We start from the raw sequence: 101,039 nt of genomic DNA on the forward strand, positions 1-101,039 counted from the left end.
GCGGTCGCAGGATCAGCCACACCCCTGAAGCGGCCAATACCCCGATGGCAATGGCGATGACTTCTTCCATCAGGCAGCTCCTTGCGTGGTGATGGGTTTGGGCAGCGAGGTCGGACGATGACTACGCACCGATTGGTGGCCCAACGCCGTGAGAATCAGCAAGGTCGAACCCACCACCACGGCATAGACGCCGATGTCGAAAAACAGCGCGCTGGCGATATGCACGTCCCCAAGTAACGGCAGGTTCAGATGTGCGGTATGCGTGGTGAGGAATGGATAACCCAAGGTCATGGCTCCCAGGCCTGTGAGTGTCGCGCAAAGTAGGCCGGTACCCATCCAGCGCAACGGCCGCAGGCTCATTTGCGCTTCGACCCACTGGGTGCCTGCAACCATGTACTGCAGGATGAACGCCACCGACATCACCAATCCGGCAACAAAGCCGCCACCGGGCTGATTGTGCCCGCGCATGAACAAGTACATCGACACGATGAACGCAATGGGCAGGAGCAAACGCACCAATACCGCGGGCACCATCATGAACCCCAGCGCGGTGTCGCTGGCGCTGCGCGGGTTGACCAGATCGGTCACCACGTCGCGGCCCAACAGACGCTGTTGCGCCGGTAACGGAATGCTTTCCTTGGGAGGACGGAAGCGTCTGAGCAAGGCAAATATGGTCAGTGCCACGGCCGCCAATACGGTGATTTCACCCAGGGTGTCGAAGCCGCGAAAGTCCACCAGCATGACGTTCACTACGTTGCTGCCGCCACCCTGGGGCAACGCGTGACGGAGGTAGAACGACGAAATCGTATTGGGTGTCGGCCGGGTCAGCATGGCGTAGGAGAGCAGCGCCATACCGCCACCGACCAGCCCCGCTAACAGCAAGTCACGAATCCGTCGAGCGCGGGCACGGTTGAGGCTGTCCGGCGACGGCGCGACATTTTCGTTACGCCTCGGCAGCCAACGCAGCCCAAGCAGAATCAATACTGTTGTGACGACTTCCACGACCAGTTGGGTCAGGGCCAGGTCCGGTGCCGAAAACCAGACAAAGGTCATACAGGTCATCAACCCGCAGACGCTGACCATGGTGAGTGCTGCCAGACGGTGATATTTAGCCTGCCATGCAGCGCCAATGGCACAGGCGATTGCGATGAGCCACAAAGTCACGAACACCCCGGAGCCGGGAATTTTTGGTCGATCACCCCAGCTCAAACCGCTATGAAACATCGGGATCGCGCCGGCGATCAGTGCCACTAACACCAAAAGAAACAACTGCGCCTGCAAGCGGCGGGTACTGAACAAACGCTCAAAACGTCGCGCCCAGCGCATTTTTAGCACCAGGACTCGTTCGAACAAACGTTTGCCGTTCAAGCGGGAAACCAGCGGTGGGCCGGTAAAGCGCTCCTGTTTGAACGAGGTCCGCAACAGCAAAAACAGGACGATGCCGCCGCCCATGGCCACCAGACTCATGATCATTGGCGCATTCCAGCCGTGCCAAATTGCCAGGCTGTACGCTGGCAATGCGCCGCCAACCACCGGCTGGGCGGCCGCAGCCAGCAAAGGCCCCACGGATTGCGCCGGGAAAATACCGACAACCAGGCAAGCGAACACCAGCAGTTCCACAGGAACACGCATCCAGCGTGGCGGTTCGTGAGGGGTATGGGGCAGGTCGGTAGCCTTTGGACCGAAAAACACATCCACAGTGAAGCGTAACGAATAGGCAACGCTGAACGCCCCGGCAATGGTCGCCACCACAGGCAGGGCGACCTCAACCCACGCGGTGGAAGAGATGAACACGGTCTCGGCGAAGAACATTTCCTTGGACAGAAAACCGTTGAGCAGCGGCACGCCGGCCATGGCTGCACTGGCAACCATTGCCAATGTGGCGGTATAGGGCATTAGTTTGATTAAGCCGCTGAGGCGTCGAATATCACGGGTGCCGCTCTCGTGGTCGATGATCCCGGCGGCCATGAAGAGCGACGCTTTGAACGTGGCGTGATTGAGGATGTGAAACACCGCCGCGACCGCCGCTAATGGGCTGTTCAAGCCGAGCAGCAAGGTAATCAGCCCCAGATGGCTGATGGTTGAATACGCCAGCAAGCCTTTGAGGTCGGTCTGGAAAATCGCCGAGTACGCACCCAGCAGCAGGGTGCAGGCACCGGCACCGCTGACGATCCAGAACCATTGTTCAGTGCCCGACAACACCGGCCAGAACCTGGCCAGCAAAAACACCCCGGCCTTGACCATCGTCGCCGAATGTAAATAAGCCGACACCGGCGTCGGCGCGGCCATGGCGTGGGGCAGCCAAAAGTGGAACGGAAACTGCGCGCTTTTGCTCAAGGCGCCGATCAGGATCAATGGCAAGAGTACCGGGTACAGCGCGTGGGCGCGGATCTGGTCGCCAGCGGCGAGCACTGTATCCAGGTCGTAACTGCCGACCACATGGCCGAGCAGCATGACGCCCACCAATAACGCCAACCCCCCGGCGCCGGTTACGACCAATGCCATATAGGCACCCCGTCGCGCATCGGCGCGGTGGTGCCAATAACCAATGAGCAAGAAAGAGAAGAGGCTGGTCAGCTCCCAGAAAAACACGATCTGGATCAGGTTGCCGGAAATGACCAAACCCAACATCGCGCCCATGAACGCGAGAAAAAACGCGAAAAAGCGCGGCACTGGGTCGTCTGGCGACATGTAGTAGCGGGCATAGAGCGACACTAGCGCGCCAATGCCCAATACCAGCATCGAAAACAGCCAAGCGAAACCGTCCATTCGCAACGAAAAGTTCAGGCCCAGACTGGGCAGCCAAACGAACTCCTGATGAATAACGCCGCCGTTGGCAATTTGCGGATACCACAACGCGACCTGTATCGCCCCGGCCAGGCTCAGTGCGCCTGCCAAAATCGACTCGGCATTACGCGCGTTGTGCGGCAGCAATGCCGCCAGGCAGCTGCCGATAAAGGGCAGAAGCAGCAGAACTATCAGGGACATAGGCTTCTAATCTGCGGGGAAAGGCAAGAATGATACGTGGCGGGTTGCTGATCACCAATCGCCAACCTATGGCAAGATCCTACAGAGCATGCTTTACAAGGGTAGTCTGGAGTTCGACGCCGCGCTGTCGCGCAGCAAACTGGGAAGCACTGTGTGTGCTTCGAGATTGCAGCGTGTCAGGACGCAAGCCTTCCCGAATAAATTCGGTCCCACAGATTTTGGGGCTGTACAGATTTCTGAAGGAGGTGCCGAAGGCTGCGATCAGGTCCGAAGGACCCTCGCCAACAAGTTGGCTCTACAAATAGTCGCCCGCCTATAGATTGCCGGTGAATTGAATATCGAATTACGGAAAGAGGCCCCATGAAACCATGCGGCCGAACGCAGGCGTTGCGCAGGGGGTAACGAGGCAAGGATGCCGAGTAAGCCGTGCGCGGCCAGGGACGGCCGCTCACGGCGACCCCCGGAGCAACGCCGGAGTGAGGGAAGACCGAGCCTAAGCGAGGTCCTGCATGGTGGGGCAAGCGTTTTGGGTTACCTTTTTGCGGTTCGGCGTCCCGACGGTTGAAAAAGGTGACTCGCTGTAAAAGCGAAACTATAAGCTCAGCAACCACAAAGGCCAGATATACACGCCAAACCCAGCGCCAACCCATTGTTTTCAAAAGACTAAAAAGTAGTTTGATAAGAGCCATGTTGTGGTGGCGAGCGCGCGGATGCGGTCTGCCAGGTAAACCGCCTCGCCAACACGTTGGCTCAGATGGCCGAGCGCCCGAGATCGCCTGTGAGTTAAATGCCGAATTGCTGTAAAAGCGAGACCATACATTCAGCAACCATCAAGATGAGACGACGCGTTACATCGAAAGTGGGCAATATCCTGCGTAGATCCAATGGAGCGAGTAATAGCGTGCACAAAGACAGTTCCCATCGAGCGCCAGTGCTGCAACACGTCAGCCAGAACGTGCGACGCCTGCGCAACGCAGCAGCGTTGAGCCAGAGCGCCTTGGCGGAAAAGTCGGGGGTCAGCCGGCGCATGTTGGTGGCCATCGAGGCGGGCGAGAAAAACGTTAGCCTGGCCACCCTTGATCGGGTGGCCGATGCGCTGGAGGTGGCGTTCAGTGACCTTATCCAGGCGCCTGACGGGCGTGATCCCAGCCGAATCAATGAAGTGGCTTGGGCCGGCTTAATCCCCGGAAGCAAGGCCGTGCTGTTGGCCAAGGCAATGGCGAAACGTGAAGTGGAACTGTGGGAATTTTGCCTGCAGCCCGGCGAAGTCTATTCTTCCGAAGCCGATCCTGAGGGTTGGAGCGAGCAAGTGTACGTATTTGAGGGGTGCCTTGGGGTTTGGCTGGGGGGTGATATTCGTTACGTTGAAAGCGGCGAGTTCTTTATGTTTGCCAGCCATCAAGTCCATGCCTATCGCAATGACGGCCACGTGCTGGTGCGTTTCGTCCGTAACGTCGTGTTATGAGTTCTCAATCGAAGGAACCGCATTAGATGAAGCCGTCAGGAAAAATGCCCGCATCGCAACTTGAACAGGCCAATCGTACTGTTCGTACCGCTGATATCCTGATTGTCGGCGCAGGCTTAAGTGGCAGCATGCTGGCCGTGCAATTGCTGAGACTGCCGGGTAAGCGGCACATTCTGATTGTCGAGACACGCAGTGAGTTGGGGCGAGGAGAAGCTTACAGTGCCACCGAGTTGGGCCACACGTTGAACGGTAACGCTGCCCGAATGAGCGTCGAGCCCGATGATCCTGACGACTTGACCCGCTGGCTCGGCCATTACATCGCGGGGGGCGGTTGGCCTGAGTCTGCCGAGCAAGGAGTGCCGGTGGCCGAACTCTTCCCTCCCAGGGGGATTTTTGGCCTGTACGTTCAGCAACGACTGGCCGAAGCCCAAGCTTTGGGCGCCACCAATGGATCGACGCTGGAGCATGTGCGGGACGAAGCAGTCGATCTACAAAGCAGTGATTTTGGCGTACGCATAACGCTTAAGAGCGGTAAGCAGTTGCAAGGCAAGTTCGCCGTTCTGGCCACCGGAATGTTCCCCGCCGCGCGCACGCAGCAACGTGAGTCCAGTGGGCTCAATGCAGCAGCTGTTGATCCGTGGGATGTCTGCACCATGAGCCAACTCGATCCGCAGGCCAAAGTCTTGATTGTCGGTGCTGGGCTGACCATGGTCGACGCCTTGGTGTCCTTGCAGCAGGCCGGGCATCGGGGACCGATCGAAGTTTTTTCCCGTCATGGCTTGTTGCCGCATGTTCGTCGACAACCGCCCGTATGGGTAGATTTTCTGGCCGCAGATCCCAGCATTCGCAGCACACGCCAGTTACTGCGCAAGGTGCGCGAGCAATGCCAGCAAGCCATTGCAGCAGGGATCGATTGGCAAGCGCCGTTGGATACAGTGCGCGCCCACATCGGCCGATTGTGGAGTCAGGCCAGTGATGTGCAACGCCGGCAGTTCGTTCGCCATGTTCGGCCGTGGTGGGAGAGCCACCACCATCGCTCGCCACCCATGGGCGCGGCGTTGCTTGCAAAGCTGGTCAAGGAGGGCCGTTTAACGATTCATGCCGCGTCGTTTCAGGGGTTGGAAATGTTATCCACAGGTCAGTTGCAGATTCGCGTCCGTCGACGAGGCGACGCTGAACCGTCGTACATCATCGGGGATGCGCTGATCAATTCAACGGGCATCGAATACGACTGGCGTCGAGTGGACCGGCCGCTGCCCCGTCAGCTGTTGGCCAGGCGCCTGATCCAGCCGGGACATTTGGCGCTGGGCATTGCTGCAAAGGCTAACGGTGCGTTGCTCGATGCGCAGGGAATCGTGTCGAAGCGACTGTTCTCACTGGGCCCGCCGTTGCGCGGCATGTGGTGGGAAAGTACGGCGGTCACCGACGTTGCCAGTCAGGCAAAAGCGTTGGCTGAGCGATTGGCTTCACTGCGTTAGTGAATGATCCGGTTGCGCTGAGTCATCAAAAACGCCGCTCGACCCTAAGGTCCAAGCGGCGTTTCTTCCACGGTGAGGCTCAGTCCGTGGACGTCAGCACTTAGCGGATGCTGTCGATGCTGCCTTTGTTACCGGTAACTTTGACGTTCACCTTCTTGAAGATGAAATAGTCTTCGACATTCACTTCATAACGCGGCGCAACGATCAGGTCGGAACCGGAGCTTTTCACTGCTTTGTAGGCAGCCGCTGCTTTCACGGCGGAGATTGGATCAGGCAGGCTCAGTGCGGAACCGCCAGCGCCAGCGCCACCGTAGGTAACGCCATCGGCGAACTGAGTGTCGCCACCCACGCTCAACCAGCCAAACAGGATGTTGGTGGAAGATTCGCCGGTGATTTTTTCGCCGACTTTTACGTTCGCTTTCAAGTCAGCGGTGACCGAACCTGAAATCGGAGCGGTTGGCTGGCTCATGTTATAGCTCACGCAACCGCTAGTCGTGGCGATCAACGTGGCAACGGCGGCAGAGAGGTATAATTTTTTCATTCGGGAGAACTCCTGAGGGTAAGTGCTTGGCAAATTAAGCCGGCGCAACCTTAACCAGAGTGCTTTCAAGAAGATGTCAGGCGCTTCCTATTTGGTTGAGGGTTTCTTAACCACCTGTTGTAAGTAAATTCCGTAGGAGCTTGGCAGCCAGTCTTTTTTCCTCCTGAGCAGGGTAAAAAAGCTGCTCAACGCCCAAGCGCTAGATCGACAGTTGCAGGAATCGCTCCTCCTCGGCGTCGTCATTCTTTCTGCGTTTATTAACCGCCAGTTCGCCGATTTTGATCAGGCGGGTGCGGATGATGTTGCGACTCAAACCCAGCAAATTCGCGGTGTGTACTTGGTTGTAGTGGCTAAATCGGTAGGCCGCGCGCAGCAAGCTGTCTTCGACTTTTTCATGCAGGGCGCCGGTGTGTTCTTCGAATAGCGCTTGAAAAGCCCTGGCTAGCAGCCCGTTGGCGGACGGGTCTACCGGCGTATTTTCTTCCTGGCGTTCGATGCGCAGATTCGACAGGCGTAAATCGTCGCGCTGGATGACGCCATCATGGCAAATGAGCAGGGTGTGGTGGATTACGTTTTCCAGCTCGCGAATATTGCCCGGCCAGCCGTAGGTTTTGAGTGTGTGTTCGGCCTCCGGACTCAGCGTAATCTGGCCATAACCCAAGCGTCGGCTATAGACCTCGATGAAGTGTCGAGTCAGCGGTAGGATATCGCCGGGCCGCACACGCAGTGGACTCAGTTCCAGGCTGACCACGTCCAGCCGGTAATACAAATCCTCGCGAAAGTGCCCGGCGTTGATGGCTTTTCCCAACTGCACGTTGGTCGCCGCGAGCACCCGAACGTCGATGGGCGTACTTTTACGTGAGCCCAGGCGCACGACTTCCCGCTCCTGCAACACCCGCAGCAGTTTCACCTGAATTGACATGGGCAGATCGCCGATCTCATCCAGAAACAGCGTGCCGCCATTGGCCTCCTCAAACCAGCCGGCTTTGGCGCCCAAGGCCCCGGTAAACGCGCCCTTTTCGTGACCGAACAACTCGGCTTCAACCAGCGATTCGGAAAACGCGCCGCAGTTGACCGCTACGAACGGACCCTGGCGACGCCCGCTCAGGTTATGGATATGCCGTGCGACCAGCTCTTTGCCGGTGCCGGTTTCGCCAATGATCAGTACGCTGGCATCACTGGGCGCGACCTGGTGCACATGCGCCAGCAGGGCACGTGATTTTGGGTCTTCGAACACTTGAGCTGTGGCCCGGATCGATGTCGCCAGTGCGGGCGATGGCGGTAAGGTCAGAAGCTGCATAAGCATCCCTTTCTGGTTGTAATCGTGCTGCGAACACAAATTCTGTATGAGCCAACTGGTTGGCAAAGCGCTTAATTCGGTGCGCCAGATACATCGCCTCGCCAGTTGGCTACAGGGGGGGTTAGGCGTTGGCCTGGGTCGGCAGTACGTCGTTGGCGATCATTTCGCCGAACGGCCCGGTCAGGTTGGTGATGCCGCGTCCCGCCAGGCTGGCGTAGGGTTCTGGCAGCAGCGGGAACACCAATTCGGCAAAGCGATAGGCTTCTTCCAGGTGCGGATAACCGGAGAAGATAAAGCTTTCGATGCCCAGGTCCGCGTATTCCTTGATTCGCGCCGCGACTTCCTGCGGGTTGCCCACCAACGCGGTGCCTGCGCCGCCTCGTACCAGGCCAACACCGGCCCACAGGTTTGGCGCAATTTCCAGGTTGTCGCGACGGCCATCGTGCAACGCTGCCATGCGCCGCTGGCCTTCGGAATCAAAGCGCGAGAAGGATTTTTGCGCCGATGCGATGGTTTCATCGCTGATGTGTTCGATCAGTGTGTCGGCAGCTTGCCAGGCCTCTTCGCTGGTTTCACGCACGATCACGTGCAGCCGAATACCGAAGCGCACCGTGCGGCCCTTGAGTGCGGCTCGTTTGCGAACATCAGCGATCTTTTCCGCTACGGCGGCCGGTGGCTCGCCCCACGTCAGGTAGACGTCCACTTGATCTGCGGCTAACGCGTGGGCGGCTTCTGACGAACCGCCGAAATACAACGGCGGGTAAGGTTTTTGGATCGGCGGGTAGAGCGCTTTGGCGTTCTGCACGCGCAAATGCTTGCCTTCGAAATCAACGGATTCACCTTGCAAGACCCTGCGCCAAATCTGTAGAAACTCGTCGGAGACTTCGTAGCGTTCGCTGTGATCCAAGAAGCTGCCGTCGCCGCGATTTTCATCTGGATCGCCACCGGTGACCACGTTGATCAGCAGTCTGCCGCCGGACAATCGATCCAGCGTTGCGGCCATCCGGGCCGACACGGTGGGCGAAATAATCCCCGGACGAATCGCCACGAGAAAACGCAGGCGTTCGGTCAGTGGGACCAGGGCCGAGGCGATGACCCAAGAGTCTTCGCACGAACGGCCGGTGGGTATCAGCACACCGTGATAACCGAGGTCGTCTGCGGCCTGGGCCACTTGTTTCAGGTAGTTCAGGGTGACGGGGCGGGCGCCCTTAGTGGTGCCCAAGTAATGGCCGTCGCCGTGAGTGGGGAGGAACCAGAAAACGTCCATGAAAAATCCTTCAAGCAAGGTCGGCTAATTTTTTTCAGCGGCAAACAGGCGGCCACTGTTGAATAGCTGTTGCTGGTGAACAAACAGTGGGCTAGTTATAAAGCCTCAGGGTTATTCCGCAAAAGAACCTAAATCTATATTTTTAGATCGTTTATACATAAGCGGCGTCGGGCGTCGCGACCAGCCGGCGTGCGGTCCGGTGCTATCCTTGCCACCCGCGCCTCGACCTCTCATAAAAGAAGCTGCATGAACGCTAAAAAAGAAGCCGCACCGTTGCCGGAAGACTTACGGGTGTTCCTGACCGTCATTCGCAAAGCCGGTTTCGCCGCCGCCGCCGATGAGCTGGGCTTGTCACCGGCGTATGTCAGCAAGCGCATTCAGATTCTTGAAAGCACCCTGGCGACACGCCTGTTGCACCGCACCAGCCGTCGCGTTTCGTTGACCGAAGACGGCGAGCGTGTGCAGCGGTGGGCCGTGCGGATTCTTGAAGACTTCCAGTTACTGCATGACGAGTTGTCCGAAGCCCATGCCGAGCCACGCGGTCGTTTGCACTTGTGCAGCAGCTTTGGTTTTGGCCGTAACCACGTGGCGCCGGCCATTTCGCAGCTGGCCGAACTTTATCCACAACTGGAAATTCGTCTGGACCTGTTCGACCGCGTGGTGGACATCGTAAGCGAAGGTTTCGACCTGGAGATTCGGGTCGGCGATGACATCCCTGGCCAACACATTGGTCGCCGTTTGATCACCAATCGCCGGGTGCTCTGCGCTGCGCCCGACTACTTGAAACGACGCGGCATCCCGCAGACGCTGTCCGATCTCGAGGGCCACGATTGCTTGGTGCTGAAAGAGCGCGACAACGCGTTCGGCCATTGGCAACTGGAGCGCGAAAGCGGTCACGAAAGCGTGCACGTCAGTGGGCCGTTGTCGTCCAACAGCGGGGAGATTGTTTTGCAGTGGGCACTGGATGGGCGTGGGGTTTTGCTGCGTTCATTGTGGGACGTGCGACCGCTGCTGGAGCAGGGTCGTTTGGTGCAGGTGCTAAATGACTACACCCAGAGCGCCAATGTCTGGGCGGTTTACCCGAATCGGCTGGCGAACTCGGGCAAGCTGCGCGCTTGCGTCGAGTTCCTCCAGCATCACTTCCATCAGTTGTCGCTTTAAGCCTTAGTTCAGCCAAGGATTGGCGTGCAGATGCCGCTGTTCGAATTCACGAATCTGCGCGCTGCGTTGCAGGGTGCTGCCGATGGCGTCCAGCCCCAGTAGCAACGCTTCCTTGCGCAAGGTATCGATCTGGAAGGGCATGACGCTGCCACCGTGCAGGCGAATTTCCTGAGCGTCCAGATCGACTTCGATGTGAGCGCCCTGGGCCTGACTGACCGTGCGACCCAACGCCTGAACTTGCGCTTCTTCCAACGAGATAATCAGCACCCCGTTGCGCTGGCAGTTGTCGTAAAAAATCCCGGCGAAGCTGCTGCCGATCAGCGCCCGAATGCCCCTCTGCTTCAGGCCCCATACCGCGTGTTCACGGCTGGAACCGCAACCGAAATTCGGCCCGGTGACCATGAATTTAGCACCCTGCCAAGGCGCTTGATTAAGGATAAATTCCGGGTTGGGTTCGCCTGAGACTAGAAAGCGCAGGTCGAAAAACAAACCGCGATCCAATCCATTCCGGTCGATGCCCTTGAGGAACTGCTTGGGCATGATCACGTCGGTGTCGATGTTGGCCGCGAGCATCGGCGCTGCGATGCCGCTGACAGTGGTAAACGGTTGCATGTTCATCTCCTCAAACGCGGCCGTTGAAGCGGCGCACGTCAGTCAATCTTCCGGTGATGGCCGCTGCGGCCACCATGGCTGGGCTCATCAAGTGCGTTCGTGCGCCCGCGCCTTGCCGGCCTTCGAAGTTGCGGTTGGTGCTGGACGCGCAACGGTCGCCTGAGGCAAGCACGTCATCGTTCATCGCCAGGCACATGGAGCAACCCGACTGACGCCACTCGAAACCGGCCTCGATGAAAATGGCGGCCAACCCTTCGGCTTCAGCTTGATCGCGCACCGCCGTCGACCCCGGAACGATCATCGCCCGAACGTGATCGGCGACGCGCTTGCCGCGTACCACACTGGCGGCATCGCGCAGGTCTTCGATCCGTGCGTTGGTGCAGGAGCCGATAAACGCATGGCTGATGACGATGTCGCTTAGCGGCATGCCCGCTTCCAGGCCCATGTACTTCAGGGCGCGGACCATGTCCTGACGCAAAATAAGGTCGCTGATGGCTAGCGGGTCCGGCACCGTGGAACCGATGGCGGCAGCCTGATCCGGGCTGGTGCCCCACGTCACCATGGGTTCGAGGTCATTGGAGTTCAGATGGATTTCGCTGTCGAAATGAGCGCCGAGGTCGGTGTGCAATTGGCGCCACGTGGCGACCGCACGGCCCCATAACTCGCCTTTCGGCGCCCGGGGTTTGCTCTTGAGGTAATCAAACACTTTGTCGTCGGGCGCCATGAACGCACCGCGCGCGCCGGCTTCGACCGCCATGTTGCAAATGGTCATCCGCGCTTCGACGCTCAGGGCATCAATGGTCGAACCGGCGAATTCGATGGCGTAACCGGTGGCACCTGACGCACCGATTTTACCGATGAGCGCCATGATCACGTCTTTGGAGGTGATGCCGGAGGCGAGGGTGCCATCGACGGTCACACGCATACTTTTCAGGCGTTTGTAGACCAGGGTCTGTGAGGCCAACAGATGCTCGATTTCGGACGTACCGATGCCGAACCCAAAAGCCCCCAATGCGCCATAGGTGGTGGTATGGCTGTCGCCCGCCGCGATGACCATGCCCGGCAAGATAAAACCCTGTTCGGGGGCGATCACGTGTTCGATGCCTTGGCGCTTATCGAGGACGTCGAATAACTCAATGCCGAATTTTTCGCAGTTCTGCTCCAGGTAGGACACCTGCAACGCCCCTCCTTCGTCAGCCATGGCGGCTACACGTATCGGTGCGGTAGGGTTTACATGATCGACCACGGCCAACGCGGTCGACGGACGCCACACGTCACGGCCGGCCTCACGCAAACCGCTGAAGGCTTGCGGGCTGGTGTACTCGTTGATGACCTGGCGGTCGATATAGAGCAAAACATGCCCTTGATCATCGAGATTGCACACGGTATGCGAGTCGATGTGCTTGTCGTATAGCGTTCTTGCTTGGGTCATGGTCGCGCTCGCAGAGAAAGGTTATCGCGAGGCTGTCGACACGGCTCGACAGACTTCTGGATGCATCATAAGCGCGGCGGCAAGGCTATCAATGGCAGGACGGTGATGGCATGGGCCATGGTTCGTGTTTGATCGAATAAAAAATACTGAAAACGGAGCGCCGTATTGCCCGACTGATCGACCCCATCACCGGCAAACGCAGATCCCGGTGGGACCGGATAACGTCGCTCCTGCCGAATACCGTCAAACCAAAGATAGCAATTTCGAATACTCAGAACCAAAGCTTCCGCTATTAGCTTGCGGCTACAGTTCGCCGGTCAGAAACTGCGCACGCCCGTGGCCGAAACTCCAATCCGAATCACTGTTGATGACGATGGAAATCATCACGTCGCTGGGGTCGATACCGCAGTGGGTGTGCAGTTCTCGGCACAGCAGGTCATAGAATTTGACCTTGGACGCTTCACTGCGCGGTCGGCTGGTGACGCTGAACAACACGACGTTACGCGTTCGTGGGATATCCAGGCCGGTGTCTTCGACGATCATGCGGCTGGCAGGGTGTTCGTTGACGATCTGGTAACGGTCGCGCTCAGGCACTTCGAACGCTTCGACCATCGCCCGGTGCGCGGCGTCTAGCAGGGTTTTGACTTGCGCGTCGCTGCGGCCTTCTACGATGTCGATTCTGATCAATGGCATGTCGTTTATCTCGTTCAAGGGCTAATGAACGCTACGTTAAGCCTTTACTTTGTGCGGCGCGAGGCGCAAATATCGAATTCATTGTTTTGAAATGAGAACAATCAACGGTGCAAAAAGCTGAGATTGAAGGTCTGTGGACCCACGTGTACTGGTTGTCGGTTTTAGCCGAGCAGGGCACCTATACCGCTGCGGCGATCCGCTTGGGTGTCAGCAAATCAGCGGTCAGCCAACGTATCGTCGAGCTGGAAAAAGTCATGGGCATGAGCCTCGTCCAACGCACCACCCGCAGCGTGCGGTTGACCGACGCGGGGCTGGCGTTGGTGCGGGACGTCGGTGGCGCCTACGAGCAGATTGCTCGCAGCTTTTCTGAGGTGCGCGACTCAGCGGGTGTCGCCCGTGGTTTGTTGCGGTTGACTGCCCCCGTAGCGTTCGCCCGTCAGCAACTGGTGCCGCATCTGGCAGAGTTTCTCGCCGAGCTTCCCGAAGTTCGGGTGCAACTGGACGTTTCCGACCACATTAGCTCCATTGCGTCAGAAGGCTACGACCTGGCGATTCGGCACAGCCATCAAATCCCCGACACCCACGTTGCCTGGAAGCTGTGCGCGACCCATTCGGTATTGGTCGCGACCCAGGCTTACCTCGAACGGTTCGGCAATCCTCAGCACCCCGAAGACCTTCTTCGTCATAACTGCCTGTACTATCCTCGCGGCGCTGATGTACCGGCCTGGACCTTTGAAGCGCCGGTGCGCAAACAGGCAGAACGCAATCGCTTGACCGTGCCGATCACCGGCTCGTTTGCCACCAACAACAGCGAGGCCTTGCGCGATGCGGCGCTGACCCATCTGGGTATCGCGTTGCTACCAGATTTCAGCGCTCAAGCCGGGCTAATCGACGGTCGATTGATCCAGGTGCTGCCGAAGTGGAAGTTGACCGGGGCCTTCCCCGAGGAGATCAACCTGGTGCGGCCTTATTCCGCTCAAGTCCCCAAGGCGGTGAGTGCGTTTGTCGGCTACCTCAAGGCACGTTTTTCGGCAGGATTTGGCTGGGCGAAATAACGGTTTTCGGGGTGCGCCTGAATTCTCGGACATAGACCACCAGGCTGTACAGCAAGGGTACGAAGAACAGCGTCAGCACCGTGGCGGATAGCATGCCGCCAAACACACTGGTGCCGATGGCGCGTTGGCTGGCCGAGCCGGGGCCGGAGGCCAACATCAGTGGCAATACCCCGAACATGAACGCCAGCGAGGTCATCACGATAGGGCGCAAGCGCATGCGGGCGGCGTCGAGCACCGCCTGACGAATCGAAGCCCCTTGTTGGTGTAGGGTTTGCGCCACTTCAATGATCAAAATCGCATTCTTGGCTGACAGTCCAATGATGGTGATCATGCCGACCTTGAAGTACAGGTCGTCGGGTAAGCCGCGTAACGTCGTCGCCAGCAGCGCGCCGATGACCCCAAGCGGGATGGCGAGAATCACCGCCAAAGGCATCGACCAGCTTTCGTACAGCGCCGCCAGGCACAAGAAAATCACCAGAATCGACAGCCCGAACAGCAACGGCATCTGATTGCCGGAGACCCGTTCCTGATACGACTGGCCGGCCCACTCATAGCCAAAGCCCACCGGTAATTGAGTCACCAGACCTGCCAACGCGTCCATCGCCTGTGTCGTGCTGTAGCCCGGCGCGGGGGTGCCACTGATCGACAAGGCCGGGAAGCCGTTGAAGTTGTCGATTTCCAGCGCGCCCACGCTCCAGCGCATGCTGACGAACGTACCCAGCGGCACCATGTCGCCATGAGTGTTGCGCACTCGGGCCTGGAGCAAGCTGTCCGACAACTGACGGTCCTTGCTTTCTGCCTGCACCAAGATTTGCTTCACTTGGTTTTTGTAGATGAAATCCCCCAGGTATTGAGAGCCATACAGCGTCGCCAAGGTCTGGTTAATCTCGTCTAACGGCACGCCCATGCTCTGGGCCTTAAGGCGGTCAATGGAGACCCGCAGTTGCGGCGAATCGCTTTGACCGGAAAAGGAAACGTCTGCCAGCACCGGATTTTTCGCGGCCAAGGCCAACAGTCGATCCTTGGCGTCCATCAACGCATCGTGACCGAGGCCGGCGCGGTCTTGCAGACGCAAATCAATCCCTTCGCTACGGCCCATGGACGGCAGTGGCGGAGTATTGAGGGCTTTGACCAAGGCTTTCGGATGAGCCTCGGTGCCATGGGCAAAGCGTTGGTTGAGGCGCGCCAGAATCGCATTGATCTGTTGCTCGGGCTGTTTGCGCAGCGACCAGTCGGTCAAGGATGGCCAGATCATGGCGGTGTTCTGCCCTTCGCCGAAGTAGCTGAAACCCTGCATCGCAAACAGGCTGTCGATGCTCGAATCGGTGCGCAGGTAGTCTTGCACTTCATCCACCACCTCACGGGTGTCGGCCTGGGTAGAACCGGTGGGCAGCATGATTACGGTGGCAAAATTGCCCTTGTCTTCGCTGGGTAAAAACGCGCCGGGCAACTGCCAAAACAGCAAGGCCACCAGCCCGAGCAGTCCGACGTACAGCAGCATGAAACGTTTCGGGCGGCTGAGAAAACTGTCCAGCCCGCGCAAATAAGCGCCGGCTAACGCCATGCTGCGACGGGTCAGGCGATCCGGGATTGGCGTGTGTTTGACCGGCTTGAGCAGCGAGGCACACAGCGCCGGGGTAAACGTCAGCGCGAGGAACGCCGACAAGGCCATCGGCACCGCCAGTGCCACTGAGAATTGGCGGTAGATTTCTCCCACGGCGCCTTGAAAAAGGGCCATGGGAATAAACACGGCGGTCAACACCAGGGTGATGGCGACGATGGCGCCGCTGATCTGCTGCATGGCCTTGAGCGTCGCTTCCCGAGGGGGCAGGCCTTCCTCGTGCATGATCCGCTCGACGTTCTCCACCACCACGATGGCGTCATCCACCAAAATGCCGATGGCCAGCACCATGCCGAACAGCGTCAGCACGTTGATCGAAAACCCCAAGGCGTACATCACGCCGCAGGTTCCGGCCAAGGCGATGGGCACCACCAGGCTTGGTATCAGCGTGGCGCGCCAACTGCGCAGGAACAGCCACATCACCAGAAACACCAACACCATGGCTTCGATCAGGGTGTAGCCGACCTTGGCGATGGACAGTTTGACGAAGGTCGAGGTGTCGAACGCGGTCTGGTAACGCACGCCTGGGGGAAACTGCGCGGACATCTCATCAAGCTTGCTTTTGATTGCCTCGGCGGTGCTCAGGGCGTTGGCGCCGGTGGCCAATCTGACCGAGATGGCGCCGCAGTACTTGCCGTTGACGAACGCTGGGTAGTTGTAATTGTTGCCGCCGAGTTCGACCCGGGCGACGTCGGCCACGCGCAGGGCTGAGCCGTCGCTGTTGACCCGCAGCGAAATGTCGCCAAAAGCTTGCGGGGTGTCGAGGTCTTCTTCCACCGCCAACGGCGCAGTGATCGGCGTGCCTGGCGTAGCGGGCAGGGTACCGATTGAACCCAAGGTGATGCGCTGGTTTTGCAAGGTGATTGCACTGATCAGGTCTTGGGTGGTGACGCCCATGGCCGTGAGTTTATGGACGTCGGCCCAGATGCGCATGGCGTATTCAGGGCTGTAGACCCCCACTTCACCGACACCGGGTACTCGCAACAAGGCCGGACGAATGATGCTGGTGGCGAAATCGCCGAGCTGGATATCGTCGACGCTGGGGTTGTCGGCAGTCAGGGTGACGAACAACAGCTGGTTCTCGCCGCTCTGTTCCACCTTCAAACCTTGGCGGCGAACGCTTTCTGGTAACCGTTCTTCAACCCGTTTGATCCGGTTCTGCACATCGATGGCGGCCAACTTGGTGTCAGTCCCGGTTTCGAATGACAGATTGATCTCGGCACGGCCTTCGGCGCTGGTGGACGTGAAGTAAAGCAGCCCGGCGATGCCATTGAGTTCGCGTTCAATGACGGCGGTCACGGTGCGTTCGGCGACTTGCGGCGACGCGCCCGGATACGACGCTTCGATGCTGACGCGGGGCGGCGCAACGTTGGGGTATTGCTCCACCGACAACCGGGTCGCGGCAAAACCGCCGCCGAGCAGAATCAAAATCGCGATCACCCACGCCATCACGGGGCGGGCAATAAAATAGGCGGACATGGGTTCCCTTATTGGCTCTCGGCGACGGCGCTGGTGCTCGTCGAGGGTTTAACCGCCACCGCCTGACCATCGGCCAAGGCGCTGCCGTCAAGAATCACCCGCTCACCCCCGGAAAGGCCGGACGTCACCCGCCATTGTTTGCCTTCCAGGCTGTCTGCATGGACGCTGACTTGCCGTGCATGACCGTTGTCTTCAACCATGACGTACGCCCCTGCGCGGGTGCGGGTCAGGGCTTGTTGCGCAATCAGCACCGTCGGGCCGGCGTCGGGCGCGTGGAATTCCACTTGCACGTACATGCCTGGCAGCAGTAAATGATCCGGGTTGTTGAACACCGCGCGCATGGCCACGGTGTCGGTTTGTGGGTCGACCGCCGTGTCGGAAAACAGCAATGTGCCTGAATGGGCATAGCGGTGACCGTTGCCCAGCTTCAAATTGATCGGCATCGTGGCGGACGCTTTTAAGCCGCTCGTGTTGCTGTTCTGCAGGGCCAGAAAGTCGTTGGTGGGCTGGGAAAAATTCACGTAAATCGGGTCGATCTGTTCGATGGTGGTCAACGCCGTGCCTTCGTCCTGACCTACCATCGCTCCTTCGCTGACCAAGGCCCTGCGCGCGCGTCCGGAAATGGGCGCGGTGACACTGGCGTAGGTTTTCTGCAACTGGGCGCTGCGAACCTTGGCCGCCAACGATTGCTCGGCAGCCCGGGCCACTTTTTCGGCAAACAGGTCTTTGCGGTACTGCTGAACGCTGATGGAGTCGATGGCCACCAATTGTTTTGAGCGTTTGGCGATGTCCGAGACGGCCTCGGTGGCGACCTTCGCCTGAGCCAATTCCGCCTCTACCTCCTGTAGATTCGCAATCAACTGCGCAGGGTCGATACGGAACAGCAGCGCGCCGGCTTTGACGTCTTCGCCTTCGGTGTAGGTGCGCTTCTCGATGATCCCCGCAACCCGCGCCCGCACTTGCGCCGTCCGATACGCTTCTAGACGCCCGGTCAACACCGTGACGCTGGCCTTGTCGGAAAGCGTGGCGAGGGCAACGTCCACGGCAACGGCATCATGGGCTGAGACGCTTGGGGCGGGGGCAGATTTGTTGCAGCCCGCCAGCATCCCGCCGACGGTGATCAACAAGGCCAAGGTCACTGGCGCAAGGTAAGGGCTGGACATCGTTTCACTCGGTGGCGGGCGGATTTTTTCTCGTCATGAGAAGCGTGTGTGCCAAAGTCTGACGGCTCGGATGGGCCTGGCGGCGCGTTTCGATCGGTGATTGTACGGTCAGGCGCCGTGATGAAAAAGCACTGGTTATGCCATCTGATCCGTCGAAAATACCGTGCATCGGCGTACGGGTGCATCGGCTTTACAGAATAAGACGTGCGGTGCTGTCGATCATGTAGTACATCCCGGATAAATTTCCCTCACACGGATAAAGGAGCCACGCCTCATGAACATTCATCCATTCAACATCGCCATCAGTGATGAGGCGCTAACCGACCTGAACGCCCGACTTTCCCGGACGCGGTGGATGGCCGGCATCGATGACGCGGGATGGAGTGAAGGCACCGACAGCGAGTTTTTGAGGCGTCTGGTTGATCACTGGCGCACCGAATTCGATTGGCGAGCGCAGGAGTCGAGGCTCAACACGCTGCCGCAATTCATCGCGCAGGTGGGCAGCCAGCCGATCCACTTCGTTCACCAACTTGGCACTGGACCGGCACCGTTGCCGTTAATCTTGACCCACGGCTGGCCGGGTTCGTTTGTCGAAATGGAGGCCATCATTCCATTGTTGGCGGACCCTGCGCGTTATGGCGGTGATCCGCAGGATGCATTTCACGTGGTCGTACCGTCGTTGCCCGGCTACGGCTTTTCCCCGGCACCCTCGACCAAAGGCACCGGCCCGTTTGAAATCGCCGGGTTGTGGGCCGAGTTGATGCGCGGCTTGGGTTACGAGCAATTCGGCGCGCAGGGCGGTGATTGGGGCTCCAGTGTTTCGACCTGGCTGGCGTACCGTTATCCCGAGCGAGTCAAAGGGCTGCACTTGAATTACTTGCCGGGTTCCTACCGTCCGCCCTTGGGGCCTGATCAACCGCCGCTGTCGGACGAGGAGCAAGGTTTTCTCGACAAGGCCGCTGCGTGGGCGGAGCAAGAGGGCGCCTACGCCAAGATTCAGGGCACCAAACCCCAGACGCTGGCGTTTGGCTTGAATGACTCTCCGGCGGGATTGGCCGCTTGGATTGTCGAAAAATTCCAGGCCTGGAGCGACTGCGGCGGTGAGCTTGAACAGGCGATTTCTCTGGACGCGCTGCTGACCAATGTCTCGATTTACTGGTTTACCGGGACCATGGGTTCATCGTTCCGCCTGTACCTGGAAAGCCGCAAACGGCCGGTGCACTTCAGCGCCGGTCAGCGGGTACTGCCGCCGCTGGGGGTCGCACACTTTCCCGGCGAACTGCCCATGCCACCGCGCTCTTGGGTTGAACGCAGCTTCAACCTGCAACGCTGGACCGAAATGGAACACGGCGGGCACTTCGCGGCCATGGAACAACCGCAAGCGCTGGCGCAAGAGATCAGGGCGCTTTTTCGGCCGTTGCGCTGAGTAGGCTGAGTAGTCAGAACGGCATCAGTTTTTCGGCGATACTTGCGGCCCAATACAAAGTAATCGCCATCGCAGCCTGTTCCCTCGGCGCCCGGCCTTCACCGGGTGTTCGTTTTTGTTTGAGCAATAAGGTCTGCAGCAGATGCCGCCGCGTCTTCGACGCCGCGCTGTCGCGCAGCAAACACGAACCATTATAGGAGCGTTCGGCCGCATGGTTTCATGGGGCCTCTTTCCGCAATTTGATATTCAATTCACGGGTGATCTACAGGCAGGCGACCATCTGTAGCCAGCGTGTTGGCGAAGGTCCTTCGGACTAACCGCAGCCTTCGGCAGCTCCTACAGAAATCTGTGCAGCGCCAAAATGTGGGACCGAATTCATTCGGGAAGGCTTCAGTCCTGACACCTGCAACCTCAAACCACACAAAGTGCCACCCAGTTTGCTGCGCGACAGCGCGGCGTCGAAGACGTGGCGGACCCTCCTACAGAGGTTTGACGACAGCGCGGTGGAGCCTTTTCGCGTCATTCAGGCCCAGCCTCGTCCATAAACTCAGCGAGAAACCGCTTCAACCGTTCATGCCTCAGTGCAGCTATACGCGCGCCGGTCGCGGTCTGAAAACCATCGGCCAGGTGCAGCAGCTTGGAAGTGATCGACAGCGAAGCGCTTGTCATCGACTGCGCGGTGCTGGGCGTTGGGGTCGGGAGAGAGGGGCGCTTTGGGCATGCAAACAACTCATTGAATGGGCCGGCCAGGCGCTGTACGTCTCGAAGGAAGGCGGTCGCAATCGAGTGTCGGCGTATGAGGGTAAAGAGTAAGGAAGTGGCTGTAAGTCTCAGATTACTTAATCACGGGAAGCTTCCTACGTCCTATGTTGGCTCCGCCCGATAGTCGTTAAAGGCCCAGTCCTGCAGAGTTGCCGCATCTTTTGATGCGGAGAATCTGCCAATGCCTCAGGCCGCCGTCCCAACCTTCACGCTGAGTGTGAAAGGTCTTGAAAATCCTTCTTTGCAAGTGCTCGCGTTTGATGGCGCGGAAGCCGTCAGCACGCCTTACGCCATCACCGTCGAACTGGTCAGTCGGTCGTCTGGTATTGAGCTGTCGGACCTGCTGCACAAGGCGGCTTTCCTTGGTTTTGGCCCGGACGGCGAAGGCATTCACGGGCATATTCACTCCATCCACAAAAGCGATTCCAACGCCCGGCTGACCCACTACGTCGCGGTGCTCAAACCCTCTCTCGCGTACTTGGAACACAGCAGCCACCGCCGCTCGTTCCAGCAGATGAGCGTGCCGGCGATCATTCTTGAAGTGCTGAAAGAGCACGGCCTGTTTGACGGCCTGGACGTGCAATTCGACAGTGGCGTGACCCGCGCTCCGGTCCGTGACTATTGCGTGCAGTACGACGAAAGCGACCTGCACTTCGTCAATCGGCTGTGCGAAGAAGACGGCTGGTTTTACCGTTTTGAGCATTCGGCTGACGGCCATCGGTTGATTTTCGCCGATGACGAAATAATGTTTCCCCACGCGGCGCGGTTGGCGCTGCCGTTCAAACCGTTGAACGGCATGGTGCCCGACGAGTATTCGATAAATACCTTCGGCGTGCGTTTGGCCGCGCGCACCAGCCATGTGGTGCATCGCGATTACGATTTTCAGAAAGCCGGTTATTTATTGGAAAGCGCTAGAAGTCCGCAGGCGACCCCAGCCCAAGTCCAAAGGGGTGAGGCCCTGCATGTCGATCCCAAGCTTGAGCATTACGTGTATCCCGGCCGCTTTCTGGAGGACGATCATGGCAGACGATTATCCAACCGAGACCTGGAACGGCACCGCACGGATTTCCAACTGGCCGACGGCGGCAGCGATCACCCGGTGTTGCGCAGCGGGACGGTGATCCAGCTGGAAGACCATCCGCAGCTGAAATGGAATAACCCGTGGGTGCTGATTTCGATCAAGCACGAAGGGCGGCAGCCGCAGGTGTTGGAAGAATTGGGCGCTGACGCTCTGGTCGCCGCCGGAAAAATCGCTCAGGGTTATCGGAACTCCTTCACCGCCATCCCGGAAACGATCCAGTTTCGCCCCGCCTTGAGGCACCCCAAACCGCTGATTCACAGCACCCAAACCGCCAAGGTCACTGGCCCGGAAGGCGAAGAAATTCACTGCGATAAATTCGGTCGGGTGAAGGTCAAGTTTCACTGGGATCGCCGCGAACTCAACGACGACACCAGCAGTTGCTGGGTGCGGGTGGCGTCGAGTTGGGCGGGCAACAGTCATGGCGCCGTGACCTTGCCTCGGGTGGGCATGGAAGTGTTGATTTCCTACCTGGAAGGCGACGCGGACCGGCCGATGGTCATGGGCTGTTTGCCGAACAGTCTGAATCCGGTGCCGTATGAGTTACCGGCGAACAAGACCAAAAGCGTGTTCCGCAGTCGCAGCTCCAAGGCCAGCCAGGGCTTCAACGAAGTCTCTTTTGAAGATCGCGATGGCGCTGAACGGGTCTACCTGCGTGCCCAGCGCGACATGGAACAACTGATCCAGAACGACAGCCGTCTTGAAGTGCGCGGTCAGCGGCTGGAGACGATCAAAGGCAACAGCACCACCGTTATCAAGGCCGAGCAACACCTCACAGTCACTGGCGCGCGCAAGGTGCAGTTGTCAGCGGGGGATCATTTGCAGGTGGCGGGGTCCAGCCATACCCGGGTCGGCGGCGCGCTGGTCATAGACGCGGCGCAAGAAGTACACCTTTCTGGCGCAAACATCGTTATCGATGGCGGCGTCACGCTGACCCTCTCCATCAATGGTCAGCATCTGGTGCTCAACCCGGCGGGCATTTTCTGCAGTGTGCCGATTGTGTTGGGAGGAGCGCCGCTGCCGGGAACACCTGCGGCGCCTTTAGCGCCGGGAGAAGTACCGGTTCTAATCAGTCCGCTGATACCGGCGCAGCAAAGAATAGCAATGCTCTCGCAACATCAGTCCCGCTGCCTGTTGTGCGAAGAGGCCTCGCAAGCATGAGCGCGTTGATCGATTTTCCTCAAGACGTGCCGTGGGAAAAACACCATGCTTTTCTGCTGATCGACGGTGTGACCGTCCCTGATCTGAAAAGCAAACTGTCAGCCTGGCATCCTGCGGCGCCCCGGATTGCTTTGTATGCGGGCACTCGATTTGACGCCATCAGTGAGGTATCGCCTTGGTTGGTGGTTCTTGAGGGTCCTGAGGATCCGGTTTTTCAAGCGTTCGTGGCCAATGCCTCACGCGAATGGGGCGCCCTTATATTCAGCGACAAACCCTTGCTCGCCGTCGTCGGACACCTGCGTGGACTGCTCACGGTGCAGGTACCGGACGGACCGGAAGTCATGTTGCGCTTGGCAGATCCTGCCGTTGCGCACGCTTTGTTCAATATGCCAAACCGCGATGAGCGTTTGTTCGGGCCAATCGATACCTTGGTGCTAGCCGATTGTGTGGAAGGGCGCTGGCATCGACATCAACGCTGCGCTTCAGACGCGTCGGTATTACCCAAAAAATACGTCTTGAGCGCCGAGCAAAATAACGCTTTGGATGGCGCTGATCTACGTCGGGCCACGTTGAAACTTGATGCTCATCTGCTCGAGTATTTTCCTGATCTACGCACATCAGGCAGTTTGCCCCAGCGCTGGCCGGCGTTGCATCAGCAGGTCAGCGATGCCTACGCGCTGGGCTTTAGCAGCCAATCTGACCTGACTTACTACGTCAATATAATTGCCTGGCTTGGCGATTCGCCAATTGCGCAGCACCCTGAAATTGCTCGATTATTTGACCGCGCTTGCGTGGGGGCATCCAGCACTCGCGTGGCGGCTGCCGCTGAGCTGGCGCGCACCTGGGCCAACAACCAACCGGCAATGCAGGAGCTGTCATGAACACTAACCGTCGTATAGACCCTAACCTGGCCGCCGCTGCCGAATCCAAGAGTGACATTCTCAGCTACGGCACCTGTCCCCTACGCCAGCCCAAGGTGCAATTGCTACCGCTGCGTTATGGCCTGGTCGAACACACCGTTCCCACGGCTGAGGTGGCGTTGCCCTACGCGTTGCAAACGCGGCCATTGGGCGTACGCCTGTTGCGTAACGGCTGGCTGTATATCATCGACAACGGTACGGGCGTTTTGCACGAGTACCGGATTACAAATGGCCTTGTCAGCGCCTTAGTGTGGGAAGGCAAGCAGGTCAGCACTGATCAACGCAGCGCCGTGAGCGCGGAATGTGCACTGATATTTTCCAGAGCCAGCACGCTGAATGTCACCTACGCCGAGGTGCAGTGGACGGCAGCCAAGTGCAATCGGATGCTCAATAGCGAGGAGGAGCGTGCACGGTTCATGCAGTCGGTCTCACTGGTCAATGTGAGTTGTGAGCGAGGCGCCAAGAACCTGCTAACCCTGGAACAGACCCAGCGATGGCTCGCCGAACTGGCGCAAGACGAACAGCTTTGTCCTGTTCCAGACGATGTGCCCGCCGATGAACGAGCGCCCTATCTCTGGGAACAGCCAGCGTATTTTCGTGAACTGCACCTCGGTGAGTTACTTAAACCGGTTCTGCCGCTCTATCAAAACGACACGCTCTGCCTGGTGGTCGAGGACGACCTCGGCGTATTGCGGGATTTGGCCAATTATCAAGACAAAGTGGTGGGCTGGATCGAAGCCTGGGCCAACGGCGGGTCACAACCGGGGGCCAATGAACGAGACTATCTGCTGGCCTGCTACATCGAAGCGCTGAGCCTGCTCGACGAAACCAAACTGACCGGTATTGCCGCCGCCAGCGATGATCCTGCTTTAAAAGCGATGCTGGAAGAACTGGACCAGTTGCCCTCGCCGCAGCGCGGTCACGCTGGCCGAGCATTGTTGGATCATTTAAACAATTGCGGAAGGGCGGTTTCCACGTACAAGGACGATCCACCGCAAGCATTGTTGGCGTTACGCCAGGAGGCGTCTGACCAATTTCGCAAGGAGGAAGGTTTTTTTGCAAGCCTTGCGTTGGGGTCGATAAAAACGGTGATCATTCAGGATGTCGATTGGCGTTATCACACCCGCCAGTTCATGGCGCCGGCGCCTGATGATTTCGTCGAACGCCATCTTAAAGCGTTAGTGCAACTGGGCAAGGACCAGACCCAGCGAATCAAGGATGTGCTCAGCGGCGCCAAATTGGGCCAAAGGGGCGTCAACGAACTGATTGATCGCGCCGCCATGGACCAGACCCTGGCCGAGCATCGTGCACGATTGATGCGCTGGAATGCGTTGCTCGACCAAATCACCACCGACCGCATAACGTTGGTCACCGCTGACCGCTTCCACCGCGCCGCCTGGTATTTCGATGCCCAACATCAGGAGCAAATGATACTGGCGTTCAGTGCCGAATACGCCTGCCTGAAAGACATCTGTAGAAGCGACGCTGCCAGTCAAGCCATCCTCGACTGGCTGGAAACGAAACCGCAGTTCAGTTTGCCGCTACTGCACACCCTGCCCTTTAGCGAACAAACCAGTTGTCGACTCAATACGCTGCGTTGTTCAACGCCGGTTATGGGTTGATCAACAACATCCCGCATTGGACGGAGGTCTCCCAGCACATCGGCCACGGAAAAATCCCGGCCATTGATGCGCTTCCGGCGTCCATCCGAGTGCTTGCCGAGGGTGCCCGCGATGCAATAACCCCGGCACTGCGTCTCGGCATGGAGCGTATGCAGGATGAATTCGTCCGCGCGATCAACAGCGAAAAAATACCGGACTTGGATCAACTGTTTCGCAACCTGCCCAAAGCCTTGGCGCCGCAGATTATCGAAGCCGCACGTCGGGAAGGCGTGACCTTTACCGTAGCCACGCCCGAAGAGCTGGCCTCGTTGCAAAGGGACATCAAGGAGGTCTTCAACCAGCGCTACAAACTAAAGGTGTTGGATAACGAGCGAAAACAAATCGTGGGCAGGAGAGGCCACAAAGAGCCGGGGGCGCAGGAGCTTCAGCATCAGATTCATGGTGTTCGTGGCTCAATCAACGTGCTGGAAACGCGATTGGCGTTAGCCATCAGCCCTATCGCCGAATTGCCCGATGAGTCCATGCGACTGTGGGGCGTCGCACCGGGTAGAGCCGGAGTCACCGTGCTGTTTCCTCCGGCGCAACAGCAAGAAATCGGGAGATTACTGGCGAACGTGCGCAAAGGGATGAGTGCTGCGCCGAAGTTGAATGTATTGGGGGATGGGGCGGGGTTGTTGGTGTTTTTGGCGCAGTTTGTGAATTTGGTGGTGGCAGCAGGGGAGGCTAGAAAAAATGGCTGGGATGATCAAAGCTTGCATGCTGTATTTTCGGCCTTCTTGGCCACAGCTACTGCAGGGTTTACAGCCGTCAGGGCAATTGCTGACACGGCGTTGACTGCTCGTGCTGCTTCGCTGGCAGGCATATTTCAACAACACGCTGTGGCGGACGTCTATGTACAGCTTGGAAAGCTACACATTGGTTTGGGAGTATTAAGTTCGACCACTGGTATCTTAGCTTCAAAAGCTAGCCTCGGGACTCACTATGACAACTGGCAACAGGCGGTGCGTAGCGGCAAAACCAGACTTGAAAACAGTGCGGCGGTTGCGATGCTTGGCGCAGGAGGCCAACTAACTAGTTACTCATATGATCTCGGCAATGTTCTATATTCCGCTTATACGGTCATAGCAGCACGAGATACGGCCGCACGCACCGCAGCTTGGGCCGCTGCTGGAGTTCGACTGTCCACAGTATTTTTCAGAATGAATATTGCCGGAGCGCTGTTTACCGTGGTTGAGCTGGGAGGAACTTGGCTCTATAACCGCTACAACCTCTCGCCCCATGATCAATGGCTAGAAAGCACGCCTTGGGGGCTGGATGACGACAAGCGGGAAGCGCTAAGCGTTGGCGATTACAAACGTAAATTGACCGGTTTGTTACAGGCTCCCCAAGCTCAGGTGGGCCCCAAGCATTACGCTGATCGTTGGCAAGACATGCTAATGCAGGCAAGGCCGGGCAGCATCCATCTAGTGATGCCCGGGCTAAGCCTGGCTAACTTACAAGCACCGCTCAGTGGTAAGGCCTCTCATGTGTTGAGTATCGGCGCGTACCGAGTGATTACGGCTGAATGGGAACGCGGTCGTGATCAAGACCGTTGGGCAATCGTCAGCGAAGAGGTCATTGCTAGCCTGCAAGTGGTGCAGTCCGCGCCACTGATTCTCGAACTGTTTTATCCGGATGAGCGCGTAAGGCCTTCAACCGTTACCAGGGCACGCCTGATTTTGGCCGTGTCCATAGAAACCTACGATGCCGACGGCAGCGCACATAACCAGCTCTATTACCTTTCGCTGGATCCCAAAGGCGAGGGCGTATTTCCTGTGGCACCGTTTGAGCCGCCATACCGTCAGGCAGAGAGGCTGGCGATTGATCCACTGATGCTGGAGATGCTTCATGGATAAGAATCAAAAAGCGGCAATACCAGAACCGAACTTGCAGCACCCCAAGAAAGCCGGTGACGTTGAACCATTCCCAAGCGGTCGCGTTACTTACTTAGCGCCGCTCCCGCTGCCTACTCAAGCGCCCACTCACTGCCCTTATGTCGGTGAGCTAAATGATGTCTATCTGGACTTTGGCCTAGGCTCCCCGAAGGTTTTTGCATGGCAGGTCACGTTGGGAGCCCCGTTCAATGGTTTCGTTATGTGTAGTTTTATCTTACCGTTGCTTTCGGGGTTGATAGGCTTATTCATCGGATACGATTTATCTGAGGCGTGGATACTTATCGCAGGCACTCACCGGGTAGGTTTACCATTAACTACAGGAGTCGCTCTATTTGTTTCAGCGATGTCGTTCCTCATCTGGTTCTACGTCCACAACAAATACGAAGAAATCATCCCCACCCGCTTCAACCGCCAACGCCGTGAAGTTTGCTTCATGCCCGAAGACTACGAAAAGCCGGTCTTCGTCCCGTGGGAATCCTTATCCGCCTGGGTCGTCGAAGCCCAAGGCGCGACCCCGCACGGGGTTCAACGGCAATACGGCATGGGCTTCGGGTTTTTCTATGACGACCGTGTGGTCAGTATGGAATTCGGCTGCCCTGTGCTGCCCATCGCTATCAGCAACTGGGAGGCGATTCGCGCTTACATGGAATACGAAGTTCATACCCTAAAAGAAATCACCGACCCACTGGACCTGCAAGGCCCCGACGATCCGCCCCACGAAGGCATGCACACCTTCCGCAATGCCCGCGCCCGGTTGCATCAGCAAATCCGCGACAAGCAGCGGGGCTGGGTGTATGGGTTTTTCTGGTATCTGTATCACGTCATGACCTTCTGGACCCTGCCGTTTTGGCTGTGCGAATGGGAAAACGGCCGCGTTAAACGCATGGCCCGTAACGCGTTGCCTGACGCCATGCGCGAATGGTCAGAACCTTTGCCAAAAAACCAATGGGCCAAGCCCAGCCCAGAACTGTTGCGGCTGAGCGCTCAAGTCAACGCTCTGCACAAACGCAACCCGCGACGTTCGATTACCGGGATATTTGCTGAGGTCTACAGCAGCGAAAATGCTGGGAGGCAACGCGCGTGATGGTCAGGGGCTCGGGAACGCGGCCGGTGGGCGTGTTTCCTACAGCACCGTTTGAGCCGCCATACCGTAAGGCAGAGAGGCTGGCGATTGATCCCCTGATGCTGGAGATGCTTCATGGATAAGAATCAAAAAGAGGCAACACCAGAACCGAACTTGCAACATCCCAAAAAGGCTGGTGACGTTGAACCATTCCCAAGCGGTTGCGTTACCTATTTGGCACCACTTCCACTGCCCACTCAATTACCCTCCCACTGCCCTTATGTCGGTGAACTAAACGATGTTTATCTGGACTTTGGGTTGGGCTCTCCGCAGGTTTTTGCTTGGCAGATTACGCTTGGAGGGGCTTTTAATTGCTTTGTGATGATTAGTTTTGGCTTGCCATTAATTTCGGGATTGATAGGTTTATTAATTGGGTACGATCTGTCCGAAGCATGGCAACTTATCTCAGGTACCCACAAAGTAGGTTTGGATCTTAGTATTGGAGTAGGACTATTTTTGTTTGCTGTAAGTCTCCTCATCTGGTTCTACGTCCACAACAAATACGAAGAAATCATCCCCACCCGCTTTAACCGCCAACGGCGTGAAGTTTGCTTTATGCCCGAAGACTACGAAAAACCCGTCTTCGTCCCGTGGGAATCCTTATCCGCGTGGGTTATCGAAGCTCAAGGCGCTACCCCGCATGGCGTTCAACGGCAATACGGCATGGGTTTCGGGTTTTTCTATGACGACCGTGTAGTCAGTATGGAATTCGGCTGCCCTGCGCTGCCCATCGCCATCAGTAACTGGGAGGCGATCCGCGCTTACATGGAGTACGAAGTTCATACGTTAAAAGAAATTGCCGATCCGCTGGACCTGCAAGGCCCGGACGATCCACCCCACGAAGGCCTGCACACTTTCCGCAATGCGCGCGCCCGGTTGCATCAGCAAATCCGCGACAAGCAGCGGGGTTGGGTGTACGGCTCTTTCTGGTACCTGTACCACGTCATGACCTTCTGGACGCTGCCGTTTTGGCTATGCGAATGGGAAAACGGCCGCGTTAAACGCATGGCCCGAAAAGCGTTGCCCGAGGCCATGCGTGAATGGTCAGAACCGTTGCCGAAAAACCAATGGGCCAAGTCCAGCTCAGAACTGTTGCGGCTGAGCGCCCAAGTCAACGCCCTGCACAAGCGCAACCCGCGACGTTCGATTACCGGGATATTTGCTGAGGTCTACAGCAGCGAAAATGCTGGGAGGCAACGCGCGTGATGGTCAGGGGCTCGGGAACGCGGCCGGTGGGCGTGTTTTCTACAGCACCGTTTGAGCCACCATACCGTCAGGCAGAGAGGCTGGCGATTGATCCACTGATGCTGGAGATGCTTCATGGATAAGAATCAAAAAGCGGCATTACCAGAACCGAACTTGCAGCACCCCAAGAAAGCCGGTGACGTTGAACCTTTCCCAAGCGGTCGCGTTACTTACTTAGCGCCGCTCCCGCTGCCCACTCAATTACCCTCCCACTGTCCTTATGTCGGTGAACTAAGCGATGTTTATTTGGACTTTGGGCTTGGATCTCCAAAGGTATTTCCATGGCAATATACTTTTGGGCTCCCATTTAACGCTTTTATTTTTTTTACAATTCTCCTCCCGTTAGGATGTGGATTAATTGGTTTAACAGTTGGTTACAGCGCCAGCGAGGCATGGGCGTTTATTTTAGGGGTTCGAAACGAAATTTTCGGAATTTCATCTAGTGTCTGCCTATTCGCTTTGATCTTAGGCCTTTTAATCTGGTTCTACGTCCACAACAAATACGAAGAAATCATCCCCACCCGTTTCAACCGCCAACGGCGTGAAGTCTGCTTCATGCCCGAAGACTATGAAAAGCCGGTCTTCGTCCCGTGGGAATCCTTGTCCGCCTGGGTCATCGAGGCCCAAGGCGCGACCCCGCACGGGGTTCAACGGCAATACGGCATGGGCTTCGGGTTTTTCTATGACGACCGTCTGGTCAGTATGGAATTCGGCTGCCCTGTGCTGCCCATCGCCATCAGCAACTGGGAGGCGATTCGCGCTTACATGGAATACGAAGTTCATACCCTAAAAGAAATCGCCGACCCACTGGACCTGCAAGGCCCCGACGATCCGCCCCACGAAGGCATGCACACCTTCCGCAATGCCCGCGCCCGGTTGCATCAGCAAATCCGCGACCAGCAGCGGGGTTGGGTGTATGGCTTTTTCTGGTACCTGTATCACGTCATGACCTTCTGGACGTTGCCGTTTTGGCTGTGCGAGTGGGAAAACGGCCGCGTTAAACGCATGGCCCGTAACGCATTGCCCGACGCCATGCGCGAATGGTCAGAACCCTTGCCAAAAAACCAATGGGCCAAGCCCAGCTCAGAACTGTTGCGGCTGAGCGCCCAAGTCAACGCCCTGCACAAACGCAACCCGCGACGTTCGATTACCGGGATATTTGCTGAGGTCTACGCCAACGGAACTACCGGGAGGCAACGCGCGTGATGGTCAGGGGCTCGGGAACGCGGCCGGTGGGCGTGTTTCCTACAGCACCGTTTGAGCCGCCATACCGTAAGGCAGAGAGGCTGGCGATTGATCCATTGATGCTGGAGATGCTTCATGGATAAGAATCAAAAAGCGGCAATACCAGAACCGAACTTGCAGCACCCCAAAAAGGCAGGTGATGTTGAACCGTTCCCAAGCGGTCGCGTTACTTATTTAGCGCCGCTCCCGCTGCCTACTCAAGCGCCCACTCACTGCCCTTATGTCGGTGAGCTAAATGATGTCTATCTGGACTTTGGCCTAGGCTCCCCGAAGGTTTTTGCATGGCAGGTCACGTTGGGAGCCCCGTTCAATGGTTTCGTACTAACTAGTTTCGTACTACCTTTTCTTTTCGGTTTGATATGCCTCTCAGTGGGCTATACCTTGCCGAGAGCATGGGAGATGGTGGCAGGTGTTCACCGGGCAATTTTTTCACTATCGGTCGGAGTCGCTCTATTTGTTTCAGCGATGTCGTTCCTCATCTGGTTCTACGTCCACAACAAATACGAAGAAATCATCCCCACCCGTTTCAATCGCCAACGCCGTGAAGTCTGCTTCATGCCCGAAGACTACGAAAAACCCGTCTTCGTCCCGTGGGAATCCTTGTCCGCCTGGGTCATCGAGGCCCAAGGCGCGACTCCGCACGGCGTTCAACGGCAATACGGCATGGGCTTCGGGTTTTTCTATGACGACCGTGTGGTCAGTATGGAATTTGGCTGTCCTGCGCTGCCCATCGCTATCAGCAACTGGGAAGCGATTCGCGCTTACATGGAATACGAAGTTCATACCCTAAAAGAAATCGCCGACCCACTGGACCTGCAAGGCCCCGACGATCCGCCCCACGAAGGCATGCACACCTTTCGCAATGCCCGCGCCCGGTTGCATCAGCAAATCCGCGACAAGCAGCGGGGCTGGGTGTATGGCTTTTTCTGGTACCTGTATCACGTCATGACCTTCTGGACGTTGCCGTTTTGGCTGTGCGAATGGGAAAACGGCCGCGTTAAGCGCATGGCCCGTAACGCGCTGCCCGACGCCATGCGTGAATGGTCAGAACCTTTACCGAAAAACCAATGGGCCAAGCCCAGCCCAGAACTGTTGCGGCTGAGCGCCCAAGTCAACGCCCTGCACAAACGCAACCCGCGACGTTCGATTACCGGGATATTCGCTGAGGTCTACAGCAGCGAAAATACTGGAAGGCAACGCGCGTGATGGTTTGTTTGATGTGGTAGGCCAGTCCGGTTTCAACTGAAAGAACAGCGTCGCTGATTTTACGACTGCTGCGCAGCCGATCGCGGGCAAGCTCACGAGGCTCGCGCCGTCAGCAGACCGTCTGTGGATTGAAATTGAATTGCGCAAAGAGCCCCAGAAAGCCGTGCACGGTTTCGCGACCTGGCGCTATCCTGCCGCATCGCGAACTCCCGAGTAACGCCGCCCATGCTGCACAAAAACCTCACCCGCCGTCTGGACCTGATCACCCTGCAATTATTTGTGGCGGTGCATGAAGAGGGCACGTTGACCCGTGCGGCGGCGCGGGAGGCGATTGCGGTGTCGGCGGCCAGCAAGCGTTTGATGGAGCTTGAAGACGCGCTGGGCATCGGTTTGTTCGTGCGCAACGCCAAAGGCATGGCCCTGACCGCAGCCGGAGAAACCCTGTTGCACCATGCGCGGCGAATGCTGTTCGACGTGGAAAAAATGGGCGTCGAACTGGACGAGCATATTCAAGGCGTGCGGGGTTACGTGCGGATGCTGGCGAACCTCTCGGCGATCATTCAGTTTTTACCGGAAGACCTGCACGACTTCGTTACCGACCACGCGCAAGTAAAAATCGACCTGGAAGAACGGCCCAGCAACGGGGTGGTGCAAGGCATCGTCGATGGCGTGGCCGACATCGGCATTTGCTCCGAAGACACCGACACCCAGGGCCTGTTCAGCGTGCCTTACCGCCATGACACGCTAGTGGTGGTGATCCGCAGCGATCATCCACTGGCCGGGCGCGACCACGTGGCGTTCGCCGACACCCTGGATTTCGACCACATCGGGTTGCATGCCGCCAGTTCGATCAACATGCGCACCCACGCCGCCGCCCGTGCTTGCGGACGCATACTGCGGCTGAGGATTCATGTGCCGGGTTTTGATGCCGTGTGCCGAATGGTTCAAGCCAACATGGGCATTGGTATCTTGCCGCGCAAGGCCTACGAATTGTTTGGTCACTCCCTCGGGCTGACAGCGGTGACGCTCAGTGATGACTGGTCCGAACGCACTTTATTGCTGGTTGCCCGTGAGTTGAACGCGCTGTCTCCCGTCAGCCGGTCGCTGTTTGATCACCTTAGTCGCCTGGAAACCTTGCGTTAGACGCTTCGCTTCAATCGTTCGCGTTTGGCGAACGCTGCTTGCCAACTGACGGTTTGATTATTCGGCGTCCAGTCCTCTAGCCTTGGCTCAAATTCCAAGAACAATGAGGTACTGACCATGACTGCTCCCCTGAGCGGAATCCGCGTAATCGAGATCGGTACGCTGATTGCAGCCCCTTTTGCGGCGCGCCTGATGGCGGAGTTCGGTGCCGAAGTCATTAAGATCGAATCGATGGGTCAAGGTGATCCTCTTCGTAAATGGCGAAAGCTCCACGAGGGCACATCCCTCTGGTGGTACCTGCAGTCGCGCAACAAAAAATCCCTCGCACTGAACCTCAAATCCCCCGAAGGCATTGCCATCGTCAAGCAACTCGCTGAAAGCACCGACGTGCTGATCGAGAACTTGCGACCCGGCGCGCTGGAAAAGCTCGGCCTGGGTTGGGATGTACTGCACGCCATCAACCCGAAACTGACGCTGGTGCGCATTTCCGGCTACGGCCAGACGGGCCCTTACCGTGATCGACCTGGTTTCGGCGCCATCGGCGAGGCCATGGGCGGGATCCGCTACACCACCGGCACCCCCGGCTCGCCACCGGCCCGGGTCGGCGTCAGCCTCGGTGATTCATTGGCGTCAATGCACGCAGTGATGGGCGCGTTGATGGCGTTGCTGCGGGTCAAGACCGGGCAGGGCGATGGACAGATTGTCGATGTATCGTTGGCCGAAAGCGTGTTCAACGTCATGGAAAGCCTGGTGCCGGAATACGACATGATGGGCCACGTCCGCGAACGCAGCGGCGGTGCTCTGCCCGGTATCGCGCCGTCCAATACCTACCCGACCGCCGACGGCGCGTATGTGGTGATAGCCGGTAACAGTGACCCGATTTTCAAGCGGCTGATGCAGGTTATCGGCCGCGCGGACTTGGCGGAAAACCCGAAGTTTGCCCACAACGATGGCCGGGCGTTGCAAAGCAATCTACTTGACGATGCCATTAGCCAGTGGACGATGAGCCAACCCATCGACGCCGTGCTGCAAGCGCTGGAAGCCGCTGAAGTGCCGGCCGGCCGTATCTACTCGGTGGCCGACATCGTTGCCGATCCACACTATCAGGCGCGGGGGATGATTCTCGACGCGCAATTGCCCGACGGCGCGGCGGTGAAAATGCCCGGTATTGTGCCGAAACTGTCGGAAACCCCCGGTGCAGTGAACTGGCAGGGACCGACGCTGGGCCAACACACTGACAGCGTGCTCGACAGCCTGGGCCTTACCGCCGCGGACATCGCCCGCCTTAAGACTGAGGGGGTGGTGCAATGATTACCGACTATTCCGAACGCTTGATTGTCCAGGAAGTTGCCCCCCGCGACGGCCTGCAAATCGAACCGAAGTGGGTCGAAACCGCCGACAAGATCGCATTGATCGACCAGCTGTCACGGGCCGGATTTTCCCGGATCGAAGCCGGTTCATTCGTCTCCCCCAAAGCCATTCCTGCCCTGCGCGACGGCGACGAAGTGTTTCGCGGCATCCAGCGTATACCCGGCGTGATCTACGTTGCTCTGATTCCTAATTTAAAAGGTGCCCAGCGAGCGATAGGCGCGGGCGCCGATGAGCTGAACCTGGTGATGTCCGCCAGCCAGACCCACAATTTGGCGAACATGCGCATGCGTCGCGAGCAGTCGCTAAGCGGGTTTGGCGACATTGTGGCCTTGGCCCGTGGCACCTCGCTGAGCCTCAACGGTACGGTGGCTACCACCTTTGGTTGCCCGTTCGAAGGTGTGATTAACGAAGAGCTCGTGCTGCAAATCGTCGACGCCTACCTTGAGCTGGGCGTGCAAGGCATCACCCTCGCCGACACCACCGGCATGGCCAATCCACGGCAGGTTTACAGGTTGGTGCGGCGGGTGCTGGCCACGGTCCCGCCTGGGAAATTGACGCTGCACTTTCATAACACCCGCGGCTTGGGCTTGAGCAACGTATTGGCCGCGTATGAAGCCGGTGCACGACGTTTCGATGCTTCTCTGGGCGGCTTGGGCGGTTGCCCGTTCGCGCCAGGGGCTTCGGGCAACATCTGCACCGAAGACCTGGTGAACCTGTGCGAAGAAATGGGCATTCAGACCGGCATCGACCTGCCGCATTTGCTTGAGATGTCGCGCCGCTTGCCCGCGCTGCTGGGTCATGAAATGCCCGGTCAGGTCGCCAAAGCCGGACGCAACAGCGACGTGCACCCCGCACCCGACAATTTGCCCACGTGACACCGCTTCACGCTTGACCGTGGGGGCCACGACGCCCCCATGCCAGACAACAAAAACAATCGGACACCCACGGGAAGTCCGCCTGGAGACACCGCAATGACTATTTCTGTTTTGAATGCAGACAGCACTCCTGCGCACGTAATCAGCGCTGAAAAAGCCTTGATTAGCAAAGTCGCCTGGCGCTTGATGCCGCTGATTATGGTCTGTTACCTGTTCGCCTTCTTCGATCGCATTAACATCAGCTTCGCCAAATTCCAGTTACAGACCGACCTTAGCCTGAGCGACACCGCCTATGGCCTCGGCGCTGGGCTGTTCGTGGTCGGTTATGTGCTGTTTGAAGTGCCGAGCAACATGATGCTGTACAAAGTCGGCGCCCGGCGTTGGATCGCCCGGATCATGATGTCGTGGGGGGTGGCCACGGCGTTGATGGTGTTTGTGAACACCGAATGGCAGTTCTATGCCCTGCGCTTCGTTATCGGTGCGATGGAAGCCGGTTTCGCCCCCGGTGTGCTGTTTTACCTGACCCTGTGGTTCCCGCAGCACTATCGCGGGCGGATCACGTCGATGCTGTTTCTGGCCTCGGCGTTCGCTGGCCTGTTTGGTGCGCCGATTTCCGGTCTGGTGCTGGGGCATCTGGATGGCGTGATGAACATGCGCGGCTGGCATTGGTTATTCCTGCTAGGCGGCTTGCCGTGCATTGCGCTGGGGTTGTTAGTGCTGGTGGTGCTCAAGGACAAAATCGCCGACGCCCATTGGTTGACCGCGCCAGAAAAAAACTACCTGTCGAGCCGAATCGCCCACCACGAACCGCACAAAAGCGGCTCGCTGCTGGCGGCGCTGAAGTTGCCAGGTTTCCTGATGCTTGGGCTGATTTACTTCCTGATTCAAGTGGCGTCCTACGGCCTGAATTTCTGGGCCCCGCAGTTGATTCGCAGCGCAGGCACTGAAAGCCCGGTGATGATCGGCTTGCTTACGGCCATCCCTTACATCTGCGGCGCGATCAGCATGGTGGTGGTTGGGCGTTTATCCGATGCCAGCGGCGAACGTCGCAAGTACGTGGCCGGCTTGGTGGTACTGGGCGCGATTGGTTTCTTCAGCGCCGGTGTATTCGCCGATCACACCGTGTTCCTGATTGTCGCGCTGAGCTTGCTCGGCGCAGGCATCGTCGCCTCCATCCCGGCGTTCTGGGCCCTGCCGCCAAAGTTGTTGGCTGGAGCCGGCGCGGGTGCTGCGGGAGGTATCGCGGTGATCAACACCCTCGGCCAGTTCGGCGGCATCGTCAGCCCGGTTATGGTCGGCCGCATCAAAGACCTCACCGGCAGCACCACCCCAGCTCTGTACGTCATCGGCATCGCCTGCTTGCTCGCCGCCGTGCTGTTGATGTGGGCATTGCCCGCGAAATTGCGTGAGTTGGATAAGACTGTAGGCGCTGCCGAAGGCTGCGAATAAGGTCGAAACGACCTTCAGCGGTTTTAAGACACAATTTACCTGACCCCACCCCGTCGCCTCCCCGAAACTTTGCCCTTGTGCCCCTGTCACTTCAAAAACAGGACAACACAGGGGATCAGGCGATGCCACGAGCTATCTGGAAAGGCGCGATCAGTTTCGGCTTGGTGCACATACCGGTCGCGCTGGTCTCGGCGACGTCTTCGCAAGGGGTCGATTTCGATTGGCTCGACAAACGCAGCATGGACCCGGTGGGCTATAAGCGAATCAACAAGGTCACTGGCAAGGACATGACCAAGGAAAACATCGTCAAGGGCGTGCAGTACGAAAAGGGTCGATACGTCGTGCTCAGCGAAGACGAGATCCGCTCGGCGCACCCCAAATCGACGCAAACCATTGAGATTTTCGGTTTTGTCGACAGCGATCAAATCCCGCTGCAAAACATCGACACCCCCTATTTTCTGACCCCCGACAAGCGCGGCGAAAAGGTCTACGCCTTGCTCCGTGAAACCTTGGTCGATACCCATAAAGTCGCCTTGGCCAATGTGGTGTTGCATACCCGCCAACATTTGGCGGCGGTGATGCCCTTGGATTCGGCCATGGTCCTGGTCATCCTGCGCTGGCCTGCCGAGGTGCGCGGCCTCGATACGCTGGAGCTGACGGACGCGGTAACCGAGGCAACGTTGAGCAAAAGTGAGCGCGAGATGGCCAAGCGATTGGTCAAAGACATGAGCGCCGATTGGGAGCCTGATGAATACCGCGACACCTTCCAGGAAAAGATTATGCAGTTGGTCGAGACCAAAGCCCGGGAAGGAAAAATCGAAGACGTCGAAACCGATACCGGCGAAACCGAACGCAAAAGCGCCGATGTCATCGACCTTACCGAATTGCTCAAGCGCAGCCTGGGCGGCAAAACCGCGGCCAAGCCGGCGAGTAAGGCGCCGGCCAAGCCCGCCGAAAAAGACCCCGCCGACGCACCGGCAAAACGACGAGCACCCCCTCGGAAGAAGACCACTAAAGTGTCTTGAGCCGAGTTGTCGACTGTTAAGTGCCCCCGTTCCCGTCCAGCGCAAGGTGATGAATGATGCCCAAGCCCTTGAGTGAGTACGCCCGCAAACGCAACTTTGAGGTGACGTCCGAGCCGTCCGATGACTCTCCGACCCGCAGTCGCAGCAAGGCCTTGAAGTTTGTTATCCACAAGCACGACGCGCGTAATTTGCACTATGACTTTCGCCTTGAACTGGAGGGCACGCTAAAAAGCTGGGCGGTGCCGAAGGGCCCCAGTCTGGATCCGAAAAACAAGCGCTTGGCGGTCCAGGTTGAAGATCACCCGCTGGGGTACGCGCGCTTTGAAGGCAGCATCCCCGAAGGCCAATATGGCGCAGGTGACGTGATCGTTTGGGATCAAGGCATCTGGCAGCCCCACGGCGATCCGCGCGCGACCTACAAGGACGGCAAGCTCAAGTTCACCTTGGTCGGTGAGAAGTTGACCGGTGAGTGGGCGCTGGTTCGTACACGTCTTAACGGCAGCGGCGACAAGGAGCAGTGGTTGTTGATCAAGGAAAAAGACGACATCGCCCGGCCTGGCGACGAATACGACATCGTCGAGGCGCTGCCGAACAGCGTGATCAGCGGCAAAAGTGTTGGGGCCAAGCGTCAGCCGCCACGCCCGTCGAAAAGCCTGAGCGCGAAGCCAAAACCCACGGCGCCATCGTCAGCAATCGCCGCTAAAATCAACGGGAAGGTCATTGTGGCTGGGGTCGGTATCAGCCATCCCGACCGTATTGTCGACAACGAAAGCGGCACGCAGAAAATCCAGGTGGCGCAGTTTTATGAAGCCATCGCCGACTGGATTTTGCCGCACTTGAAGCAGCGTCCCGTGGCCTTGCTGCGCTGCCCGGAAGGGATTAGCGGTGAACAGTTTTTCCAGAAACATGCCGATCAACTGGCGATCCCGAATATCAAACAACTGGTCCCCGGACTTGATCCCGGCCATGCGCCGTTGATGGAAATCGACAGAGTACGGGCGCTGGTCGGCGCCGCGCAGATGGGCACCCTTGAGTTCCATACCTGGGGCGCCACCAGCGACAAGATTGAAACCCCGGACCGGATTGTTCTGGACTTGGACCCTGACCCTGCTTTGCCCTGGCGAAGCATGCTTGAAGCGACGCAAATGACCTTGAGCGTACTCGACGAATTAGGGTTGCAAGCATTCCTGAAAACCAGCGGCGGCAAGGGCATGCACATCATTGTGCCGCTCGCCCGGCACGCGGACTGGGACACGGTCAAAGCCTTCGCCAAGGCCATTGCTCAGTTCATTTCCAGGCAATTACCCGAGCGCTTCACCGCGACCATGGGCCCGAAGAACCGGGTGGGTAAAATTTTCATCGACTACCTGCGCAACACCCGTGGCGGCAGTACGGTGAGCGCGTACTCCGCACGCGCCAGACCGGGCTTGCCGGTGTCGGTGCCTATTAGCCGCGACGAACTGAGCGAGCTGAAATCCGCACAGCAATGGACGGTGGGCACTATTGAGCAGCGTCTCGACGGTCTTAAAAATGATCCGTGGGCAGGCTACAAAAACCGCCAACGGATTAGTCATAAGATGTGGGTGCAGTTGGGTGTTGAGGAAGAGTAGGGCGGTTTTACGGGGCCTCTTTCTGCAATTCGATATTCAATTCACATAAAGACAGATGAAGAAATTCTGTAGGAGCCGAAGGCTGCGATCAGATGTTCAGTGCTTACTATTCCGTGTCGGCCCAAGTCTCCGTGGGAGTTGGCTTGCCAACGAAAGCTTCAATCCAGACAACCCAGGTTTCAGGTCGATATCAGCGGCGTGACGAAGGGCCTCTTCGCAGGCAAGCCTACTCCCTCAGTCTCGGCGGCTTCGCAGCATTCGGCTCTTACACATGGCCGCCCGCCTATAGATAACCATACGCTCAGCAATCACAAAGGCCGGATATACACCCGGAATACAGCGCCACTACGTTGTTTGTAAAGATGACTCACGGCAACCTCACTCCCCCCAACATGCTGCGCAACCGTGCGGAATTTCCTACACATCGCGATTAACTTCAATTCCAGCAATGACGATCAAAGAATCCGATACAGCAAGCGCTCAATTCGTACCCGGCTGACCCGGCGCAGGAAGGTGCGTACGGCAAGCGGGTATTCGCTGAGGGTGTCCAGCTCATCGTACTTGCCCACACGCAACGTATTGCGCATCAGTTGGGTCAGTTCAGCGGTGCGCGGTGCTGTCCATTCGGCCCGGGGATCGTCGATCAGCAGGGCGTTTTCCAAGTCCAGCTGAAAGGCGCGTGGGTTGAGGTTGTTGCCGGTCAGCAAGGTGTAGCGCTCGTCCGCCCACAAGCCTTTGAGGTGGAAGGTGTTATCGCCGTCCTTCCACAAGTGCAGGTTCAACTGATGCTTGGCGATGGGTTGCTGATGCTTGCGGGCGAATTTGCGCAGGCTGATTTCGTAGAGGTACGGCAGCGCAGCGATGACCTTGAACGGCTCGTCGGCGGGGATGAAGAAGTCGTTGGCGGTCTTGTCGCCAATGATGATGTCGATCTTCACCCCGCGCTTAAGGGCGCGGTTGATTTCACGGGTGACCACCACTGGCAAATTGAAATACGGTGTGCACAGGGTCAATTGCGTTTGGCTGGCGGCGATCAATTCACAGATTGTGCGGCTGAGGGGGTTTTTGTTGCCCACACCCAATAGCGGGATAATCCGTAGCCCGCCGATGTCTTCGGTGCCAGCGGTGGTGTCGTATGACGCGCGCTTGAGGTGATTGCGCAACCCGCGGATTTCGCCGCGCAAGCTGCGTGAGGTGGGCGGTGATGGCAGGTCGAGGCGGTGTACGGCTTTTGACGTAAGCACGTCCTGCTGCACCATGTGCTGCATCGAGTCAGCCAATGCTGTGTTTTGCAGCAGGTGATAACGGTCGAGACGGTACTTGTCGAATTTGTGCAGGTAAACGTTATTGATGCTGGCGCCGCTGTAGATCACGCAATCGTCGATCACCGTGCCCTTGAGGTGCAACACACCAAACAGTTCGCGGGTTTGTACCGGCACGCCGTAGATCGGCACTTCTACATCGTGTTCAAGGTTTTGCGCCTGGTACCACGCCGAGTTGCCCGGCTGCTTACCGGCCCCGATCAGGCCCCGCTGTGCCCGAAACCAGTCCACCAACACCACCACATCCAGTTCCGGCCGTGCTGTTTTGGCTGCGTACAAGGCCTCGAGAATCTCCTGACCGGCTTCATCTTGCTGCAGGTACAAAGCGATCACATAGATTCGCTGAGTGGCCGAGGCGATTTTTTCCAGGAGGCAGCGGCGATAATCGGCGGCGCTTGGCAGTAGCGTCACAGCATCGGCGGACGACGAAAAACCACGAAGTACAGGAAGAAGGGAGCGTCTGAAAGTGGAGCGCATAAGCCTCTCGAAGCAATAACCGGACAATTCGCGAGCTTACACCAGAGCGCGGGGTCACGTTGATATCCACATCAATGTGCCTTCCGTCTGATCAGGGCGTCAATTGGACGGAAGATAAATTTCCTAGGCTATGCGAGTGATGCTTTACAAGCCGCCTGTCGTTGTTTTCGAAGTAATAATGGCCATTTATCTAACTGAATCATACGGCTGCAAGTGTTATCCAAGGAGGGTTGGTGTACGCTGGGCGCGGCTAAAAAAAAGGGTGAAGTTGTTGAGTTCCCACGATGACGATAACAGCGTAGATCGAGTAAAACCGATCAAAAGGGCGCCAGTGCTTTGGTTGGCGGTCATTGCGATTTTTTTGGTCTGTGTATCGATTGTCACGTTTAACGTGTGGCAGCTTGAACATGCAAAAAACCATGAGCTGTATCAGGCCGAAATAGCCACCTCCAACCTTTCCAAATCCCTGGCCCAGCAAGCGGAAGATACCTTCGACGAAGCCGATGTGGTGTTGATCGATTTGGTGGAGCGGATTGAGAATGATGGCCTGGGGCCAGCTCAAATCAGGCGGATCGAGCGTCTGTTGGCAAAGCATGTTGTGGAAGCCCATCAACTGCAGGGCGTTTTTTACTTCGACCGCACAGGTCGGTGGATTATCAGTTCGTTCGGCATCAAGCCAGCAAGTGCTAACAATTCCGATCGGGAATACTTCCAGTATCACCAGCAAAACACCAACCTTGGGCCGCACATAGGCAGGGCGGTGCGGAGTCGAACAACCAACGATTGGGTCATCCCTATTTCAAGACGAGTGAACGATAAAAGTGGAAACTTCGACGGTGTGGTATTGGCCACATTGAACATGAAGTATTTCGATCAGTTTTTCGACAGTTTCAATATGGACAATAAAGGCGCGATCTTTCTGTCCATGACGGATGGCACTATATTGGCCAGGCGACCCTTTACGGATGATGTGATCGGGAAGTCGCTCGCCAAAGGCCAAGTATTCAGCGACTACTTATCCAAGTCCACATCGGGTACCGCCATGGTGACCTCGATTATTGACAAAGTGACCCGGCTGTACGGTTACCGGCAATTGGAAAAATACCCCTTGGTGGTGGCAGCGGCGATTTCCGAAGAGTCATTGCTTGATGAGTGGCGTCAAAACTCGTTTAAATCAATCATCATTATTATTAGCGCAGTGATGGCTAATATCTTGTTCGGCATCCTGTTGGTTCAACAGATTCGGTTCGGCCTGCAAGCGGAAGCGAAGATGCGCATCGCCCAGAGTTCGCTGGAAAAACTCGCGCTGCAGGACAGCTTGACCGGGTTGTCCAATCGCCGGCATTTTGATCAGGTTCTGAACGTTGAGTTCCGACGCAGCGAGCGGAAAAAAGCGCCTTTGAGCCTGATCATGCTGGACATCGACTTCTTTAAAAGTTTCAACGACAACTATGGGCATTACGCCGGCGATCACTGCATTGTTGCTGTTGCGGACACCCTTCGGGCTTGTTTGAATCGAGCGGGCGACCTTGCTGTTCGTTACGGCGGGGAGGAGATGGCGGTTTTCTTGCCGGAAAATGACGCAGTGGGCGCGTTTGCGTTGGCTGAAAAGATCCGCCTCGCCGTGGTTGCCAAACAAATGCCCCACGGCGATAACCCGCTGGGCATCGTCACGGTCAGTCTCGGGTGCTACACCTGCGTACCCGGTGACGAAAACACCATCGTGACATTGATACAACGGGCCGATGCAGCCTTGTATTCCGCGAAAAAAGCTGGCAGAAATCGCAGCATGACCTTTGACGGGGATGCTTGAGAGGGTTAGCTTCACTTTGACGTATTACGCTTGAGCGGCCGGCGCGAGCAACTCGCGCTGAATTGACCATAGATCGTTATCCCAACCTGGACAGCTTCTATGCAGAATCTCGGTAGTAAGGGATTATCACTCACCAAGCGGCTGTTCAAATCCCGAGCGATAGGCTCCGCGCTTGGCTTTCTTTGCATCGCTGTTGCCATGTTCCCGCTGCACCCTCCCGCATGGGCGTGGGCGTTGATGATCCTCAACGGCTTTATCTGGCCAGTAGCCGCGTTTCAATTGGCGCGCCGATCGACATTTCCGCTAAAAACCGAGCAACGTAACGTGCTGCTGGATTCGTTTTTTTGTGGTTTTTGGGTTGGAGCCATGCAGTTCAACCTATTGCCCAGCGTGACCAGTATGTCGATGATGGCCATGAACAACGTTGCGCTGGGCGGCATACGTTTTCTGCTGACTGGCTGGCTGGCCCAGGCCTTGGGTATCACGGTCTCAGTGTTAGTGTTTCCTTTGGCGTTCCAGCCTGAGACCAGCACGGTGCAGATGTTTGCCTGTGTGCCGCTGCTGGCAATCTACCCGTTAATGCTTGGCTGGATTGCCTATAAACAAAATCACCTGTTGAAAGACCACAAACGTGCGCTCTTGGCGCTCAGTCAAACTGACAGCTTGTCCGGACTGTTAAATCATGGGGCCTGGAAGGGGCATCTTGATGTGGAATTTCAGCGTTGCGCGTTGGCCCAGCAGGGCGGCACCATTGCCTTGATCGATATTGATCACTTCAAAGTCATCAACGATACCTACGGGCATGTGGTTGGTGACAACGTCCTTCGGCAGTTGAGCAAGGTACTCAATCAGAACTTGCGCAAGTTCGACTTGGCGGGCCGTTACGGTGGCGACGAATTTTGTGTGATTCTTCCCGATACCTCGTTGGCGACGGCCGCCGAGATCATGGACCGCCTGCGCGATACCTTTAATGCAACCCACTATGAGTGGGAACCGATGATGAAAGTCAGCCTCAGTATCGGACTCGCGCCCTATAGCCCGTCACATGCAGACGCGACCTTCTGGTTGAACGAGGCGGACAAGGCGTTGTACGTGGCGAAAAGTACCGGGCGCAACCGAGTCAGCTGCAGGGTGGATGGCGCGTTGCATCCGGTCCTGAGTGACCCGGTCTAGGCGCGGTTTTTAATAGCCGTTATGGCGCAGCAGGGTGTCGATACTGTCCTTGGAGGGACGCCCGTAGAACTTCAGCAATTGCGCTGCACGGTTGGTAAAGAAACCGTCGGCGCCACGTGCGCTCAACGCTTTGAAATCTTCAGCGTCATCGACGGTGTAGGGATGAATTAACAGACCTCGGTCATGGGCCATTTTGGTCATCCACGGCTTGACCATGTCCATGTAGCTTTGGTCGCCACCGTGTTTGAGTACCGACGCAGGACCAATCCCCGAGGCGCCGTGGGCTTTAGCCCAATCCATCCAGGCGGCGAACTCCGCTTCGGACTTCACCTCACGCCCAGCATAGAACGCCGCTTTATCTTTGGCGCCGGACGCTTTGAAGTCTACCGTCGAGCTGGCTTCCATGTAGCCATCACCGATCCACAGCAACAGCACTTTGGGCACCTGCGGCATGCTTTTTTGCAGCAGCTCCAGGCTAGGTTTTTCGAAGGTCTGCAACACCACGCGGCCTGGTGTGTTGGCAACGTTTACATGGCCCTTGGCTGCGGCCGGGCGTTGGTCAAGCCAGCCGCGTTTGGCCAACAGTTTCTGCAAATCTTCTTCTACGCCTGGAAACTGCGCGGGTACTTTGGTTTCGATATACAGCCCCGGCTTGTTCTCCCCCTCTTCGGCGATGTCGATGACTTCATTGAGGGTAAGAATTTTCAAGCCTACGTAGCTGCTACGGGCCTTGGCCGGGAACGCCGCGTTGAACCATGAGCCGGCATCGAGGCGCTTGAGCTCCTCCAGGGTGAAGGTGCTGATGGGGTCTTTAATCCGTTCGGGATAGACCTGCGCGATGTTGGTGGTGCGCCCGAGGGTGTCATCGTGCAGGGCAATCAGTACCCCGTCTTTAGTGCGCTGAATGTCCATCTCCAGATAATCAGCGCCCAGATCACGTGCTAACTCATACGAGGGAATGGTCTCTTCAGGCGCATCGAACGATGCACCTCGGTGGCCAATAACAGCGGGCCAGGGCACGCCAATCTTTGCCGCAATGGCTTTGCCGGGAGGTTCCACGGCCAAGGTTGTTTCGCTTAGAAGGAGGGCGCTGGCCAGCAGCGTCAGAAGCCCGAGGGTTTTTGGAATTCGATTTAGCATCGTTGGATCTTCCTTATCAGTCGTCAGACAGGTGCGCTTGCACTGTAGCAAGTCGCGCATGACCGATAGGTGAAGGATCGTTTTAATGCAGGGATGTTTTCAAACGCCGACGGATAAAGCGCAACACCGCCAGCATCAACGCCACGACAATGATTGCCAGTAGCGCGTCTTCTTCGTAGTGCTTGATGTCCGCGAACAGCCACTCCAGTGATTGACCGAACAGGTAGCCAACACCGGCAATCAGCGGCGCCCAAATGGCGGCGCCAATCAGGTTGAACAGGACAAAGCGCGACGTTGGAACATCGCTCATGCCGATGGCAATAGGGCCGGCGATGCGTAGGCCATACATGAACCGCACGCCGATGATCAACCCGGTTTGGTAGCGCTCCAGCAGTAGATTAACCCGCCGGGCGCTGGGTTGCAGTTTGGGAAACCGTGCCATAAGACGGCTGCCGTAGCGGCGCCCGATCGTGAAGAACACACAGTCGCTCAATGCCCCGCCGAACACGGCGACAAGCGCCAGCAGCGGAAACGATAAATAACCTTCGTGGGCCGCAAAGCCGGCGATGATCAGCACTGTTTCCCCTTCCAGGGCTGCACCGATAAAGACGGCCAGATAACCGTACTCAGCAATTACCTGTGTCAGCGTCATACGCGATCCTCATGATGTGGGCCATTGCGCCTGAGTTGACTGATCGCCGTTGGGGTTTGTTCCGTTGGCCGGCTTTCCGGTGCGAGCCGAGAAATCGCAGCCTTCGGCGGTTCCACGGACGATCTGTGCATCACCCCGCGAAGTTCGTTGAAAAGGGTTGCCTGACAAATCGTCTTCGTCGGCAAGCTCTTATAAAACTAATTTTTAATTATTTATAAAACAATAGGTTGGCGCTGGGTTACGTGTGTATATCCGGCCTTTGTGATTGCTCAAATTATGGTTTCGCTTTTACAGCGAGTCACCTTTTTCAAACATCGGGACGCCGAACCGCAAAAAGGTAACCCAAAACGCTTGCCCCACCATGCAGGACCTCGCTTAGGCTCGGCCGCATGGTTTCACGGGGCCTCTTTCCGTAATTTGATATTCAATTCACGGGCGATCTACAGGCAGGCGACCATCTGTAGATACCGTCTTGTTGGCGAAGGTCCTTCGGACCTATCGCAGCCTTCGACAGCTCCTACAGAATCTGTGTAGCGCCAAAACCGTGGGACCGAATTTATTCGGGAAGGCTTCAGTCCTGACACCCTGCAACCTCAAACCACACAAAAAGTGCCACACAGTTTGCTGTGCGACAGCGCGGCGTCGAAGACGTGGCGGACCCTCCTACAGAATCTGTGGGACCAGGCTTGCCTGCGAATGTAACGGCGCGGTGTGCCTTGGCTCACGCCTTGCGGTTTACCGCGCCAGGACCATGGCGAAGTAGCCGAATACGGTCAGCAGAATCCCCGATACGGCATACGCCACCGGAAAGCCGATCCAGGGCACGGTGCTGTCGATTTCTTTTGCCGCTTCGCGCGCAGGGCCCGAGTGACTGCGGGCACCGGCGACGCCGCCCATGAGGATGGCCGGGTTGATCTTGAACACGTGGAAGCCGATAGCCCAGACGATAAACGGTGGGATAGTGCAGGCCACGAAGCCCAAGCCGAATATCTTCAGTGCAATGATCGCGCTCAGTTGCGACACCAGACTGGCACCGGCATTGACGCCGACGATGGCGACGAAAAAGATCAGGCCCATGTCTTCCAAGATATTCCGTGCAGCGTTCGGGGTGTTGCCGAAGAAGCGTACCCGAGATACCAGCGACGAAACGATAATGCCCGAGACCAACAGGCCGCCAGCGTTACCCAAACCCACTGAAGCACCGAACGCCGGCACTTGCACCAGGCCAATCAGCAGCCCCAGCACCATGCCCAACGACAGCGTCAGCAAATCAGTCGCCGTGCTTGGGCGTGCGACTTTGCCGAGAATCCCCGCCGCTTTGTCGATGGCGCTGCGCAGTCCGATCAAGTGCAGCACGTCCATCCGCTGCAAGCGTGTTTCCAGACCGATAGGCAACGGCGCCCCGCCGCGTTCAATGCCCAGCAATTGCACCTGGCCGGCAATCGGAGAGCTGCTGAATTCCTTGAGCGCCTTACCAATGGCGTCGCGGTGAGTCACCAGAATCTCGGCTTCGTCCAACGGAATGTTCAACGCACGGGCATCTGGCACTTCAGGCCCGATCAGGCCCATATGGTCGGTGAGTACATCAAGGCTGCCACCCAAGGCGATGACGTCGCCCAGTTGCAACACCAAGCTCGGGTCGGCGCCGAGCAATTGGGTGCCGCGCTCGACGTTCTCGATCTGGTACTGGGCGAAGTGCTCGCGAAACTGGCCGATGGTTTTCCCTTCGTACGCCGGGTTGACCAACCGATAGGCCCGTAAATCGAAGGGGCGATAACCGCTCAGGCCCGCGTCATCGACATTCGGAACACCGTGTTCGATCTCGTATTCCTTGGCCGCCTTGCGCGCATCCACGCCCCACCAGCGCGGCAGGTATTTGCAGATCAGAATGATCCCCACCGTGCCCCAGATGTAGGTGATGCCATACGACAAGGCAATCATCGCGGTGGCGGCAGCGGCGGTAGTGCCCGGCGGTAGTGGCACTACCCCAGAGGTAATCGCCTGTTCAGCCGAGCCGATGGCGGCGGACATGGTTTGCGAACCGGCGAGAATCCCGCCCGCAGCACCAACCGGCAGCGACAACAGTTTCGTGCCCGTCACCACAATCCCCAACCCGAGGAACGACGACAAAATTGCCAGAAAGGTGAATTTCAGCCCATCACCTTTCAAACTGTTGATGAACGACGGACCGACTCGTAGGCCGACGCCGTACATAAACAGGTAATAAAACAGACTTTTGGTGAAGCTGTTCAGCTCCAGGTGTATGCCATAGGCGGCAGCCCAGGAGGCTATCGCGCACCCAATGACGATGGCCGCCGCGACCGCACCGAGGCCGTAGCCCTTGATGCTGCCACGACCCACCCACACGGACAGGCCAACCACCACAAACAATAAAATGTACGGGTTGCTTTGTAGAAATGTCAGAAATGCAATCACAGTGACCTCGCGCTTTGCGATGAAACGCTATAAACACCGGGCAAATACGTTGCCCGGTGGAGTTCGAGGTCGAACTAAGCCGCGTCGATTGGAGTGGCAGCGACAGCGCCATGGTTGAAGCTCGGGCCGGCGTCAGACGCCAGTACCGGATTTTTTTGCAAGAAGGCGATGGCCTTGCGCAAGTCATCCAGCAGCAAGCCAATCAGGTCGCGGCTGACACCATGCCGTACCAATACCCGCTGGACGACAATGTCCTGGCGGTCAGAGGGCAGTGGGTACGACGCAATTTGCCAGCCGCGCATCCGCACCCGTTCCGACAAGTCATACAGGCTGAAGCCGTGGTCGATGCCGTCCTTCAGTTTGTAACAAACCGCTGGCAGGCCATCTTTGCCGTCGTAAACCAATTCCAGCGGACCCAGCCGGGTAATCTCACCCGCCAGCCACTGCGCAGTGTCCGAACAGGCTTGCTGGATGCGGGTATAACCGTCGCGGCCCAAGCGCAGAAAGTTGTAATACTGCGCGATGATTTCACCGCCCGGGCGACTGAAGTTCAGCGCGAAGGTGGCCATGTTGCCGCCCAGGTAATCGACGTAGAAGATCAACTCTTCCGGCAGATCGGTTTTCGAGCTCCAGATGATCCAGCCCACGCCCAATGGCGCGAGGCCATATTTGTGGCCGGAAGCATTGATCGATTTGACCCGCTCGATCTGGAAGTCCCACTTCAATGCTTGCTGAATGAAGGGGGCGATAAAGCCGCCGCTGGCCGCGTCCACGTGGATCGGAATATTGAGCCCAAGGTCACGCTGCATGGCGTCCAATTCGGCCGCCAACGCCGCAACGGGTTCGTAGATACCGGTAAAGGTCACGCCCAAGGTGGCAACCACACCGATGGTATTTTCGTCGCAATACGCGCGCAGGTCGGCGGGCTCCAGGCCCAGCGCATTGCCACGCAACGGTACTTCACGGATTTCCACGTCGAAATAACGGGCAAATTTCTTCCAGCAAATCTGCACCGGACCGCACACGAAGTTAGGTTTGTCGGTGGGCAGACCGGCTTCTTCGCGAAGTTTTTTCCAGGTCCACTTCAAGGCCAAGCCGCCGAGCATGGCCGCTTCGCTGGAACCGGTGGTCGAACAGCCCACGGTTTGCCAGGATTTCGGCGCATGCCACAGGTCGGCAATGATGTGCACGCAACGGTTCTCGATTTCGGCCGTTTGCGGGTATTCGTCTTTGTCGATCATGTTCTTGTCGAGGGCGTCGGCCATCAACTTCTGTACTTCGGGTTCGACCCAGGTGGTGCAGAAGGTTGCCAGGTTTTGCCGGGAGTTACCGTCCAGCAACAGCTCGTCGCGGACCAGGTTGTAAGCCGCCGAGGGCGCAGTCGAATGATCAGGGAGCCGATACTTGGGCAGGCGTCGTTGCGACGTGCCACTGGAGTAAACGTCTTCGATAGCGTCGTCGCGGGTTTCAGCGGTTTGATGAAGTGCCATGGAATCCTACTCTGCAGAAATGAGGGAAAGGCGATAGCCCTGGCCGCGATGTACAGCGGATTGAGCCGCTTCAAAGCGTGCTGCAAAAACAGTGAACATCAACACAGACAAGCGTTAAGACGTTGCGTGCGCCGCTAATTTAGCGGGCGGGGGTGAGGGTGTTTTCGGGGAAGCGTAGCCAAATTCGATGTGTAACTAACCCGTATGAGCCTACGCTGAAACGGCTGGTGGTTAGTTGATCCAGATCAGTTAATGATCTTCTTCAGCCAGTTATCCAGGTCCATGATTTCGTTATCGCTGATGGTATGGCCGATACCGGGATACGCATGAAATTCAGGCTCGATGGCCAATTCTTTCAGCCAGGTATCAGCGTCAGTTGCGCCGACATACGGTACTCGCTGGTCAGCGGTGCCGTGACCGATGAACACTTCAAGCGCCTTGAAACCCGGTAACGGCTGCAACTCGGATTTCAGTACGGGCAGGATCTTGCCGCTCAACGCAGCGAACCCGCGCAGGATGTCTGGGTGCCGCAGGGCCACTTCATAGGACATGATCGCGCCTTGGCTGAACCCGATCAGAAACACCTTGTCCGGCTGGGTGTTGTATTTCTCGGTGGCTTTAACCACGAAGTCCGAAATCAATGCTTCGCTGCTTTTCAGGTCGTCGGTTTCGCCATCGTAAGGGCCGTCGCCGGGTTTTTTGTTGAACCACTGATAGCTATTGGGTCCGACCTCAAACGGTGCTCGCGCCGACAAAAAGGTGTACTCGGCGGGCAGTTGATCCTTGATGTCGAACAGGTCGGCTTCATTGGCGCCGGAGCCATGCAGGAAGATTACCAGCGGCTTGTTTCGGGATTGTCCGTCAGTCTGTTCCAGGTAACTCAAGGGCAGGTCGGTTTGCAGGGGAGATTGGGCATGAGCGGAGGATGACGCGAGGAGAAACAGTGCAGCGAGAACTTTGATCATATGCCTGCCTTTTCACAGCCTTGTCCGGATCGAGGGCGAAGCTTAGCACCGGTTTTTCTCTGCTGTATTCAAAACACGGCGCGATGGGTTTCCAGTTCACGCCAATGACATCAGCGCATCGACCACTTGGTGCAGGGCCTTGCTGAGTGGTTTGTCCTGACGCAGGACGATGCCCAAGGTGCGGGTCAATGCGGGCGTCAGGCTGCGAACTTGCAGCCCGCGTCGATGGTGGGCGGCGGCAACTGACAGGCTGGGTACGATGCTATAGCCCAAGCCCGCCGCGACCATTTCCTTGATCGCCTCGATGCTGCCCAACTCCATCACCGGTTTGATTCGAATGCCCGACTCCGCGTACCACTGGTTGATCAACGCCCGCGTGCTGCTGCCGGCTTCGAAGACCACCAGCGGGTAAGGGATCAGCGTCGCGGGGGTGACCTGTTCTGGCAGCTGTGTTTCCTCGGCGCTGAAGATCGCAACGAACACGTCATCCATCAGCGGCGTCACCGCTAAACTGCGTCCGGTCGCAGGTAGCGTGACCAAGGCTAGATCCAGACGATTTTCCTCCACGGCCTTTACGACGCTTTCGGTATTACCAATGCTGACACGCACCTCCAGCGCCGGAAATTGTTGGCGCAAGGTTTGAAGGATGGGCGGCAGAAGGTGGATGCAGGCCGTTGCACCGGTGCCAATGGCAATAATGCCCGCGACCTCCTGCGCGTGGGTCGCGAGGTCCAGCAATGCATGTTCGACGGCGGCGTCGATGTGGATAATGTGTTCCAGCAACAGATTGCCCGGCGATGTGGCTTTGATCCGTTTGCCGACGCGTTCGATGAGTCGCACATTGAGGCGCTGTTCCAACTGACGGATTTGCAGGCTGACAGCCGGTTGAGTCAGGCCGAGTTTTTCGCCTGCTGCAGAAAAACTTCCGCAGGCAATAACACATGAATAGGTGTGCAGATGATTGAGGTTGAGTCGTTGCATCTCAAAGTTTTTCTTATGCAGAGGATAAGCGATCATAACTTTTTTTTAGTCACCGGCCCCGGCATCATTGCCGCCTATCCGACGGTCATTAAAGCAGACGAACTATGAACACCCGCGAAACCCCGGTCCTGCGCGACGCCACCGACGACGACCTGCCCAGCGTGCAATCCATTTACGCGGCGCACGTGCTCGGCGGTATCGCCAGCTTCGAACTGGAAGCGCCCAGCGTCGCCGACATGCTGGGCCGGCGCGCTGACATCCTGTCCAAAGGGCTGCCGTATCTGGTCGCCGAACGTGGGGGTGAAGTGGTGGGTTATGGCTACGCGACCCTGTACCGACCGCGCCCGGGTTACCGTTTTACGGTTGAAGATTCGGTGTATGTGCGTGAGGGGCTGGGCGGGAAGGGCATCGGCCAGGCGCTGCTCGGCGCAATCATTGAGCGCTGCACCCAAGGCGGCTCGCGGCAGATGATCGCGATCATTGGCAACAGCGAGAATTACGCCTCGATCCGACTGCACGAACGCCTCGGTTTTCGCCGCGTGGGGGTGTTTGAATCGGTGGGTTTCAAGCACGGGCGCTGGGTGGACACCGTTCTGATGCAGCGCGCGCTAGGTTTGTAGGAGAAGCACCCACCGCCTTCGACGCCGCGCCGTCGCGCAGCAAACTGTGTGGCACTTTGTGTTGTTTGAGGCTGCAGCGCGTCAGGACTTGCGCCTTCCCGAATAAATTCGGTCCCACACAGCCTGCACAGGTTTGACGCTGCACAGATTTCTGTAGGAACTGCCGAAGGCTGCGATAAGGTCCGAAGGACCTTCGCCAACACGTTGGCTCTACAGCGGCTTGGTGTTTGCTGCGCGCTCCATCCTCAGTCGCCAGCGTCCGTTGTACCTCAGCTCGGTCATCGACAGCGGTTCGATGTCGATGGCATTGAACGCTGTCATCGGGCATTGCAGCGCATGGACGATGGCCGCGCGGATGATGAAGGGGTGGGTAATCGCGATGATGTGGCCGGGGGTGCGCAGCGTATCGAGCCATGCACTGACGCGGGCGCAAACGTCGGCAATGGATTCGCCACCGTGGGGCGCGCTCATGCTGTCGGTAAGCCAGGCGTTAAGCGCTTCGGGTTCTTGGGCTTGAAGGTCGTCAATACGCTGACCCTGCCAACGTCCGAAATCGCAATCGCGCAGGGCGGGCACGATGTCCAACTCGCTTGCGAACAGCAAGCCGGTCTGCTGCGCGCGAGTTTCTGGTGCGCTAAGCAACTGGGCAGAGAGCTTGAAGTGTCCAGACAGCGAACCCGCTGACGATTGCCAGTCCATCTCGATGGGTTCGTCTTGCGCAAAGCGCCCAAGTTTTTGCGCAACGGTTCGGGCGTGGCAGATCAAGGTCAGACGGGTTGCCATGGCGGTTCACACTGGTTTTACAAGTCGAGAAGAGTACACTGCCCGAGCAGTTGCATCATGTTGCAAAGCAGGAAGCCGGTTGGAATCCGGTGCGGTCGCGCCACTGTATTCGGTCATTGCCGTAAGCCAGACCTTGTTTTGTCCACCCGTTATCCGTATTGGGACGCGAGTTCCCTGGAGACTCTTATGACTTTCAACGCCACAACCCATACCGATACCTCGCTGCCGGTGATCCCGTTGGGTGAAATTCTGCCGTGGGCCGTGTTCGTCGGTTTGCTGTTGATGCTTGCGCTGTATTTCGTTGGCGCAGAACAAGGCGCCACGTCGATGTTTTCCGGAACGTATGTCCATGAGTTTGTGCATGACGGTCGCCACTTGCTGGGCTTCCCTTGCCACTAACTTCAGGAACATGACATGACTGGGCAATTACTTATTAGAGGAATGCTGGTGGGCTTGCTCGCCGGCCTTCTTGCGTTTGGCTTTGCCAAAGTGTTTGGTGAGCCGCAGATCGACAGGGCTATCGCCTTCGAAGAACACCACATGTCGGCGATGCATGGTGACGCTCCGGAAGAAGAGCTGATCAGCCGCGAGGTACAAAGTACCTTCGGTTTATTCACCGGCATCATGGTCTACAGCGTCTCGCTGGGCGGGATTTTCGCTCTGGTGTTCGCTTACACCTTGGGTCGGGCTGGCAACATGGGCCCTCGTGGGCTAGCGGCATTGCTGGCATTGGCCGCCTTCGTGGCGATCATTTTGGTGCCGGGTATGAAGTACCCCGCTAATCCACCGTCGATTGGCGACCCTGCAACCATCGGCAAACGCACCAAGTTGTTCTTCCTAATGATGCTGCTCTCTGTGGCAGCGATGGTCATCGCGATCAACGCGGCGCGTAAGCTCATTGCTACCCGCGGCGTCTGGAATGGCGCGTTGCTGGCCGTTGCTTTGTATGCGGCGATCATGATTCTGGCGACGGCAATGTTTCCTACGGTTAATGAAGTGCCACAGGATTTCTCGGCGGTGTTGCTGTGGAAATTTCGCACGGCTTCGCTGGGTATTCAAATCGTACTGTGGACCACCGTCGGCTTGGCCTTTGGCTGGCTGGCGGAGCGCAAGCTCAATCCGGTGACTTCACCGCCTCGGGCCAAGCTTCAGTCCTGAGTAGAGGCCCGCCGCGTGCGGGCCTTTTACTGTGTGCCTAGCTTCGTGGCTTTAACCTATTTGACTGTGATCTGAGAGGAACGCATGCCGACTGTTCTGGTGCTGGTAGAAAACGTCAATGATTACCTGCCGATCATTGAAAACAGTGGTTTTACGCTGATTCTTGCGCCGAGCCCGGCCGAGCGCGCCAAGGCTATTGCGACCTATGGCGAGCAGATCAATGCGGTGTTGACCCGAGGCCCGTTGGGTTTCTTCGCCGATGAAATGGCTGCGCTGCCGCATTTGCAAATCATCTGTGTGATTGGCGCCGGTTACGAACATGTCGACCTTGATGCCGCCCAAGCGCGGGGCGTTGTGGTCACCAACGGGGCAGGGGTCAACTCGCCGTCGGTGGCCGATCACGCCATGGCCTTGTTGCTGTCGTTGGTGCGGGATATTCCACGGGCCGACGCCTCGGTTCGACGCGGCGAGTGGAGCAAAATCATGCGTCCTTCATTGGCTGGAAAACGCCTCGGCATTCTCGGCATGGGCTCGGTGGGCATGGCCATCGCCAAACGTGCGGCTGGATTCGACATGTCCGTCAGTTACCACAATCGTCGCCTGCGCAACGACGTGCCCTACGCGTATTGCGCCACGCCGGAGGCGCTGGCCAGCGCCTCGGACTTCTTCATCGTCGCCACGCCGGGCGGTGCAGGTACTCATCAGTTGGTGGACAAAGCGGTGCTTGAAGCACTGGGCCCTAACGGGTTTATCGTCAATATCGCTCGCGCCAGCGTTATTTCGACTGCGGACTTGATCGAAGCCCTGAAACACCGGCGCATCGCTGGCGCCGCGCTGGACGTGTTCGACGACGAACCGCGAGTGCCCGATGCGCTGAAAGCCCTAAGCAACGTGGTGTTGACCCCACATGTTGCTGGCCTGTCGCCGGAAGCGTCCCAAGGCACCGTGCAAATGGTCGCCGATAACTTGCTGGCGCACTTTTCAGGGCGACCGGTGCTGACGCCAGTGCCGTTGCCGTTGCCGGGGAAATAAAGTCGCTGGGTACCGCGCGACGCCAACAATCTCTGTAGGAGAGTCCGCCACGTCTTCGACGCCGTGCTGTCGCGCAGCAAACTGTGTGGCACTTTGTCTGGTTTGAGGTTGCAGGGTGTCAGGACTGAAGCCTTCCCGAATAAATTCGGTCCCACAGATGTTGGCGATGCACACATTCGGTAGGCGCCGAAGGCTGCGATAGGTCCGAAGGACCTTCGCCAACACGTTGGCTCTTACAGAGGTCCGTATCGTCGGGCTCTGATGAACCATCACCTGCGTTGCTCCGTCCAAAAGCTTCAGTGTTCTGTCCAACCTGTTTTTAACGGTCTTGTGCACACTAGGGCCATGCCCGTTACACATTGGCTGTCTGTCAGGAGAAACCCATGAGTGATTTTGTGATTGCCCCCGTTACCGCTCCGTCGTTGGCCGTTGAAGGCACGTCGAGCCGTTTCCCGATTCGTCGCGTGTTTTGCGTTGGCCGTAACTACTCCGACCACGCTCGGGAAATGGGCCACGATCCAGACCGCGAACCACCGTTTTTCTTTATGAAGCCGGCCGACGCAGTGGTTCCGGCCGAAGGGACCATTGCCTACCCAACACTGACTGAAGACTTGCACCACGAGATCGAACTGGTGGTGGCGATTGGTAAAGATGGCGTCGATATTGCGCCTGAAGACGCGTTGAGCCACGTATGGGGCTATGCGGTAGGCGCTGATCTGACCCGTCGTGATATTCAAGCTCAAGCGAAAAAAATGGGTCGGCCGTGGGACTGGGCCAAGGGTTTTGACGAATCCGGGCCTAGCTCGCCGCTTAAACCGCTCAGCAGCGTCGGTCACTTGGAGGGCGCCGCGATCTGGCTCAAGGTCAACGGTGTCGAGCGTCAACGTGGCAACCTCAGCGACCAGATCTGGCCGGTGAAAGACGTGATCAGCTACCTCTCACAATCGGTCAAACTCAAAGCGGGCGACTTGATTTTCACTGGCACCCCAGCCGGGGTTGGCGCGTTGCAGGTGGGCGACGTGGTTAACGGCGGGATCGACGGGCTGAACGAATTCACCTTCACCGTGGGCCCGCGCTAACGCCCAACCGTTCACCCCGATCACTATTCGCTAGGCCTGACCGCCGCATCTGAAATACCCTGTGGCGGTCAGTCCAAAAGCAGTCAGGGTGCACCCGCTATGTCGACATTGTCCCGAATCCCCACTTACGGCATGCAGCAGCGCAGCGACCGTGCGGATTTCTACATCCGTGACAAATCGGCACGTCCACCGCTGACCACGCCGCACCGGCATGAATATTTTCAGATTCAAATCAACCTTGGTGGCGACACCGTACAGCACATTGGTGGCGCGATTCGAGCGTTTGCGCGCAATACCCTGGCGTTTATCCTGCCCCATCGCTTGCACGTTATTCCCCATCCCGACGACGGCAATTTTGTCTTGATCAACTTCTCTCAGGAATTTTTCCTGCAACATTTGCCGTGCGATCCCATGGACCTTGAGGATGTTTCTTTAGCCCAAGCGCCGGAATTGGCGCCATTCCGCTTTCAAGAACACCTCGATTTCGTGCTGGACGATGCGAACTTCTCTGAAGTGGAAGGACTGCTGCAAAAAATGCGCGAACTCGACCAGAACCGGCAGTTGGGCACCGGTTTGATGCTCAAGGGCTATCTGCTGCAACTGATCGGTAAGGTCTGCAATGTGTATGAGGCTCAATTGTTGGCGTTGTCTGCCAGCAAGGCGGAGAAAAGAGGCCGTCGCGATGCGCTGAGTCGGGTCTCAAGCTTTATACGCGAGCACATCGCCGACCCTGAAATGACCCTTAAAGACGCAGCGGCTGCAGCCTTTCTATCGCCCAATTACCTGACCCACCTGTTGCGAAAAGAAACTGGCAGTACGTTTTCCGAACTGGTGCTGGAGCGCCGCATGCGCTTGGCGCGGACCCATTTGATCAACACCACCAAACCGGTGAGCCACATTGCCGAAGTCTGCGGGTTCGCTGACGAAGCTTACTTTTCCCGACGGTTTCGCAAAGCCAATGGTTTGCCACCGGGGCAGTTTCGGCGCCTGCATCGGGAGGGGTGACGGCCGCATTGATGCGTCAGACCCTTCAGCTCACCTTGTAAATAGGCCGGACAAACGGCACCCTCTGGATCCATCAAATTCCAGTATTTCCCGCCGAGAACTGTGCCATGAAACCCAGACTGTTCCACGGATGGTATGTCGTGTTGGCAGCGCACTTGCTGTTGGCGCTGATTTTTGGCGGAGCCTATTCGTTCGGCGCGTTCTTCTCGCAAATCCAGATCAGTTTTAACGTGGGAAGTTTCTCCGTGGCCTCGGTGTTTTCCCTGACTGCGTTTATGTATTACGTGGTGGGTGTCTTTTCTGGCTCGTTGGCCGACCGAGTGTCGACACGGCTGGTGGTCAGCGTGGGCGTCGTGTTACTGGCCCTAGGCTTCTTCGTCAGCAGTCTGGCCGCCGGTTCGCTGCCATTCTTCCTTGTCTCGTTTTGTGTGTTGGTCGGTCTCGGCGTCGGTTTGGTGTATGTGCCGACGATCACCACCGTGCAGCGCTGGTTCGTGAAGCACCGCAGCAAAGCCTCAGGCCTGGCCTTGGCCGGGACCGGGGTTGGCACCTTTATCGGACCAACCGCCGCCGGCTTGCTGATGCAGCATTTTTCCTGGGAAATAACCCTTCGCATCTTCGCCGCCGTCATTCTGGTGATCGGCGTGTTGGCAGCGCTGTGGATGAGGAGCAATCCCCAAGAGCTTGGTTTGCTGCCCGATGGCGATCGTCCTTCCACGTCGTCTGGCACCCACGCTCACGGGGTGACGCTACCCGGTATGAGGCTGGCCGAGGCGGTCAAGACCGGACGCTTTTGGTGGTATTTCGTGGCGATCTTCTTCGGCTCGGTGGGCCTGTTTCTGGCACTGGTGCACATCAATCCCTACGCCCGACAATTGGGCCTGTCGGCCACCGAAGCTAACCTGTTAATCGGCCTGATCGGTATCGGCAACGTCGGCGGCCGACTGTTTTTGGGCAGCCTGGGGGATCGAATGGGCCCACGTCGTCTGCTGATTTGCCTCAGCGTTGCGTTGATGCTGCTGAATGGATTTTGGCTCAGCGCCCATGGTTTCTACTCTCTAGCGCTTTTCGCCGTTTTATTCGGCGTGGCCAATGGCGGCTGTATATCTCTGTACCCGGCAGTCGCCGCCGGTTGGTTTGGCATGGCTAATCTGGGTGCGATCCTTGGTGCGCTTTACATTGCTGTGGGTGTTGCGGCGTTGGTCGGTGGCAGCCTCGGCGGATTATTGTTCGACCTCTATCAGAGCTACAGCGCATCGATTGTGCTCAGCGCGGCGTGTGCGCTGTTGTCGGTAGGGTTTATTTTGATTGCCGGACGGCAACCTCAAGTGGCGTTTGCATTGACGCCCGTGTGAGTTAACTCAGGAGAGACATGGATGGGTAATGAAAAAGTTCGTATTGCGCTGATCGGCGATTACGACGCTAGTGTGACCGCGCATCAGGCGATTCCTTTGGCGCTGAACCGGGTGGCTAATGACGAAGGGCTGTCGATTACCTTTGACTGGTTACCCACACCCGAGGCCCATGACAACTTTGCGTTGGCTCGATTTGACGGGCTGTGGTGCGTTCCGGCCAGTCCTTATCAAGACACCGAGGGCGCGTTAAATGCCATCCGTTTTGCACGCGAGCAGCAGGTGCCGTTTCTCGGCACCTGCGGCGGGTTCCAGCACGCGGTGATTGAATACGCGCGCAATGTGTTGGGTTGGGCGGACGCGGAACATGCCGAAACCTCGCCCGACGCGCAGCGCGCGGTTATCGCGCCGTTGAGTTGCGCATTGGTCGAAATGGCAGACGCTATCGAGCTCGTTCCAGGCTCACTGATCGCCAACGCCTATGGCGCGCTGAATACTACCCAAACCTATCGCTGCCGATTTGGCCTCAACGTCGCGTTTGCGCAGGCGCTGCTGACGGGGCCTTTGACCGGTTCGGGTCATGACCAGACCGGCGACATTCGGGTGGTAGAACTGGCAGGTCATCCGTTTTTCGTCGCCACCTTGTTCCAGCCGGAGAGGGCTGCGCTGGTGGGGATTACGCCACCGTTGGTTACGGCGTTTGTTCGCGCGTGTTGTGTGCGTCGGGCCGGTGTGAAGAGTTCAATCAAGGACTGAGACGATGATTGCCAAAACCCCCGAAGCACCTTATTACGCGGCAGTTTTCACGTCGCTGCGCACAGCCAATGACTACCACGGCTACGCCGAGGCGGCCGACCGAATGGTTGAACTGGCCAGCCAGCAGCCCGGTTTTCTTGGCGTTGAGTCGGCCCGTGGCGAGGATGGGCTGGGGATCACCGTGTCGTATTGGTCGAGCGAAGAAGCCATCCTTTCCTGGAAGCATCACCCCGAACACGCCGCCATCAGAGAACAAGGCCGCGCCACTTGGTACCAAGCCTGCACCTCCCGAGTCAGCAAGGTTGAACGGGCGTATTCGTTTGGATCAATGGGGTGAAGGAGCCACCTTCCAAATTTCTGTGGGAGCAGGCTTGCCTGCGAAGAGGCCGGAAATCGCGCCGCTGATGTTGACCTGAAACCTGGGTCGCCTGCATTGACGCTTTCGTTGGCAAGCCAACTCCCACGGGGTGATTTGGGTCCGCACGAACTCAGCGATGGCATAGCAGAACCGAATCTGTGGGAGCAGGCTTGCCTGCGAAGAGGCCAGCAATCGCGCCGCTGATGTTGACCTGAAACCTGGGTCGCCTGCATTGACGTTTTCGTTGGCAAGAATCTCCCACAGGGGACTTACCGTTGAGCCACCGGCGCATGGCTGTGGTGTACGTTTGGCGCGGTGTCGGCGGTGCGTACCAGTAGCCAGGTGGCCAGCGCCGAGATGATTGCCAGGCTTGCCGCAACAAACAGAATCGCTTGATAGCCCGCGCCGAAGCTGCTCGTGGCCAATGAATTCAGGCCCATTGCGCCGCCGCTCAAATCCCCGGCAGCGATGCTGCGGGTCAGGGCGAAGGTGTCGGCGGCCGTTGCGTTGGGCAGTCCGCTGATGACTGAAGCGGCGACGCGATGGAACAGAATCGCACCCAGCGCAGCAAAACCAATCACGATGCCGCTGAAGCGCACGGTTCCCGAGATGCCGGAGGCCATGCCGGCACGTTCAGGCGCGATGGTCGACATCGCAACCTTCGCCGTTTCACCATTCAAAATCCCTGCACCGGTCCCGGCCAGCAACAGCCCGCCGAGCATCGAAAGGTAGTCGAAACGCGGGATTTCCAGCCCAAGCCAGAACAGCCCGGCGCCGACCGTCGCCAGTCCCAAGGTCAGCAGCGTGCGCCCGCTAAAACGATGCGTCAGGTACGCTGCGGTCACGCGCGGCACGATGAACAGCGGCACGGCAATCGGCAGCATCAACAGACCGGCAGTTTGTGGGCTGTAGCCGAGACCGCTTTGAAAATAGATCGGCAGGTAGGTCAGCATGGTCAGCAGCGAGGCCGCGTAAGCCAGGCCCGCGATAATGGCACCGACGTAGGTGTGCCGACGGAAAACTGCCAAGTCCATCATTGGGCGTTCTTGTCGAGTTTCGACCAGTAAAAACAAGGCGAACAGCAGGGCCGCGCTGGCCAGTTCGAGCAGCACTCGCAGACTGCCCCAGCCTTCATGGTTGCCGGAGATCAACGCCAGGGTGATCAAGAACAGGCTGCTGCTGAAGGTCACCACACCCAGGTAGTCAATTGTGTTGGCCTGGGGATCACGGGATTCTTTCAACGTGCGCATCACCAGTACAATCATTGCAATCCCGACCGGCACGTTGATGTAAAACGCCCATACCCAGCCAAAATGCTCGGTGATATAACCACCGACCACGGGGCCCAAGGAAATCGCGATACCGATTACCGAACCCCAAAACGCAAAGGCCTTGGCCCGGTCAGCGCCGCGAAACGAATGTGACAGCGTCGCCAGTGCCGCGCTCAGCAATAGCGCAGCGCCCACCCCTTGCAAGGCGCGGGCGGCGTTAAGTGCGGTGACATTGGGCGCTGCGCCGCAAATAAACGAGGCCAAGGTAAAAATCGCCAGACCGACAATCAAAATACGCTTACGGCCATAACGATCTGCCAAAGCGCCGGCCGGCATAACCAGCGAAGCAAAGGTCAGGGTATAAGCGCTGATCACCCATTCGATGTCGGCGAAATCGGCGTTGAACGAATGGGCGATGGACGACAGCGACACCGCGACTATATTGGAATCCAGATTGATCATGAACGACGGAATAGAGACGCACAGCAAGATGAGGAATCGTTGCAAGCCATCGATGGGGCTATGGGTTTCGGTGCTCATGCGTGACGGTCTCGGGTCGGTGGATGAGCGCTCGAACGGCGATTCGTCTGTGCAACGAAGCGGATGAGGGTATATGCTCCTAATTCATAATTTGCGGGTATATACCTGTAATCGTCAAGTCTTTCTTTAGATCCAATGGCCACAGGGTCCAGACACACAGGAATAAGAAGTCTATGAACAGCACGTCCAGCAACGTCCGGGCACCGATTCAACTCAGCGGTGGCTTCGTGGTGCCCGAACAGGTCCTTTGCCATGCCACCAGTTTGCGCAAGGCAACCCGGCGCATTTCGCAGATGTATGACGTGGTATTGGCCCCGTGCGGATTGCGCTCAACCCAACGCTCGATCCTGATGCAGATCGCCCGCAGCCAAGTGCCGTCCATGAGCGAGTTGGCAGCGGCGCTGGTGCTTGATCGTTCCGCGCTGGCGCACAACCTGAAACCGTTGGAGCGCGATGGGTTTGTGTCGGTGGAAATCGATCCGAATGACCGCCGTAGCCGCTTGGTCAAACTGACCTCGGTGGGGGAGGCCAAATTGATTGAATCCCAAGCGTTGTGGCTGCAAGCGCAAGCCTGTTTCGAATCAGTTCTGGGTGCTGAAAAGGCCAGCGACCTGCGTGCCTCGTTGGCGTCCATCGCGTCGGGCGATTACCTGCAAGAGCTGGCCGCAGACTGAGTTGGATCAGTGGGCTTCGCGTACCTGGGAGGGTGCAATGATCAATGCCGCCTGGCGTACGGCTTGGGCGCGGCCGGTCTGGACGATGTACACCCCAGCAAGAATCGCGGCGACCGCCAGCAAGTCCATCAGATGAACTGGCTCCTGGACCACGAAGAAACCAATCAACAGCGCAACCACCGGCGGGATATAGGTGACGGACGCTGCCGCCAACGCGCCCAAACGCTGGACGATGAAGTAATAGAGAATGTAGGCGACGCCAGTACCCAACAGACCCAGCCCCAGGGACACACCGAGAAACGCACGCTGGTCGACGAGCAGGTGATCGACGCCGTGCAGGTCGGTGACGGCGGCGATCACCATCAGCGCAAGGCCGATTTGATAGGTCGACAACGCCACCGCCGAGATCCCCAGCCCGGACACAAACCGTTTGGCGTAGACGAACGAGCAACCGAGGCTGAGCGAACCCGCCACCATGTACAGAACACCCTCAAGCGAAATGCCACCGGTGCCGGTTGCCCACGGCCGGGCAATCAGCAGTACACCGACAAACCCCAACGCGACGCCCATGCCGACGCGACGGGTCAGCGGTTCCTGGCGTAGAAACAAAAATGCGCAGGCGAAGGTAAACAGTGGAATCGCACCGCTCAACATCCCGGCCACGCTGGACAGCAGCATCGAGGTGCCCTTGGCGAAGGCGTAGTAATAAAGGTCAGTGGCCAGCAGCGCCATCACTAAAAAGTGATGGGCATGCCGTAAGTGGCTCCAACGCAACGCGCGGGTCGCCAAGGCAAAGATCAGGATGGGCAAGAAGCCAAACAGAACCCGCAGCAGCACGATTTGCGAGGGTGTGATCAGGGCCGCGGCCCATTTCATGTAGATAAAATTGGTGCCCCAGATCACGCCAAGTAAGGCAAAGGCTATGTAGGCGATATTTTTCATGGGGGGTACCTGTGAGGTGGGGCGGTGAAAAACCGATTGTGCTCCGTCCGTTGGATCGGCTACAAATCATCATCTGTGCTGAATGGAATAGAAAATCTTCACCATGAAAAATTCACCGCCCTTAAAATCGCTGGTTTACTTCGAATCTGCCATGCGGCTCAATAGTTTTTCTCTGGCTGCCGCTGAGCTGTTTGTCACCCCGGGCGCAGTCGGTCAGCAGATTCGCAGCCTTGAACAGTGGCTCGGTGTCGCGCTATTTACTCGGCACATTCGCCAAGTCAGGCCAACCGAAGATGGCTTGGCCTATTGGGCTCGGATTCAACCGGCGTTGGCGCAAATCAACGAGGCCAGCCACACGTTACGCGACCGCCAAAGCAGCAGCGTATGGCTGACGATGCCGCCAGGCCTGGCGGCCAAATGGTTTGCGCGGCGCATGTCTGGTTTCCTTCGGCAGCACCCGGCGATTGCCCTGCACCTCAGTTCCTCGGTGGCATTGGTGGATTTCGCCAACGAGCGGGTGGACTTGGCGATCAGACATTTCGACGGGCACGCTCCCGAACTCGAAACGCATTTGCTCTATCAGGACCAGGCGCGGCTGTATTGCAGCCCGAGTTACGCCGCCCGTTTTGGACTGAAAACGCCTGAAGATTTGCGCCAGACGACGTTGTTGCACAGCACCCTGCACCCGCATTGGAACGATTGGCTGACGCGCTTCACGGCGATACCGACGGGGCAGGTGGTGCAAATGGCGGGGATTCATTTTGATCAGTCGCTGATGGCCATCGAGGCCGCCCGGCATGATCAAGGCGTGGTATTGACCAGCCCGATGTTGACCGAGGAGGAGGTGAGCAGTGGCGCCTTGATTGAACCCTTCAGCCAGCGATTGCCGCTGGCTAAAGGTTTCTATGTGGTTCAACCACGGCTGTCGACCTCGCGACCGGCAGTGGAGGCGCTCAAGGAATGGCTGATTGCCGAAGCGTCGACGCCACCCCCATAGCGTGGTTCAGAAATGCTTAAGGCATGACCGGCGGGAGGTATGCCAGCGTGGTGCCAAGAAACCACAGCAGGAACAACACCAGCGGGATGTGGACCAGAAATTGTACGAACGAGAAACCGATCAGGTCCCGCGCCTTCAGGCCCAAAACGCCCAGCAGCGGCAGCATGTAGAACGGGTTGATCAGGTTTGGCAACGCTTCGGCTGCGTTGTAGATCTGAACCGCCCAGCCCAGGTGATACTTCAGGTCATTGGCGACTTGCATCACGTACGGCGCTTCGATAATCCACTTACCACCGCCCGACGGAATGAAGAAACCGAGTACCGCCGAGTACACGCCCATCAACAGCGCGTAGGTGTCATGGGAAGCGATGTGGGTAAAGAAGGTTGAAATGTGGTGCGCCAAGGTCTGCGCATCACTGCCTTTGACCGTGGTCATCAGCGCTGCGATTGAGCCGTAGAGTGGGAACTGGATCAGCACGCCGGTGGTGGTCGGGACCGCACGGGTCACCGCATCGAGAAAGCTGCGCGGACGCCAGTGCAGCAGGGCACCGACCATGATGAACAGAAAGTTGTAGGTGTTCAGACCCGAAATGGCCGTGATCGCCGGTTTGGTCGAGAACTCATGAAACAACCAACCCGCCGCCAGCAACACTAACAGGATGATCAGGATCGGGCTGTATTCAAGCCACTCACCCGGACGCGAACGCTTCGGGATGGTCGGAATGCTGAAGCTTGGATCGACACCGCAGGCGGCGGCATCACGCGCACTGGCCGGCCCGGGCGCGGTGGCGTAAGCGATGATCAGCGAGACAACCACCAACACCGCCAGCATAACGCCGGACTGCCACAGAAAGATGGTTTGGGTGAACGGAATCATGCCGGTGATGGCAAGAATCGATGGCGGCAGACTGCCGGGGTTGGCTTGCAGCTGAGCAGCCGAGGACGAAAGCCCCAACGCCCAGACCGCGCCCAAGCCCAGGTACGCTGCAGCGCCGGCAGCACGGTAATCCATGCGCAGTTCGGTGCGGCGCGCCAGGGCGCGAACCAATAACCCGCCAAATACCAGCGACAGGCCCCAGTTCAACAACGACGCAACCATCGCGATCAAGGCGACCCATGCCACCGCTGAACGGCCGTTTTTCGGAATCTGCGCCAAGCGGTCAATCAGGCGAACGGCGGGGGGCGAACTGGCCACCACGTAACCGCCAATTACCACGAAGGCCATTTGCATGGTGAACGGAATCAGCGTCCAGAAGCCGTCGCCAAAGGCGTTGGCGACTTCGGTTGGTTTAGCGCCCATCGCCATGGTAGCAACCGCGACAATAACCACGGCCAATACAGCAAACACCCAGGAATCGGGAAACCAGCGTTCCGCCCAATTGGCACAACGCAGGGCAAAGCGGGCATAGCGGCTGTCTTCGATTTCGGCGGCCATGGGTCCTACCTTTATTAAAATTATTATTGAGCGGCCAAGTATTTGGCCCGTTCTTGTGTGTTGCAAAGCACTGGAACTGGAAGGATGGCACACCGTGATGGCAACTTGGTGTTAGATCGTGAATGACACGCACAAAACCTGTGGGAGCAGGCTTGCCTGCGAATGTTTCAATGCGGCCTGTTTGAAGGGCCGCGTCGTTTAATTCGCAGGCAAGCCTGCTCCCACAAGGAGGTGTCTATGCAATCCCTTTAAAACGTCATTTCAACCACGTCGTCCGGCACGATCAATTTGCCTGCGGTCTTGGCGATGATTTCTTCGATGCTGACCCCCGGCGCGCGCTCGCGCAGGATGAAGGCGCCGTCAGCGATTTCGAGATAGGCCAGATCGGTCAGCACCTTGCGAATGCAACCGGCGCCGGTCAACGGCAGGCTGCAGCGTGACAGCAGTTTCGACTCGCCGTCTTTGGAGGCGTGGGTCATGGTGACGATGATGTTATCGGCACCTGCTACCAGGTCCATCGCGCCGCCCATGCCTTTAACCAGCTTGCCGGGGATCATCCAGGACGCGATGTTGCCTTCAACGTCGACTTCGAACGCACCGAGAACGGTGAGATCTACATGGCCGCCACGGATCATCGCGAACGACTGGGCCGAGTCGAAAATCGACGCCCCTTTGCGCGCAGTCACGGTTTGCTTGCCGGCGTTGATCATGTCGGCATCAATGGTTTCTTCGGTGGGAAATTCGCCCATGCCGAGTAGGCCGTTTTCCGATTGCAGCATCACGTCGATGTCGGTCGGTACATAGTTGGCCACCAGGGTCGGAATGCCGATACCGAGGTTGACGTAAAACCCGTCTTTGAGTTCACGGGCGACGCGCTGTGCCATTTGTTCGCGGGAAAGTGCCATGGTCAGAATCTCTTGTTGTTCTGGAGAATGATCGTGCGAGAAAAAAGCGGCTTCAGGCCTTCTTTACAGTGCGCTGTTCAATGCGCTTCTCGAAGGTCCCCAGAATGACGCGGTCAACATAGATGCCGGGGGTATGGATTTCGCTCGGCAACAGCACGCCAGGCTCTACGATTTCTTCAACTTCGACCACGGTGATACGCCCCGCAGTGGCAACAACCGGGTTGAAATTCTGTGCGGTATGGCGATAAACGACGTTGCCGAAATGGTCAGCTTTCCAACCTTTGACGATGGCGAAGTCGCCGGTGATCGCTTCTTCAAGGATCACGTTCCGACCGTTGAACTGGCGAGTTTCCTTGCCGTCTGCCACCGGCGTGCCGTAACCGGTTGCGGTATAGAACGCAGGAATGCCCGCACCGCCCGCGCGCATTTTTTCAGCCAAGGTGCCTTGCGGGGTCAGTTCGACTTCCAGTTCGCCGCTTAATAATTGGCGTTCGAACAGGGCGTTCTCGCCCACATACGAAGCAACCATCTTGCGGATCTGCCGGTCTTCGAGCAGCACGCCCAGACCGAAACCATCAACGCCACAGTTGTTGGAAACCACGGTCAGACCCTTAACGCCACGGCGTTTGATTTCTGCAATCAGGTTTTCCGGGATTCCGCACAAACCGAAACCACCAGACAACACGGTCATGTTATCGGTGAGCCCATCAAGGGCTTCTTCGTACGTTGATACTCGTTTGTCGAGTCCAGCCATGGTAGATCCGCCTTTTGTAGTTGTTGTTCGACAAACGGGTTGCCGAATCGCGTTCGGAGCATCTTCTCTTGCCAGCAATGATTTGTTAATTTTGTTTTTCTGATGGATTGATAAAGAAAGTAAATATATGAACGTCAAACAGCTCCGCGCTTTTCTTGCCGTGGCCCAGTGCCTGAGTTTCGCTCAAGCGGGGGAGCGTTTGCACCTGTCGCAACCCGCGCTGAGCTTGACGGTAAAGAGTCTAGAAGATGAATTGGGCGGCAAGCTGCTGAGCCGCACTACCCGCAGCGTCAGCCTGACGCCAGAGGGCGAAATTTTGCTGCCGCTGGCGCGCCAGTTGCTCGCAGATTGGGACAACACCGAAGAACTATTGCGCCAACGCTTCACGTTGCAGTTGGGCAAAGTCTCTATCGCGGCAATGCCGTCCTACGCGGGTAATTTGCTGCCCAGGGTACTCAAGGTGTTTCGCGGGCGCTATCCACGGGTCAACGTCGCGGTGCATGACGTGATCAATGAGCAGGTGCTGGAAATGGTGCGCCATCGGCGGGTGGAACTGGGCATCGGTTTCGAGCCGGAGTCCAGCAGTTCGTTGCTGTTCACTCCGTTCTATATGGACCGGTTTGTGGCCGTGGTACCCACAAGCTCGCCGCTGGCCGAGCGCGGGGAAGTGACCTGGAGCGAGTTACTGCGCGAGGATTTTATTGCCCTGCAACGTCCCTCGGCAGTGCGCCTGTTACTCGAACAGGACTTGCACACCCAGCACGGCAAACTGTCCGTCGCGTTTGAGAGCCATCAACTATCGACCATTGGACGCATGGTCGCCAATGGGTTGGGCGTGAGTGCGGTGCCTTCGTTATGCATCCAGCAAATGCGTGAATTGGGCGCCCAGTGTGTGGCGTTGTCCGAGCCCCGCATCGAGCGGCGTATCGGCCTGATGATGCTCGCCGACCACAAACTGTCGGCTGCGGCGCAAGCGCTGCGCGATGTGTTGATCGAATCCGCTCTGGAGCAAGGGCCGCAAAAGCTATGAAAAGGAGCCATCCTTAGCGGAAAACGGCGCTCCGAAGCGGGAAGTTGAGGTATTGTTGCGCGCAATTGAGACCAAATATTTCTGAATTGGATTTCAACGCTGCCTTGCGAACATCTGCTTTACCCATAATAGCCCTACGAATAAGGAGCACTGCTTTGGATTTCTCATCTGTTGCCTGGATGGCTCATGACACGCGCCTGATGGTTTGTTGTCTCGTGGCCATTGCCATCATCATCGTGTTGATCAGCGCCACCAAGCTGCCGCCGTTCCTGTCGATTTTGATCGGCACGTTCATCGCAGGGGTTGGCGCGGGTTTACCGCCTGAAGACGTCGCAAAAGCCTTCAGCAAAGGCGCCGGTGGGATTCTTGGTGAGGCCGGGATTATCATCGCGCTGGGCTCGATGCTCGGGGCACTCATGGCTGAGTCCGGCGCTGCCGACCGAATTGCCACGACCTTGTTGGGTCTGGGTAAAGGCCGCTCGCTGCCATGGGTCATGGCGCTGGTGGCGATGGTCATCGGGTTGCCGCTGTTTTTCGAAGTGGGCCTGGTGATGATGGTGCCAATCATCTTCGTGATGGCGCGTCGTTCCGGGCAGCCGCTGCTGCGGATCGCCATCCCTGCGTTGGCGGGCATGACCACTTTGCACGCACTGATGCCGCCGCACCCCGGACCGTTGATTGCGGTCAGCGCGCTCCATGCGGACTTGGGCCTGACCATGTTGTTGGGCATCATCATTGCCATTCCGGCGGTGATTCTCGCCGGTCCGATCTACGGTAACTGGTTGTCAAAACGCATGCACGTCGGAGAACCTGCCGACATCGGCGCATTGTTCACTGCCAAACCGACGGCGACCCGTCAACCAAGCTTCGGTACCTCGCTGTTGATTATTTTGCTGCCCGTCATCCTGATGCTTGGCAGCACCTTGGCCAAAGTGGCCATGGCCCCGGAAAGCAACGTCGCGCTGACCTTGAAGTTTCTCGGTGAGCCGCTGGTCGCCTTGGGCCTGGCAGTGATTGCCGCGGTGATTTGTTTGGGTTGGGCCAACGGCATTTCCCGCGAGCATGTGGGCAATACGCTGCGCAAAGCGTTGGCGCCGATTGCGGTGCTGTTGCTGACCATCGGTGCCGGCGGCGGCTTAAAGCAAACGCTGTTGGACGCCGGTGTGAGCCACACCATCAGCAAATTCGCCGAAGGCGCGCACATGCCGTACCTGCTGCTGGCGTGGGTGATCGCAGTCCTGCTACGTCAAGCAACCGGCTCGGCGACCGTGGCCACCACCACCACCGCAGGGATTCTGGCGCCATTGATGGCGGGCCTTGCGGCGACGCAAAGTTCGCTGGTTGCGCTGGCGATTGGTGCGGGGTCGGTGTTCTTTTGCCACGTGAACGACGCCGGCTTCTGGATGGTTCGTGAGTACTTCGGCCTGGAACTCAAGCAAACCATCTGGGTATGGTCCGTGTTGCAAACCATCGTTTCAGTGGTGGGGCTGATCGGTACGTTCCTGTTGTGGGAATGGTTTGTGTAGCGTTTGCCCCCGTCTTCGACGCCGGGCTGGGGCGCAGCAAACTGGGTGGCACTTTGTGTGGATTGAGGTTGCAGGGTGTCAGGACTGAAGCCTTCCCGAATAAATTCGGTCCCACGGTTTTTGGCGCTGCACAGATTCTGTAGGAGCAGCCGAACGGCGCGAAGCCGATACGCTTTGGGATTTCATCGGCGCCAAAAGACTAACGCCGTTCAACATTCTGTGGGAGCAGGCTTGCCCGCGAAAAGGCCTGTGATCGCGTAACCGATGTCGACTTGAAACCTGGTGCGCCTGCAATGACGCTTTCGTTGGCAAGCCAACTCCCACAGGGGACGTCGGCAGATCTGGGATAGCAGGCACCTAACACTCATCGCGGCCTTCGGCAGCCCTTACAAAATAGCTTCTGAATTCAAAAGGTAGGCGGTATTTGATGAGAGCCGCCGAAGGCTGCGACAAGGGCCGAAGGACCTTCGCCGACACGTGGGCTCCTACAGAGTGCGCCCGCGTTTGACATGTCCCTTTGCAGCGCGCCAGCGTTGTATTTAAGGCGCTGGCGACATTTCCCTTCGCAAACTCGGAATCGTCCTACATAACGCTCGTTGCGCTTCAGATAGTCTGCGGCACGTCCGGAAAGCACCTGTTTTTCAGGTCGCCAGTGATGGCTTGCATGACGAAAGTTTGAACTTGGAAACCAGATACTGAGGGTTTCTTAATTTAATAGTCTGGAGCGTTTGATGAGTCTTCAACGTGCGTATAACCGTGCCCGTGTATCTGCCCTGTTGTTAGCTGTCGGAACATTGGCCGCTTGTGCCAGTGCGCCGCTGCCGGAAGAGCAAATCGCCCTGTCCAAAAGTGCTGTGAACCGTGCTGTTTCTGCGGAAGCGACCCAGTACGCGCCGCTGGAAATGAAGTCGGCACAGGACAAATTATTGCTACTCGAGCGCGCCATGGGTGAGCGAGATGCCGCCCAATCCCGGCTGTTGGCCGAACAGGTCGAGGTGGATGCCAACCTGGCCGAGCGTAAAGCCCACGCGGTCAAGTGGCAGCAACAATTGGAAGCGTCCCGCAACGGTATTCAAGTACTGAAGCAGGAAATGCTTCAAGCGCCGGATGCCGGTCTCAATTCGTCTTCCGACGACTCTTTGTAAGGATTAGCGTATGCGTAATTCATTGATGCTTCCCGTGGCTGCGGTTGCCGGCCTGTTACTGGCGGGCTGCGCCGCTACCCCGGAAAACGCCGATCTTCTGCAAGCCCGGAGCCAGTTCGCTGCGCTGCAAAGCAAGCCGCAGTCGAGCACCTTGGCTGCCCTTGAAACCAAAGACGCATTCATGGCGTTGGGCAAAGCCGACCAGCTCTCCAGCCAAGACCGCAAAGCCCCGGCGATTGAACAGCTGTCCTATGTCGCCAGCCAGAAAATCGCGCTCGCTGAACAAACGATTCTAGGGCGCGAAGCCGAAGCCGGTTTGAAAAGCATCGACGCCGAACGCACTCAAGTCCGTCTGGATGTGCGCACGGCACAGCTGCGGGCATTGCAGGCGATGAAAGCCAAGACCACCGAGCGCGGTCAGGTGATCACCTTCGGCGACGTGTTGTTCGATACCGGCAAGGCCGAACTCAAATACGGCAGCCAGCGTAACTTTCAGCAACTGGCTGAGTTTCTGCGGGCTAACCCTGAGCGCAAGGTGCGCATTGAAGGGTTTACCGACAGCACCGGCAGAAGTGATTTCAACCAGCAACTGTCGGAACGTCGGGCCTTTGCCGTGGTGCGTGCCTTGTCAAAACTGGGCGTGGGTTTCGAGCGCATGACCAGCACCGGTTACGGCGCTGAACACCCGATTGCAAGCAACGCCAGCGAGCATTCCCGCCAGCTCAACCGTCGGGTCGAAGTGATCGTTTCCAACGACGCTGCGATGGTTGATACGCGTCACTAACAACCCCCAAGTTGATCGACAGGACGCTGATCGAGCCCGCCTTACGCAATCCGTTTGCGTGGCGGGTTTTTTTTGTTGACCGCAAATGCGTGGCGAGAGCGAGCAGGTCAATAGCGACTATCAAGAGCGGTGATTTTTGCTCAGAGACGGTGACGGGTAGCCTTGGCACATTCCCGAAACAAACCCTGTGGATACGCTCATGAAATGCCTTACGCTCCTTGCCCTGTTAATCACCGCTGCAGTCGTTTCGGGGTGTGCCACCCATTCTCCTGAGTTGCGTCCGTACACTGCCGAAGAAACCCACGAACTCGCCCTCGAAGATTTGAACCGTCGGGGTTTGTCATTCGATGAATACCAAGTTAAGAAAACCCAGTTGCTCAATACCCCGCAAATCGCCCACGAGTTTGATAACCGCGGCGACATGAGCGCAATTCGCCAGATTACTCATACCGATCGTCAGGGTTAATCGCCTGGGTCAGTGGATTACAACGCCAATCTCAAATGCCCGGTTGCAGCCGTTTGACGGGCCTGCGCCCGGCGCTGTAAGCCATGATAAAAATGCTCGAGCCCTTCTTGCAGGCGTTCGGTGAGAATCTCGTCGAGTTCGCCGCCCCATTCGTTTTCGCTGTAGCTGATTTGAGTGTCGATGGCGAAAATGCCGTGCAACACTTCTTGGCATCTGAGCGCCGAGAGCACCGGCTTCAGCGCGTAATCCACTGCCAGCATATGGGCGATGCTGCCGCCGGTAGCTAACGGTAATACCACTTTGCCGGACAACGAGCGTTCTGGCAGAAGGTCCAGTAAGGTCTTCAGTGCGCCTGAAAACGACGCTTTGTACACAGGGGTGCCAATCAACAACCCATCGGCTTGCCGGACGGCTTCGATAAACTCGATGACGGCTGGGCTGTCGAAGCGCGCGTAGAGCAGATCTTCAGCGTTGAAATCACGGATCTTCAAGGCGTTGACGTTCACGCCATGGGCCTGCAACCAACTGCGGGCGTGCTCCAGAACCACGCCGGAACGGGATTTCAGGGTAGGGCTGCCTGAGAGAGAAACTACCAACATGCTGTATTTCCTTAGGTCAATGTCAGCCGCGATGCAGAGGCTTCGGACGGGTCACCGGTTATTAAGATCAAAGCAGCATGTGTGCCAGTCGCGGTTATGCTTATAACTGATTGATAGTTATAATATTTATTGATATTAATATTTTGTAACTGACCGCGTGAACTACGGGTTTTCGCTGCAAGTGTTGATTCACTGTTGCCGGGGCAACACTTCACTTGTTGCTTCTGTAGAGACTAACGTGTTGGCGAAGCGCCTCAAGCGGCTTATTAGACGGGCCGCCTCGTAAGCAAGTTGGTTCCCACAGAGGGGTGATGGATGGCCATAGTTTCCCAAACCTCAGACAAAAAAATCCCCGCGTTTTGCAACGCGGGGATTTTTGTTGGGCGGTGAGGTTCAGTTCTTGAACGCTGCACCCGTAGCAACGACGCTGGCCGATGGCAGCAGGTTGCTGATGTAACGGTTCCAACGGGTGATGTTGGCGGGGCCGACAAACACCACGTCTTGGGCTTCGAGCGTGAACTGTCGCGCCAGGACGAAGGCGGTCGGTTTTTCCGCATTCAGGTGGTAGACCGTAGCCGTCTGGCCGTTAACGTCGCCTGAGCGGATGACGTACACCGCATTACCGTCGGCTGAATCTGGGCTCAGGCCACCGGAATTTCCCAGCGCTTCCATCAGAGTCAACGACGTCGTACCAAATGAAATTACTTGCGGACGTACCACTTCGCCCAGCACGTACACCTTGTTCGGCGAGTTGCTGTTCAAGTGGAGGTAATCACCGTCCTTAAGGAATATCTTGCTGAGCTGCGAGTCTTTGCGGTTCAGCGCATCGACGTCGAGCACGTATTCCTTGCCGTCACGCTTGAGGGTCAATCCTGCGAGGTTGGCGTCGGTCAGGTCCAGTCCGGCTGTACTGATGGCTTGCACCAGGCTCAGCGGAATGTTGGTGATCGGCTGCGAGCCCGGGCTTTTGAACGCGCCCGACAGCAAGATACGTTGGCTGTTGTAACGCAACACTTTGACGTCGACTTTGACCTCAGTGTATTGCGGTGCGAGGCCCATTCGCAGTTGTTCGCGGACTTGGGCTACGGTTCTGTGGGCGGCCTGGATTTTTCCTACATACGGAAAGAATACAGTTCCATCGCTCAGCACTTCCCGGCTGTTGGCATCCAGTTGATCCTGGGAGCCAGGGGCCGTTAACTCAGGGTGTTCAAACACAGTAACCAATAACGTGTCGCCGGGACCGATGAGGTACTCGGGGGTCTTATAACTCAGCAGTTCCGCGGGTAATGGCTTGGGTTTTCGCCAGTTATTGGTTTGCAGCACGCTGGCAGTCGTAATGGCAACGAGTGTTACTTTGGGCGCGCCAGGCGTGTTGTCTTCTACTTCATCTGGAGTCATATGCTGCCCGGGAGCAAAGGCACAGCCCTGTAGGATCAGGCTGGAAAGCAGCACAACGGCTAGAGTTCGCTTCATAGAGTTCTTCCTTTCAAAAGTGCGTGACGCACCGCAGTGATTTCATTGCATCCCTTTCCAACACCGTTACAACTTCATCGCCCACACAGCGGCGCGCCTCCTGATCGAGCCGAGTGCGTGGAGAGATGAGTTAGTTAAAAAGCGTTCTTGTTAAGAAAGCCTTTGAACAGAGTCAGCAGGATGATTTTCATGTCCAGCCAAACTGACCAATGCTCGATGTATTCCAAGTCGAATTCGACGCGTTTTTGCATCTTGTCCAGCGTGTCGGTTTCTCCACGCCAGCCATTGATCTGCGCCCATCCAGTGATCCCTGGTTTTACTTTGTGCCGCAGCATGTAGCCGCTGACTTGCGTACGGTATTGCTCGTTGTGCGCCACCGCATGAGGGCGTGGTCCGACGATCGACATGTCGCCGCGCAGTACGTTGAAAAACTGCGGCAACTCGTCTAGCGAGGTGCGCCGCAGAAAGGCCCCTAGCGGGGTAATTCGTGCATCGTTGCGGGTGGCTTGGCGAATGACATCGCCGTTTTCCTGCACGGTCATGCTGCGAAATTTGTAGACCATGATCGCTCGACCATCGAGCCCGTAGCGGCGCTGCTGAAACAGCACTGGGCCATGGGAGGTGCATTTGATCGCAATGGATATCAGCAGCAACGGCAACGCGATCATCACTAGAATCAGACTGGATAACACCACATCTTCGAAACGTTTAACCACACTCCAGGCGCCGTCCATGGGTGAGTCGAAAATGCTGATGCTCGTCAGGCCGTTAATGCTTTCACTGCGCGCATGCAGCAGCTCGAACATGAACATATCGGGGATCAAGTACACCGAGGCGGTGGTATCACTCAAGCGTTTGACCAGCTCGCGCAAACCCTCTCCCTCAAAGGCGGAGGTGACGTAGATCTTGTCGATGTGGCCGTTACGGGCTTCGTCGATCAACTGCTCAAGATTGCCTCGAACGGGGACGCGTCGGCCAATGGCCACAAGGTCCATTTGCTGAGGGTGTTCGTCATAGAAGCCAAGCAGATTCAGACCCATCCAGGGGGCGGCGATGATCGACATGGCCAAGCGCTCGCCACATTGGCCGGTGCCGACGATCGCCACACGTCGAGTGTTAAAGCCCCGGCGCCGCAAACCTTGCAGCACACTGCGAATCAACAAGCGATAACCACACAGCAGCACCAGCACTAAGGCATACCAGGCCATTTGGCTATTATCGGGCGGGCGGGCGTGGTGCAACATCAGGTAGTCCACGCACAGTAAGATCACAAATGTCACGGCCCAATAATTGAAGACCTTGATCAGTTCGCGAAGGATGCGTTCGCCGCGCCAAGACCCGTACAGTTGGTGATAGTCGCTAAGCCAGTGGAATACCAGCACCGACAGCATGATCAGCAACCAGAGTTCGGCATCCGTTGGCTTGCCTTCAAGTCGGTTGACCCAATAACCGCACAGCACGATGACGGTTAGATCTAGCAAACGATGGGCCACGGACAGCAGCGACTGATGCGCGTGGAGAATGCCGCGAAAAGGAGTGCTCATGGCCAGTTCTCGTTCAAACAGATTTGATTGGAACGACCCGCGCACTGTGCTCGGAAAGGATCACCATCGGGGCAGGTACCGGGGCACTAACAGGGGCGCTCAGAGGGCGCCGGTGTGCGGTGCGAGCGACCTCCAGTCGTGAGTCGACGAAGGTTTTGATTTCTTGCTCGAAACGTTCTGCGGAAAAACGTTCGGCGTTAAGACGGCAGGCCAAGGCACTGATGCGTGGCTTGGCGTTCTCAAACTCGGCAACCGCCGCCTTCAGCGCTTCGGCGGTCTGTTCGTAGTAAAAGACCCCCGTTGGTACGGGTTGGTCCAAGCCATGGATGGTTTCCAATACGCCACCCTTGGCAAAGGCAATCACCGGTGTACCGCACGCCTGGGCTTCCACGGGGCTGATGCCGAAATCTTCCTCGGCGGCGAACACAAACGCTTTGGCGTTGCGCATGTGTTCAAGCAGCGAGGCGAAGGATTGATAACCGAGTAAGGTGACGTTTGGCGCCTGAATAGCCTGGCATTTTTCCATTTCAGGACCTTCGCCGATAACGATCAGGTGTTTGTCCGGCATGGCCGCAAAGGCTTCGATGATCATTGGGATGCGCTTGTAGGGCACCATCCGCGAGGCCGTCAGGTAAAACTCTTGCTTGGTTTCTTGCAGGGTGAAGCCTTCGGTGTCGACCGGCGGATAAATGACCCTGGATTCGCGGCGATAGGCTTTGGCGATCCGTCCGCCAATGAAGTGCGAATTGGCGATGAAGTCATCCACGCCCGCCGCAGTACGCTGATCCCACATACGAATGTAATGCAGGATCATTCGCGCGACCCGGCTCTTGAAGCCGCGATGCAAGCCCGCTTCCTGCAAATATTGGTGTTGCAAATCCCAAGCGTAGCGAATCGGGGAATGCACATAGCTGATGTGCACCTGATCCGGCCCGCTAAGCACCCCTTTGGCCACGGCGTGGCTGCTGGAAATGATCAGGTCATACCCGGACAGGTCCAGCTGCTCGATAGCAAGGGGCATCAGCGGCAAATATTTTTGATAGCGGGTTTTGGCTTTCGGCAGATTCTGGATAAACGTGGTCTTGGCTTTCTTGCCACCCAAATGGGCACGGTCCTGGTCGCTGAGAAAGTCGATCACCGAAAACAGATCGGCTTCAGGCCAGACCTTTATCAAGGCGGCGAGCACGCGCTCAGCGCCAGCGTAAGTCACGAGCCAGTCATGGACGATAGCAATTTTCATGGCGTTCCTTTCTATAAGTACATGCCGTCGATCGGAGGCGGGCGTGGCGCGTCCTGGCATGACGGTTGTTAGGCAGTTACCGGGAAGGGTGGCCGGGCTCAGGGTTTACCCGAGGACGACTCAGCCGGGAATTTCTCGCCGACCACGTCCTGAGCGGCAAGCGGCTTGGTCTTTGCCTGCCGGGCCTCGTCTATCAGCGTGTCGATGCGCTGGGACACCCGCTGTGCAGACTCCTCCCAAGAAAACCGGCCCACGTTATTCAAACCGCGACGGCGCAACGACTGGCGTAACGGTAAGTCGGTCAATATCCGTTCCATTGCAGCGGCAATATGCTCGACGTCCAGGGGGTCGAAATACAGCGCACTGGCTTGCAACACCTCGGGAATCGAGGCTGCGTTGGCGGCGATTACGGGGCAACCACAGGCTTGCGCTTCCAAGGGTGGAATACCAAACCCTTCATACAGCGAGGGAAATATGAAGGCTGTCGCACCTTGATACTGGGCGATCAGCTCGGCATCGCTGAGCCGGCCCAAAAAGCGGATGCGCGGATCGCTGCAAGCCAACCGCTGAAGGCTGGGATCAGAAAATATCTCGCTGGCAGCGCCGACAATGTGCAGCTGCAACGCACCGTGATCACGCAAAGTTAGAAACGCTTCGATCATGCGTTTGAAGTTCTTGTGTGCGCTGGGTGAAGACACGGCCAACAGATAGTCGTGTTTGTTGCCAAGCGGTGGCCCCGGTTGAAACGCGTCGCTGACAGCATTGGGTACAACGAAAATCTTGTTTTCGGGGTAGTTATAAAACTGCGATATCTCGCCTTTTGAAAAACTGCTGACAGTCAACAATGCCTTGATGCGAGACAGCAGAATCGGGGTCATGACCCGATACAACGTGCGGAACGTCCGGGTGTAGCTTTCGGGATGACGCACGTACGTGATGTCGTGATGGGTGGCGATCTGGTTGCTATAGAACAACGGTGCGGTGCTGCACAACGAGACCAACAAGGGATTGCCCTGGCGCCGAAGGTAGAGTGGCAGATCCAGTTGTTCCCACAGGTGGCCACTGTTGCGACCGATACACTGGACGTCCAGCGCCCTGGCACTCTCGTGCATCTTGATGCCGTGCGGGGCGACGAACACCAGGTCATTGCGGATCTGCTTGAGCGCTAGACACGTCTGCTCAGCGAATCGTTGTACCCCGCGCAATTCCTGGGTAAGAAAGCGAGCATTGATCACAATCATCGGAGGCGACCTGAGGAAAATTAAAGCGGTTATCCAAGGGCTTCGCACGCCTTGGTCGCAGGGTTAAAACCCGTTATTGAGCAAAAAGCGGCGGACGTGTCCCCAAGCTGATTATTTTTGGAAATTCATTGATCGGGATCTCGGCCGAGCACCGGCTGTCGTCACATTTCCAAGGGCTTCCACTGTCGACGCGGCCTTTTTCCGGCTCGGCAGTGTCAATCAGCTGCACATTGCCGTGCTGAAGACTGCTGGCCTCAACGTGTGCCATTTGACCTCCTGAGATGCTCCACGCGACCAGTATTTGCTCTGAGCCTTTGGAGAAGCGCAGCAGGTAATGGGTGTCGGTTTCTCGGCTTTTTTCGGCTTCGTAATGGAACTCGCGCACGGTCGGGCTGATGGCTTTAAGTGTCTGGTAGGCCGGTTTCGGTCGCAGGTTCTGCTCCAGCAGGCCGAAGTTTTGCTTTATTTCGTTGCGGTCGGTGCCTTCGTTGATGAGGTCGTACCACCACATGCCTTTGATGTCGGGCAGCGTGCGCCCAAGGAAGAAGCTTCGCGCCAGATAAGCCGCCTGGGTGCGTTCATCAACGCCGCATTTACCGTTGTTACTGGGCCAACCCATTTCGGTGAGGTACAACGGCACCGGTTTATTGGCGATGGACTTGAGGTTCGCATCGACATCGCGCAGCCACGCGATCCAGTGTTCAGGGGTATGACGTTCAGCGTTGCGGCAATACACCGAGGGGTGCAGCGATAAGCCGTCTACTTTTGACAGCACGTCGGCTTCGATCAGGCGGTCAGCAAATCCCATGTCAATGCCCTTGCTGGTTACGGCACCGGCTAGGATCTTCACCTGCTTATTTTGGGAGCGGATGCGTTGCGCGGTTTCGGTCACCAAGACCGCGTAGTCGGTGGACAACGCTGCATCACCCGATTTTTCGCCGTCCCATTCGTTCCATATCTCGTAATACCCGGCGCTATTGCCCAGCCTGTGGCTCACAAACTTTGCGTAATTGGTGAAAGCGCGTCTGATTTGCGGATCGCGAGGTTTCGAGTTGTCGTCATAAGAGGGGTTGCCGTAACCCAGCACCAACAGCGGACTGATACGGCGGGCTTTGGTTTCACTCAAATAGTTCAGCCAGACCGAATCAATATGTAACTGGCCCCGCCTGGGCTCGACGGTGGACCACAAAGCATCGTCACGCACTGAGGTAATTCCAGCATCAGCGATCAGTTGCATGACCTGGGTCAGTGAGCCCTTTTTATTCAATAGCTGAGTGCTGACACCGATGATGAACGGCTCGTCGGCCATGGCCGAGAAGCTTAAAAACACGCCCATCAAAAAAAATATCAGGCGCGGGCGGGACCTGGTCCGGTTCAGAGTGAACATTATTCGTCTCATAAAGAGGCCGCAGGCCAGAGCTTTGCTCGTGGTCGTGGGCCGAGCAAGGACGCGCAATAAGTGCGGAATCAGTTGAAACGGTTACGCCGCGGTGCGCCCATCAACCTTGCTCATACCGGATGCGACACGGGATGATCCCTGCGTCGCAAGATTTTCCCCTGGAGTGTCTCGGTGAAAATGCGTTGGTAGTGGTCGAGCATCAACTCCTCGTCGAGCAGCGAAGCGACACTGCTGCGTGCTTGGGTGCTCAGACGGGTCAGTAATTCGGGTTGCTCGTGCAAACTCAACATCGCGTGGCCCAGCGAGTCTGGGTCATCGGGACTGCAGAGCAAACCGTTGACCTGGTCCTGAATGATTTCGGGTAAGCCGCCCATTCGTCCGGCGATCACCGGCAGTGAGTGGGCGCAGGCCTCGACGGCAACCATGCCGAAGGGCTCGCTCCAGATCGACGGCACGACCGCTACATCCACCTGGCTGTAAAACGTTTCCGGTTTCTGATAACCGACAAAACTGATGTTCGGTGATGTCACCAACCCCTTGAGCAGCGTTTCGTCATTGAGCTGGCCGCGGCCGGCAATCTGTAGGGTGGCGTCGAACGGAAGTTTTTGAAATTGCTCAATCAACCAACGAACACCCTTGGCTTCAGACAGCGTGCCCATGTAGCCAAATCGCAGTGGTTTCAGGGCGTCCACATCATGCGCGGCCACTTCCGGGGGCGGCGGGAATGGACTGCTGTTATGCACGACGTGGGCCTGCGCACCTTTGAAGTAGCCTTGACCCTGGAGGGTTTCGAGCATGAAGCGGCTAACCCCAATTACGCTGTCGACCTGCGCGGAGCGTGTGTCATAGCCTTTGCGGAACTGTTTGCAGCTGGCGCATAGCTGCTGACAACATTTGCCATTCTTGAACATCGTGCTGCTAGGGCAGAGCAAGTACATATCGTGCAGCACTTGGACAATCGGAATGCCCGCCGCTGTGATTTCATCCCAGGCGGATACAGACCAACCGCTGAGGTTATGGCAGACGACAATGTCTGGGCGTTCTACGCGGATCACTTCGCGCACGTATTCGCGCATGGCGCCGTTATAGCGGTCGCGGATATGCCAACCGATTCGGCTCAGGCGTCCGGGACGCTGGGCGGTGTAATGCCAATAGAAGTTGCGCAGCCCGGCGCGGTAGACCTTGACTCGGTTCAGGCAATCGCTAGTCAGTCCAGTTTCGGGCCCCGTGGCCAGCACCACCACGTTACAACCGCGCTTGGTCAAACCTTCGGCCGTACGCTGCAGAATGATCTCGGCACCGCCGCCGATGTGAGGGGGGTAGAGGCTGTTGATGAACAGTATTTTCATAATGGGTAGGACTGGTGAAGACCCAAAACGCCCGACTCTCCGTCATGGATCGCTTTTTCGATTAGGTTCAGCCGCTGCTCCGCACCCCGGCGTTTGGCGATCAGGCGCAATAAGCGGAAAAATACCCAGCGATTGAGGCTGTAAATCCAAGACGAGGACGCCCAAATGTTCTTGTCGAACCAGGCTTGGTTACGGGCGCCGTAATAGGCGCGCAAGTCGGAGCCGCCGAGCAAGAAACTTTCATAAATGTTGTTGGTTTTGGCTTTGATGTTCCACGACTCTTCCAAGTCATCGAGCAAGGCATCAGGCACCAGGAAAATACGCCCGCCCCCGGCAGTAATGCGCCAGGTGTATTCGCTGTCATCGGCGTACAACAGCAGCGCATCCAACGGCAGGCCAATGCGTTGATACAAGCTGCGGTGGGCGAGAAGACCGCCATAGGTTGCAAAGGGTAATTGAACCATCGGCTGCTGATTGCGTTTCGCCTTGGGGTGGCCCCACGGCAAGCGACGCCAAATTTTGTACGGCAGTTGAGCAATGTGGAAACCGAAGAAACTTGAGCGGCGCTGGATGGCGAAGCGCTTGGGTACACCGGCCGCAATATCGGCCTGATGAGTAGGGCGGAAACCCAGCACAGCGGCTTTATCCCGACCATCAATCCGCTCGCGCTTGTACAGGCAATGGTGCAGCGTGGCGATTGCATTGACGGTGGGCGCGTTGTCATCGTCCATCAGCCAGATGTATTCGGCACCTGCATCTATCGCGGCTTGAATACCTACGGAATAGCCTTTGGCCGAGCCGGTATTTTGTTGCAGATAAATCACTTCAACCTGCCCAGGCCAAGCACGTGTCAAAGACTCCAGCGGTGCAACCGACGCATTGCTGACGATGATCACCCGTTCGATTTGTGAACTTGCCAACGAACGGCTGACCAGGGTTTGCAGGTAGGGCAGTCGGTCACCGTACGTCAGCGTCACCAGCGTAGTTTTATGAGTCATCGTGCACTTCCAGGCAATTTAGAAAGGTAGAGATGTCGCGCCGTACCCCACTCACAAGAGCCTATAGGAGCCATTTGTTGGCGAACAATCCCCCGTGCAATGTCAGGCAGGTTGCTTCGCGAACAGGTTCGCTCCCACAGGGTCGTGAGCTCAGGCTCTGGCTTCCATCCGCGCGAGGCTGCTGATTGGCAGCGTGACCTTTTGTTCGCGTTGCAGCAGGTTGAGCAAGATAACGGCGCGTTCTTCGCCATCGGCGGCGAGGAAAATAGCTTCGAGGTCGCAAAAACTGCCGGTCTTGATCAGAACGTGTTCGCCCTGCTGAAATTCAACCCTGGGTTCGGGCGACAGCAGCCGCTGGCGAATTTGCTGGATCAAGTCGTCGTGAACGGGTACTGGGTGTGAGCCGAAGGTGACGATGCGCGCTACGCCTCGGGTTGAACGGATCGGATACCAGTTGTCATTGACCTGATCCATGCGAATGAACAGGTAGCCCGGAAACAACTCCTCTTCGCTGGCGGCACGAGGGGTGCGTTTTTTCGGCGCACCCGCTTTCAGTGGCCGATAGCACTCAAACTGCTGACGCTGCAGGTGTTCTTGCGCGCGGGCTTCCTGACGGGGTTTGGTTTGTATCAAGTACCAGCGCGCAGGATTTTCCATGTGAGTCATAAGTACGCTCCATTGCAATCCGAGTGTGACTGGGTGAACACGATCAGCCCGTAGCTGTCATCCGTTCAGCGGGCTCCCGCTGTGCGCCGCCAAAGACCGAGTAGCAACTCAATAGCTCTTGCACATGCTCGACACAATTGAACATCAGCACATCAATGATCGACAGATTGCCCACAAAGGGCCCTTTGTATTGGCGGTACTCAATCGAGTCCATCTTGAAGAACTGCAGAAAAACGCCGTTTTGAGCGAAATACTCAGGGTCGTACAGCTCGATGCCGCCAATAGGATTCAGATAGCGTTCGCAGGAAAAAGTTTGCACGATTCGCAGCACTCGGTCCTGTTTGTCAGTGGGCGTGCCGATCTGTAAGTCGGAGCCGCGCAGAATGGGCGTATCGATGTGTAAATAGGTGCATATTTCCCTGATCGAATGTTCGATGTAGAGCGCCAGATTCTTCACCGGAAACTGGAGTAACCGTTCCAGTAGCGGCATAACCTGGGCGAAGTAGGGGGCCTTGGCGTAGCTTTGCGTGATCACGTTGATCAAGCGGCTCACTTCGTCGTCAAAGGTGTCACTCAGCTGTCGTTGATTGATCGGCATGTCAAACCGGTCACGTTTGAGTGGAAACGTAATCAACTTGGCCTCGCCATTATTAAGAATGCGATTGCGATTGACCCATCCTGAACGGATGTACTGCAAGTCGTCGCCCAAGACGAACACATCGGCGGCGGCTATCAGCTGAAAGTAGCCCAAATAAGGGAACAGGTACGGCTGCATCATAGCGATTGTCCGGACCATACTTATCTCCGAGTGGATAGTTGTAATGTCCGTCACTTTCGCGTCGGACTGTAGTTGTAGCCGTACGCTGCGCAGTCATACGAAGCCGTCGAAGCTTTGCGCAGTACACCGTTGAAAATAGCCCCTTTGATGACTACGCCGTTTTGGCCCAGCCGGCGTTTAGAGGCTTCGATTTCCTTGACCGAGGTCAGGCCAAAGCGGGTCACCAACAGAGTGGTGCCGGCCTGACGTCCGACCAATGTGGCGTCGGTGACCGCGAGGATCGGCGGTGTATCGACGATCACCAGGTCATACAGCGGAGCGAGGTCGGCGAGCAGTTTGTTGAAGTTGTCATGCATCAGCAGCTCAGATGGATTCGGCGCAGCAAAGCCGCAGGAGATCAGATCCAGGTGTGGCACTTCAGTGGCGTTGATCACTTCTTTGCTGGTCAGGCGCGCAGCCAGCGTGTCGGACAACCCGTGCTTTGGTTGTAAGCCGAATATTTTATGCAGGTAGCCTTTGCGCATATCGGCATCAATCAGCAATACCCGTTTACCGGTCTGGGCGATGATCACCGCCAAGTTGCTCGATACAAACGACTTGCCTGATGCCGGTGTCGGACTGGAAATCATCAGCACGTTGTTGCGCGCTTCAAGCATGGCGAAATGCAGGCTGGTACGCAGGCTGCGCAGTGACTCGACGGCGAGTTCGGTGGGCTCGGAAACGCTGAGCAGCTTCGACTCTTTGTCGGCGGTGCGGTTTTGGTTGTTCTTTTCCAAGCGCTCTTGTTGGCGCGAATAAGGCAGCGATGCGTACACCGGCATACCCAGGTTTTCGATGATTTCCGGGTTGTCGACACCGCGGTAGAACGCCTGGCGTAGAAACACCACGATCACGGCGACCAGCGCTCCGAGCAGGGTCGCGAGCACCACGATCAGCTTGCGCATGGGCTTGGCAGGCTCTTCAACGTTGGCATCAGCGTTATCGATGATGCGCACGTTACCGATGCTGCCGGCGCGAAGGATGTCTTGTTCCTGGCTCTTGTTCAGCAACAGGGTGTAGGTCTGCGTAGTGACTTGCATGTCACGCGTCAGGCGCAGCAATTCCTGCTGCGTAACCGGCAAGGCCTGAATTTTTTTCAGCAAGGTTTGCTTCTGTGTTTCAAGCTGACCCATCTGTGTCATTAGCGCCCGATAGGTCGGGTGTTCCGGGGTGTACAGCCGTTCAATCTCGACACGCTTTAGTTTCAATTCGGACAACATGGAATCTAGATTGACTACTTGATCAAGCACTGACTTGGTTTCGATGCTCAGGTCCACCGATTTGGCGCTGGCCTGAAATGCGTTCAAGGCTTGTTCCGACTGCTCTAACTGTTTGCGGACCAGCGGCAATTGCGAGCGCAAAAACTCCAGACGCTGAGCAGCTTCCGCCGAGCTGCGTTCGACGTTTTGCCGAACATACAGGTGGCTGACTTCATCAAGAATGGTCTTGGCCTGAATCGGGTCCGGGTCTTGGATCGACAGGTAGATAATGCCAGAGTCTTTACCGGCCTCGGTGATGTTCAAACGTGATTGGTAATCCAGCGCGCTGATCAGCGTGCGTTCCTTGATCAGGGTGAATTCTGTGCCTGGGCGTGCCTTGAGCGTGGCCACCTGTATTTTTACGCCATTGCCTTCGACGGTCTGATTGGTTTGACCGTTAAGCAACACCCCGCCGTCTTTATCAAATAACGAGAACGCATCGGCGCCATTGGCCACCAAGGTTAACTTCTGACCAAGCAAGGCGTCTGGGACGTCGAGTTGAAAGACGTTAATTTGTTCGCCGCCCCAGGCGTAGTTGCGCAGACCGAGTACCGGGTCTGCCACTGCGCCAGGCGTGTCCGGTTTGAACGTACGGGCCATGTAGGCGCCGAACACCGGGAAATAGTTAGGCCGTTGAATGATGTTGAGCTTGAGGTCCTCGACCACTTTGCCCAGCACCGCACGTGATTTGATCAGTTCGATTTCAGTGGTGGCCTGAGACACGGACAACGGCTTGCTGTTGACCTCGGGGGTACCTTCGATGCCAACTTTTTTCGGCTCGATCTGGATCATCGCGTTGCCCTGATAGATCGGTGTCGCCAATAAGGCATACGCCAAGCCAACCAGTAGAAATACGCTGACGATCGACGCAATCAGGCCCTTGTGGTCAAACAGGGTACGCAAGACGGTGGCCAAATCGATCTTGGTGTCTTGGTAAAGGTCCAATGCAGGGCGGTTCATGACGGTCATTTATCGGGTTACTCCGACTGTAGATAAGGAAGCCAGTCATCGACACAACGCGACAGGTGCTCGAAGGTCTGTTCAAAGGCTAGTTTCGGGCGCCGGTACGGGTCGGCTATTTCCAGTTCGTGTTGCCATTTGCCAATCAGAAACGTCTTGCCCCGCACTTCAGGGGCCAGTTTCAGGATGTTTTGCACTTGCTCGTTTTCCATCAACAGAATCAGTTCGGCGTCATGCAGCATCTGTCGATCCACCTGCCGGGCCCGATGCTTGTGCGCCGTAATGTCATGGGTTTTCAGAACTTCCCGTGCCAAGGGGTCCATTGGTGAGGCGAGCATCGCGTGAATGCCTGCTGATGAAACTTGAACATCGGTGGACATGAGGCGCTGACGAAACATCGCTTCAGCCATCGGACTGCGGCAGATGTTGCCGACGCAAATAACCAGCAAATTATTGAACATGACCTTTCTTGACCGACAGCATGAGCCGCTTGCTGAGATTGACGCTGAAGTTACGGGCCACCAACAGCAGCGCCTGTAACTTGTGCAGCGGCGAAATAGCCGAGATCGACAGGCTGAACACTTGCACCAGGAAGTACTCGTACATCGCCTGATTGCCGATACGGTTGTAGTAGTTGGCCAAACTGGAACAGGTCTGTAGGCTCATGTGCAATTTCCGTTTGTGCGAGCGCATGGAGAAGACGCCACCAGGGTGTACGCGATACATGGCCGGTTTTATTTCGCCGAGAAACTTGCCCTTGCCATGGGCGCCGAGCAGTGACCACCAACACAGGTCATTGAGCGGCGCCAGCCAGAGTTCCGGTGGTAATTCGTGCAAGACGTTACGAAAGCAGGTAGTGAGTGTCGAGACTGGCCTGGCACGTTGCAATTCGACGGCACTAGCATCGGCGCGCAGATTGCCCAACAACTGAATACCGCGCTCGTCTTCGTCGTCGAACGACATAGCGTCGTGATACGTCAGCACGTAATCGGGATGGTTCTCAAGGAAGTCCACCTGAATCTGCAGCTTGCGGGTGTCAGTCCAGTAATCATCGCCTTCGCAGAAAGCGATGTACTTTCCTCGTGCTTCTTTGAACAGCGCAGGCGTGCACAGATTGCCTTGAGAGTATTGGTTCACCTGGTGATAAAACGGCCGGATGATCGTCGGATACCGAGCGACATACTGTTCGACGATTTGCGTGGTGCCATCTGTCGACGCGTCATCGTTGACCAGGATTTCGATCGGGAAATTGGTCTTCTGTGCGAGGAAACTCTCCAGCGTTTGAGCAATAAATCCGGCTTGGTTGTAAGTGGGACAAACAATGCTCAGCAGCGGCACAACGGGCGGCTGGTCAGAAGGCGTTTTCGGCAGTTTAGAGGCTTCGTTGTGCACAGTGGCATCCATGGCTTATGTACTCGGTTTGCTTAACAGGACATAAAGTTTTGCGGCTAACGGTTTGTGACTCATGGCCACCAACATCAACGTAATGAAACCGCTGACAGCGAGGCCCAAGAAGGTGGTGATACGGTCTTGACCGGCGATCATGCGGAACAGCGGTTCGCTGACGGCGATGCCAACGGCGGTCATTAGGGTGATGCGCACGATGTCGTGCACCCAAGGACCGTGAATTGCGGGGGCCAAGCGGTTGTGAACAATTGACGGCCAAATGACGAAAGACACCAGACGTAGGCCGAACCACGCCAGGGCGGCGCCATATGCACCCTGGTAATGGACCGCCAGAAACATCACTGGCACGGTGACGATTGCCGATACCACGCTGTACCAAACATGCAAGGTGAGCTTGGCGTGGGCGTACTGTAAGTAGAACTGAAACGAACTGGCGGCCATGATTGCGCTGCCCAGTGCGTACCAGAGCAATATTGAGCGGCTCCAATGAGCGGCGACCTGATCACCGGTCCAGGCAAAAATCAGCGGCTCGGCATGGAAGCCGATCACCGCGGCCAATGGAAACAGCAGGGTGCAAACGAAGCGGCTGGCGCCGAGAAACAACGCGTGCATGTCGTCCTCGCGACCTTCGGCCATCAACACCGTCAAGCGCGGCAGCAAGGTTTGCGCCAGCGGGTTGGCCAGCATCAGAATGCCGGTGGTAATCAGCGCGACCAGCGAGAAATAACCGTATTCCTTGAGCAGGAGCATTTCGGACAGCAGCACCTTGTCCATTTGTGTCAGCACGATCCACAGCACGGTGGTCAGCGACATGCTGGCGGCAAATGGAATAATCGGTTTGACCAGTGACCAGTTAAAGCCGCTGAACAGATGCGGGGCGGGCAACTGCTGGTAGGCCCGGGCGCCGAAAATTAACGCTTCAACCAGCCCCACCGCAACTTGAAATTCGAAAAAATCTCGAGGGTCCTGTGACAACATGCTCACCAGCAGCAAGCCGCCAAAATAGCGCAGGGTGGCAATAATCACGTTAGCGATGTTCAACCACGCGTGTTGTTCCAGGCCTTGGATGCCGCTTTTATAAAGCGTGGCATACAAGCGCAGCGCAATGATCACGCCCATCATGCTGATGCAACTGACAAGGGTTTCCTGATCCAGGGTCTGTGCGTTCAGCCACTGCGCTGCGACCCACGGGCTGGCCGCATAAATCACCAAGGTGCAGACCGCAGCCATGGGCAAAAACATGATTTCAAATGAGCGCAGCAAATGACCGGCACTTCGTTCTTGATTCGCCAGGCCTTGTTGGTGGGCGACTGCACGCACAAGGCTGGGCGATAAACCCGCGTCGAGCAACTGCAACCACGCTTGCATCACCGAGAAAAATCCGATCAGGCCGTAGGCTTCAGCCCCGAGATGGCCGAGGTAAAAAGGCATGATCAGAATACCCACCAACAACGCATACGCCTGTCCGGCGTAGCTCAACATGGTGTTTCTGATGACGGAGAGTTTTCTCGGCATGGCGCTTAAATAACCTGAGCGAGGACGGAGTCGTCATAGCTGACGCGGCCCCGGGTGCATTCTGTAATCAAGGTGTCGATCACCTTGTCCTGGTCTTCCTGCGCCAACCCTGGGTAGATCGGCAGGCAAAGCACGCGTTGAGCCAACGCCCGGGATGTGCTCTGGGCGGCTTGCGGTTGTAAATAATCGAGGGTGTCCAGAGACGGATAGAAGTAACGCCGAGGGTTGATGCCTTTGTCGTTGAGCGCCCCGCGCACGCGCAGTAATTGTTGTTCGCCGGTCAAACCAACAGGGAAGTAGCTATGGTTGAGTTCGCTATAGGGTTCGGGCTGCTGCAAGTCCAGGTAGTCGCCTAAGCGCGATTGGTAGCGGTGGGCAATTTCAGCGCGCTTTTCAAGAATATTTTCCAGGTCATCAAGAATGCACAGGCCCATCGCCGCCGAGAATTCATTCATCTTGGCGTTGATGCCGATGCCTTCGATGGTGTCGACGCCGGCAATTCCGAAATTGCACAGCAAGTACACTTTTCGGGCCAGTTCGTCATCGTTAGTGATGATCGCGCCGCCTTCTATGGTGTGGAACAGTTTGGTGGCGTGGAAACTCAAGGTGCTGATGTCGCCCCAGTTGAGTACTGACTTCCCCGCATGGCGGACCGCAAACGCATGAGCGCCGTCATAAACCACTTTGAGTTTGTGTTTTAGGGCGATCTGTTCAATGCGTTCGACCGCGCACGGGTTTCCGAATACGTGGGTGCCAACAATGGCCGTCGTGTCGGACACAATTCGGCTTTCAATATGTTCGGGGGAGATATTCCAAGTGCCGTCGTCGATGTCGGCGAAGATCGGTCGAATGCCTTCCCACTGCAATGAACTGCTGGTAGCGACAAAGCTAAAAGGCGTCGTGACCGCGCTGCCGGTCAAACCCAGCGCGCGATAAGCAACTTGCAGCGCCAACGTCCCGTTATTGGTCAGCAGAACGTGCTTTACGCCCAAGTAGTCCTTAAGCCGTTGTTCAAGCTCAGTCACCAGCGGCCCGTGATTGGTCAACCAGCCGCGTGCATAAATGCCGTCCACGTATGTTTTGAATTTGTTTATATCGCCCAGATAGGTCTTGGTCACATTGATCATCGAAGCCTCCGTGTCTGACGTTGAATACTCATTTCCCCACTTGAAAGCTCTTTTAACTGGGCGTTGATTGAGTGGGTGGGCTTCCGGTTTTTTCGCTCACCAGGCGAGCGCGGCGCTGATTGAATTTAAGAATCAACCGGGTAGCCAAACTGCCGGTGTGCGGATCACCGAAATGAAAGATTGCGGTCGCGCGTTTCAGGTTCGGACTGACAGGGCGGTTGGCATGCAACGACCGATAGCCCCAGAAAAAATAGATATTGCCCGGTTCAAGTTGCAACGTTTCAGCTTTGAACCAACCGCGATCCAGCGCCATACAAATTAACTTTCGACTGAAACGATTTTGCAGTAAGGCTTTTTCAATCACGTTAAACAGCACCAACGAACGCACCCGGCGCACGTTTGGAAACACAATCAAATCTCCGCGCTCTTCGCCGTGCTCGGGAATAAAAATCGGGACCAGTGCGGTCACCAGACTGGCGTCGAAATGGAAGCTGTTTGATTCGCGTCGCCCTTGGTTTCCTTGTACGCAGCGCAGCACCGGGAAAATTTGGTCACTGGGTGCTTGCTTGCCTGCGGCCTGCCGGTACAAGCGGGCCAGAAGTGCTTTGAACCCTGGGTCGGCCCAGATGTTGACCAGGAGACTGTCGGCCAATGCCTGCTCGCCGTGGTAGGCAAAATATTCGCCAGGGTGCTGACTGGCGTGAAGCTCTGTGTAGGCGCGCAATTGCGCGAGCTCGGCTTCGCCCACGACGCCGTTCAGGGTGGCAAACCCGTTGTTATCGATCTCATTGGCCAGCTGTTTTACGTGCTGTTCATCAATGGCAAAAGATAAAGGCATCGCATAGGACTCTTGTGGAAAGTGATGAATCAAGGTGTTGTCAGGTACAGGGGCAATTATTGCGATTGAGTCATTGGCAAAGTGGAAAGTGCAGTGATGCAATCGCAACCGTCTCACCACGCTACCGCCCGAATCAGTTGATCCAGTCGTTCATGGTTTGCGAAGTACAGCTGTTTGGAGTTCTTACGCGCTCGTTCAAACACTCGGCAACGCATCAATGAACAGGCAAAGCTACCGCTTGACCGAGCATGCTCAGTTGAATTTTTATGATTCAAACAATCAACGGGACCCCACAGGCGCTGGAAAATCGCACCTTCCCGCTAGTTAAAGTCTTGTGGGCAGAACTACAAGTGGTGTTGACCAGACGTGACGTGCGCACTGCTCTTTGGCACTGCTGCATTAGCAATGAATCGTCTGACAGGCATATATATCGATGGCGCGGTGCGTCCTGTCAAATTATTTCGTCAAATAACTGTTAAATTTTTGATAAACGGTTTGTTAGCATTTGTAACTCATTGATTTTGTTGACCGTCAAAAAAACATCGTGTGCACCGTCACGGTGCGGCGACGGTTTTTAGACGCCTTAAACAAACAGCATGGAGGGAAAAGTTCAGTAGTAAGTTTGATGTTTTGGCGGGAGGTGCGCGTACGAGTGTAGTTGGTTTTTATTAAAGAAGTTAATGTGCGAATGGGTGTAACAAGTGGTCCGCACTATTTAATTGAGTGTGTTTATCACGAAAAGCACGTTATGAATTTTCGACGTGGTTTTACTCCACGGGACTGGGCGGGAGTAGACATGGGTTCGCGAAAGGCAGTCTATGCGTTTTAGTAATATACAAATGCTAATTAATAATTTTTAGATCTATGCAGGCTCAGGCATTATCGACGCTTCGGCTTCACGCAAACGCCTTTGCTTTCTGAGGTGTGCGCCTCAGAGAAAATAGTCTATGAAAAATCTTCCGCTGTATTTCGACTACGCCGCTACCACGCCTGTGGACGAGCAGGTCATTGAGGTCATGGTCCGGTGCTTGGGGGCTTCCGGGAATTTCGGAAACCCGGCATCCAGTTCTCATGCGTACGGCCAATCGGCGCGGCAATCGGTGGAGCAGGCTCGGCAACACGTGGCTGACCTTGTTGGCGCACAGGCCAGCCAGATCATTTGGACCTCTGGCGCTACTGAATCGAACAATTTGGCGCTTAAGGGCTTCGCTCAAGGTACAGCGCGGCACGGCGGCCACATTATTACCAGTCAAATTGAACACAAGGCTATTCTCGATACCGCGCGACAATTGCAGGCTGCCGGGTATGAGGTGACTTACCTGACGCCGGATGCGAGCGGTGTCATCTCCCCAGCCGCCGTGGCTGCTGCACTGAGACCTGACACTTTTCTGGTGTCTCTAATGTTGGTCAATAATGAACTTGGCAGCGTTAACGACGTTGCTGGGATCGGCGCCCTGGTTCGTCAGCAGGGCGCGCTGTTTCATGTCGATGCGGCTCAAGGCGCAGGTAAGGTCAGGATTAATCTGGGAGAGTTGGCGGTGGACCTGATGTCGTTCTCTGCCCATAAAGTCTATGGCCCCAAAGGTATTGGTGCCCTTTATGTAGGTCCTCGCGCAGAAGGCCAATTACACGCACAAATTCACGGCGGCGGGCATGAGAATGGCTTGCGCTCGGGCACACTGGCGACCCATCAAATCGCAGGCATGGGCGCGGCTTTCAAGTTGGCAGAGCAGGTGTTCGATCAAGAAATTTCCCGGATCGCCGCGCTGCAGCAACGCTTGCGTCAGGTCCTGATCGACATTCCGGGTTTGCGCATTAATGGCAGTCAGCTCCAACGTGTGCCTCACACCCTGAGCTTAACGTTCGGCCAAGGCGACCTTGATCTAGGCGGGTTGAGTCAATCCTTGGCCTTTTCTTCAACGTCGGCCTGCAATTCAGCAAGCAACACGCCCTCGCATGTGTTGCTTGCGATAGGTCTTGATGACTCGTCGGCGCGTCAGACCATTCGGTTGAGCATTGGGCGCTTTACCACTGATCAGGATGTTGACCGTGCTGCGCAGCTGATAAAAGCTTCGTTGAGCCAGCCTGCGTTCTGGGCAGTTGCTCAGGCGTGAGTGCTGCTCCATTATCTGGACCGGGACACGCCACTAACCGGTCTAGCGGGAGAAGCAATGAGTACGCAGTTAACAACCAATGGAGTGGTCACAGAACGTTTGGCGCAGGTTCGCGCGTTGATGAGTCGGGAGCGTATTGACGCTTATCTGGTGCCGTCCGCAGACCCGCATCTTTCTGAATACCTGCCGGGCTATTGGCAGGGGCGGCAATGGCTTTCAGGTTTTCACGGTTCGGTGGGTACCTTGATCGTGACCCCGGATTTCGCCGGTTTGTGGGTCGACAGTCGTTACTGGGAACAGGCCGGTAAAGAGCTGGCAGGCAGCGGCATTGAGTTGATGAAATTGCTGCCGGGCCAGCCGACAGCGTTGGATTGGTTGGCGGAAAACGCCAACGATCAAAGCACTGTTGCAGTGGACGGCGCGGTATTAGCCGTGGCGTCGTCCCGTACGTTGGCCGCCAAGTTGTACGAGCGCGGCGCCAGCTTACGCACGGACTTCGATTTGCTCAGTGAAGTGTGGCTCGATCGGCCCGGCTTACCGACCAATGCTATTTATCAACACCTGCCGCCTCAGGCCAGCGTAAGCCGAGCTGAAAAGCTGACGAAAGTCCGTCAGGTGCTGCAAGAGCGCGGTGCAGATTGGCATTTTATTGCAACGCTGGATGACATCGCTTGGCTGTTCAATCTGCGGGGTGCAGATGTTTCCTACAATCCAGTGTTCGTTTCCTTCGCGTTGATCGGCCCGCAGCGCATCAACCTGTTTGTTGATTCCGCCAAAATGGATGCTGATCTTCGCCAGACGCTGGAAGGCGAGGGCGTTACATTGGTCGAGTACACCAAGGTCGCTTCGGCCCTGCGTGAGGTTCCGCTTGAGGCTCGATTGTTGATCGATCCGGCGCGTGTCACCTGCGGCCTGCTTGATCACCTCAGCGCCGAGGTCACACTGATCGAAGGGCTCAACCCAACCACTTTGTTCAAGTCGCAAAAGAGCCACACCGACGCCCAACATATTCGCCAGGCGATGGAACAGGACGGCGCCGCGCTTTGTGAGTTTTTTGCTTGGCTGGAGTCGGCGCTTGGTCATGAACCTGTCAGCGAATTATCGGTCGACCTTCATCTGGGTCAGGCGCGAGCGCGTCGTCCCGGCTACGTTTCGGCGAGCTTTGCCACTATTGCCGGGTTCAACGGCAACGGCGCAATGCCGCATTACCGCGCCACCGAGCAAGAGCATGCGCAAATAGAAGGTGATGGCTTGTTGTTGATCGACTCAGGCGGCCAGTACCTGGGCGGCACGACTGACATAACGCGCATGGTGCCCATTGGCACCCCGAGCGCCGAGCAGAAGCGAGATTGCACCCGTGTTCTTAAAGGAGTAATCGCGTTGTCGCGGGCTCATTTCCCCCGGGGGATTGCATCACCGTTGCTGGACGCCATCGCACGAGCGCCGATCTGGGCAGAGGGTGTCGATTACGGCCACGGCACTGGCCATGGCGTTGGGTATTTCCTCAACGTTCATGAAGGTCCGCAGGTGATTGCGTACCAGGTACCGGCCGCTCCGCACACGGCGATGCAGCCAGGAATGATCACGTCGATCGAGCCAGGTACTTATCGTCCAGGACGTTGGGGCGTGCGGATCGAGAACCTGGTGTTAAACCGCGAAGCGGGGAAAACCGAGTTTGGCGAATTTCTCAAGTTTGAGACCTTGACCCTGTGCCCGATTGACACTCGTTGCCTGGAAGTATCGTTATTGGCTCAGGAGGAGCGCGATTGGCTCAACGACTACCACGCTCAGGTGAATGAGCGTCTGAGCCCTTTATTACAAGGGCCGGGACTTGAGTGGCTACGCGTACGTACTGTCGCGATTTGATGGTCGTCATGACGTCGCAGGTTTGAACCTGCGGCGTCAGGCCAAGACTTGCGCCATGTAATCCACTAACGCTCTTACACGGGCTGATTGCCGACGGTTTGCCGGCGACAGGGCGTAGATCGGCAACGGATCAGGGAGGTAGTCCTGCAAAATTGCCACCGCTCGGCCCGCGAGCAAGTCGTCTTGAAACAGCCAAGTCGGCGACAGCGAAATCCCCAATCCGGCCAAGACCATTTCCCTGATGGCTTCCGAGCTGTTGCTTTGCGCGTTTCCTTTAACTCGAACCGAATGCGTTTGTTGACCTTTTTCGTAGCGCCATTGATTTTGCGTTGCGAGCAGGTTGAACAGCAGGCAATTGTGTTGACTTAACACCTCAGGCGTTTCGGGCGTGCCATTGCGAGCAAGGTAATCGGGGGCCGCGACGGTGATCCGGTGTGTGGTGCCCACTTGCCGGGCGATCAGGCCACTGTCGCTGAGGTCGCCCATTCGAAACGTGACGTCCAATCCTTCGGCCACCAAGTCCTGGTTTTGATCGCTGAGTTGCAAATCTATCTGCACGTCAGGATAACGCCGCAGAAAGTCACCTAGGCGTGACGCAATCTGTGTGCGCCCAAAACTCACAGACGACCCGACTCTTAGCGCACCAGCCACCGTCTCACGTCCGGTTTGAAAGCTGTGCTCAGCGGCATCCACTGCGGCCAGGATCCCACAGCACTGATCGTAATAACGCTTGCCTTCATCGGTCAGAGACAACCGGCGTGTACTGCGTGCGATCAATTTGCCGCCCAGGCCGATTTCTAGCGCCCGGATGAATTTGCTAATAGTGGGTTGGGTGGTCTGCAGCTCTTTGGCGACCGCCGTAAAACTTCCGCGCTCAACCACACGAACGAAGACCGACATTGCATTGAGCTTGTCCATTTTTTTGGTTCATGCTGTTTTGGAATGTTTACTATAGCGTTGTAGCGTCTTATCGGCATGAATCGACGGCGGCAGAATTTCCCTACCGCTGCCAGGGCCTCCGGTGGGCACGTTGTCAGTTGCCTCGGTTGGGGCACGCATAGCTTGGCGCCATTGTCGCTTCGGGCTGCAACCTACTCAGGCGTGTTCACCTTGTTACCTTTGTTGACAGGCAAAGGGCGCCGCCATCATGGCGATATCCTGCGAGAGGCGACGCGGTTAATCGAGGCCGGTCAAATAAAACCTCTGCTGGATGATCGGCGTTTCACGCTGGACACCGCACAGGACGCCTATGACCTTATTGAAGGCGGCACTGCGCGGGGTCGCCTGGTGATCGACGTTTAGGTCAGCTCAAGGCTTCGCGAACGAAATCCAACCGGTCTTGACCAAAGAACAAGTCATCACCGACACACATGCTGGGCGCACCGAATACGCCGCGCTGCAGTGCCAGGTCTGTCGTGACTTTGAGCCGTTCCTTGACCTCAGGATCGTTGACCCAGCCAAAGACCAAGTCTGGATCAAAGCCGTTTTCTTTTAAAACACTGGCAACCACCGCCGTGTCATTGAGGTTAAGCCCGTCAATCCACAGTGCAGTGAATAGGCAGTCAATGAACGCCAGAAAACGTTCAGGCTGGTGCAACTGCATGCCGGCCGCTGCGCGCATCAGGTTGAGCGTGTTGATTGGAAAATGCGGATTGAAGCGTAGCGGCACGTCGTAGCGCTTGGCGAATCGGTCCATGTCTTTAAGCATGTACTGAGCCTTGGCGGGAACGGTAAGGGGCGAAGCGTTACTGGTTGCCTTGAACACGCCGCCCAGCAGCATGGGCCGATAAATTAGATCGCTGCCGGTCTCTGCACAGATTTTTTTAAGTTGGGTGTAGGCCAGGTAACTGGTGGGACTGCCCACATCGAAGAAGAAATCTACCGTTTTGTTCATTGTCGATATCCCTGTTTGTTGTTGTTGTTGTTGTTGTTGTTGTTGTTGTTGGTGTGGGCGCGTTACCAGTGTTCACTCCAGGGCCGCAAATCCAGTTCAAAGGTCCAGGCGTCGCGTGGCTGGCTGTGTAAGAACCAATAGTTATCGGCGATGTGCTCTGGGTTCAGGATGCCATCCTCGTCTTTAAGTGCGTAGCGATCTGGGAAATTAGTGCGTATGAAATCGGTGTCGATGGCGCCGTCCACTACCACATGGGCCACATGCACATTGAGCGGTCCCAATTCACGCGCCATGCTTTGCGCCAAGGCACGAATGCCGTGTTTCGCCCCGGCAAATGCAGCGAATCCCGCCGCACCTCGCAAGCCTGCTGTAGCTCCGGTGAAGAGAATGGTTCCCCGCTGGCGCTTCACCATGCGTTTGGCGACTTCGCGTCCATTCAAAAAACCCGAGAAACAAGCCATTTCCCAGATCTTGAAATACTTGCGCGCCGTTTCTTCAAGGATGCTGCAAGGCACGTTGGCGCCAATGTTAAAGACAAATGCCTCAATTGGACCGATCTCAGTTTCGATCTGTTCGACCAACGCGATGACGTCTTCTTCTTTGCGAGCGTCCGACGCAAAACCATAGGCTTGGCCGCCTTCGGCATTAATGGCGTCTACCAATGGCTGGAGTTTGTCCGCGCTGCGCCGCGTCACGCAGGTGATGTAGCCTTCGCGCGCAAATCGTTTGGCGATTGCACCCCCCGTTGCGTCACCTGCGCCGACTACCAATATGACTTTCTTCTTGTTCGAATCATCTGTCATGGTTGTTCCTCTTGGATAAACGATCGTTTACCTAACGAACGTTATGCTACGCTTTTGCCTGCGTCAAGGCGGTCACCTATCGGAGGTCATGTGCGTTATTCAGTCGTTCATAAAGAACAAACCCGGCAAAAGCTGCTGCAAAGCAGCGGCGAGCTGGCGAAAGAGCAAGGCTTCGCGGCAGTTGGTATTGATGGTTTTATGAGTGCGATAGGTTTGAGCGGTGGGGCGTTCTATGGTCATTTTTCGTCAAAAGACGAATTGTTCAGCGCCATTGTTGAAAGAGAGCTGGGTAATAGCTTGCGATTGTTGAATCCCGACGGTGAGCTGGACCGGCCGAAACTGGAACGCTGTCTGAAGCAATACCTGAACATGGCTCACGTCTTGAACCCCCAAAAGGGCTGTGTCCTTCCGGTGTTGGGGGCGGAAATCGCCAGAGCGGATGTGGCTGTGCGTGAAAAAGCCGAGTACTGGCTTTCCCGGCTACAGCAGGCGTGGGCGCTTACGATGGGTTGTGAGCGCCTCGCATGGGCGGTATTGGCGCAATGTATTGGGGCGTTGGTAGTGGCTCGAATGTTATCGAGCCCAGCTCTTCAACAAGAAGTTCTCGACGCCAGCTACGATTTGCTCGTGGGGCAAATTGAAGCTCAAGAAGCTGGCGAGTGACCGCTATTTGCAAAATACAATCATGCTACGGCTGGTAAAGCCTGCTGGATTGAGACCGAACGGATAATCTCCCGGATCTTCCATCGCGTCACCGGATTTGGCGATGACCCTGTAACCATTGACACCGCATGTGGTGGCCGCCATCTCATAGCACTTGTCCCAGGAGGAGGTCAGGCCAGAGCAGTTGATATGTATTCCACGCTTGCTGTGTCTGATGTGTTTACTTGTCGCTGCACAACTGACGAGCGCCAGCGCCGCCAGAATTATCAAAATGTATTTCATTACTGTCCTTACTCTGGCGAACTGATTAATGCCAGTGCCCAGCTGAATTCGCCTGTCAACATGATGCGGCTGTGACGTCCTGGTCAAGTGAGATTCCCCGTGGGGTCTGCGCCGCAGGCTCAACATGGCTCAACCGGATTACAAATGCTAGTAACATCTTCTTGCAGCCAACCAACTAGCCTCAGTCTGCCGGCACGAGTATTGGCGATTTAGAGCGCATCGTCAGTGTCGCGCCTACAGAAGCGAAGATGATCGAGCCAACTGCCAGCCATTGGGTCAGTGTCAGGTTCTCATGCAAGAAAATCAGGCCGGACAGCGCGCCAAAGGCCGGCTCGATGCTCGCCAACGTACCGAACGTACGAGCAGGCAAGCGGGTCAGCGCCATCATTTCTAGGCTGTAAGGCAGTGCCGTGGACAAGATTGCTACGCCGAGTGCGGTAGGAATCAGTGCCGGATTAAGTAAGGCAGAGCCTGCGTGAACGATTCCGATGGGGGCAATGAATATCGCCGCTATCAAAACGCCTAACGCCGCTGTCTGAATCCCGTTGTCCGCCCCCGCTTTCTGGCCGAACACTATATACAGAGCCCAGCAAACCCCAGCGCCTAGCGCATAACCCATCCCAATGAGGTCGATATTCCGACTGCCTGCGCCCATTGGTACCAGTAGGAGCAAGCCGAGGGTGGCCAAGGCGATCCACACAAAGTCGATGGCTTTGCGTGATGAGAACAGCGCGACGGTTAGCGGTCCGGTGAATTCCAAGGCGACGGCGATACCCAGAGGTACGGTGCGCAGTGACATATAGAAGAGGAAATTCATACCGCCCAAGGCGATTCCATAAACGACAACGGTTCGTAGCGATTTGGCCGTAAGCTGCGCGCGCCACGGCCGCAGTATTAATAACAGCATCACACTGGCGAACGTTAGCCTCAACGTGGTGGTGCCTTGTGCGCCCACCAAGGGGAAGAGGGTCTTGGCCAGTGAAGCGCCGGTTTGAATCGAAGCCATGGCGATTAGGAGCATGCTCACCGGGAATACTATCGAGGCGAGGTTGCGGGGTTGCTCATTCATTGCGGTTGATCGTCCACGGTCATCTTGAGAAGGGTGCCTGAGGCAGGCCATATGATGCGGAATTCACCCGACTTGAGCAATATATTGCTCAAATGAGTTTTGCCATCCTATATAGAAGATGATTTACAGTTCATTTGTGCAAAGTTTGGATTAACCCTTGACGTAACTTTTCCTGGGCCTATGATTCGCACCTCTTCCGGAGCAGATGAAACGGAAACTCCTTGGTAATCAATGAGTTAGCCAGATTTGTCAGCGAGGAAGAGCCTTCGGTCGCGGTGATCGGAAGCGGTGAAAAAAGGCAGTTGACAGCGAGTTGAAACGCTGTAGAATTCGCCTCCCGCTGACGAGAGACGCGAAGTTGATCGAAGCGCAAGTGGTTGAAGTTGCAAAGGAAACTTTGAAACGTGTTTGAAATAACCGCTTGACAGTAACGGGCGCTGCTGTAGGATGCGCGCCTCGGTTGAGACGAAAGAATCAACCCACCGCTCTTTAACAATTGAATCAAGCAATTCGTGTGGGTGCTTGTGCCGTAAGACTGAAGTCAACTGATTATCAGCAGTCACCAGTTACTCCGCGAGAAATCAAAGAATAACCAACGATTGCTGAGCTAAATTTAGGGTTTTTTAAAAACCCAAAGATGTTTGAACTGAAGAGTTTGATCATGGCTCAGATTGAACGCTGGCGGCAGGCCTAACACATGCAAGTCGAGCGGCAGCACGGGTACTTGTACCTGGTGGCGAGCGGCGGACGGGTGAGTAATACCTAGGAATCTGCCTGGTAGTGGGGGATAACGTTCGGAAACGGACGCTAATACCGCATACGTCCTACGGGAGAAAGCAGGGGACCTTCGGGCCTTGCGCTATCAGATGAGCCTAGGTCGGATTAGCTAGTTGGTGAGGTAATGGCTCACCAAGGCGACGATCCGTAACTGGTCTGAGAGGATGATCAGTCACACTGGAACTGAGACACGGTCCAGACTCCTACGGGAGGCAGCAGTGGGGAATATTGGACAATGGGCGAAAGCCTGATCCAGCCATGCCGCGTGTGTGAAGAAGGTCTTCGGATTGTAAAGCACTTTAAGTTGGGAGGAAGGGCAGTTACTTAATACGTGATTGTCTTGACGTTACCGACAGAATAAGCACCGGCTAACTCTGTGCCAGCAGCCGCGGTAATACAGAGGGTGCAAGCGTTAATCGGAATTACTGGGCGTAAAGCGCGCGTAGGTGGTTCGTTAAGTTGGATGTGAAATCCCCGGGCTCAACCTGGGAACTGCATTCAAAACTGACGGGCTAGAGTATGGTAGAGGGTGGTGGAATTTCCTGTGTAGCGGTGAAATGCGTAGATATAGGAAGGAACACCAGTGGCGAAGGCGACCACCTGGACTGATACTGACACTGAGGTGCGA

85 protein-coding genes, 1 rRNA gene, 2 pseudogenes and 1 riboswitch (2 of these 89 running past the window's edge) are annotated in these 101,039 nt (G+C 56.9%); of the genes and pseudogenes, 42 read left to right on the plus strand and 46 right to left on the minus strand.

The features are described 5' to 3' along the window. Positions 1–70, minus strand: the 5' end (the start) of a protein-coding gene (locus RHM65_RS14355; RefSeq protein WP_322165307.1) for a Na+/H+ antiporter subunit C. 275 nt of this gene lie to the left of the window's left edge; 70 of the gene's 345 nt are visible here — the first part of the coding sequence; its start codon is at positions 68–70; its stop codon lies beyond the left edge, outside the window. Further along, positions 70–2,988, minus strand: coding sequence for a monovalent cation/H+ antiporter subunit A (locus RHM65_RS14360; RefSeq protein ID WP_322165306.1), 2,919 nt, complete (start codon positions 2,986–2,988; stop codon positions 70–72). Before RHM65_RS14360 ends, RHM65_RS14355 begins: the two co-directional genes overlap by 1 nt. Before the next feature lie 901 nt (positions 2,989–3,889). On the opposite strand from RHM65_RS14360, the gene RHM65_RS14365 reads away from it, so the two are divergent. Further along, entirely contained in the window at positions 3,890–4,453 is a 564-nt protein-coding gene (locus tag RHM65_RS14365; protein WP_322165305.1) for a helix-turn-helix domain-containing protein, read from the plus strand. Between the two features lie 44 nt (positions 4,454–4,497). Next, entirely contained in the window at positions 4,498–5,931 is a 1,434-nt protein-coding gene (locus RHM65_RS14370) for an FAD/NAD(P)-binding protein (protein ID WP_322171034.1), read from the plus strand. 100 nt (positions 5,932–6,031) lie between these two features. Here the strand turns inward: RHM65_RS14370 and RHM65_RS14375 are convergent, their stop codons facing one another. From RHM65_RS14375 to ssuD, 3 genes are all read right to left on the minus strand, one after another. Further along, positions 6,032–6,472 (minus strand): hypothetical protein, encoded by a 441-nt coding sequence (locus RHM65_RS14375; protein WP_322165304.1) that lies wholly within the window; start codon positions 6,470–6,472, stop codon positions 6,032–6,034. A 199-nt stretch (positions 6,473–6,671) separates the two neighbouring features. Continuing rightward, positions 6,672–7,772 carry a sigma-54 dependent transcriptional regulator gene (locus RHM65_RS14380; RefSeq protein ID WP_322183688.1) on the minus strand — a complete coding sequence of 367 codons (1,101 nt, stop codon included), beginning with the start codon at positions 7,770–7,772 and terminating at the stop codon, positions 6,672–6,674. A 121-nt stretch (positions 7,773–7,893) separates the two neighbouring features. After that, a complete protein-coding gene (gene ssuD, locus RHM65_RS14385; RefSeq protein ID WP_322165302.1) occupies positions 7,894–9,039 on the minus strand; it encodes an FMNH2-dependent alkanesulfonate monooxygenase in 1,146 nt (381 codons plus the stop codon). Between the two features lie 246 nt (positions 9,040–9,285). On the opposite strand from ssuD, the gene RHM65_RS14390 reads away from it, so the two are divergent. Further along, the gene (locus RHM65_RS14390; protein WP_322183690.1) at positions 9,286–10,200 is read left to right on the plus strand and encodes a LysR substrate-binding domain-containing protein; all 915 of its coding nucleotides are present in this window, start codon (positions 9,286–9,288) and stop codon (positions 10,198–10,200) included. Between the two features lie 3 nt (positions 10,201–10,203). Here RHM65_RS14390 and leuD read toward each other — a convergent pair whose 3' ends face one another. The 3 genes from leuD to RHM65_RS14405 all read right to left on the minus strand — a co-directional run bounded on the left by leuD (position 10,204) and on the right by RHM65_RS14405 (position 12,937). After that, entirely contained in the window at positions 10,204–10,818 is a 615-nt protein-coding gene (gene leuD, locus RHM65_RS14395) for a 3-isopropylmalate dehydratase small subunit (RefSeq protein WP_322183692.1), read from the minus strand. 4 nt (positions 10,819–10,822) lie between these two features. Then, entirely contained in the window at positions 10,823–12,244 is a 1,422-nt protein-coding gene (gene leuC / locus RHM65_RS14400) for a 3-isopropylmalate dehydratase large subunit (protein WP_322165299.1), read from the minus strand. 303 nt (positions 12,245–12,547) lie between these two features. Next, positions 12,548–12,937: a tautomerase family protein gene (locus RHM65_RS14405; protein ID WP_322165298.1), complete on the minus strand. Its 390-nt coding sequence runs from the start codon at positions 12,935–12,937 to the stop codon at positions 12,548–12,550. Positions 12,938–13,044: 107 nt separating this feature from the next. Between RHM65_RS14405 and RHM65_RS14410 the strand changes: the two genes are divergently transcribed. After that, the gene (locus tag RHM65_RS14410; protein ID WP_322165297.1) at positions 13,045–13,992 is read left to right on the plus strand and encodes a LysR family transcriptional regulator; all 948 of its coding nucleotides are present in this window, start codon (positions 13,045–13,047) and stop codon (positions 13,990–13,992) included. Here the strand turns inward: RHM65_RS14410 and RHM65_RS14415 are convergent. Beyond that, positions 13,952–17,092 (minus strand): multidrug efflux RND transporter permease subunit, encoded by a 3,141-nt coding sequence (locus tag RHM65_RS14415; RefSeq protein ID WP_322165295.1) that lies wholly within the window; start codon positions 17,090–17,092, stop codon positions 13,952–13,954. The two genes, RHM65_RS14410 and RHM65_RS14415, sit on opposite strands and share 41 nt — an antisense overlap. A gap of 8 nt (positions 17,093–17,100) precedes the next feature. After that, the gene (locus RHM65_RS14420) at positions 17,101–18,255 is read right to left on the minus strand and encodes an efflux RND transporter periplasmic adaptor subunit (RefSeq protein WP_322165294.1); all 1,155 of its coding nucleotides are present in this window, start codon (positions 18,253–18,255) and stop codon (positions 17,101–17,103) included. A gap of 274 nt (positions 18,256–18,529) precedes the next feature. Here RHM65_RS14420 and RHM65_RS14425 point away from each other — a divergent pair, with 274 nt between their 5' ends. Then, complete coding sequence (locus RHM65_RS14425; protein ID WP_322165292.1) at positions 18,530–19,681, plus strand: epoxide hydrolase; 1,152 nt, start codon at positions 18,530–18,532, stop codon at positions 19,679–19,681. Between the two features lie 13 nt (positions 19,682–19,694). On the opposite strand, the gene RHM65_RS14430 is transcribed toward RHM65_RS14425, so the two are convergent. Further along, entirely contained in the window at positions 19,695–19,862 is a 168-nt protein-coding gene (locus RHM65_RS14430) for a hypothetical protein (RefSeq protein ID WP_322165291.1), read from the minus strand. A 338-nt stretch (positions 19,863–20,200) separates the two neighbouring features. Next, positions 20,201–20,378, minus strand: a pseudogene (locus tag RHM65_RS14435) (phosphohydrolase); the annotation flags it as partial. Between the two features lie 246 nt (positions 20,379–20,624). On the opposite strand from RHM65_RS14435, the gene tssI reads away from it, so the two are divergent. The 14 genes from tssI (at position 20,625) to ligD (ending at position 39,450) form a co-directional block, all read left to right on the plus strand. Beyond that, positions 20,625–22,682, plus strand: coding sequence for a type VI secretion system tip protein TssI/VgrG (gene tssI / locus RHM65_RS14440; protein ID WP_322183694.1), 2,058 nt, complete (start codon positions 20,625–20,627; stop codon positions 22,680–22,682). Continuing rightward, positions 22,679–23,563, plus strand: coding sequence for a DUF4123 domain-containing protein (locus tag RHM65_RS14445; protein WP_322165289.1), 885 nt, complete (start codon positions 22,679–22,681; stop codon positions 23,561–23,563). The genes tssI and RHM65_RS14445 overlap by 4 nt, the downstream gene beginning before the upstream one ends. Continuing rightward, positions 23,560–25,224, plus strand: a complete 1,665-nt coding sequence (locus tag RHM65_RS14450) for a toxin VasX (protein WP_322183697.1) — start codon at positions 23,560–23,562, stop codon at positions 25,222–25,224. Before RHM65_RS14445 ends, RHM65_RS14450 begins: the two co-directional genes overlap by 4 nt. Beyond that, positions 25,179–27,119: a hypothetical protein gene (locus tag RHM65_RS14455; RefSeq protein WP_322183699.1), complete on the plus strand. Its 1,941-nt coding sequence runs from the start codon at positions 25,179–25,181 to the stop codon at positions 27,117–27,119. Before RHM65_RS14450 ends, RHM65_RS14455 begins: the two co-directional genes overlap by 46 nt. A gap of 382 nt (positions 27,120–27,501) precedes the next feature. Beyond that, on the plus strand, positions 27,502–28,242 hold the full coding sequence (locus tag RHM65_RS14460) for a hypothetical protein (RefSeq protein ID WP_322183701.1): 741 nt from the start codon (positions 27,502–27,504) through the stop codon (positions 28,240–28,242). Positions 28,243–28,356: 114 nt separating this feature from the next. Next, positions 28,357–29,487 (plus strand): hypothetical protein, encoded by a 1,131-nt coding sequence (locus RHM65_RS14465; RefSeq protein WP_322183703.1) that lies wholly within the window; start codon positions 28,357–28,359, stop codon positions 29,485–29,487. 594 nt (positions 29,488–30,081) lie between these two features. After that, positions 30,082–30,732: a hypothetical protein gene (locus tag RHM65_RS14470; protein WP_322183705.1), complete on the plus strand. Its 651-nt coding sequence runs from the start codon at positions 30,082–30,084 to the stop codon at positions 30,730–30,732. Between the two features lie 504 nt (positions 30,733–31,236). Then, on the plus strand, positions 31,237–31,977 hold the full coding sequence (locus RHM65_RS14475) for a hypothetical protein (RefSeq protein WP_322183707.1): 741 nt from the start codon (positions 31,237–31,239) through the stop codon (positions 31,975–31,977). A gap of 225 nt (positions 31,978–32,202) precedes the next feature. Next, positions 32,203–33,120 carry a LysR family transcriptional regulator gene (locus tag RHM65_RS14480; protein WP_322165283.1) on the plus strand — a complete coding sequence of 306 codons (918 nt, stop codon included), beginning with the start codon at positions 32,203–32,205 and terminating at the stop codon, positions 33,118–33,120. 117 nt (positions 33,121–33,237) lie between these two features. Beyond that, positions 33,238–34,431, plus strand: coding sequence for a CaiB/BaiF CoA-transferase family protein (locus RHM65_RS14485; protein WP_322183709.1), 1,194 nt, complete (start codon positions 33,238–33,240; stop codon positions 34,429–34,431). Next, the gene (locus RHM65_RS14490; RefSeq protein WP_322183712.1) at positions 34,428–35,366 is read left to right on the plus strand and encodes a hydroxymethylglutaryl-CoA lyase; all 939 of its coding nucleotides are present in this window, start codon (positions 34,428–34,430) and stop codon (positions 35,364–35,366) included. The genes RHM65_RS14485 and RHM65_RS14490 overlap by 4 nt, the downstream gene beginning before the upstream one ends. A gap of 96 nt (positions 35,367–35,462) precedes the next feature. After that, the gene (locus tag RHM65_RS14495; RefSeq protein WP_322183714.1) at positions 35,463–36,815 is read left to right on the plus strand and encodes an MFS transporter; all 1,353 of its coding nucleotides are present in this window, start codon (positions 35,463–35,465) and stop codon (positions 36,813–36,815) included. Positions 36,816–36,937: 122 nt separating this feature from the next. After that, on the plus strand, positions 36,938–37,840 hold the full coding sequence (locus RHM65_RS14500) for a Ku protein (RefSeq protein WP_322183716.1): 903 nt from the start codon (positions 36,938–36,940) through the stop codon (positions 37,838–37,840). Between the two features lie 56 nt (positions 37,841–37,896). After that, positions 37,897–39,450, plus strand: coding sequence for a DNA ligase D (ligD, locus tag RHM65_RS14505; RefSeq protein ID WP_322183718.1), 1,554 nt, complete (start codon positions 37,897–37,899; stop codon positions 39,448–39,450). Positions 39,451–39,905: 455 nt separating this feature from the next. Here the strand turns inward: ligD and pssA are convergent, their stop codons facing one another. Beyond that, positions 39,906–41,249: a CDP-diacylglycerol--serine O-phosphatidyltransferase gene (gene pssA / locus RHM65_RS14510; RefSeq protein WP_322165277.1), complete on the minus strand. Its 1,344-nt coding sequence runs from the start codon at positions 41,247–41,249 to the stop codon at positions 39,906–39,908. Between the two features lie 271 nt (positions 41,250–41,520). On the opposite strand from pssA, the gene RHM65_RS14515 reads away from it, so the two are divergent. Together RHM65_RS14515 and RHM65_RS14520 are read left to right on the plus strand one after the other, a co-directional pair. Further along, on the plus strand, positions 41,521–43,062 hold the full coding sequence (locus RHM65_RS14515; protein WP_322183720.1) for a sensor domain-containing diguanylate cyclase: 1,542 nt from the start codon (positions 41,521–41,523) through the stop codon (positions 43,060–43,062). Between the two features lie 99 nt (positions 43,063–43,161). After that, positions 43,162–44,235, plus strand: coding sequence for a diguanylate cyclase (locus RHM65_RS14520; RefSeq protein ID WP_322183722.1), 1,074 nt, complete (start codon positions 43,162–43,164; stop codon positions 44,233–44,235). Between the two features lie 9 nt (positions 44,236–44,244). Here the strand turns inward: RHM65_RS14520 and RHM65_RS14525 are convergent, their stop codons facing one another. The 6 genes from RHM65_RS14525 to RHM65_RS14550 form a co-directional block, all read right to left on the minus strand. Then, positions 44,245–45,375: a glycerophosphodiester phosphodiesterase gene (locus RHM65_RS14525; RefSeq protein WP_322183724.1), complete on the minus strand. Its 1,131-nt coding sequence runs from the start codon at positions 45,373–45,375 to the stop codon at positions 44,245–44,247. Between the two features lie 82 nt (positions 45,376–45,457). Next, complete coding sequence (locus RHM65_RS14530; protein ID WP_322165273.1) at positions 45,458–46,027, minus strand: DedA family protein; 570 nt, start codon at positions 46,025–46,027, stop codon at positions 45,458–45,460. A 735-nt stretch (positions 46,028–46,762) separates the two neighbouring features. Further along, positions 46,763–48,463 carry a transporter gene (locus tag RHM65_RS14535; RefSeq protein ID WP_322165272.1) on the minus strand — a complete coding sequence of 567 codons (1,701 nt, stop codon included), beginning with the start codon at positions 48,461–48,463 and terminating at the stop codon, positions 46,763–46,765. A gap of 74 nt (positions 48,464–48,537) precedes the next feature. Then, complete coding sequence (locus RHM65_RS14540) at positions 48,538–49,953, minus strand: glutamate decarboxylase (protein ID WP_322165271.1); 1,416 nt, start codon at positions 49,951–49,953, stop codon at positions 48,538–48,540. Positions 49,954–50,198: 245 nt separating this feature from the next. Next, the gene (locus RHM65_RS14545; RefSeq protein WP_322183726.1) at positions 50,199–50,918 is read right to left on the minus strand and encodes an alpha/beta hydrolase; all 720 of its coding nucleotides are present in this window, start codon (positions 50,916–50,918) and stop codon (positions 50,199–50,201) included. Between the two features lie 96 nt (positions 50,919–51,014). Further along, on the minus strand, positions 51,015–51,899 hold the full coding sequence (locus RHM65_RS14550) for a LysR family transcriptional regulator (protein WP_322183728.1): 885 nt from the start codon (positions 51,897–51,899) through the stop codon (positions 51,015–51,017). A gap of 104 nt (positions 51,900–52,003) precedes the next feature. On the opposite strand from RHM65_RS14550, the gene RHM65_RS14555 reads away from it, so the two are divergent. Further along, complete coding sequence (locus RHM65_RS14555; RefSeq protein WP_322165268.1) at positions 52,004–52,519, plus strand: N-acetyltransferase family protein; 516 nt, start codon at positions 52,004–52,006, stop codon at positions 52,517–52,519. 210 nt (positions 52,520–52,729) lie between these two features. On the opposite strand, the gene RHM65_RS14560 is transcribed toward RHM65_RS14555, so the two are convergent. Beyond that, positions 52,730–53,302: a histidine phosphatase family protein gene (locus RHM65_RS14560; protein ID WP_322183730.1), complete on the minus strand. Its 573-nt coding sequence runs from the start codon at positions 53,300–53,302 to the stop codon at positions 52,730–52,732. Between the two features lie 14 nt (positions 53,303–53,316). Continuing rightward, positions 53,317–53,458, plus strand: a riboswitch (cobalamin riboswitch). Between the two features lie 30 nt (positions 53,459–53,488). Here RHM65_RS14560 and RHM65_RS14565 point away from each other — a divergent pair. The 8 genes from RHM65_RS14565 to RHM65_RS14600 all read left to right on the plus strand — a co-directional run bounded on the left by RHM65_RS14565 (position 53,489) and on the right by RHM65_RS14600 (position 60,021). Next, positions 53,489–53,701, plus strand: coding sequence for a CbtB domain-containing protein (locus tag RHM65_RS14565; protein ID WP_322165266.1), 213 nt, complete (start codon positions 53,489–53,491; stop codon positions 53,699–53,701). A gap of 15 nt (positions 53,702–53,716) precedes the next feature. After that, the gene (locus RHM65_RS14570) at positions 53,717–54,460 is read left to right on the plus strand and encodes a CbtA family protein (RefSeq protein WP_322183732.1); all 744 of its coding nucleotides are present in this window, start codon (positions 53,717–53,719) and stop codon (positions 54,458–54,460) included. Between the two features lie 84 nt (positions 54,461–54,544). Then, positions 54,545–55,492, plus strand: coding sequence for a 2-hydroxyacid dehydrogenase (locus RHM65_RS14575; RefSeq protein ID WP_322183734.1), 948 nt, complete (start codon positions 54,545–54,547; stop codon positions 55,490–55,492). A gap of 383 nt (positions 55,493–55,875) precedes the next feature. After that, positions 55,876–56,571: a fumarylacetoacetate hydrolase family protein gene (locus RHM65_RS14580; RefSeq protein ID WP_322183737.1), complete on the plus strand. Its 696-nt coding sequence runs from the start codon at positions 55,876–55,878 to the stop codon at positions 56,569–56,571. A 99-nt stretch (positions 56,572–56,670) separates the two neighbouring features. After that, on the plus strand, positions 56,671–57,576 hold the full coding sequence (locus tag RHM65_RS14585; RefSeq protein WP_322183739.1) for an AraC family transcriptional regulator: 906 nt from the start codon (positions 56,671–56,673) through the stop codon (positions 57,574–57,576). Between the two features lie 107 nt (positions 57,577–57,683). Further along, the gene (locus tag RHM65_RS14590; RefSeq protein WP_322183741.1) at positions 57,684–58,931 is read left to right on the plus strand and encodes an MFS transporter; all 1,248 of its coding nucleotides are present in this window, start codon (positions 57,684–57,686) and stop codon (positions 58,929–58,931) included. A 21-nt stretch (positions 58,932–58,952) separates the two neighbouring features. Beyond that, positions 58,953–59,684: a CTP synthase gene (locus RHM65_RS14595; RefSeq protein WP_322165260.1), complete on the plus strand. Its 732-nt coding sequence runs from the start codon at positions 58,953–58,955 to the stop codon at positions 59,682–59,684. 4 nt (positions 59,685–59,688) lie between these two features. Further along, entirely contained in the window at positions 59,689–60,021 is a 333-nt protein-coding gene (locus tag RHM65_RS14600) for an antibiotic biosynthesis monooxygenase (RefSeq protein WP_322183743.1), read from the plus strand. Between the two features lie 290 nt (positions 60,022–60,311). Here RHM65_RS14600 and RHM65_RS14605 read toward each other — a convergent pair whose 3' ends face one another. After that, positions 60,312–61,853, minus strand: a complete 1,542-nt coding sequence (locus tag RHM65_RS14605; protein ID WP_322183745.1) for an MFS transporter — start codon at positions 61,851–61,853, stop codon at positions 60,312–60,314. A 173-nt stretch (positions 61,854–62,026) separates the two neighbouring features. Between RHM65_RS14605 and RHM65_RS14610 the strand changes: the two genes are divergently transcribed. Next, a complete protein-coding gene (locus RHM65_RS14610; protein ID WP_322183747.1) occupies positions 62,027–62,527 on the plus strand; it encodes a MarR family winged helix-turn-helix transcriptional regulator in 501 nt (166 codons plus the stop codon). A 6-nt stretch (positions 62,528–62,533) separates the two neighbouring features. Here RHM65_RS14610 and RHM65_RS14615 read toward each other — a convergent pair whose 3' ends face one another. Further along, positions 62,534–63,469, minus strand: a complete 936-nt coding sequence (locus RHM65_RS14615; protein WP_322183749.1) for a DMT family transporter — start codon at positions 63,467–63,469, stop codon at positions 62,534–62,536. Positions 63,470–63,572: 103 nt separating this feature from the next. Here RHM65_RS14615 and RHM65_RS14620 point away from each other — a divergent pair, with 103 nt between their 5' ends. Next, complete coding sequence (locus RHM65_RS14620) at positions 63,573–64,466, plus strand: LysR substrate-binding domain-containing protein (RefSeq protein ID WP_322165255.1); 894 nt, start codon at positions 63,573–63,575, stop codon at positions 64,464–64,466. Positions 64,467–64,482: 16 nt separating this feature from the next. Here RHM65_RS14620 and RHM65_RS14625 read toward each other — a convergent pair whose 3' ends face one another. From RHM65_RS14625 to RHM65_RS14635, 3 genes are all read right to left on the minus strand, one after another. Beyond that, positions 64,483–65,901 (minus strand): short-chain fatty acid transporter, encoded by a 1,419-nt coding sequence (locus RHM65_RS14625; RefSeq protein ID WP_322165254.1) that lies wholly within the window; start codon positions 65,899–65,901, stop codon positions 64,483–64,485. Between the two features lie 248 nt (positions 65,902–66,149). Beyond that, on the minus strand, positions 66,150–66,806 hold the full coding sequence (locus tag RHM65_RS14630; RefSeq protein WP_322165253.1) for a CoA transferase subunit B: 657 nt from the start codon (positions 66,804–66,806) through the stop codon (positions 66,150–66,152). Between the two features lie 52 nt (positions 66,807–66,858). After that, positions 66,859–67,560, minus strand: coding sequence for a CoA transferase subunit A (locus RHM65_RS14635; protein WP_322183752.1), 702 nt, complete (start codon positions 67,558–67,560; stop codon positions 66,859–66,861). A 127-nt stretch (positions 67,561–67,687) separates the two neighbouring features. On the opposite strand from RHM65_RS14635, the gene RHM65_RS14640 reads away from it, so the two are divergent. From RHM65_RS14640 to RHM65_RS14660, 5 genes are all read left to right on the plus strand, one after another. Then, entirely contained in the window at positions 67,688–68,590 is a 903-nt protein-coding gene (locus RHM65_RS14640) for a LysR family transcriptional regulator (protein ID WP_322183754.1), read from the plus strand. Positions 68,591–68,769: 179 nt separating this feature from the next. Further along, on the plus strand, positions 68,770–70,116 hold the full coding sequence (locus tag RHM65_RS14645; protein WP_416194812.1) for a gluconate:H+ symporter: 1,347 nt from the start codon (positions 68,770–68,772) through the stop codon (positions 70,114–70,116). Positions 70,117–70,847: 731 nt separating this feature from the next. Next, complete coding sequence (locus tag RHM65_RS14650; RefSeq protein WP_322165249.1) at positions 70,848–71,261, plus strand: DUF4398 domain-containing protein; 414 nt, start codon at positions 70,848–70,850, stop codon at positions 71,259–71,261. 10 nt (positions 71,262–71,271) lie between these two features. After that, the gene (locus tag RHM65_RS14655) at positions 71,272–72,045 is read left to right on the plus strand and encodes an OmpA family protein (protein ID WP_322165248.1); all 774 of its coding nucleotides are present in this window, start codon (positions 71,272–71,274) and stop codon (positions 72,043–72,045) included. Positions 72,046–72,244: 199 nt separating this feature from the next. After that, positions 72,245–72,511: a hypothetical protein gene (locus RHM65_RS14660; protein WP_322183756.1), complete on the plus strand. Its 267-nt coding sequence runs from the start codon at positions 72,245–72,247 to the stop codon at positions 72,509–72,511. A gap of 17 nt (positions 72,512–72,528) precedes the next feature. Here the strand turns inward: RHM65_RS14660 and ssuE are convergent, their stop codons facing one another. From ssuE to RHM65_RS14740, 16 genes are all read right to left on the minus strand, one after another. Beyond that, positions 72,529–73,110, minus strand: a complete 582-nt coding sequence (gene ssuE / locus RHM65_RS14665; RefSeq protein ID WP_322183758.1) for an NADPH-dependent FMN reductase — start codon at positions 73,108–73,110, stop codon at positions 72,529–72,531. Positions 73,111–73,503: 393 nt separating this feature from the next. Then, positions 73,504–74,583 (minus strand): polysaccharide biosynthesis/export family protein, encoded by a 1,080-nt coding sequence (locus RHM65_RS14670; protein WP_322165245.1) that lies wholly within the window; start codon positions 74,581–74,583, stop codon positions 73,504–73,506. Positions 74,584–74,717: 134 nt separating this feature from the next. Further along, entirely contained in the window at positions 74,718–76,127 is a 1,410-nt protein-coding gene (locus tag RHM65_RS14675) for an undecaprenyl-phosphate glucose phosphotransferase (RefSeq protein WP_322183760.1), read from the minus strand. 13 nt (positions 76,128–76,140) lie between these two features. After that, complete coding sequence (locus RHM65_RS14680; RefSeq protein WP_322165243.1) at positions 76,141–77,367, minus strand: glycosyltransferase family 4 protein; 1,227 nt, start codon at positions 77,365–77,367, stop codon at positions 76,141–76,143. A gap of 98 nt (positions 77,368–77,465) precedes the next feature. Next, the gene (locus RHM65_RS14685; protein ID WP_322165242.1) at positions 77,466–78,608 is read right to left on the minus strand and encodes a glycosyltransferase family 1 protein; all 1,143 of its coding nucleotides are present in this window, start codon (positions 78,606–78,608) and stop codon (positions 77,466–77,468) included. 73 nt (positions 78,609–78,681) lie between these two features. After that, positions 78,682–79,944, minus strand: coding sequence for a cellulase family glycosylhydrolase (locus RHM65_RS14690; RefSeq protein WP_322165241.1), 1,263 nt, complete (start codon positions 79,942–79,944; stop codon positions 78,682–78,684). 173 nt (positions 79,945–80,117) lie between these two features. Further along, a complete protein-coding gene (locus tag RHM65_RS14695; RefSeq protein WP_322165240.1) occupies positions 80,118–81,356 on the minus strand; it encodes a glycosyltransferase family 4 protein in 1,239 nt (412 codons plus the stop codon). Further along, positions 81,353–82,354 carry a glycosyltransferase gene (locus RHM65_RS14700; RefSeq protein WP_322165239.1) on the minus strand — a complete coding sequence of 334 codons (1,002 nt, stop codon included), beginning with the start codon at positions 82,352–82,354 and terminating at the stop codon, positions 81,353–81,355. Before RHM65_RS14700 ends, RHM65_RS14695 begins: the two co-directional genes overlap by 4 nt. Positions 82,355–82,504: 150 nt before the next feature. Continuing rightward, positions 82,505–83,020, minus strand: a complete 516-nt coding sequence (gene rfaH, locus RHM65_RS14705) for a transcription/translation regulatory transformer protein RfaH (protein ID WP_322165238.1) — start codon at positions 83,018–83,020, stop codon at positions 82,505–82,507. A gap of 43 nt (positions 83,021–83,063) precedes the next feature. Continuing rightward, positions 83,064–83,816: a WbqC family protein gene (locus RHM65_RS14710; RefSeq protein WP_322165237.1), complete on the minus strand. Its 753-nt coding sequence runs from the start codon at positions 83,814–83,816 to the stop codon at positions 83,064–83,066. Positions 83,817–83,848: 32 nt separating this feature from the next. Continuing rightward, positions 83,849–86,065: a polysaccharide biosynthesis tyrosine autokinase gene (locus RHM65_RS14715; RefSeq protein ID WP_322165236.1), complete on the minus strand. Its 2,217-nt coding sequence runs from the start codon at positions 86,063–86,065 to the stop codon at positions 83,849–83,851. A gap of 8 nt (positions 86,066–86,073) precedes the next feature. Further along, positions 86,074–86,517, minus strand: coding sequence for a low molecular weight protein-tyrosine-phosphatase (locus tag RHM65_RS14720; protein WP_322165235.1), 444 nt, complete (start codon positions 86,515–86,517; stop codon positions 86,074–86,076). Next, positions 86,507–87,460, minus strand: a complete 954-nt coding sequence (locus RHM65_RS14725; protein WP_322165234.1) for a glycosyltransferase family 2 protein — start codon at positions 87,458–87,460, stop codon at positions 86,507–86,509. The genes RHM65_RS14720 and RHM65_RS14725 overlap by 11 nt, the downstream gene beginning before the upstream one ends. A 3-nt stretch (positions 87,461–87,463) precedes the next feature. Next, on the minus strand, positions 87,464–88,978 hold the full coding sequence (locus tag RHM65_RS14730) for a lipopolysaccharide biosynthesis protein (protein ID WP_322165233.1): 1,515 nt from the start codon (positions 88,976–88,978) through the stop codon (positions 87,464–87,466). Between the two features lie 5 nt (positions 88,979–88,983). After that, positions 88,984–90,105, minus strand: a complete 1,122-nt coding sequence (locus tag RHM65_RS14735) for a DegT/DnrJ/EryC1/StrS family aminotransferase (protein WP_322165232.1) — start codon at positions 90,103–90,105, stop codon at positions 88,984–88,986. A gap of 52 nt (positions 90,106–90,157) precedes the next feature. Beyond that, positions 90,158–90,943, minus strand: coding sequence for a hypothetical protein (locus RHM65_RS14740; protein WP_322165231.1), 786 nt, complete (start codon positions 90,941–90,943; stop codon positions 90,158–90,160). A 947-nt stretch (positions 90,944–91,890) separates the two neighbouring features. Here RHM65_RS14740 and RHM65_RS14745 point away from each other — a divergent pair. Both RHM65_RS14745 and RHM65_RS14750 read left to right on the plus strand, forming a co-directional pair. After that, positions 91,891–93,057 carry a cysteine desulfurase family protein gene (locus tag RHM65_RS14745; protein WP_322165230.1) on the plus strand — a complete coding sequence of 389 codons (1,167 nt, stop codon included), beginning with the start codon at positions 91,891–91,893 and terminating at the stop codon, positions 93,055–93,057. 57 nt (positions 93,058–93,114) lie between these two features. Next, positions 93,115–94,923, plus strand: coding sequence for an aminopeptidase P family protein (locus RHM65_RS14750; RefSeq protein WP_322165229.1), 1,809 nt, complete (start codon positions 93,115–93,117; stop codon positions 94,921–94,923). Positions 94,924–94,959: 36 nt separating this feature from the next. On the opposite strand, the gene RHM65_RS14755 is transcribed toward RHM65_RS14750, so the two are convergent. Continuing rightward, positions 94,960–95,841 (minus strand): LysR family transcriptional regulator, encoded by an 882-nt coding sequence (locus RHM65_RS14755; protein WP_322165228.1) that lies wholly within the window; start codon positions 95,839–95,841, stop codon positions 94,960–94,962. Between the two features lie 87 nt (positions 95,842–95,928). On the opposite strand from RHM65_RS14755, the pseudogene RHM65_RS14760 reads away from it, so the two are divergent. Beyond that, a pseudogene (locus tag RHM65_RS14760) lies at positions 95,929–96,225 on the plus strand (zinc-binding dehydrogenase); the annotation flags it as partial. A gap of 1 nt (position 96,226) precedes the next feature. On the opposite strand, the gene RHM65_RS14765 reads toward RHM65_RS14760, so the two are convergent. Together RHM65_RS14765 and RHM65_RS14770 are read right to left on the minus strand one after the other, a co-directional pair. After that, positions 96,227–96,817: a 2-hydroxychromene-2-carboxylate isomerase gene (locus RHM65_RS14765; protein ID WP_322165227.1), complete on the minus strand. Its 591-nt coding sequence runs from the start codon at positions 96,815–96,817 to the stop codon at positions 96,227–96,229. Positions 96,818–96,879: 62 nt separating this feature from the next. Beyond that, the gene (locus tag RHM65_RS14770; protein ID WP_322165226.1) at positions 96,880–97,620 is read right to left on the minus strand and encodes an SDR family oxidoreductase; all 741 of its coding nucleotides are present in this window, start codon (positions 97,618–97,620) and stop codon (positions 96,880–96,882) included. Between the two features lie 90 nt (positions 97,621–97,710). Here RHM65_RS14770 and RHM65_RS14775 point away from each other — a divergent pair, with 90 nt between their 5' ends. Continuing rightward, on the plus strand, positions 97,711–98,283 hold the full coding sequence (locus RHM65_RS14775) for a TetR/AcrR family transcriptional regulator (RefSeq protein WP_322165225.1): 573 nt from the start codon (positions 97,711–97,713) through the stop codon (positions 98,281–98,283). Between the two features lie 3 nt (positions 98,284–98,286). On the opposite strand, the gene RHM65_RS14780 is transcribed toward RHM65_RS14775, so the two are convergent. Both RHM65_RS14780 and rhtA read right to left on the minus strand, forming a co-directional pair. After that, the gene (locus tag RHM65_RS14780; RefSeq protein ID WP_322165224.1) at positions 98,287–98,565 is read right to left on the minus strand and encodes a hypothetical protein; all 279 of its coding nucleotides are present in this window, start codon (positions 98,563–98,565) and stop codon (positions 98,287–98,289) included. A gap of 181 nt (positions 98,566–98,746) precedes the next feature. Beyond that, positions 98,747–99,634 carry a threonine/homoserine exporter RhtA gene (gene rhtA / locus RHM65_RS14785; protein ID WP_322165223.1) on the minus strand — a complete coding sequence of 296 codons (888 nt, stop codon included), beginning with the start codon at positions 99,632–99,634 and terminating at the stop codon, positions 98,747–98,749. A 643-nt stretch (positions 99,635–100,277) separates the two neighbouring features. Here rhtA and RHM65_RS14790 point away from each other — a divergent pair. After that, a 16S ribosomal RNA gene (locus RHM65_RS14790) occupies positions 100,278–101,039 on the plus strand (it continues 777 nt past the right edge of the window).

The organism is Pseudomonas sp. CCI4.2 (assembly GCF_034350045.1).
In the GTDB taxonomy this organism is placed as follows: domain Bacteria; phylum Pseudomonadota; class Gammaproteobacteria; order Pseudomonadales; family Pseudomonadaceae; genus Aquipseudomonas.

Excerpts from the sequence above, each read along its gene's own strand:
- RHM65_RS14360 (WP_322165306.1), bottom strand. The coding sequence starts at position 2,988 with ATGTCCCTGATAGTTCTGCTGCTTCTGCCCTTTATCGGCAGCTGCCTG.
- RHM65_RS14370 (WP_322171034.1), top strand. The coding sequence starts at position 4,498 with ATGCCCGCATCGCAACTTGAACAGGCCAATCGTACTGTTCGTACCGCT.
- RHM65_RS14375 (WP_322165304.1), bottom strand. The coding sequence starts at position 6,472 with ATGAAAAAATTATACCTCTCTGCCGCCGTTGCCACGTTGATCGCCACG.
- RHM65_RS14380 (WP_322183688.1), bottom strand. The coding sequence starts at position 7,772 with ATGCAGCTTCTGACCTTACCGCCATCGCCCGCACTGGCGACATCGATC.
- ssuD (WP_322165302.1), bottom strand. The coding sequence starts at position 9,039 with ATGGACGTTTTCTGGTTCCTCCCCACTCACGGCGACGGCCATTACTTG.
- RHM65_RS14390 (WP_322183690.1), top strand. The coding sequence starts at position 9,286 with ATGAACGCTAAAAAAGAAGCCGCACCGTTGCCGGAAGACTTACGGGTG.
- leuD (WP_322183692.1), bottom strand. The coding sequence starts at position 10,818 with ATGAACATGCAACCGTTTACCACTGTCAGCGGCATCGCAGCGCCGATG.
- leuC (WP_322165299.1), bottom strand. The coding sequence starts at position 12,244 with ATGACCCAAGCAAGAACGCTATACGACAAGCACATCGACTCGCATACC.
- RHM65_RS14405 (WP_322165298.1), bottom strand. The coding sequence starts at position 12,937 with ATGCCATTGATCAGAATCGACATCGTAGAAGGCCGCAGCGACGCGCAA.
- RHM65_RS14415 (WP_322165295.1), bottom strand. The coding sequence starts at position 17,092 with ATGTCCGCCTATTTTATTGCCCGCCCCGTGATGGCGTGGGTGATCGCG.
- RHM65_RS14420 (WP_322165294.1), bottom strand. The coding sequence starts at position 18,255 with ATGTCCAGCCCTTACCTTGCGCCAGTGACCTTGGCCTTGTTGATCACC.
- RHM65_RS14425 (WP_322165292.1), top strand. The coding sequence starts at position 18,530 with ATGAACATTCATCCATTCAACATCGCCATCAGTGATGAGGCGCTAACC.
- tssI (WP_322183694.1), top strand. The coding sequence starts at position 20,625 with ATGCCTCAGGCCGCCGTCCCAACCTTCACGCTGAGTGTGAAAGGTCTT.
- RHM65_RS14445 (WP_322165289.1), top strand. The coding sequence starts at position 22,679 with ATGAGCGCGTTGATCGATTTTCCTCAAGACGTGCCGTGGGAAAAACAC.
- RHM65_RS14450 (WP_322183697.1), top strand. The coding sequence starts at position 23,560 with ATGAACACTAACCGTCGTATAGACCCTAACCTGGCCGCCGCTGCCGAA.
- RHM65_RS14460 (WP_322183701.1), top strand. The coding sequence starts at position 27,502 with ATGTCGTTCCTCATCTGGTTCTACGTCCACAACAAATACGAAGAAATC.
- RHM65_RS14465 (WP_322183703.1), top strand. The coding sequence starts at position 28,357 with ATGGATAAGAATCAAAAAGAGGCAACACCAGAACCGAACTTGCAACAT.
- RHM65_RS14470 (WP_322183705.1), top strand. The coding sequence starts at position 30,082 with ATGCCCGAAGACTATGAAAAGCCGGTCTTCGTCCCGTGGGAATCCTTG.
- RHM65_RS14475 (WP_322183707.1), top strand. The coding sequence starts at position 31,237 with ATGTCGTTCCTCATCTGGTTCTACGTCCACAACAAATACGAAGAAATC.
- RHM65_RS14480 (WP_322165283.1), top strand. The coding sequence starts at position 32,203 with ATGCTGCACAAAAACCTCACCCGCCGTCTGGACCTGATCACCCTGCAA.
- RHM65_RS14485 (WP_322183709.1), top strand. The coding sequence starts at position 33,238 with ATGACTGCTCCCCTGAGCGGAATCCGCGTAATCGAGATCGGTACGCTG.
- RHM65_RS14490 (WP_322183712.1), top strand. The coding sequence starts at position 34,428 with ATGATTACCGACTATTCCGAACGCTTGATTGTCCAGGAAGTTGCCCCC.
- RHM65_RS14495 (WP_322183714.1), top strand. The coding sequence starts at position 35,463 with ATGACTATTTCTGTTTTGAATGCAGACAGCACTCCTGCGCACGTAATC.
- RHM65_RS14500 (WP_322183716.1), top strand. The coding sequence starts at position 36,938 with ATGCCACGAGCTATCTGGAAAGGCGCGATCAGTTTCGGCTTGGTGCAC.
- ligD (WP_322183718.1), top strand. The coding sequence starts at position 37,897 with ATGCCCAAGCCCTTGAGTGAGTACGCCCGCAAACGCAACTTTGAGGTG.
- pssA (WP_322165277.1), bottom strand. The coding sequence starts at position 41,249 with ATGCGCTCCACTTTCAGACGCTCCCTTCTTCCTGTACTTCGTGGTTTT.
- RHM65_RS14520 (WP_322183722.1), top strand. The coding sequence starts at position 43,162 with ATGCAGAATCTCGGTAGTAAGGGATTATCACTCACCAAGCGGCTGTTC.
- RHM65_RS14525 (WP_322183724.1), bottom strand. The coding sequence starts at position 45,375 with ATGCTAAATCGAATTCCAAAAACCCTCGGGCTTCTGACGCTGCTGGCC.
- RHM65_RS14530 (WP_322165273.1), bottom strand. The coding sequence starts at position 46,027 with ATGACGCTGACACAGGTAATTGCTGAGTACGGTTATCTGGCCGTCTTT.
- RHM65_RS14540 (WP_322165271.1), bottom strand. The coding sequence starts at position 49,953 with ATGGCACTTCATCAAACCGCTGAAACCCGCGACGACGCTATCGAAGAC.
- RHM65_RS14545 (WP_322183726.1), bottom strand. The coding sequence starts at position 50,918 with ATGATCAAAGTTCTCGCTGCACTGTTTCTCCTCGCGTCATCCTCCGCT.
- RHM65_RS14550 (WP_322183728.1), bottom strand. The coding sequence starts at position 51,899 with ATGCAACGACTCAACCTCAATCATCTGCACACCTATTCATGTGTTATT.
- RHM65_RS14555 (WP_322165268.1), top strand. The coding sequence starts at position 52,004 with ATGAACACCCGCGAAACCCCGGTCCTGCGCGACGCCACCGACGACGAC.
- RHM65_RS14560 (WP_322183730.1), bottom strand. The coding sequence starts at position 53,302 with ATGGCAACCCGTCTGACCTTGATCTGCCACGCCCGAACCGTTGCGCAA.
- RHM65_RS14565 (WP_322165266.1), top strand. The coding sequence starts at position 53,489 with ATGACTTTCAACGCCACAACCCATACCGATACCTCGCTGCCGGTGATC.
- RHM65_RS14570 (WP_322183732.1), top strand. The coding sequence starts at position 53,717 with ATGACTGGGCAATTACTTATTAGAGGAATGCTGGTGGGCTTGCTCGCC.
- RHM65_RS14575 (WP_322183734.1), top strand. The coding sequence starts at position 54,545 with ATGCCGACTGTTCTGGTGCTGGTAGAAAACGTCAATGATTACCTGCCG.
- RHM65_RS14580 (WP_322183737.1), top strand. The coding sequence starts at position 55,876 with ATGAGTGATTTTGTGATTGCCCCCGTTACCGCTCCGTCGTTGGCCGTT.
- RHM65_RS14585 (WP_322183739.1), top strand. The coding sequence starts at position 56,671 with ATGTCGACATTGTCCCGAATCCCCACTTACGGCATGCAGCAGCGCAGC.
- RHM65_RS14590 (WP_322183741.1), top strand. The coding sequence starts at position 57,684 with ATGAAACCCAGACTGTTCCACGGATGGTATGTCGTGTTGGCAGCGCAC.
- RHM65_RS14595 (WP_322165260.1), top strand. The coding sequence starts at position 58,953 with ATGGGTAATGAAAAAGTTCGTATTGCGCTGATCGGCGATTACGACGCT.
- RHM65_RS14600 (WP_322183743.1), top strand. The coding sequence starts at position 59,689 with ATGATTGCCAAAACCCCCGAAGCACCTTATTACGCGGCAGTTTTCACG.
- RHM65_RS14605 (WP_322183745.1), bottom strand. The coding sequence starts at position 61,853 with ATGAGCACCGAAACCCATAGCCCCATCGATGGCTTGCAACGATTCCTC.
- RHM65_RS14610 (WP_322183747.1), top strand. The coding sequence starts at position 62,027 with ATGAACAGCACGTCCAGCAACGTCCGGGCACCGATTCAACTCAGCGGT.
- RHM65_RS14615 (WP_322183749.1), bottom strand. The coding sequence starts at position 63,469 with ATGAAAAATATCGCCTACATAGCCTTTGCCTTACTTGGCGTGATCTGG.
- RHM65_RS14620 (WP_322165255.1), top strand. The coding sequence starts at position 63,573 with ATGAAAAATTCACCGCCCTTAAAATCGCTGGTTTACTTCGAATCTGCC.
- RHM65_RS14625 (WP_322165254.1), bottom strand. The coding sequence starts at position 65,901 with ATGGCCGCCGAAATCGAAGACAGCCGCTATGCCCGCTTTGCCCTGCGT.
- RHM65_RS14630 (WP_322165253.1), bottom strand. The coding sequence starts at position 66,806 with ATGGCACTTTCCCGCGAACAAATGGCACAGCGCGTCGCCCGTGAACTC.
- RHM65_RS14635 (WP_322183752.1), bottom strand. The coding sequence starts at position 67,560 with ATGGCTGGACTCGACAAACGAGTATCAACGTACGAAGAAGCCCTTGAT.
- RHM65_RS14640 (WP_322183754.1), top strand. The coding sequence starts at position 67,688 with ATGAACGTCAAACAGCTCCGCGCTTTTCTTGCCGTGGCCCAGTGCCTG.
- RHM65_RS14645 (WP_416194812.1), top strand. The coding sequence starts at position 68,770 with ATGGCTCATGACACGCGCCTGATGGTTTGTTGTCTCGTGGCCATTGCC.
- RHM65_RS14650 (WP_322165249.1), top strand. The coding sequence starts at position 70,848 with ATGAGTCTTCAACGTGCGTATAACCGTGCCCGTGTATCTGCCCTGTTG.
- RHM65_RS14655 (WP_322165248.1), top strand. The coding sequence starts at position 71,272 with ATGCGTAATTCATTGATGCTTCCCGTGGCTGCGGTTGCCGGCCTGTTA.
- RHM65_RS14660 (WP_322183756.1), top strand. The coding sequence starts at position 72,245 with ATGAAATGCCTTACGCTCCTTGCCCTGTTAATCACCGCTGCAGTCGTT.
- ssuE (WP_322183758.1), bottom strand. The coding sequence starts at position 73,110 with ATGTTGGTAGTTTCTCTCTCAGGCAGCCCTACCCTGAAATCCCGTTCC.
- RHM65_RS14670 (WP_322165245.1), bottom strand. The coding sequence starts at position 74,583 with ATGAAGCGAACTCTAGCCGTTGTGCTGCTTTCCAGCCTGATCCTACAG.
- RHM65_RS14675 (WP_322183760.1), bottom strand. The coding sequence starts at position 76,127 with ATGAGCACTCCTTTTCGCGGCATTCTCCACGCGCATCAGTCGCTGCTG.
- RHM65_RS14680 (WP_322165243.1), bottom strand. The coding sequence starts at position 77,367 with ATGAAAATTGCTATCGTCCATGACTGGCTCGTGACTTACGCTGGCGCT.
- RHM65_RS14685 (WP_322165242.1), bottom strand. The coding sequence starts at position 78,608 with ATGATTGTGATCAATGCTCGCTTTCTTACCCAGGAATTGCGCGGGGTA.
- RHM65_RS14690 (WP_322165241.1), bottom strand. The coding sequence starts at position 79,944 with ATGGGCGTGTTTTTAAGCTTCTCGGCCATGGCCGACGAGCCGTTCATC.
- RHM65_RS14695 (WP_322165240.1), bottom strand. The coding sequence starts at position 81,356 with ATGAAAATACTGTTCATCAACAGCCTCTACCCCCCTCACATCGGCGGC.
- RHM65_RS14700 (WP_322165239.1), bottom strand. The coding sequence starts at position 82,354 with ATGACTCATAAAACTACGCTGGTGACGCTGACGTACGGTGACCGACTG.
- rfaH (WP_322165238.1), bottom strand. The coding sequence starts at position 83,020 with ATGACTCACATGGAAAATCCTGCGCGCTGGTACTTGATACAAACCAAA.
- RHM65_RS14710 (WP_322165237.1), bottom strand. The coding sequence starts at position 83,816 with ATGGTCCGGACAATCGCTATGATGCAGCCGTACCTGTTCCCTTATTTG.
- RHM65_RS14715 (WP_322165236.1), bottom strand. The coding sequence starts at position 86,065 with ATGACCGTCATGAACCGCCCTGCATTGGACCTTTACCAAGACACCAAG.
- RHM65_RS14720 (WP_322165235.1), bottom strand. The coding sequence starts at position 86,517 with ATGTTCAATAATTTGCTGGTTATTTGCGTCGGCAACATCTGCCGCAGT.
- RHM65_RS14725 (WP_322165234.1), bottom strand. The coding sequence starts at position 87,460 with ATGGATGCCACTGTGCACAACGAAGCCTCTAAACTGCCGAAAACGCCT.
- RHM65_RS14730 (WP_322165233.1), bottom strand. The coding sequence starts at position 88,978 with ATGCCGAGAAAACTCTCCGTCATCAGAAACACCATGTTGAGCTACGCC.
- RHM65_RS14735 (WP_322165232.1), bottom strand. The coding sequence starts at position 90,105 with ATGATCAATGTGACCAAGACCTATCTGGGCGATATAAACAAATTCAAA.
- RHM65_RS14740 (WP_322165231.1), bottom strand. The coding sequence starts at position 90,943 with ATGCCTTTATCTTTTGCCATTGATGAACAGCACGTAAAACAGCTGGCC.
- RHM65_RS14745 (WP_322165230.1), top strand. The coding sequence starts at position 91,891 with ATGAAAAATCTTCCGCTGTATTTCGACTACGCCGCTACCACGCCTGTG.
- RHM65_RS14750 (WP_322165229.1), top strand. The coding sequence starts at position 93,115 with ATGAGTACGCAGTTAACAACCAATGGAGTGGTCACAGAACGTTTGGCG.
- RHM65_RS14755 (WP_322165228.1), bottom strand. The coding sequence starts at position 95,841 with ATGGACAAGCTCAATGCAATGTCGGTCTTCGTTCGTGTGGTTGAGCGC.
- RHM65_RS14765 (WP_322165227.1), bottom strand. The coding sequence starts at position 96,817 with ATGAACAAAACGGTAGATTTCTTCTTCGATGTGGGCAGTCCCACCAGT.
- RHM65_RS14770 (WP_322165226.1), bottom strand. The coding sequence starts at position 97,620 with ATGACAGATGATTCGAACAAGAAGAAAGTCATATTGGTAGTCGGCGCA.
- RHM65_RS14780 (WP_322165224.1), bottom strand. The coding sequence starts at position 98,565 with ATGAAATACATTTTGATAATTCTGGCGGCGCTGGCGCTCGTCAGTTGT.
- rhtA (WP_322165223.1), bottom strand. The coding sequence starts at position 99,634 with ATGAATGAGCAACCCCGCAACCTCGCCTCGATAGTATTCCCGGTGAGC.